Consider the following 115,343-nt stretch of genomic DNA (forward strand, 5'->3'; position numbering starts at 1 on the left):
GCGTATGCGACGTGCGCGGGCCCGCGAGCGTCGCGCAGACGCTCTACGAGGAAACGGAAGCGGGGCGGGCCGCGCGGCTCGCCGAACTGGAGCGGCGCCGCACGTATCGCGAGCCGGCGGCCGAACTGCACGGCCGGCCGACGAAGCGCGACCGGCGCATCATCGACAGATTTTCTGGTGGGAGCTGAACATCTGGTCGAACGTCGCCCGCGCGCTTCCGTACTCGGTCGTGCGGTCGGTGACGGCTCCCGACAGGCAGATGGTGGTGGTGCCGGCAATGAGTACCAGCGCGACCACCGATATCGCAAAGGTCAGTTTCACGGTACTCCCCTCGAGAACAAGGGTGAAAACGGCGCCAGGTGGATGTCAGGCGGCGGTCAGCTCAGGGTAAACACGCTTTCCGACGCTTGAATGGAGTGTAGTGCAGCCGGCCTGTGCGGAGCTAGTCCTTGCCGGGTAAGCGTTGTTACAGGCCGTTTCGCCCGATCCGGCGGACTATGCGACGCCTGCACCGGAAAATGCGCGGTTGTTTCGCGGCATTGGCGAATGCCGGCGAATGACCCTCTTGAAATCGCAGTTTTCGCCCTTATTTGCACCAGTAATGTGCGGTGCCGCCGGGTATACGTCCGGCGGTTGCCGATTTGGCTTCAACCTCTAATCGACTTTCAGCGACATGGAAAACACGCAAGAGAACCCGGCTACCCCATCGGCCGAAGACATCGGCAGCGAGAAGCAGGCGGCGCAAGGCGCCGCACCCGCCGCCGAAGCCGCCGACGCGGCGCTCGCGGAGGCTCAAGCCAAGGTCGCCGAGCTCCAGGAAAGCTTCCTGCGGGCGAAGGCCGAGACCGAGAACGTGCGCCGCCGCGCGCAGGACGACGTGTCGAAGGCGCACAAGTTCGCGATCGAGAGCTTCGCGGAACACCTGCTGCCCGTGCTGGACAGCCTGGAAGCGGCCGTCAGCGATACCTCCGGCGACATCGCGAAGGTGCGCGAAGGCGTCGAGCTGACGCTGCGCCAGTTGACGAGCGCGCTCGAGAAGGGCCGCGTCGTCGCGATCAACCCGGTCGGCGAGAAGTTCGATCCGCACCAGCACCAGGCCATTTCGATGGTGCCGGCCGAGCAGGAGCCGAACACCGTCGTCACCGTGCTGCAAAAGGGTTACATGATCGCCGACCGCGTGCTGCGCCCGGCGCTCGTCACCGTCGCGCAGTCGAAGTAAGGCAGCGGAAATGGTGCCCGCCGGCGTCGATCCGGCCGCGTTCGACGCGTTCGACATGCAGGCGCTCGACGCCGGCACGTTCGACGCGGCCATCGATGGCGCGGGCGATGCGCTGGCGGTGGTGTTCTTCTGGGGCGTCGACTGCTTCAACTGCGAGATCGCGAAGAAGGCGATGCTCGCGCAGCCCGATGCCATCCGTGCGCTCGGCCTGAAGTGGTTCCATTGCAACGTGTACGAACATCGCGAGCTGGGGCGCCGCTTCGGGCTGCACGGCGTGCCGACGTGGTTCTTCTTCCACCGCGGCAAGCGGCTCGGCCGCGCGACGGGCTGGCATGGCCTCGCGCAGTTCCGGGCAGCCGTCGCGGCGGCACGCGCGAAGATCGCCGCGGCGGCCGGTGCGCCGGCCGGCGACGGCACCGATGGCCCACACGATCCGCTAGCCGGCGGCGATTGAAAAAATTTAATATCCGCATCGCTCGTCCGGTCTTGAAAACGGATCGGACGGACGCATTTCGGGAACAGAGTTGAATTCTGGCGTGCGAAACCGCCCAAAAACGCGGCGTTTCGCGCAGCAAACAAGCATTTCTGGAGATTAGGAAAAAATGGGAAAGATCATCGGTATTGACCTCGGCACCACGAACTCGTGCGTCGCCATCATGGAAGGCAACCAGGTCAAGGTCATCGAGAACTCGGAAGGTGCGCGCACCACGCCGTCGATCATCGCGTACATGGACGACAACGAAGTGCTCGTCGGCGCGCCGGCCAAGCGCCAGTCGGTGACCAACCCGAAGAACACGCTGTTCGCGGTGAAGCGCCTGATCGGCCGCCGCTTCGAAGAGAAGGAAGTCCAGAAGGACATCGGCCTGATGCCGTACTCGATCATCAAGGCCGACAACGGCGACGCATGGGTCGAAGCGCACGGCGAAAAGCTCGCGCCGCCGCAGGTCTCGGCCGAAGTGCTGCGCAAGATGAAGAAGACCGCCGAAGACTACCTCGGCGAGCCGGTCACGGAAGCCGTGATCACGGTGCCGGCGTACTTCAACGACAGCCAGCGCCAGGCGACCAAGGACGCCGGCCGCATCGCGGGCCTCGAAGTCAAGCGGATCATCAACGAGCCGACCGCGGCGGCGCTCGCGTTCGGCCTCGACAAGGCCGAGAAGGGCGACCGCAAGATCGCCGTGTATGACCTCGGCGGCGGTACGTTCGACGTGTCGATCATCGAGATCGCGGACGTCGACGGCGAAATGCAGTTCGAAGTGCTGTCGACCAACGGCGACACGTTCCTCGGCGGCGAAGACTTCGACCAGCGCATCATCGATTACATCATCGGCGAGTTCAAGAAGGAGCAGGGCGTCGACCTGTCGAAGGACGTGCTCGCGCTGCAGCGCCTGAAGGAAGCCGCCGAAAAGGCGAAGATCGAGCTGTCGTCGGGCCAGCAGACCGAAATCAACCTGCCGTACATCACGGCGGACGCGTCGGGCCCGAAGCACTTGAACCTGAAGATCACCCGCGCGAAGCTGGAAGCGCTGGTGGAAGATCTCGTCGAGCGCACGATCGAACCGTGCCGTATCGCGATCAAGGACGCAGGCGTCAAGGTGTCGGACATCGACGACGTGATCCTGGTCGGCGGCCAGACGCGCATGCCGAAGGTCATGGAGAAGGTGAAGGAGTTCTTCGGCAAGGATCCGCGCCGTGACGTGAACCCGGACGAAGCCGTCGCGGTCGGCGCGGCGATCCAGGGCCAGGTGCTGTCGGGCGACCGCAAGGACGTGCTGCTGCTCGACGTGACCCCGCTGTCGCTCGGTATCGAGACGCTCGGCGGCGTGATGACGAAGATGATCAACAAGAACACGACGATCCCGACGAAGCACGCCCAGGTGTACTCGACGGCGGACGACAACCAGGGCGCCGTGACGATCAAGGTGTTCCAGGGCGAACGCGAAATGGCAGCGGGCAACAAGCTGCTCGGCGAGTTCAACCTCGAAGGCATCCCGCCGGCACCGCGCGGCGTGCCGCAGATCGAAGTGACCTTCGACATCGACGCGAACGGCATCCTGCACGTCGGCGCGAAGGACAAGGCGACCGGCAAGGAAAACAAGATCACGATCAAGGCGAACTCGGGCCTGTCCGAGGCTGAAATCGACCAGATGATCAAGGACGCGGAAGCGAACGCAGCGGAAGATCACAAGCTGCGCGAGCTGGCCGATTCGCGCAACCAGGGCGACGCGCTGGTGCACAGCACGAAGAAGGCGCTGACCGAGTACGGCGACAAGCTGGACGCGGGCGAGAAGGAAGCGATCGAAGCCGCGCTGAAGTCGCTCGAGGACGTGTTGAAGGACACGTCGGCCGACAAGGCGGCGATCGACGCGAAGGTCGAGGAGCTCGGCAAGGTCTCGCAGAAGCTCGGCGAGAAGATGTACGCCGACATGCAGGCCCAGCAGGCGGGTGCCGCCGGCGCGGCCGGTGCAGCGGAAGGCGCGGCCCATGCGGGCGGTGCGCAACAGGCTGCCGACGACGTCGTCGACGCCGAGTTCAAGGAAGTGAAGAAGGACTGAGCCGGGTTGCAATGGCACCGTACGCCGCGCGCGAAACGCGCGCGGCGCGGCTGACAAGCGGTCTGTCTTTCCTTCCGGATGGCCGGATCGACTCCACGCCTGGCGGGCCTTGCGGCCCTCCGGGCACATTTGTTTTTTGGCGGGTGCTGCGCGAGCCGTCCGCGGACGGTGCAGCGCCAGACGAGTCGAGAGACTTTACTGCGGGCGAAAGGAGCCGCCGCGTGCGCGATGCGTGGCGGCACAGTGAATCGATATGGCGAAACGGGATTACTACGAGGTTCTGGGCGTCGCGAAGAATGCGAGCGACGACGAAATCAAGAAGGCATATCGCAAGCTTGCGATGAAGTATCACCCTGACCGCAATCCGGACAGCAAGGATGCGGAAGAGCATTTCAAGGAGGCGAAGGAAGCCTATGAAATGCTGTCGGACGGCCAGAAGCGGGCTGCGTACGACCAGTACGGCCACGCGGGCGTCGATCCGAACATGGGCGGTGCGGGCGCACAGGGCTTCGGCGGCTTCGCGGATGCCTTCGGCGACATCTTCGGCGACATCTTCGGCCAGGCCGCGGGTGGCGCCGCGCGCGGCGGCCGCGGCGGCCCGCAGGTGTATCGCGGCGCCGACCTGCGCTACAGCATGGAAATCACGCTCGAGCAGGCCGCGCACGGCTACGACACGCAGATCCGCGTGCCGAGCTGGGTGTCGTGCGAAGTCTGTCACGGGTCGGGGGCGAAGCCCGGCACGAAGCCGGAAACCTGCCCGACCTGTCACGGCCAGGGCACGGTGCGCATGTCGCAGGGCTTCTTCAGCATCCAGCAGACCTGCCCGAAGTGCCACGGCACGGGTACCTACATCCCCGAGCCGTGCGCGCATTGCCACGGGTCGGGCAAGGTGAAGGAAACCAAGACGCTCGAAGTGAAGATCCCGGCCGGGATCGACGACGGGATGCGGATCCGTTCGGCCGGCAACGGCGAGCCGGGCATCAACGGCGGGCCGCCGGGCGACCTGTACGTCGAGATCCACATCAAGCCGCACTCGGTGTTCGAGCGCGACGGCGACGATCTCCATTGCCAGATGCCGATCCCGTTCACGACCGCCGCGCTCGGCGGCGAGATCGAGGTGCCGACGCTGGCCGGCCGTGCGTCGTTCCCGGTGCCGGAAGGCACGCAGTCGGGCAAGACGTTCCGCCTGCGCGGCAAGGGCATCAAGGGGCTGCGCTCGAGCATTGCGGGCGATCTGTACGTGCACGTGCAGGTCGAGACGCCCGTGAAGCTGACCGACCAGCAGCGCGATCTGCTCAAGCAGTTCGAGAAGTCGCTGGCCGAGGGCGGCGCGCGTCACAGCCCGCAGAGCAAGAGCTGGTTCGACCGTGTGAAGAGCTTCTTCGAGTAAAGCATGACTGAAGGCAACGAGAGCGCGTCGTTCGCGCTCTTGGACGATTGCGACTCGACCGCGTCCGCGCGGTCGAGTCGTTTGTATTCGGGCTTCGTGCGCGAGCGCGTGTGCACGGACCCGGCGCAGCTCGACGCGGTCGATGCGGCGCTCGCGCAGGATCTGCGCGACGGGCTGCATGCGGTCGTCGTCGGCGATTACGCATTCGGACGCAACCTGCAACGGGCGCAGCCGGGCGATGCCCCGCTGCGCTTTTTGCTGTATGCGCGCTGCGAGCGGCTGTCGCGCGACGAAGTCGATGCGTGGCTCGCGCAGCAGGACGGCGGCGGCACGCCGTCGATCGCCGGTGTCGCGCATGTCGCGAAGAGTGTGTCGCGCGATGCATTCGACGCGGCGATCGCCGCGGTGCACGACGCGTTGCGCGCAGGCGATTCGTATCAGGTCAATTACACGTACCGGCTGAATTTCGACGTGTTCGGCACGCCGCTCGCGCTGTACCGGCGGCTGCGCGCGCGTCAGCCGGTGCGCTACGGCGCGCTGATCGCGCTGCCGGCCGGCGCATGGGTCGTATCGTGCTCGCCCGAACTGTTCGTCGAGAAGCACGGCGACGTGCTGCGTGCGCGGCCGATGAAGGGCACCGCGCCGCGTTCGGCCGATCCACGTGAAGACACGGCGGCCGCCGCGTTCCTCGCGAGCGATCCGAAGAACCGCGCGGAAAACGTGATGATCGTCGACCTGCTGCGCAACGACGTGTCGCGGATCGCGCGCACGGGCACCGTCAAGGTGCCGGCGCTGTTCTCCGTCGAGCCTTATGCGTCGGTGTGGCAGATGACGTCGACGGTCGAAGCCGGCTGGCGCGACGGCACGACGTTCGCGCAGATGCTGCGCGCGCTGTTTCCGTGTGGGTCGATCACCGGTGCGCCGAAGTACAAGACGATGCAGCTGATCGACACGATCGAGTCGACGCCGCGCGGGCTCTATACGGGCGCGATCGGCTGGCTCGATGCGCCGCAGGACGAGGCCGCGCCGACAGGCGCTGCAGTACCCGACGGCGCGCCCGGTTGCGGCGATTTCTGCCTGTCGGTCGCGATCCGGACGCTGACGCTCGAGGCGGTCGCAGCCGATGCCGTCGCGACGAGCGCCACGCGCGACGCGGCAACGGCGACCGCCGGCCGGCGGCGTGGCACGATGGGCGTCGGCGCGGGCATCGTGCTCGACAGCGTCGCGGCCGACGAATATGCGGAGTGCGAATTGAAAGCGCGATTCCTGACGGATGCCGATCCCGGCTTCCAGCTGTTCGAAACGACGGCCGCCACGCGGGCGGACGGCATCCGCCACCTCGATCGTCATCTTGCGCGGCTGCAGCGCAGCGCCGATGCGTTCGGCTTCCGCTTCGACGCCGACGCGTTGCGTCGCGAGATCGATGCACGCTGCGCGGCGCTCGACGGCAACGGCGCGTACCGGATGAAGCTCGCGCTGGCGAAGGACGGCACGATCGAGATCGTCGCCGCGCCGCTCAAGCCGCTGCCGGCGGGGCCGGTCGGCGCGATGCTCGCGTCGGCCCACGGCTTCGCGCCGACCCGCGCGAGCGATGCGCTGCTGCTGCACAAGACCACGCGCCGCGCCGAATACGACCGCGCGTGGCAGGCGGCGGAGGCGCTCGGCGGGTTCGACATGCTGTTCGTCAACGAGCGCGGCGAGGTGACGGAAGGCGGGCGCTCGAACCTGTTCGTGAAGCTCGATGGCCAGTGGGTGACGCCGCCGCTGGCGTCCGGCGTGCTGCCGGGCGTGATGCGCGGCGTGCTGCTCGACGATCCCGCATTCGGGGCGGTCGAGCGCGTCGTGACCTGCGATGATCTGGCGCGCGCGCAGGGGCTGCTGCTGACCAATGCACTGCGCGGTGCGCTCGACGCGGTGCTGAAGTAACGACGCGACGGGGCAGGCGCTGGAGCCGCGAGCCGGTCGTCCATGCTGCACGCAAAAAAGCGCGGCGCCCCGCAAAGGGCGCCGCGCTTTTTTACATCCGGGCTTCTACGTCAGAACGAGTGTTCGGGGCCGGGGAACGACCGATCCTTCACCGCGCGCACGTAGGCTTCGACGGCCGCCTGAATGTTCGGCTGCCCCTGCATGAAATCCTTCACGAAACGCGGCCGCTTGCCGGGGAACACGCCGAGCATGTCGTGCAGCACGAGCACCTGCCCCGAGCAGTCGACGCCCGCGCCGATGCCGATCGTCGGAATCTTCAGCATGTGCGTGACTTCGGACGCGACGAGCGTCGGCACGGCTTCGAGCACGACGAGTTGCGCGCCGGCATCCTCGATCGCGCGCGCATCGCGCAGCAGCTGCGCGGCGCCGGCTTCGGTCTTGCCCTGGACCTTGAAGCCGCCGAACGCATGCACCGATTGCGGCGTGAGGCCGAGGTGCGCGCAGACGGGCACCGAGCGCTCGACGAGGAAGCGGATCGTATCGGCGAGCCATTCGCCGCCTTCGAGCTTGACCATCTGCGCGCCGGCGCGCATCAGCTTGACTGCATTCGCGAACGCCTCGGCCGGCGTGCCGTACGTGCCGAACGGCAGATCGGCGACGACGAGCGCGCGCGGCTGGGCCCGCGCGACGCACGCGGTGTGGTACGCGATGTCGTCGAGCGACACCGGCAGCGTGGTCGTGTGGCCCTGCAGCACGTTGCCGAGCGAATCGCCGATCAGCAGCACGTCGGTGCCGGCGCGATCGAGCAGCGCGGAGAAGCTCGCGTCGTAGCAGGTGAGCATCGCGATCTTCTCGCCGGCGTCGCGCATTGCCTGCAGCTTGGGTACCGTCACGGCAGGCCGGCTCGATTCCTGGAGATAGGTCATGGGAAATCCGGGTCGATGGGTGAAGAGCGACAGGCGGGACGCGTCAGCGCGTCGTCTCGCCCTTGACGAAGAATTCCTTGCGGCCGCGCATCGTCTCGATGCGCTCGACCAGCAGGGCGAGATCTTCGGGGGAATCCAGCGGGTTCAGGTGTTCGGCTGCGACCGTCAGCACCGGCGTGCGGTCGTAGTGGTAGAAGAATTCGTTGTACGCGTCGACGAGCGAGCGCAGGTACGCGTCGCTGATCTGCAGTTCCATCGGCAGCCCGCGCTTCTGGATGCGCGAGAACAGCACTTCGGGGCTCGCCTGCAGATAGACGACGAGATCGGGCGACGGCGCCTGCGGCACGTCGACGTGCGTGGCGACCGAGCGATACAGTTGCCACTCGTCTTCCGGCAGGTTCAGCCGCGCGAAGATGTCGTTCTTCTGCGGCATGAAATCGGCGATGACGGGGCGGCCCGTGTCGAGCGCGCCGATCAGCTCGCGCGCCTGCTGCGCGCGCTGCAGCGCGAACGACAGCTGGACCGGCAGCGCGTAGCGCGCGGTGTCGCGGTAGAAGCGTTCGAGGAACGGGTTGTCCTGCGGGCGCTCGAGCAGCGTCTGCATCGACCAGCGCTCGCCGAGCAGGCGCGCGAGCGTCGTCTTGCCGACACCGATCGGGCCTTCGATCACGAGATAGCGGTGTGGGGCGCGCAGGTCGGGCGCGGTGACGGTCAGCGGAGTGGCGTTCATCGGCAGCGGGTCTTGTCGGCGTCTTCGCCGGCAGCGAGCGCCTTTTGCATCAGGCACTGGCAGGTCTGCACCTTTTCGACGCGCTGATCCGCGACGGCGGCGAGAAAGGCGTCGGCCCGGCCGCGCGCGGGGATGTCGAGCGCCGGCTCGATCTCGACGAGCGGCACGAGCGCGAACGCGCGGTCGGTGAGGCGCGGGTGCGGGACGATCAGGTCGGGCTCGTCGATCGAATCGGCGCCGAACAGCAGGATGTCGAGGTCGAGCGTGCGCGGCGCATTGCGATACGGGCGCTCGCGGCCGAAGTGATGTTCGATCTTCTGGCAGAGCGCGAGCAGCTCGCGAGCCGACAGCGTCGTGTCGAGCTTGACGACGCAGTTGTAGTAATCGTCGCCGCCCGCTTCGAAGGGCGCCGTGCGATACAGGCTCGATTTGCCGAGGATCGAGATGGTGCGCTGCTGCGCGAGGCACACCACCGCGTCCTTCAGGGTCTGGCGCGCATCGCCGAGATTCGCCCCCAGTCCGATATATGCAACCGTCATGGCATCACTTCCTACGTCGTTCGCCGGCGCGCGCGTCAGTCGTCGGAACCGCTCGCGGTATCGCCCGCGGTATCCGGTGCCTGCTCGGCGGCACCTTCACCCGGCTTGCGGTTGCGCGCCCCGCCGCGGCGGCGCCGCTTGCGGGGCGATTTTTCCTTCGAGCCGCCCTGCGTGAGCAATGCCTCGCGAGCGGCCGCGTCGCCTTCGATGAAATCCGTCCACCACTGTCCGACTTCCGCATCGAGCTCGCCGGATTCGCAGCGTAACAGGAGGAAATCATACCCCGCTCTAAACCTTTGGTGTTCCAGCAGCCGCATCGCGCTGCGGCCCGAGCGTTTCTCGAGGCGCAGCTGCAGGCCCCAGATCTCGCGCATGTCGGCCGAGTAGCGCTTGTGGATCGCGAGCTTCTCGGTCTGCATGTCGAGCACATCGTCCATCGCGCGATGGAGCGCCGGCACCGGGATCTCGCCCGCGGCGGTGTATTGCTCGAAGCGCTGGCGCATGTCGTGCCACAGCAGTGTCGCGAACAGGAAGCCCGGCGACACCGGCTTGCCGGCGCGCACGCGCGCGTCGGTGTTGTTCAGCGCGAGCGTGATGAACTTCTCGCCCTGCGGCTGTTCCAGCACGACGTCGAGCAGCGGCAGCAGCCCGTGGTGCAGCCCTTCCTTGCGCAGCCGCTGCAGGCACGCGAGCGCGTGGCCCGACAGCAGCAGCTTCAGCATTTCGTCGAACAGGCGCGCGGCCGGCACGTTGTTGATCAGGTCGGCGAGCGCGTGGATCGGCTCGCGCGTATGCGGTTCGATCTCGAAGCCGAGCTTCGCCGCGAAGCGCACGACGCGCAGCATCCGCACCGGATCCTCGCGGAAGCGCGTGGCCGGATCGCCGATCATCCGCAACAGGCGGGCGCGCACGTCGGCCATCCCGTCGTGGTAGTCGAGCACCGTCTGCGTCGACGGGTCGTAGTACATCGCGTTGATCGTGAAGTCGCGGCGCGCGGCGTCCTCATGCTGCTCGCCCCACACGTTGTCGCGCAGCACGCGGCCACTCGCGTCGACCGCGTGCGTGCGGCGATCGAGTTCGTCGCGCTTCAGGCGCTTCGGCGGTTCGGCCGTGGCCGCGGCCGCCTCGGGCGGCGCGTCGACCAGCGCGCGGAACGTCGACACCTCGATCAGTTCCTGGCCGAACTGCACGTGCACGATCTGGAAGCGGCGGCCGATCAGGCGCGCGCGGCGGAACAGGCGCTGCACCTCGGTCGGCGTCGCGTCGGTCGCGACGTCGAAGTCCTTCGGCGCGATGCCGAGCAGCAGGTCGCGCACGGCGCCACCGACGATGAACGCGCGAAAGCCCGCCTGCTGCAGCGTGTCGGTCACGCGCACCGCGTTCTTCGAGATCAGCGCCGGGTTGATGCCGTGCACGCTGGCCGGCACGACGGTCGGCTCATGGTTGCTGCGCGGTTTCTTCGCGCCGCCGCCGCGGGCGCCCTTCGGGGTGCGCGGGGCAGCAGGGGCCGCTGCGTCGGCCGGGGCCGCGGCGGGAGGCGTTTGCTCGGTTTCGTCCTGGCCGAGCAGCTTGCGGATGAATTTTTTGATCACGACGTTCAGAAGAGATCGAGGATGCGCCAGCCGCGCGCGTTTGCATGCGCGCGCAGCGTGTCGTCGGGGTTGGTCGCGATCGGGTCGGTGACTTTCTCGAGCAACGGGATGTCGTTGTGCGAGTCGCTGTAGAAGTAGCTGTGTTCGAAGTCGTCCCAGTGCTTGCCGAGCGACGCGAGCCACGCTTCGGTCCGCACGATCTTGCCTTCGCGATAGCTCGGCGTGCCGGTCGGGCGGCCCGTGTACGGGGAATCGGGGTGGCCGTCGGTCGTCTCGACCTCGCAGGCGATCAGCGTGTCGACGCCGAACGCGGTCGCGATCGGGCGCGTGATGAATTCGTTGGTCGCCGTCACGACGCAGCACAGGTCGCCCGCATCGAGGTGCCGGCGCACGAGTTCGAGCGCGGCGGGCGTCATCGCGGGCCGGATCACCTCGTGCATGTACTGCTCGTGCCATTGCGCGAGCTGCGCGCGCGAATACTTCGCGAGCGGCGTGAGCATCGCGCACAGGTACGCGTGGATGTCGAGCTGGCCGGCCTTGTAGTCGGCGAAGAACTGGTCGTTCTGACGCGAGAAGCTTTCCGCGTCGACGATGCCGAGCTTCACCATGAAGCGACCCCATTCGTGGTCGCTATCGGTCGGGATCAGCGTGTGATCGAGGTCAAAGAGTGCCAGATTAGTCATGGAAGCGCATTTTACTCGAAGCGGTTCGGGCCCGTGCCCGGTGGTGTGATGTCGTCGCCGGGACGCGCGAGCATCCGGCGCAGCAGCGGCAGCGTGACCGCGCGTTTCTGCTCGAGCGAGAAGCGGTCGAGCGCGTCGAGCAAGGCCATCAGGCTCGGCATGTCGCGGCGGAAATGGGTCAGCAGGTACGCGGCGATGTCGTCGGTCAGCGCGATCCCGCGCTCCTTCGCCGCGAGCTTGAGCACCGCGATCTTGCCGGCGTCGGACGGCGGCGACAGGTGGAACACGAGCCCCCAGCCGAGCCGCGTGCGCAGGTCCTCGCGCACGTCGAGCGCGAGCGGCGCGGCCGGGCCCGCGGCGACGAACGCGCTCGACGGGTGCGCGCGCACTTCGTTGAACAGGTTGAACAGCGCGACCTGCTGCGTGTCGCTCATCCGGTCGCAGTCGTCGATCGCATAGATGCCGATGCGCGGGTCGAACGTGAACGCGCCGAGCGGGCTCTGCGGCGTCAGGTAGCGCGCATAGCCGTACGACGCGTCGCTCACGAGCGCCTGCAGCAGGTGGGTGCGGCCGCTGCCGGGCTCGCCCCAGATATAGAACGACCGGTCCGGCACGGGGCCGGCCGCGAGCGCGAGATCGAGCTTCTGCAGGCGCGAGACGAGCTCGTCGTTCTCCTCGTTCATGATGAAGTTGTCGAACGTGGCGGGCGGCGGCGTGCCGAGATCGAGCGTCAGTTGACGGGACACAACAGTCACAATGCAGATCGGTTGGAAAAACGCGTGCCGTACGCCGGGCGCGCGCGGGGGAGGGCTCCGGTGCTCGACCACGCGGCCGCACGCACGGCGGCGCGCGGGTTCCGGCGCGGCTCGCGTGGCGAAGAAAACGGGGACGTGTCGACCAAGATGCAATCCCTGACGATTCGGTGCTGGGAATTCCGGCCAACGGGCCGGCTTCGGGTAAAATCGCATTTTACCGACCTTCTCGCATTCCCCCATGAATCCTCCGAAATCCGCTCCCGACGCTCAGGGTCTGTCCTATCGCGACGCAGGTGTCGACATCGACGCTGGCGACGCGCTCATCGACAAGATCAAGCCTTTTGCGAAGAAAACCCTGCGCGACGGCGTGCTCGGCGGCATCGGCGGGTTCGGCGCGCTGTTCGAAGTGCCGAAGAAGTACAAGGAGCCGGTGCTCGTGTCGGGCACCGACGGCGTGGGCACCAAGCTCAAGCTGGCGTTTCATCTGAACAAACACGATACGGTCGGCCAGGATCTCGTCGCGATGAGCGTGAACGACATCCTCGTGCAGGGCGCCGAGCCGCTGTTCTTCCTCGACTACTTCGCCTGCGGCAAGCTCGACGTCGACACGGCCGCCACCGTCGTCAAGGGCATCGCGCAGGGCTGCGAACTGTCGGGCTGCGCGCTGATCGGCGGTGAAACGGCCGAAATGCCGGGCATGTACCCGGACGGCGAATACGACCTGGCCGGCTTCGCGGTCGGCGCGGTCGAGAAGAGCAAGATCATCGACGGCAGCACGATCGCCGAAGGCGACGTGGTGCTCGGCCTCGCATCGAGCGGCATCCACTCGAACGGCTTCTCGCTCGTGCGCAAGATCATCGAGCGCGCGAACCCGGACCTGTCGGCCGATTTCCACGGCCGTTCGCTCGCCGACGCGCTGATGGCGCCCACGCGCATCTACGTGAAGCCGCTGCTCGCGCTGATGCAGAAGCTGTCGGTGAAGGGCATGGCGCACATCACCGGTGGCGGCCTCGTCGAGAACATCCCGCGCGTGCTGCGCGAGGGCCTCACCGCCGAGCTCGACCAGCACGCGTGGCCGCTGCCGCCGCTGTTCAAGTGGCTGCAGGAGCACGGCGGCGTCGCCGACGCGGAAATGCACCGCGTGTTCAACTGCGGGATCGGCATGGCCGTGATCGTGTCGGCGGCCGATGCCGACGCGGCGATCGCCGACCTGACCGCCGCCGGCGAACAGGTTTGGAAGATCGGCACCGTGCGTGCGACCCGCGAAGGCGAGGCGCAGACGGTCGTGGTCTGACGCGCATCGCAGCAGCAGAATGCAGCACGGAAAGCCGCCCGGTATCGTACCGGGCGGCTTTTTTTTCGGGCGCCGCGTTTGTATGGACGCAGGCCGATGAAGGAGGGGCGACGATGACCGAAGACGAACGGGCAATCCGCGAACTCGTGGACAACTGGTTCGTGTCGAGCCGGCGCGGCGATCTGGCGACGGTGCTGGACCTGATCGCCGACGACGCGATCTTCATGGTGGCCGGCAAGCCGCCGTTCGACAAGGCGGCGTTCGCGGCCGCGTCGCGCGACGCGAACGCCGGCGCGGAGCACGCGCCAAAGATCGACGGCCGCTACCGGATCGACGAACTGCGTGTGATCGGCGACTGGGCGTACCTGCGCAATTTCATCGAGATCGACGCGACGCCGCCGGGCGGCGAGACGATCCGCCGCTCGGGCCACACGCTGACGATCTTCCGCAAGGCCGGCGGCCGCTGGCAGCTCGTGCGCGACGCGAATCTCGTCACGCTCGCGGGCTGAACGCGACGGCGCGCGCCGACGCTCACGCGGATGCGCGCGGCGCGTTCGCCGGGCGCGCGCCGGCCAGCAACGGCGGCACGAGCAGGTACAGCAGCGCGGCGGCAGCCCAGACGAGCCCCGGCCACGTCGCGCGCGTCGCCGCGTAGGTCGCGGTGACGACCAGTGGCCCCGCGACGCCGATCAGGCTCGCCACGCTCGCCAGCGTGCCCTGCAGTTCGCCCTGACGCGTATCGTCGACCTGCCGTGCGAGCATCGTCTGCAATGCCGGCAGCGTCATGCCGCCGGCCGCGAACAGCGGCAGCAGCGCGAACGGCACCCACGCGGCGGTCGCGAACGCGATGACCGCCAGCCCGAGTGCATCGCCTGCAAGGCCCAGCGCGAGCGCGCGCCGCTCGCCGAGCCGCGCGATCAGCGGCCCGATCGCGAACGCTTGCGCGAGCGCGTGGCACGCGCCGTAACCGGCGAGCGACAGCCCCGCGACCGGCGTCGACCAGCCGAAATGTTCCTGGCCGTACAGGATCCACAGCGTCGCGGGCGCCTGCGACACGAGTGCCACGATCACGTAGATGCCGACCAGCGGCGCGAGCGCGGGCGCGCCGCTCAGCCGGCGCAGGTTCGCGAACGGGTTGAGCGCGCCAGCCGTGCGGCCGCCCCCGGCCGAGCGCGGCCGCGATTCCGGCAATACGCGCCACACGAGCACGAGATTCAGCGCGTTGAGCAACGCGGCCGCGACGAACGGCGCACGCAGGTGCAGCGCGCCGAGCAGGCCGCCGATCAGCGGGCCGGCGATGAAGCCGATGCCCATCATCGCGCCGAGCTGGCCGAAGCGCCGCGCGCGGTCGGGTTCGGCCGTCACGTCGGTCACGTACGCGGTCGCGACCGCGACGTTCGCGCCGGTGACGCCCGCGATCAAGCGCCCGACGTAAAGCCATGCGAGCGTCGGCGCGAGCGCCATCAGCAGATAGTCCAGCGCGGCGCCCGCGAGCGACGCCAGCAGTACCGGGCGGCGGCCGAAACGGTCGCTCAGCGCGCCAAGCAGCGGCGCACACAGGAACTGCGCGAACGCGTACAGCGCGAGCAGGACGCCGTAATGGGTGTCGGTGCTGCCGGTGGCGGCGAGCGAGCGCAGCAGCCCGGGCAGGATCGGCATCACGACCCCGACGCCGATCGCGTCGAGCAGGACCGTGGCCAGAATGGCAATCAGGGACGGATTCAAGGGAATAACTCTATCGATGATAGAGTTAGGATTATTCCACAGTTTCCCTATCGGTGATAGAGATGAAGGACACAGGGGCGCGACTGACGCGCGACACGGTATTGCGCGCGGCGCTCGACCTGCTGGATGAAGTGGGGATCGATGGACTGTCCACCCGGCGGCTCGCCGAGCGGCTCGGCGTGCAGTCGCCGACGCTTTACTGGCATTTCAGGAACAAGGCCGAGCTGCTCGACGCGATGGCCGAGGCGATCATGCTGGAGCGCCACGGTGCGTCGCTGCCGGAGCCGGGCGAAGTATGGGATGCATGGCTCGCGGAGAATGCGCGCAGTTTCCGCCGCGCGCTGCTCGCTTACCGCGACGGCGCGCGCCTGCATGCCGGCACCCGGCCGCGCGCGCTGCATTTCAGTTCGATCGAACGCAAGATCGCGCTGCTCGGTGAAGCGGGGTTCAAGCCGGACGAGGCGGTCGACGTGATGGTCGCGATCGGGCGCTTCGTGGTCGGCTGGGTGCTGGAAGAGCAGGCGCGGCCGGACGGCGACGCCGATGCGCTGCTGCCGGATGCGGCCGAGTATCCGTTGTTCGCGCAAGGCTGGGCCACGCTGCGCGAGCGCAGCGGCGACGAAGCGTTCGAGCGCGGCATCGCATGGATCGTCGACGGCGCCCGCGCGCGCCTGGCGGCGCGTCGGGCCGGCTGACGCATCAGCCCGGTGTGCGGCCGTCGAGGACGCGTTCGAGCGCGTCGAGCGCGCGGGCCGTCGAATCCGGCGCGACGCAGTCGACTACGATCCGCTCCGGCATCGCGCGCAGCCACGTGATCTGGCGTTTGCACAGCTGGCGGGTCGCGAAGATGCCCTTGTCGCGCATCGTCCGGTAGTCGGTATCGCCGTCGAGGAATTCCCACGCCTGCCGGTAGCCGACGCAACGCATCGACGGCAGGTCGGGATGGAGATCCTCGCGGCGCCGCAGCCGTTCGACTTCGTCGATGAAGCCCGCGTCGAGCATCGCATCGAAGCGCTGCGCGATCCGCGCGTGCAGCACCGCGCGATCCGACGGCTCGAGCGCGACCGGCACGAAGCGGTACGCGGCGGCCGCATCGTCGGTGCGGCGCGGCGCGGCGAGCAGCACCGACATCGGCTGCCCGCTCAACATGAAGATTTCCAGTGCCCGCTGGATCCGCTGCGAATCGTTCGGCGCGAGCCGCGCGGCCGTGTCGGGATCGACCTGCGCGAGCCGCGCGTGCAGCGCGGGCCAGCCGTCGCGCGCGGCGTCGGCGTCGAGTGCCGCGCGGATTTCCGGGTCGGCGCCCGGCAGGTCGTTGAGCCCGTGCGTCAGTGCCTTGTAGTACAGCATCGTGCCGCCCGCGAGCAGCGGCGTGCGGCCGCGCGCGACGATCTCGCCGATCAGCTGCAGCGTGTCCGCGCGGAATTCCGCGGCCGAATACGCGTCGGCCGGGTCGATGATGTCGATCAGGTGATGCGGCACGCTCGCGCGCTCGTCGCGCGACGGTTTCGCGGTGCCGATATCCATGTCGCGGTAGACGAGCGCCGAATCGACGCTGACGATCTCGATCGGGCGGCGCGCGGCGAGCGCCAGCGCCGCGGCCGTCTTGCCCGAAGCGGTGGGGCCGAGCAGGCAGGCGATCGTCGTCGGGGCGGACTGCGAAGAAGCGCTCATTGCCCGCGCATGAAGAGGCGGTCGAGATCGTTCAGCGTGAGCTGATACCAGGTCGGCCGGCCGTGATTGCACTGGTCCGCGCGCTCGGTCGCCTCCATCTGGCGCAGCAGCGCGTTCATCTCGTCGAGCGTCAGGCGCCGGTTCGCGCGTACCGCGTGATGGCACGCGAGCGTGCCGAGCAGTTCGTGCTGGCGCTCGGTGAGCACCCGCGAGCCGCCGAACGCGTGCAGGTCGGCCAGCACCGCGCGCGCGAGCGACTGCAGGTCGGCATCCTTCAGCAGCGCCGGCACCGCGCGGATCGCGAGCGTCGTCGGCGACAGCACCGCGAGGTCGAAGCCGAGCGATTCGAGCGTGTCGCGCTCTTCCTCGACCGTGCCGATCTCGACCGGCGTGGCCGTCATCGAGATCGGCAGCAGCAGCGACTGCACGGCGACCGAGCGATCCGCGAGCGCGTTCTTGAACTGTTCGTACAGGATTCGCTCGTGCGCCGCGTGCATGTCGACGATCACGAGACCGTACGCATTCTGCGCGAGCACGTAGATGCCGTGGATCTGGCCGAGCGCGAACCCGAGCGGCTGCTCGTCGTGCGTGCCGGCGGCGAGCGGCGACGCGGCGAAGCCCGGCAGCGGCGCGGCCGGTGCGTCGGTCGAATCGGCCGAATCGCGCGCGATGAGCGTCGTGCCGTCCGGCGTGCCGGCGCCGCTGTCCTTGCGGCCGAACAGCGCGTCGTAGAGCGCGAGCGGCTGCGCGACGGGCAGCGTGCCCTGCGTCATCCGCGCCTGGCGCATCCACGTGTTGCCCGCCGATGATGACGACGACGGCGACGAGAAGCCGCTGCCGCCAATGCCGCCGGCGCCGCCCGCACTCTGGCCGAGCGGCGTGTCGAGGAACGACGCCGGCCCGCGCGGGGCGGGCTCGATATGCGCGGCATGGCCGCCCGCGGCGGTTTCCGGCGACGCGCCCGCGTGGCGCGCGAGCGCCCGCTGGACCGCGTGGAACACGTACTGGTGGATCGAGCGCGAATCGCGGAACCGCACTTCGATCTTCGAGGGATGCACGTTCACGTCGACGGCTTCGGGCGGCAGGTCGAGGAACAGCACGTACGACGGATAGCGGTCGCCGTGCAGCACGTCCTCGTAGGCCGCGCGCACCGCGTGCGTCAGCAGCTTGTCGCGCACGAAGCGGCCGTTGACGAAGAAATACTGCTGGTCGGCGCGCCCGCGGCTCGCGGTCGGCAGGCCGGCGCAGCCGTAGACGGCGAGCGGGCCGGCCTGCTCGTCGAGCGGCAGGTGCGCGGTCGCGAAGCCGTCGCCGAGGATCTTCGCGACGCGCTGCGCGGGCTCGGTCGCATTCCAGTGCTCGACGGCCTTGCCGTTGTGCAGCACCGAGATCGCGACGTCCGGCCGCGCGAGCGCCGCGCGGCGGATCATTTCCAGGCAGTGGCCGAATTCGGTCTGCTCGCTCTTCAGGAACTTGCGCCGCGCGGGCGTGTTGAAGTACAGCTCGCGCACCTCGATCGTCGTGCCGACCGAGCCGGCGGCGGGCGACAGCACGCCCGTCTGCGCATCGATCTTCATCGCATGCGCGGCATCGGCCGTCCGGCTCGTGATCGACATCTCGGCGACCGACGCGATCGACGCGAGCGCTTCACCGCGAAAACCCAGCGTCGCGACCGCCTCAAGCTCCTCGAGCGAGCGGATCTTGCTGGTCGCATGGCGCATCAGCGCGAGCGCCAGTTCGTCGGGCGGAATCCCGCAGCCGTCGTCGGTGATCGAGATGCGCTTGACGCCGCCTTCTTCCAGCACGATGCGCAGCGTCGTTGCGCCGGCGTCCATCGCGTTCTCGAGCAACTCCTTGACGACCGACGCCGGGCGTTCGACGACCTCGCCGGCGGCGATCTGGCTGATCAGCTGGTCGGGCAGGGGCTGGATCGCGCGCAGCGGGCGCGCGGCGGGGGCGGGCGCGGCGCCCGCGGCCGTTTCGGTGATATCGGACATGGCCGAATTATAGCGAGGCGGCGAACGCGTGCCGGGGCAGTCGGCCGTTACGTTTTTTCACGGAGCCTTAAGGTAGTTTCGGTATCATCGCTGGGTTGCACGCGCCGCCTTGGCTGGCGGGCGCCTCGGCCATGTCTGGCCGGTTCCGGCCGTTCCGGCCCCATCGCCTTCGAGGAATCGCATTTGGATACGCTGCTTCATTTCGTCAATCTTGTCCTGCATATCGACGCTTTCCTCGGCGATTTCATCCGGCAGTACGGCGCATGGGTCTATCTGGTCCTGTTCCTGATCGTGTTCTGCGAGACGGGGCTCGTCGTGTTCCCGTTCCTGCCCGGCGATTCGCTGCTTTTCATCGGCGGCGCGTTCGCGGCGACGGGCGAAATGAACGTTGGCCTGCTGATCGTGCTGCTGCTCGTCGCGGCGATTTCCGGCAACACCGTGAACTACCTGATCGGCCGCTGGATCGGCCCGAAGGTGTTCAATACGCATATCCCGGTGCTCGAGCGCTTCCTCGATCGCGCCGCGCTGCAGAAGACCCACTCGTTCTACGACAAGCACGGCGGCAAGACGATCGTGCTCGCGCGTTTCATCCCGGTCGTGCGTACGTTCGCGCCGTTCGTCGCGGGGGCGTCGTCGATGAGCGTGGCGCGCTTTCAGTTGTTCAACGTGATCGGTGCGCTGGTGTGGGTGCTACTGCTCGTGCTGCTCGGCTATTTCTTCGGCAACATTCCGTTCATCCGGCAGTACCTGAACGTGATCGTGCTGGTCGGGATCGGCGCGGCGATCGTGCCGGTCGCGCTCGGCGCGGTGTGGAAGCTGGTGCGCGGGAAGCAGTCGGATAATGTGCCGAAGGCGGGTGGGCGTTGAGCGGGAGCGTTTCGTTCTCGTCTCGGTGCAGTAAAAAAGCGTGGCGAGTGCCACGCTTTTTTTTCGTCCGGTGCCGCCGTTACGCGTTGCGATGCGAGATCGGCGCCGGCTGCGCTTTGAGCCGGAAAATGTCCTAGTTACGACGCTGCGCGGCCGTAGGTGTCTTCGAAGCGGACGATGTCGTCCTCGCCGAGATACGAGCCTGACTGGACTTCGATCAGTTCGAGCGGAATCTTGCCCGGGTTTCTGAGCCGATGTGGGGTGCCGAGGGGGATATACGTTGACTGGTTCTCGGTAAGGATGATTTCTGCATCGCCATTCGTCACAAGCGCCGTGCCCTTCACGACAATCCAATGTTCGGCGCGGTGATGATGCATCTGCAGGCTCAGTTGTGCTCCAGGAGCGACGATGATCCGCTTGACCTGGAAGCGATCACCGGCATCAATGCTTTCATAGGAGCCCCACGGCCGTGGGACACGACGGTGCGTGACTGATTCGAGCCGTCCCGAACGATTCAGTTGTTCGACGACCTTCTTGACGTCCTGGACGTGGTCGCGATGCGCGACCAGGACGGCATCTGCAGTTTCGACTACAACGACATCACGGACGCCGATCGCCGCGACCATCCGGTGTTCCGCACGGATGTAGGAGTTTGCGACAGTATCCGTATAGATGTCGCCGCAAACAGTATTGTTTTGGTCGTCGCGCGCGGCAATATCGGCGAGCGCGTTCCACGAACCGACATCGCTCCAGCCGAGTTCGGGAGCCGCGACCACGGCGGCGCGTTTCGTCTTTTCCATGACGGCGTAGTCGATGGAGATGTCCGGACAAGCGCCGAATGCTTCGATATCGAGACGCAGAAAATCATAGTCCTGCTGCGCGCGATCGAGTGCCTGTGCTGCATGTCGGGCGATGTCAGGGGCATGTTGCGCAATCTCGTCGAGATAGACCGATGCATTCAGCAGGAACATGCCGCTGTTCCAGTAATAGCGGCCGTCATTGACGAATTCCGCAGCACGTTCACGGTCGGGCTTTTCGACGAATGCGTCGACGGCGTGAGCGCCGTTGCCGGTTTCAAGCGCTTCGCCGCGGCGGATATAACCGTATCCGGTATGCGGCTCGTTGGGGGGAATCCCGAATGTGACGAGATGTCCGCGCTTTGCGACCGTGGCCGCGGTGTCGACGGCCGTGATAAATGCCGGCAGATTCTGGACGATGTGGTCCGACGGCAACACCAGAAGCAACGCGTCCGGATCGTCGCGCAACGCGATGCGTGCCGCGACGGCAATCGCTGGTGCCGTGTTGCGGCCGAGCGGCTCCAGCACGATCGCCCGTGGCTTGATACCGGTGTGCTGAAGTTGCTCCGCAACCATGAAACGATGCGCGTGGTTCGCGACAATGACTGGAGGCGCGACCCCGGGCACTTCGCTCGCGCGAAGGACGGTCTGCTGGACAAGGGTTTGTTCTCCCGCCAGCTTCAGATACTGCTTCGGGTAGTTGCTGCGGGACATCGGCCACAGCCGGCTGCCGTTGCCGCCGCATAGGAGGATCGGATAGAGACTCATGCGGGGATGTCCGGGGTAGGGCGAATGGGTGATGGCTCGGTTGCCGGGGGAGTCATTCTAACAAAGCGTGGTAATCAAAAAGCGTGGCGGGGTGCCACGTCTTTTTGTCCGGAGCCGCCTGGTCAGTATGGTCGGGATTTACTGGATCGCCGCATTCGGACGATGTGTCGTCGTTGACGATCGTCGTGCCGAACGGCCTGACATGGTTGTCCTGGGGCAGGGGCATCGCCATTCCGGGCTGTCGCGACGGAGAGCGGTTCCGATTGAGGCACGCCACTCGGTCGCGCCGCGTCTTCACTTTAGCCGGCTCTGTGACGCCCGTCAGGCTCGCGGCAGCGCGTTTTGGGGAGCTTACTTGCTTCGCTCATTCAGCCAAGCGACGATTCGGAAGCCCTTCCATTTCCGAATGGTTTCAATGGTTGCTTCAAGTGCCTCGATCTGTTCCATTAGGTCCTTTACCTCGTTCCCGTGTTTCCGCTCTGCCTGTGCAAGATTTTCCAGTTGGCATGTCAGCAGTTGGTGGTTTCGAGTCGCGAACTGCTCCGCGGCATGTGCGTGATCGCGTCGAAGCGAAGTAAGAGCTGCGAGGTAGCGTTTGCCGAGACTCGATTGGCTACCGCGAGAACTCGGCTCGTATTGGGCAAATTCCGATGCTAGTTTGGTGAGAGCGGTTGACAGTGCATCCGGATTGCACGAAGCATGTTCGTTATGGAAGCCTAGCGAATGCGTCGCCGGAGCGTCTGACAGTTCGGGAACGGCGGGCTGCTGAGGGAGATCCGGCTCAGTGGTTGCTGCTACGTCTATCGGCCGCAGTCGTTGCAATTCCGTGAATCCGTCGAATTGATCGAGCATGGACTCAGCGATCGCGAACCAACTCAAAATCGTACTATCGAACGCGTCGAGTTCAACGATTTGCTGTTCGATGACCTCGCGAATCCGATCCTCAATTGCTCGAATGGCATTCTGATGGGCTGAGCGAAGGGAGTCTATCGCCGATTCGTGAGCAGCACGTTGCTTTTCCGCTTGAAGCTCAAGCGCGGTTGTATGGGATGCCTTTAAGGTGGCGTTTGTCGTTTTGTATTCTTGCGCCAGCGCAGTCTGCTGCTCTTCCGAAATGCGCGCTGCTGCTTCGAACTGAGCTTTCAGCAATTCGATTGCCGCGTTGTGCTGAGTGTCGCGTTGTGCGAGATCCTGCTTCAATGCCTGCAAAGTTTGCCGGTGGGCATCCTCAAGAGATTGAGTCAATCGGGTATGCTGCTCGTCCGAATTGCGCGTTGCGGTCTCGAATTGTGCTTTCAGCAGTTCCATCGACGCTGCATGCTCGGTGTCGCGTCGCGCGAGTTCCAGTTGCATCGTCTTCAAGGTTTGCCGATGAGCGTCCTCAAGGGATTGCGTCAACCTGGTCTGTTCTTCGCGCGCGCTGATGTGCGCATGTAATGCCCCCTGTAACTGCGTTACCTCGGCTTCCAGCTCTCGTGTCCTGGTTTCACCGTGCTGGTAAGCGAGCTTCGCACAGGCAAGCTGCGCGTCTATGCCGGTCTTGAGGAAGTTAATCTGAAATTCAAGCCGGACCCCGTGTTGGTCTGAGAAACTAACCGGGATGTCGTCGAAGATAATCTGGGGGTCTTTACTCTCGAAATAGAGAATGCCGTCGGCGCTGAATGAACAATTGGAAGTCAGCTTGCCCATCAAGCTGATCGAATCATTCGGCCCGACGAGGATGGCATCTTCAACGACCAGGACTGCAGAATCATCGATAGGATCGAGCCGCAACGTCTTGATGTCGATGGCACGATCGACGTTAAAGACATATCTCGCGGATCGCTTTTTCGGATCGATAGTTTGACTTGACGAGTGTTCCTCGGAAAAGCCATTGCCTTCATCCACAAACAACTGGATTCGCGCGCTCGAAAGGATTCCCTCCCCCAGTCTCTGCTCTACATCGATGATGAGGGATCTTAAGTGTTCTGCTTCGGCGCGATGGATATCCCGATCGCGCCGCGCGTTGGCAATCTCTCGGTGAAGCGCTACCCGATCAAGCGCATCGAAGTTCGGAAAGAGGTCACCCTTTGCTATGTTCGCCCAATTTGCGAGTTCGCCACCGATCCGCACTTTGCCGGGCTGGGCGGTTTGGGCGTGGGCGCGTATTGCTGCGGAAGCATCGATCCCGGCAAGGACCGGTCGCAATTGCTCATAGAGGTATTTGCCGTCAGTGATGAAGCGCGGAAACTCCAGGAAGATCAGCGGCACTCGCTTCTTTACACAGGCATGAATGACCTGGTGGAATCCCATCGACAGCAGGCGCGCCTGATCGATCGGGTTCAACGAATAGACAGTGCCCCCTGGCACGACCCCCCACGTGTGCCAGCGTGTCAATTCACCGGGAATGTCTTCGCGCCCGAGACGCGCACGCAGTTCGTTTACTACTCTACTCGTGGCTGCTTCCACAAGATCCCGCATGGGGATGATGACGGCGTCAACTTGGATATCGTCGCGCGCGAGCAGTTCGTCGACAAATTCGTAAAGCCAAGGAGACTTGATGACGTAGGGAAGATTGGCGTCGCCTGTCGGGAAATCCTCAAGTCCGGCATTGGCATTCTCATCGAGCCGATCTTCGGGATTTCTCGCGAGGTGCGTATCGAGGCCGCATGCCGTGAGGTATTGGACCAGAAAGCTTGTACCGGCACGACCGGTGCCGGCGACGAGAAGGTGGTGTTTCAATTTCTGTAAGGTACCGTAAGTGAGGCGGTGATAGCCAACTCTACGTCTGCGACTGCGACTGCGGTCGTTTTCCAGCGCCTTGCGGCGACTGCCACGTCATTTTTTGCCCCGGAGTCTCACTTCATAAGCCAGGGAACAAGGTTCAGGGGCGGTTGAGGAAGTATCGCCCCTTCTCTCGGATAACGACGGGTTTGACACCAAACTGAAGTGGCTGCGCCGAGCAATTTTCATGCACCGACGGATTGCACCGTCAAGCCGTGCGATGCGAGACCGGCGTTTCGGGCGTCGGGTACTGCGCGTCGCGGAACGTGTCGAGGATCACGCGGTTGGTATCGCAGTACACCTGCCAGTAGTTCTCGGGTGCCGTGGACGGGCGCACAAACAGCAGCGGCCCTTCCGGCGTGAACTGCAGTACGCCGACGTCCGGCGCCGGGGTGGTCAGCACGTTCGGGATCCGCTGGATCGACGTCTTCAGGCGGTTGATCGCGTCGACGGCATCGACGCCGTTCGCGATCTTTGCGGTTAGGTCGACGCGACGGTGCGGCGTGGCACTGTAGTTCGCGATGTTGTCCGAGAAGATCTTGTTGTTGCCGACGATCGTCACGATGTTGTCGGCGGTGATGATCGTCGTGCCGAACAGGCCGAGCTCCTTCACCGTGCCCGTGACGCCGCCTGCGTTGATCACGTCGCCGATCTTGAACGGGCGCAGCACCTGCATGAACACGCCAGCGGCGAAGTGCGCGAGCAGGCCGCCCCAGGCGGTACCGATCGCGAGGCCGAGGCCGGCGAGCAGGGCAGCGAACGAGGTTGTTTGCACGCCGAAGATCTGCAAGATCGCGAGGATCAGCAGAATCGTCAGCAGCACGCCGACGACGGAGGTCAGGTAGTCGGTCAGTGTCGGGTCGACCTTGCCGCTGCGGCGAACGACCTTGCCGAGCAGGCGCGTGCCGATGCGGATCGCCCAGCGGCCGACGAACCACAACACGATCGCGGCGAGGAGGTTGAGGCCGAAGTCGAGACCGCGGGTCATCAGGAATTGCTGGGCGGTGGCGAGATCGATCATGCATTCTCCGAAGGCAAAAGTAGAAAGGGCGGCGCATGCACCTGGTGGCGTTTTATAACCTGACCTACGCGTGCCCGGCAACCTGCTTTGTGGAGTTGATGCAGTGCAAAACGGGTAGTACGTATGAGTGTACTGCCCGCCGGGTGGCCTTCTTTGCGTTGGCACCTAGATTGGTTTGACCAAGATGTGCCGTGCGACTCGGCAAAAACGACCTGTCATTGGCCAGCAAACGTGCAGATCCCCTTCAGCGGATCGCTCGGTCGTGAATGAATTGTCGCCCCTGCCACCCAGCATAACGTATCGCGTTGCGCGTCCAGCGTATTGCCTTGACGAGGGGGCGGCCGCGGTTTCCGCGTATTTTCTCGAGCGGCCGGGCCGCATTCGGCGCGAGTTGCCGGGCGATTGCTTCGGGCGTCGTGAACAGCGAGAGCTGCCAGTCCCAATAAATGGCGTAACGGAGCAACACTCCGGCCGTCAGCATGTCGAGCGATAGTCGGCGTTCGCGCCACGGCTGTTCCAGCGCATCGTGCGTTAGTCCCCAGCCAGCATAAAAGGGCAGGCCATAGGTATGGACTTCCTTTCCGCGCATCAGGGCATCGAAGCCGGCGAGCGACGAGAGTGTATGCAGTTCGTCCGCGACGTCGATCAACGAAATGAGATCCGCGTCCGCGTCGACGATGTCTGCGAGGTGTTCAGCGTCGACGAGCCCGGCACGATTCCCGGACAATACGTCCGGATGCGGTTTGTAAATGATGAATGCATTCGGCCGAAGAGCCCGCACTTCTTTTAACAATGCCTCCGATGTGGCTATCGTGCCTGTTCCCAGTCGGATCGACGCGTCGTCTGCAACCTGGCCGGCGACCAGCACGACACGTTTGTCATTGGGGATGCGCCATGTCGGCGCCTGGCGGCCGAGATTGTATTTCGTGAGCCCTAGTCGCACGATCTCCTGTCTGAGCGCCGCCGCGCGCCGCAATTCCGCTTCGTCGAACGTGGTCTGGTTGAGGATGACGGTCAGGTCGCTCGGACGACTCGCGTCGAAATACAGGCCGCGGCGGTCGATGACCTGGCTACACGGCGGCGACATGTCCGAGCCGAGTCCGGTCGAATGGATAAAGCCGTCTTCGATCCGGACATGGGCGACGCCGGCGGGCAGGCCTTCGGTCGATCGTCCCCCCCATATTGCCGCGTGTTCGTCGGTGTGGGTGTCGCGCGGATCCGTGATCCAACGCAACGTTCCGCCTCCCGCCGACAGGTAGGGCGTCGCGTAAGGCCGCTTCCACCATTGGAAGCGCACGCCAGCAACCCGGCCGAGATCCCTGTATCGGTCGGCGACGGCATGCTGCAGTTCGATACAGTCGAGTGCGGTTTCGAGCGTGCCTTGTGTGCCGCGTGCCGGGTCAAGATAGCGCGCGAGCTGCAGGAAAACGGCATCAAATAATGCGTCTATGGAGGGGCGCGCACGGCGTTCCGGCATCGCGGTGTGGTCCTGCGTCAGTCCCCAGCCTGCGTAGTAGGGGGTGCCGAACACGTGAACCGGGACGCCGGCCAGAAGCGCCGCCATCCCCTCAGACGCTCCCACGACATGGACGGCATCGGCATGTCGCAGTACGTCCCGCAAGGAGTGCGCGACTTCGAGAACTCTTGCATTTCCGTGCAGCTGGGTTTTCGTCGAAAGCCAATTGCCAGCCCCCGCATCGGCGGAGCGTAAGACCCATAGGGCTGCATCGGGGTGCACAGCACACGCCGCATCCGCCATCGCAGCGAAATTCCGTTGGCGCAGCGCTGCCCGTGTGCAGACGTCGGTATGCGACGTCTCGCGTTCGTCGATCAGCACAATGCGCTTGCCACCGCCGGATTCGTGCCATGCATCCGGCAATTCGGCTATCTGATGGCGGACGTGCAACGCGTCGCTGTCGAGCACGCGGCGCATCAGATTGCGGCATCGCTTGTCCGTGTCGGTGACAGGCGTGACCTCAAGCAGACGTTCGAGTGCGGCGACGAGTCCACCGCTCGCAACCAGATCCGACGGAACGCAGAACCATGAAAGAGGCGGTGCGTGCGTTGCGTGCCGAACGAAGACGGGGCCGGGGCATACGGGGTACACGGTACGTCCGATCGACGCGGACGCTCGGGCAAGCGCGACGCCAAGCCACGAATCGATCCACACGAATGGTGACTTTCCGGTCAGCCAGCCGATCATGCATTTGCCGCGAGCGATTGCACTTGCGTCGAATGACCGGGGTTCGGACTTCATCGAGTGCTCAGTAGGTGCCGGAATCATTTATCGGAGCGAATCGAGGAAGCCATCGATGCGATCGAAGTGCTCGGCCCATGTCGGTGCTCGAAAGCGCTCGATCCGCGTGAGCTGATTCGCCAGCTCGCTGCTGTCCGAGCGAGCGTACTCGCGAATCCGTGCAAGCCATCCCGGCCCGTCGAGCGGGTCGAGATAATCGGGAATGTCCGATGCAATCTCGTGAAAGACCGGCAAGTCGCTGGCGAGTACCGGCACGCCCAACATCAGTGCCTCGACGAGCGGCATCCCGTAGCCTTCGGCGAACGATGGGAAGATGAGCGCTCGTGCATGTTGCAACCACGCATGCAGTCGTTCGTCGCTGCAATCCGATTCTTCGATAACCGCACCGCGAATCGTTGCGCAGCGCTCCAGCATATCGACGACGTTCTCGCATTCCCAGCCGCGCCGGCCGATGACCACGAGCTTGGGGGCGGTTTCCCCCATCTGTTCGACCAGGCGCCGCCAGACATGCAAGATGAACCAGTGGTTCTTGCGCGGCTCGATCGTACTGAGCATCACGAAGTACGGGCCATCGATCGGAGCCGGGCTCGGCGGATGCGGTTCTACGGCGGGTGCGAGCGGTGCGACGACGACTGGCGGGAGCGGTAGCGAGGCTCGCTGGGCTTCGTTCGCCAGTTCGTCGTAGGTCGCCTGTGAATTGCTGATCAGGCCGCTCGCATGTCGGAGTGCTGTATGGATACGGGCACGATGCGATGCGTCCACACCAGGACGACAATACTCCGCGTGGGTGAGCGGAATGAGATCATGAACCATGAAGACCGAGTGCGCGTTGCGTTGTGCCATCGCCCGGTAGTAGCGCGTGAACTCCATCCCGTTGTGACTTGTATGCAACAAAATTGCGCGATCGAATTTCGCCGATTGAAGCCGGTTTAGCAACGCGGAAGCAATTATTCTGCGCAGTGCCCATCGGTCGCGATCAGACGAGAGCAGCAGCGAAAACATCTTCTGCGAGTCTTTTTCCGTCAAAACGGTGGAAAAACCGCGTTCACTCAGGACTGCGCGTGCGCGGTCGCCATATTTACGAATGTAAGCCAGTCCTACTCTGTCTACCCCGGTGGGGATCAGGCCATCATAAAATCGGGTGGCGAGACGAGTGACGTCTAGAAGTATTTTTGTCACGCAGGTGAAATTTGGTTGTGCGTGCGGAAACGAAAAATGTTTCCGTTTGCCGAAGCCCGATGGCTCATGCAACAATTCCGCCGGGTAATTCTATGGCATCTCGGATGGCGGGACAATTCGCGCGTGTACGTCGATAGATCAGCACAAGCGCCGAGTATGCCAAACACAACAGAAGCTTGAGGTCAGATTTACCGATCTGCTCGTGCCCTTGCGCGCAGCAGCAATGGACTTTTGGAACCGCCCGTGTTTGTGCCAGACCGGCTCGCGTCTTAGCGGGCAAAGGGTTCGGCTGCGCGTAAGCCAGGGCTGCTGGACGGCGAAAACTCGAGGAACCTCAAGGGTACCCTCGGTATTTCGGATGCGCCATGCCGGTAAATTCACCGGTACATCTTACATTGTGCGGTAAAATCCGGCGGCCTTTGAATGACTGGATTGTTAAATGCAGAGTTTAAATCGCAGTGTGTGGTTGGCTGCTGCCATCGGCGGCACCATTGGCTTGGCTGCGTGTGGATCCATTCCCACGTCCGGGCCGAGTCGTTCCGAGATTAATGCCAGTGGTGCCGGCACAAATCAAGTCAGTTCGCAAGGAATCCAGGTCGTTGATGTGACCGATCAGGTGGCGCGGCAACTCTATGCTGGCCGCAAAAGTACGGATTTTGCTGCAACACTAGGCGACAACTCGGCGTTTCAGCAACAGTTGGGTGTGGGCGACGTGGTCGAGGTGTCGATTTGGGAGGCGCCGCCTGCCACTCTGTTTGGCGGTGGTACGAGCGACGCACCGACGCCCAGTGGTGTACCGACTGGTGCGCGGTTGACCAAGTTGCCAACGCAAGTGATCGACGGCAACGGCAACATCCATGTGCCGTTCGTTGGCGCTATCAAGGCAACGGGCCGTTCGCCAAGCCAATTGCAGGTCTATATCGCAGCGCGTCTCAAGAATATCGCGCATGACCCGCAGGTTCTGGTGCAACTGGCGCGGAACGAAACCTCATATGTCACCGTGGTGGGAGACGTGTCGAGCAGCACGCGCATGCAGCTGAGTGCGCGTGGCGAACGCGTGCTCGACGCTCTCGCCGCGGCCGGCGGCACGAAGCAGCCGATCAACAAGACCATGATTCAGGTGACGCGCGGCGAAACCGTCGCGTTGGAACCGCTCGAAACGGTGATCCGCGACCCGCGCCAAAATGTACCGCTGAAGGCAGGTGACGTTGTCACCGCACTGTTCCAGCCCTACAGCTTTACTGCGTTTGGTGCGACCGGTAAGAACGAAGAAATCAATTTCGAGGCGCAGGGCATTACGCTGGCGCAGGCGTTGGCGCGGGCGGGTGGCTTGCAAGACTCGCGTTCAGATGCACAGGGCGTATTCATTTTCAGGTTGGAAGATCAGCAGGCGCTGAAGTGGCCCAATCAGCCGGTACGAACGACGGCAAATGGCAAAGTCCCGGTTATCTACCACATTAATCTGAAGGACCCTGATTCGTTCTTCGTAGCGCAGAGTTTCATGATGGACAACAAGGACGTCCTCTATGTTTCCAATGCGCCGGTGGCCGAGCTGCAGAAAGTGCTGAACTTGGTGTTCTCCGTTGCCTACCCGATCGTGTCTGGTGTTCAGACGTTCAAATAACTATGAAATTTCTGAAGCGCATTAACCGTTTATTTTGGCTGACAGTTGTTATTCCTACTGGCATCGCAATTATTTATTTTGGAATTATTGCGAGCGATAAATATACATCCACCAGTAGTTTTTTGATTCGTAGCCCGCAGCAGAACAGCGTATCCGGATTGGGTGGCTTGCTGAAAGGGGTTGGTGGATTTTCTAAGTCTGAGGGAGATGCATATACGGTTCAGAAGTATATTCTTTCTCGCGACGCGATGGCGGTGCTGAATCAGGAGCAGCGCATAAAATCGGCCTTTCAAAGTGGGTCTATTGATTTCCTGAATCGGTTCTCCGTGCTTGGGTTCGGTGATAGTTTGGAGGAGTTTTATCTCTACTACGGCAATAAAATTGTAGATGCAAAAGTAGATACCGACTCGCCTATCGTGACCTTGAATACTCATGCATACGATGCACATCTTGCGTGGACTATGAATAAACGCTTGTTGGAGTTGAGCGAGAGGATCATCAATCAAATGAATGTGCGCGCTCGTTCCGATCTGATCAATGCGGCCCAGCGCGATGTGGACCAGGCCAAAGAATACGATCGCATCGCCACATTGGCGCTGGCGCGTTATAGAAACACTGCAGGAGTGATCGACCCGGAACGTCAGTCGACTATTCCATTGCAACAGGTTGGAAAATTGCAGGATGATTTAATTGCAACCCGTGTACAGATTGCTCAAATGGAGCGGTTGTCACCTGCGAATCCGGGGCTGCCGACTTTGCGTGATCGTGCCAAATTGCTGCAGGAGGCAATCGATCAAGTAAATCAGCGCGTTGCAGGGGGCCAAGGAGGCGGATCTTTGGCCAGTAAGGCTGCCGAATTCCAGCGCCTGACGCTTGAAAAGGATGTCGCCGATAAGATTCTCGCTGGGGCGATAACGATGCTGGATCAAGCTCGTGTCGAGGCTGAGCGCAAGCAGCTCTACCTCGAGCGTATTTCTGAACCCAGCTTGCCAGACCATGCGATGAGTCCTCGTCGTGGGCGCAATATTCTCGCCACCTTTTTGTTTGGTTTGATCTTGTGGGGCGTGTTAACCATCGTTATTGGTGGAGTAAAAGAGCACTATGACCGCTGAGCACCGACCTCTGACCTTTCGGCATCAATTGCGTATCCAAATCCGAGTGATTTGGGCGTTGGTTATGCGTGAAATGATCACCCGCTTTGGTCGGGAAGGGCTCGGTGTATTGTGGATAATGGCCGAGCCCGCAATGTTTGTCGTTGGGGTGATGGTGATTTTTAGCCACGCCGAAAAAAGCACCAAATATTCGGTGGCGGAGTTCTTGGCGGTTAGTTATCCGACGGTGCTTTTCTGGCGAAATGCAACAAATAGAATGATGAAGGCGATTGAGTCAAATCGCACACTGCTACATCACAAGCCGATTAGGCCGTTTGATATATTGTATTCGCGAATTATTCTTGAATTTGCCGGCGCTACTGCTTCGTTCATTGTTTTATTTGTAATTTTGATCGTAATAGGTATTTGCCAATTTCCGGCGGACGTGTTGGAGATGATCGTTGGGTATTTTCTAATAATTTGGTTTTCGTTCAGCTTTGTCATAACGATGGCGGCGTTGTCGGAGATGAGTGAGTCGATCGATAAGATTTCGCACATTATCCTCTACCTGATGGTGCCGTTCTCGGGAGTGTTTATTCCTCTGTATGCGCTTCCGCCGAAATTGATTGACTTGATGTTGTACTTCCCATTGATTAATGCGGTCGAATACTTCCATCATGGCTATTATGGTGACAGGATGCCGACATTTTATAATCTGGGCTATACGGTGGCGGTTCTGTCGTTTTTTACGCTCTTTTCTCTTTCGATCATGCATCTTGCCATTCGGCGAGTTCAGTTGAATTAAGGATAATATGATTGAGTTGCGTAATGTAACAAAACGTTATCCGATCCATCATGGGCGATCGCATCGGGAAATACTCAAGGGTGTTAATCTGCGTGTCCAGGCGGGGGAGCGATGGGGTATTCTCGGCCGAAATGGTGCGGGTAAGTCAACGCTAATTCGAATTATTAGCGGCTCGGATCATCCGCATTCCGGTGAAATCATTAAAAACATGTCGGTTTCCTGGCCGCTGGCGTTTGGCGGCACGTTTCAGGGTAGTTTGACCGGTAAGGATAACGTTCGATTGATTTCTCGCGTGTACGATGTTGATTATCAAAAAACGCTTGCGCTGGTTGAGGATTTTGCTGAGCTCGGGGCGTATTTGAATGAGCCGTTTAAATCGTATTCGTCTGGTATGGCGTCGCGATTGGCGTTTGCAATATCAATGTCTATTGAATTCGATTGCTTTCTGATTGATGAGGGTATGTCGGTTGGGGATCATCGATTTCAGCAAAAATGTAATGTTGAGTTATTTGAGAAGCGTGGTGACCGTGCAATGATTATCGTTGCTCACCAGATAGATCTCATTCGAAATCATTGCAATCATGCTGCTGTTTTGGATGGTGGGGTGCTTAAGGTTTGCGATACGGTTGAAGATGCAATCAATATGTACCACTCCCTTTGATCTTTTGGGGGGGGCGTCGATTGAGTGATGTTACTTCGCATCGCAGATATATCTGTGTTGTGGAGATCGAGCGAAAAATTGGTGTTTGTTGAAGTTGGCCGATTGGGGTGAAGCGCAGGATTGGCGGGCTCCCGTTAATGCTGGCGTTTTTCGAAAATTGAATGTTGGGTGTTCTGGAAAATATGTAGCATAGTTATGCTTCGGGGAAGTGGAAGGCCGGAGTGACGAGTCTGGTGATCATGGTTTTTTTGTATGCTTGGTCGTCGACGATGATAAAAATTACATTTTCCAGTCCGTGCTGTATGACGTAATGCGTTTTGATAAAAGCATTCAATTAAATGTCTTTTGAGGGTGCCATGTTTTTTGGAAAAAGCGTCAGTAAATGGAAAATTGATGTCTTAAAGGGATCCCCCCTTTTTGATGCGGATGATTATGCCAAGGAGTTCGGGTTGGCCGCGGCGAGGGATCCTGTTCGACATTATTTGGAGAATTGGGCGCATTCATTGGCGAATCCTTCAAAATTTTTCGATGCCGCTTATTATCTGAAATTATATGGTGATGTTGCAGAGCACAAAATAAATCCATTGCTTCACTATTTGACGAACGGTTGGAAAGAAGGGCGTAGTCCGTCACCATTGTTTGATCGAAATGAATTTTTGGCTGCGCACCCTTATGTGCAAGCTGGTTCGGTAGACTTGGCCGAATTCTGCATACGGGCGTATGGTGATTACAATTGGAAGGCTAGGCGTGCATTGCCTCGAGTCGCATCTGAGTCGACAAACAAGAAAGTTACGCCGGGAGTTGTGATTCCCGAGATTTCAATTCCCGATGTTGTGATGCCAGAGATTGTTATGCCTGAGGTTGTGGTGCCGGAAGTGGTTGCTGAGGATTCCAGTGACTCAGTGGCAAAGTTGTGTTCTTCCGAGTTTGATCAAGAATATTATATTTCGACGTATCCCGATGTAAAGGCATCGGGAATGGATCCATACATCCATTACATGAATCACGGGTTTGCAGAAGATAGAAACCCTCGCCCCGATTTTGATGTATTTTTTTATAAAAATACATATCTAGAAGGGCGGAATGATATAAATCCGTTTGTTCACTATCTGACTGTTGGGCGTAGCACAAATTTCAAGACGCGCTCGGAGAATTCGAAAGTTATCGGCCTGCCGCACGATGAGGCTGTCAGCCTGTCGGTTTGCGTTCACGTTCATTGCTTTTATCCGGAGCTGCTTGGTGAAGTTTGCGCCGGGATTTTGAATTTCCCTGAGGGGAGTCATATTGTTGTAACTGTGTGTACCGAGGCGGACCGGCAGTATTGCTCCAAATATTTGAAGCAATACGTTCCTCATTTTAGTAACGACGTTATCCTGGTTCAGAATCGAGGCCGTGATATAGCACCTTTTATTGTCGGGTGCGCTGACATATGGAAGAAGTATGATGTTGTTTTGCATCTGCACACCAAACGAAGTAAGCATATTTCTTGGGGCGATGCGTGGCGTAAATATATTTACGACCAAACCATGGGTAGCAAGGATTTGGTTGCGGCGGTGCTTGGTAATTTTGCTCGTAACGAAGATTTGGGTGCGTTATACCCGGAGAATTATTACGATATCAAAAAATTTATCATTACCAACGCTAATGCCGAAGGCGTAAAGAGTGCTCTTCGATTTCTCGAGATTGACGAGGAATATTGCTCTGCGGAATTTGCTGCGGGCTCGATGGCGTGGTATCGAACGAGCTCACTGGATTCATTGATCGAGAAAATTAATGACGTTGAGCTTTTTGAGTCGGAAGACGGTCAAGTTGATGGCACATTCGCGCACGCACTAGAGCGTGTGATACCCGCGCAAGTGCGGGCCAACGGGTATTCTGTCTGTGCGTACTCAACGCCGATTCGAACTTCGGTAGGAGAACCCCTTCCAGGGCCTGGGCGGGATTTTGGCAGTTCGTTTGTGACGGATGCGTGGCCACGCGACAGCGTTCGCGCTGTCCATCCTCCGCGTCCGCTGGCTCCTCCTAGCCGTAGTTTCAATAGCAAGTCCCTCGATATTCATTGGGTCATCCCAGGCTTTGGCAAGGGGGCTGGCGGGCATATGACCATTTTCCGAATGGTTAAATATCTCGAGGAATTTGGGCACCAACAAACAATATGGGTTCAAAATGCTAACCATATTCCAAATGAGGAAGTGGCTCGGCAGCAAATTATTGATTGGTATGTAAAAATCGGGTCAAATGTCTCCGTTCTTTATCTGCCTGAAGATGTTCGACAATTGTCCGGAGATGTGATTATTGCGACTGATTGCTGGACGGCATTCCCGGTTAGTCAAGCTCAGAAATTCAAAGAGAGATTTTATTTTATTCAGGATTTTGAGCCTGATTTTCATCCGGCCGGTGCAAATCGCTTGGTCGCAGAAAGCACCTATGATTTAGGGTTCTCGGCCTTGTGCGCTGGCGACTGGCTTGATGGCCTCATGAAGGAACGGGGATGCTGGTCTCGCAGTTGGGATTTGGCTGCAGATCACGAAATATATTTTCCGGTTTCGTCCGGGAGTGGTGGTGCTTTTCCGATGGCCCGGGAAGTGCAAATTGCTTTCTATGCGCGTCCGTATACGCCGAGGCGGGCAGTCGAATTGGGGTTTGCTGCACTGGAAAGACTCAAGAAATCCGGTAGGCGATTCCACGTTCATCTTTTTGGTGAGCACAATATTGACGTTCCGTACGATTTTCCATGCACGCAGCATGGTGTTTTGTCTCACGAACAACTTGCTGTGTTGTATCAATCCTCGGATATTGGATTGGTTTACTCGGCAACCAATTATTCTCTGATTCCTCTAGAGATGATTGCTTGTGGATTGCCGGTGGTGGAATTGGATGTTCCAAGCACTCGTGCGATTTTTAAGAACGATGAGGTGGCTTTTGCGCCGCCGACTCCATATGGTATCGCTGATACGATTGAGGGGTTGCTGAATAATCCTGACAAGATGAATCGCCAGCGTGAAAATGGATTCACGTTTATTCGCAATAAATCTTGGGAAGGAAGTGCTCGCAAGGTCGAGGCGTCGATAATTGAGAAGTTGCGCGATCTTGGGTTCGGTGATGTCTCGTCGAAGATCTTCGCGCCGGTATTCATTTCGAAGCCGAAGGTTTCGGTATTTATTCCGACTTATAACGCCGGTAAGGAATTCGAGGCGGTTTTGAACTCCGTCGTTAGTCAGAGGACGGATTTTGAGTATGATGTGCTGGTTATTGATAGTTCATCAACCGACGGCACTCCGGGGCTTGTTGGAAAATTTGGTTCGAAGAAGGTAAGACTTCATCAAATTGATAAGCGAGATTTCCAGCATGGACGTACTAGAAACCTCGGGATATCGATGACCGATGGCGACTATGTTGCCATTTTGACGCAAGATGCCATGCCGGCCAATGATGCGTGGCTTGCCTCGTTGATCCGAGGTTTCAAACAAGGTGATCGTGTGGCTGGTGTCACGGGGCGACATCGGGCATATCCGACACATGGACCTTTTGTGTCGAGGGATATCGAAGGTCATTTTGATAATTTGAAATTATTGCCATCGGTCATAGATTCGTCGGTTGGTCTGCCTAGTCATTATTTCCGAGGAAGTATTACGTGGCGCATGCTGGCATATTTTTACTCGGATAATAACTCGGCAATGTCCCGTCGCGTGTGGAAGGATTTGCCTTATCCGGATATTGAGTGGGGCGAGGATTACGTATGGTCTGCGTCCGCGATCAAGGCTGGATATCAGAAGGCCTACGTCGACGAAGCCGTCGTTTTCCATTCGCATGATCTGTCTGAGAAGGACACGTTCAAGGTTGCGATGGCCGAGGGGAAGTTCTGGGCAGCAGAGTTTGGAATTAAATTGCACACTGATGCATCCTCTGTGATTGCGCAAATGTGCGATATAGATCGTCGCTACGCAAGGGAGAACGGGATCGTGGAGAGCGTGCTGAAGCGAAGACTCAAATCTATCGATGCCCTCGTTCGAGGAAGAATGCATGGATGGAAGGAAAGTCAATCTCGAGATGTGAGCTAGAGAGCACCACGTTACCCGGCTATGTCTTGCATATTTTAGATAATTCGCGTGGTCACGCCGTGGCTACGCGCATAAGGAGGTGATGCGAGAATGTGGGCGGCGGTATTAAATGTCACGCGGCCGTCACTCGTATGTTGCCGGGTTGTAATGGAGTGTGTTGACTGAGATTCTTCCGGCGACGGTGGCGAGATTTGGTGTAATGCTATTTTTGAAATAAAGCGATATTTTTCTGCGTTTCAGATAATTTGAATTCGATGTGGTGCTGCATGTGAACTTGACGGCGGATGTGCGACGATTGCATAATCTCGATGTTGAGTTTTCGAGTGCCAATGTTCGATAGAACTTAAACGGGTGCGGCGAGTGTTATTTGTTACGGGCGGGGCAGGGTTTATTGGTGGAAATTTTGTTATTGACTGGTTGGCTCAGTCTGATGAGGCTATTGTTAACCTCGATAAATTGACTTATGCTGGAAATCTCGAAACGCTGAAATCGTTGGATGGCGATGCACGGTATCATTTTGCGCGTGGTGACATCGCTGATCGTCGGCTTATTTCGAAGCTGCTTTCCGAATATCGGCCGCGTGCCGTGATCAATTTTGCGGCTGAGTCGCATGTCGATCGATCGATTCACGGCCCGGGCGATTTTATTCAGACGAACGTTGTCGGTACGTTTAATCTTCTCGAATCGGTACGTGCCTACTGGTCAGACCTCGCGGCAGACGAGCGTCAGGCATTTCGCTTCCTGCATGTCTCTACTGACGAGGTGTTCGGCACACTTGGAGCCGATGATCCGCCGTTCGCGGAAACTAACTCATACGAACCGAACAGTCCCTATTCGGCGAGCAAGGCGGCATCAGATCATCTGGTGCGCGCCTGGCACCATACGTATGGTTTGCCGGTTGTGACCACCAATTGCTCAAACAACTATGGTCCGTACCATTTTCCCGAGAAGCTGATTCCGCTGGTCATCCTGAATGCGCTCGCGGGCAAGCCGTTGCCGATCTATGGTGATGGCGAGCAGATTCGTGACTGGCTCTATGTCAAAGACCACTGCTCTGCAATTCGCACCGTTCTCGCCAATGGTGCGCTCGGCGAGACTTATAACGTTGGTGGCTGGAACGAGAAACGGAACATCGAAGTTGTGCATACGATCTGCGCGATCCTCGATGAACTGCAGCCTCGCGATGACGGCCAGCCGTATGCGACGCAGATCAGCTATGTACAGGATCGACCGGGTCATGATCGCCGTTACGCAATCGACGCTCGCAAACTCGAACGCGAACTCGGCTGGAAGCCCGCTGAAACCTTTGATACCGGTATCCGCAAGACCGTTGAGTGGTATCTGGAGAATCAGGGGTGGGTGAAGAACGTCACGAGTGGCCAGTATCGTACTTGGGTCGACCACCACTACGGAGAATGATGATGCCGCGGATCTTGATTACGGGTTCGAATGGACAGGTCGGGTTCGAATTGCGACGTGCGCTTGCTCCGCTTGGAGAGGTGATTGCGTTGACCCGGCGTGACGTGGACCTGGGCGATCCCGAGAATCTTGTTGCGGCGCTGAATCTCCATCAACCCGATCTGATCGTCAATCCTGCCGCCTATACGGCAGTGGACAAGGCCGAAAGCGAGCCGGAGTTGGCCAGGGCAGTCAATGCCGGAGCGCCCGGCGCGATGGCCCAATGGGGGGCAGTGCGGAATGTGCCTCTTGTTCACTACTCGACTGATTATGTATTCGAAGGCACCGGTGCGGCGTCGTATCGCGAAGATGCACCGGTTAATCCCCAATCTATCTATGGGGCGACCAAGTGCGAAGGAGAAAATGTAGTTCGGCAGGCCTTCGCTCAGCACCTGATTCTTAGGACGAGTTGGGTAGTGGGCGCGCATGGCGGAAATTTTCTCAAGACGATCTTGCGCCTTGCTCGGGAGCGGGATCAGCTTCGCATCGTGGCCGATCAGACGGGCGCGCCGACCTCGGCCGCGTTGATCGCCGATGTGACGGCTCATCTCATTGCCCGTTATTTTGCCGATCGTGAACACTTTGCGTTCGGTACATACCACCTTGCGGCGTCTGGCGAAACGAACTGGTGCGAGTACGCGCGTCACGTCGTGGCGCTTGCAGAAGCGCGAGGCCTTGATCTAAAGTTGCGCTCGACCGATATCGTGCCAATCGCGACGCATGAGTATCCGCTTCCGGCAAAGCGACCCATGAATTCTCGTCTGGATTGCAGCAAACTGACGTCTACGTTCGGAATGACACTTCCCGATTGGCGAAATGGCGTTGACTACGTCTTCGAACAACTGCATGGCTGACTCGGAAAAAAACCAAGCATGAAGCGCAAAGGTATTATTCTCGCTGGAGGGTCGGGTACCCGTCTTTATCCGGCGACACAAGCGATCAGCAAGCAACTGCTGCCAATTTACGATAAACCGATGATCTATTATCCATTGAGCACGCTGATGCTAGCGGGAATTCAGGATATTCTGATCATCTCGACATCCCAAGATACGCCTCGCTTCGAGCAATTGTTGGGTGACGGATCGCAGTGGGGGATCCGTTTGCAATATAAGGTACAGCCCAGCCCGGACGGGCTTGCCCAAGCGTTCCTGCTGGGTGAGTCCTTCATCGACGGCGACTCTTCGGCGCTGATTCTTGGCGATAACATTTTCTATGGTCATGATCTCGGCGGTCTGTTGAAGGGGGCGACCGACCAAACGTCGGGCGCGCAGGTCTTCGCCTATCATGTCCAGGATCCGGAGCGGTATGGTGTTGTCGAGTTCGACTCGTCCGGCAAAGCGATCAGTATCGAAGAAAAGCCAGAGATTCCGAAATCGCACTACGCGGTGACAGGGCTCTATTTCTACGATCAGCAGGTGGTGGACTTTGCGAAATCGTTGAAGCCGTCGCACCGCGGCGAACTGGAAATTACCGATCTTAACGCTCTGTACTTGAGGGATGGCATGCTAAATGTGCAGACCATGGGGCGTGGTTTTGCATGGCTCGATACCGGCACGCACGATTCCATGCTCGAGGCCTCGCACTTCATTGCAACGATGGAGCATCGGCAAGGATTGAAGATTGCGTGCGTCGAAGAGATTGCATATCGATTCGGTTATATCGACGACGAGCAACTTGAACGTCTGGCGCAACCACTCAGCAAAAACGGCTATGGCCGTTACCTGAAGAATATCCTGAAAGAAGGAAAAGCCCGGTGAACGTAATAGCGACAGCCATTCCGGACGTTAAGATTTTCGAGCCGAAAGTATTCGGTGATGCGCGTGGCTTCTTCTTCGAGAGCTTCAATCACCGCGTGTTCGAAGAAGCGATTGGGCGCTCCATTGAGTTCGTGCAAGACAATCATTCGAAATCTGCGAAGAACGTCGTACGAGGCCTGCACTACCAAATCAATCACGCGCAGGGAAAGTTGGTTCGAGTAGTGGCAGGGGAAGTGTTCGATGTCGCGGTCGATATTCGTCGCGATTCGCCGACGTTCGGTCGATGGGTCGGTTTCATGCTGTCTGCGGAGAACAAACGGCAGCTGTGGATTCCGGAAGGTTTTGCGCACGGTTTTGTTGTCGTTTCCGACACAGCTGAGTTTTTGTACAAGACTACCGATTACTGGTATCCGGATGCTGAACGAGCGATCCGCTGGGACGATCCGACGCTCGCGATCGAATGGCCCATCTCCGGTGAGGCAATGGTGTCCGGCAAGGACGGTGCGGCTCCTGCTTTCAAGGATGCTGAGTACTTTTGAGTCGCTTTCTGCGCAAGTCCATGTTTGACTTCAATGCCCTGCGCCTGACGTGGGGGATGCCTTTCTTGGTCGATCTTCCGGATGCCGAAACGCATGTGCCGGACAATCGGCCGAGATCCCGGGCTTATTTGATCAATGTCCAATTGCTGCCAGGTTGGTACATGATCGAGCTTCGTGTGAATGGTCAGGTGGCGCAGGTGCCGGCCCGGTTAAAGCTGAACGCCGGGTCGCTTTCTGCCGTGCTTGCAATGGAGCTCAGCGCCCGGCAAGTCAGTAAGCGGCTTGTATATCTCCCGGCGCGTGGATCGATTGAAATTGAGCTTGATCTTGATGATCCGTCTGTCGTCCGAATCGATACGTTTCGCCTTGTCAGGGTAACGACGCGGTTTGCCCGTTCGCGCATCATGACCAAACTGGAGGCGCTGCACCCCAAGTACAAGCCATGCGGCGATGATTACGAACTGACAGATGTTCGCCACAGTCGGGTCGATCTCGCACGGGCATGGCGCGACTACTGCGGCCTGTTTGATGAATCTGAACTGCTGGTTGGATACCCGGACTGGGTTCGACACTTCGATACGCCGAGCTCAGACACGTATCGTGTCATGAAGGACAATCTGCGTTACTTCGCGACTTGTCCGGTCTTCGCGATAGGGATGGAAGTGTCCGACGCACCGTCGCCGCATTTGGAGGCGGCGATTCGTTCGGTCTCAGCTCAGATTTACCCGCACTGGCATCTTCTGGTTGTTGATCGACGCTCTAGCTCCGACCGCTCTGAACTGATTCCGCGCGACCTTCGTGCTGATTCTCGCATCCGCGTAATTTCCGGTCAGTTATCGACGGAGACACATTCGACGCTTGATCGGAAACTCGCCGAAACTGGCAGTTGGGTCGTGTTTCTGGGCCAGTGCGATGTACTTCCGCAGCACTGCCTGTATGTCGTGGCTGACTCGATTAACCGACGCCCCGATGTCGACTTGATCTATTCGGATGAAGACTGCATTGACGTCAACGGAATTCGACACAGCCCCCGTTTCAAAAGCGACTGGAACGAAGATCTGATGCTATCTTCGGATCTGTTTACCGGTCTAGGTGCTTACCGAACGGAAGTTTTTGCGTTATCTGGCGGGCGGGATCAGCGCCACGGGGCAGCGTCGAATTATGACATGACGCTTCGCTGTCTCTCGCATACGAGCCGGGACAGGATCCTGCACATTCCGCGTGTGCTTTATCACACCAGGGCGCAATCAGATTCAATTCAAGATCCAGTTGTCATGCGCAATGCGCGCGATGCGAGCCGGTTGGCAGTCGTCCGTCACTTGTCGCGTGCCGGAGTTCAGGCAACGGTTTCGTCGACAGATTACGGAAGGCGAATACAGTATCTGTTGCCGGAGAAGGTGCCACTCGTCACGCTCGTCATTCCTACTCGCAACGGGCTCGAGTTACTTAGTCGCTGTGTCAATTCGATTATCGAAAAAACTCGCTATCGTGCTTTCGAAATCGTCATTGTCGACAATGGCTCCGACGACCCGGAAACGCTCGACTATATGGAGAGGCTTTCGATCGACCACGGTGTACGTGTCCTCAGGGACGATCGGCCGTTCAATTACTCTGCTCTCAACAATCGCGCGATAGATATTGCCCGGGGAGAGTTCGTCGCCCTAGTCAATAATGACGTGGAGGTCATCGACGGCGATTGGCTCGACGAAGTGATGGGACACGCGCTGCGTCCGGAAGTCGGCGTTGTCGGCGTTAAGCTTCTCTATTCGAACGGAACCGTTCAGCATGCGGGCGTCATAGTCGGGCTTAGCGGCTGCGCCGATCACCTGCATCGCGGATTGGGGCGAGATGAACCGGGATATCAGGCGCGCGCGGTAACGATGCAGTCACTGTCCGCGGTAACCGGTGCATGTCTCGTCGTCCGGCGATCGCTGTATCTGCAACTGGGTGGATTGAACGAACACGATCTCGCAGTTGCATTCAACGACGTCGATTTTTGCCTCCGCGTTCGACAAGCGGGCTATAAGGTGCTCTGGACGCCGCATGCCGTGCTGTATCACCACGAGTCCGCAACACGAGGCAGGGACGACACCGTGGAGAAGATCGCTCGGGCTAATCGAGAGATCGATTACATGCGCCAACACTGGCCGGACCTGATCGCGAATGACCCCGCCTATAACCCGAACCTGTCCCTCGACCGGTTTGACTGTCAGTTGGCGTGGCCGCCGCGGGTCGCGTCGCTCAGGCGCCTCGCGCTCAATGCGCCTAGAGCGACCGCGACTTGAGTGTAGATTCCGGGCAAGAGACTTGTTTATGCTTGCCCGGAGCGGAGCCAAATGTTCTTCGACCGCTCGCACAAGTCGGGCGTGGGGAACAATTGCATGACAGTGTGTGTACTCTAGCGAGCGGTGCCCCCGGGTGTACCGTGGTCCCGTGTGTTGGGCGGTGGCTCCTACGTCTCTGCCGGCTCTGCCTGGGCGGGGCGCCATGCATCTCACTAAAAATCCTCTGAGGGCCAAGCGTGCTTCTCGTGCGGGCTTGTTACGCGGTCGACCCAGATTCATCTACTTTTGGTCAACATGAAAGAGTTCTTCCCGTCGATAGTTCGTCGAACCGTTCGATTCAAGGTCAATCCGGTCAGGGATCTGGCTTTGTCAGGGGCGACGTCTTTCGACTGGAAGTCTACGGGAGATCATCCTCTCTTTGACCTCGAGCCGGAGGAGAGGGGCGAAACTGTTCCATCGGGCTGGGTCTATGTCGAGGCCAGGATGATGCGCCGGGGAGCACATCTGGTAGCTCGACTCTATATTGACACCGGCGCGGGTTTTTCGGATGCGGAGTCCATTGTCATTCCAGCAACTCGCGCGGGAAACATCAAACAAATCATCAAGATTCCACGCGACACCCGTCGTTTGCGTCTCTCTCCCATGCGGAGCGAGGGCATTGTTCGGTTGGATTTTTTGCGAATAACAGAAATATCTGGCGTGGAACGGATTTTCAGAATGATGGAGTGGGTGGCTGGCGATATAATAAAATTCAGAAGTACCGATCGGGCAAAAAAATATAATATTACGTGGGGGCGCATGTTGACTGATTTGAAGGGTGCGTATGAGGATTGCGCCAAATTGCGATTCCATTCGGCACCTTTGGATTACGAATCGTACGTAAGAAAATTTGATACTCTTCGTCAATCCGAAATTGATTCGATTCGACGGCATATGAGCTCGTTTGCAAAGCGGCCACTGATTTCCATTCTGATTCCCGTGTGTAGGGTGTCCATTAGTTGCCTGAAATCGGCTGTTCAATCTGTTTTCGGGCAAATCTATGCGGAATGGGAGTTGTGTCTCGCCGTTGATAAGGATGATGGTCCGGAAACTGCTTCATATCTGAAATCTCTTTCCGAGGATGATAGTCGCATAAAGGTTGTTTTTCTGAGTGCAGGCGGGTCCGTGTCAGCCGCATCGAATAGCGCCTTGGGGGCGGCAGCAGGGGAGTATGTGGTAATTCTCGATAAAAATGACGTTCTTTCATCTGCTGCGCTATATTTTGTTGTCGCGAAAATCAACGAAGCTGATGGGCTGAATATCATTTATTCGGATGCTGATGAAATTGACGGCGACGGAGTCCGTAGTAATGTCTGCTTTAACAGTTCGTGGAATCCAGATCTGTTTTTTTCCTGCGACAATATTTCTCGCTCGGCTACTTACAGAACATCACTCGTGCGTGAGTTAGGAGGGTTCCGCGCCGAGTATGAAGGAGGGCAGGATTATGATCTTGCGCTCAGGTGCGTGAAAAGAAGTGTGTCATCTCAGATTTGTCATATTCCGCGTGTGCTACGTCATTTTCGTCGGCGTGGCGAGCCTGATTCAGCCGATTCCAGTGTGGGAAATAACGCCTGGATGGCGAAGAGGCGGGCGCTTTCCAAGTTTTTCAGTGATCAGCCTGGGGTGAGCGTTTCGCAGGGAGAGTTGCCCGGAACCTATCGGGTGAGATATCCGATTCCAACACCCGCTCCCAAGGTCACTGTAATCATACCGACTCGAGATGGTGGTCCGTTATTGAAAAAATGCATGCATAGCATTTTCAACAGGACTGCTTATGATAATTTTGAGGTTGTCGTTGTAGACAATCAAAGCGAGAAGCGGGAAACGGTCGATTTTCTGCAGTCGTTGTCAAAGAGAAGTAATGTGGCAGTGTTAAGGTATGATTTCCCATTCAACTACTCTTCGATAAATAATTTTGCGGAAAAGCATGCCTCTGGAAAAATACTGTGCTTTCTTAATGACGACGTTGAGGCAGTCGAGCCGGGGTGGCTAAGCGAGATGGTCTCGCATGCCTTGCGGCCAGATATCGGTGCCGTGGGAGCAAAACTCCTTTATGGTGATGGATTTGTTCAGCATGCGGGTGTCGTGATGGGTATCGGTGGGTTTGCGAGTCATGCTCATCGGTTATATCCCGCGACGCATCCAGGATATGCTGGAAGAGCACGTCTTGTGCAAAATTTTTCGGCAGTCACAGGAGCGTGCCTTGTCATGCGCCGAGATGTATTCCATGCTGTCGATGGTTTTGATGAAGACAACCTTCCGGTTGCATTTAACGATGTGGATTTGTGTCTTCGTGTTCGAGAGGCGGGCTACAGGGTTTTGTGGACTCCGTACGCAGTCTTGCATCATTACGAGTCTTATAGTAGAGGGGATGATCAGATGTCTCCTGAAAAACGCGCCAGGTTTAATCGAGAGAAGAATTTTATGCTTTATCGGTGGAAAACTGACCTATTGAATGATCCGTACTACAATCAAAATCTGACGCTTGACCGGGAGGATTTTACTATTGCCGATTTCCCGAAATTATATGAGCCTTGGCGGGTGTGAATGGTTTGAATTCCCTCACTTCTGCAGCCTCAAGTCTTCTTCGGATTAATGTCATGCATTTATTTTGGATTGAATTTCTCCATTGCTTCTCTATGATGATTCGGGGTGGATTGAGTGAAGTAACGTCGAAGGAGTATTCATGGACGTAAAGAAGCGTCTGCTGCCCGGCATTCCATTGATTGAGTCACCACTTTTCGATGCTGAAATTTCCCAGGTGGAACTGACACCTGGAGAACGTGAGATTGCGAATGCGCTGAACCGTAACGGCTACGCGGTGATCGATTTTCCCGATCCGGAGCTCGATGTGCGGATTGCGCGTATTCGTGAACGCCTGGCCCCGCTGTTTGCTGACACGGGACTGAGCAACGATGGTGTGTTTTATGCTGTCGGTCGCATTCAGGATGCGTGGATAAACGATCCCGATGTGAAGGCGATTGCCACCAACATTCAGATGTTGGATTTGCTCGGGCGCTTGTATGGTCGGGCGGCTTTTCCGTTCCAAACACTCAATTTCCGGGTCGGTACGCAGCAAAAGTTGCACACCGATGCGGTGCATTTCTCTTCAATCCCTCAGCGCTTCATGTGTGGGGTGTGGGTTGCGCTTGAAGATATCTATCCGGAGGCAGGGCCGCTTCAATTGGTTCCAGGATCGCATAACTGGCCCATGATTGATAATGCGACGGCTGGCCGACGTGGATTTGGGGTGTCCAGTGAGTCGGCGCAATTGCCGTATCAGGAAATCTGGGATGCCATGGTGGAGGCAAAGGGTGCCAGCATCAAGACTTTCGAGGCGCGGAAAGGGCAAGCGTTGATCTGGTGTGCCAACCTGTTGCACGGGGGGAGCCCGCAGGTCGACCCTGCGATGTCACGCTGGTCGCAGGTGACACACTATTTCTTCGACGATTGTGTTTACTACACGCCGGCGTTTTCCGACGAATATTTGGGCCGCTTGCAGCTCCGCAATCTGGTTAGTGTAGTCGACGGCACACGAAAGCGTAATTCCTATCTGGGTGAGGAAATTGTGTCGCCGGCTTCAGGCGCACATAAATCTCGAACCCTCACGGGAAGATTACGCAAGTGGATGCGTCGCTCCTGAGCTCGCTTATATGTTCGCCTCGTTGGAAGTGGTACTCGCAACCATCGAAAGGCTCTAGGCTTGACAAGGAAGCCATGGCGAACGCTGGGGCATGTGAAGCCATGCTCGGCGAGCGTCAACTGCTGAGCTTGTGTCGTGCTGGCATGTGTTTCGGTAAGTATGCGCCGTGATGGCGGGGCGCCCTTCGGCGCGCCGTAAGCCGCCGACTCTCAGGTTGGATCGGTTGAGACGTGGTCAATGCAGTCGTGATTACATGTCGGATTCGCCAGAACGTGAGGGCCGGAGGTGCGCGGCCCCGAAACGGCGAATCGGGTATGTCGTTGCGATTGGTGGATGCCGGCCCGACGTCGAGCGGGCTCGACCGTAAGAATGTGACGCACGTGCGAGATCGTTTGTGACGGGCGAGGGATGTCGTTTTTTGACGATGACAGATATTTCTCGTTTGTAATGCAATGAGGTATCCTCCACACCTCCGGCGGTCATTGTCGCCTCATACAGCCACTGAGTCTGGCGCGAAAGTTTGCGTTCATTGAACAACCTTACTAACGCATTACAAAAATATTCGTGCTTCTTGGGGCTTCCACACAATTACCTAGATGCCGCGCTCGTTTCTCGTGCTGCAAGGCACTGCCTCGCTTTTTTTCTATCGGCTTTCACGCGCGCTCCAGGACAAGGGGTTTGCCGTCTATCGTGTCAATTTTTGCGGCGGAGACTTGCTGTATGGCGGGGTGGGGACTGTCTTAAATTACAGCGGCAGCATCGGTAATTTGTCGCAATGGTATGACGATATTGTGCGGCAGAAGGGGATCTCCGACGTCATCATGTTCGGCGACTGCCGCGATATCCATCGCGAGATGCTGACTGTCTCGGCGGTGCATGGCCTGCGTGTCCACGTATTCGAGGAAGGCTATGTTCGGCCGCACTGGATCACGCTGGAGCGCCACGGCGTCAATGGGCGTTCGCTACTGCCGCGTGACCGTGCATGGTATCTGCAGCAGCGCAGCGTGACGCCGCCTGCCAAGCAATGGCAGGCCACCGGCTACAACCTGTACGAGCGCGCCTTTCACGACATCACGTATCGTTTTGCGAACACGGTATGCTGGCCCCGGTTTCCGAAGTATCGCAGTCACCGGCCGAGGAACGGATTTTTCGAATATTCGGGGCTCGCCGTCCGGATGCTCCTCCAACGCAAGCATCGGCGCGAGGCGGAGACCGTCACGCACGAACTGCTCGATAGTGGCGGGACGTACTACCTGTTTCCGCTTCAATTGAATTCCGATGCACAAATTGTCGTGCATTCGTCTTTCGATGGAATTCGCGGCGCGATCCGCCACGTCGTGGAGTCATTCGCGCGACATGCGCCGCAAGATGCGTTGCTGGTCATCAAAAATCACCCGCTGGATACGGGGTTGATCGAGTATCGAAATTTTTCGCTTAAAATTGCGCGTGCCGCCGGGATGGAGAATCGAATTCGTTTCATCGATGCCGGCCATCTTCCGACATTGCTTGAACACGCACGCGGGGTCGTGGTTATCAACAGCACGGTTGGCTTGTCCGCACTGCATCACAAGCGGCCCCTGATTGCGCTCGGCTCCGCTATCTACAATTTCGGCGGCCTGACTTGGCAGGGAGAGCTCGATGACTTTTGGCTTGGAGGCGTGCCGCCGGATATGGATCTCTATCACGCGTTCCTCGACTACGTGATGCATCACACACAGATCAACGGCGATTTCTATACGCGGACTGGCATCACGATGGCCATTGCCGGCGCGGTTGCCCGGCTAGAGCGCGCGGATGACTAAGGCGGCCGTTCGGCACGTCGTTGTCACCGGCGCAAGCGCGGGCATCGGCCGCGCTTTGGCGCTCGCCTATGCGCAACCCGATACCGTGCTCGGCATCGTCGGCCGGAATGAAACGCAGCTCGAATCGACGGCGGCGGCGTGCCGGGCGCGCGGTGCAAAAGTGATCGTCGGCATCGTCGACGTACGAGAGCCGCAGCCGATTCGCGCATGGCTGCATCGTTTCGACGATCAGCATCCGATCGACCTGCTCATCGCCAACGCTGGTGTCGCGAGCACGCTGTCCTCCGCATCCGACTGGGAGGACCTCGACCGTATCACTACCGTTGTCGATACGAATTTCTACGGCGCGATGCACACGGTTCTCCCGGCTGTGGAGCGCATGCGTACCCGCAAGCATGGCCGCATTGCTGCGGTCAGTTCCCTCGCCGCGCTTCGAGGTATGGCCATCTCGCCCGCGTACTGCGCGAGCAAATCGGCGATCAAGGCCTACGCCGATTCTGTCCGCCCACTGCTGAAACGCGACGGGATCGGTGTCTCGGTCATTCTTCCCGGCTTCGTCAAGACGTCGATGAGCGACGTTTTTCCTGGCGACAAGCCATTCATGTGGACTGCCGATCAGGCCGCCGCATACATTCGCAGGAAGCTCGATGCCGGCCGCGCGGAAATCGCATTTCCGGGCCTGCTCGCGTTGGGCATGCGTATCCTCACCGTCCTGCCCATCACATTGGCCGATGCGATTCTCGACAAGCTTTCGTATCTGCCCGGCAAGGAAGACGTAAATTGACGGGCGCGATCTGGCTCGCGTTTGCCGTTGCGGCTGGCGTGTCTTTTTTGCCGGACCTGATCGCGGTTCCGCGTGCTTCGTTGCGGCGCGGTTCGGGCGCGTTGCTTGTGCACGTGCTTGCCGTCGTGTTCCTTGCGTCACTGATGTTGCTTGTTACCGCGCGTCCGATCTTCTCGTCGTCCGTCGCAGTGGCTTTGGTCGGGCTTGTCGCAGTCGTCAGCAACGCCAAATATGAGTCCTTGCGCGAACCGTTCGTTTTTACCGATCTCAGCCTCTTCAGTCAGTTGTTCTCGCACCCGCGGCTCTATCTGCCGTTCCTGAGCGCCGGTAAGGTCGCGGCGATCGGCGCCGGAATCGTATTGGTCGTCGCCGGCTATCTTGCCGAGGCGCCCGTCACGCCGCGTCCGGTGTTGGCGCTGGCGGCCGTTGTTGCCTTCACATTCTTGCTGGCGCGATACATTGCAGGTCGCCTGCCGTTGGCGCTCGACGCCGAGGAAGATCAGCGGCGTCACGGGTTTTTCGCAGTTTTCATTGCATACTTGCTGAACGGCATGCGTCCCGCGACGTTCAAGGCGTTCCGGCGCGTGGTCGAGACGGGGCCGTTCGTTGCCGGTACGTCGACGCAACGCCCCGACGTCGTCGTGATTCAGAGCGAATCGCTGTTCGACGTACGACGCATTTCATCGGCAATTGCGCCAGCCTTGCTTTCCCATTTCGATCGCGCGAGACGCGAAGCAGTCTGCTACGGCGAGCTTTCGGTACCGGCATGGGGCGCAAACACGATGCGCACGGAATTCTCGGTGCTGACCGGCCTGTCGTTTGAGCGCCTCGGCTACGCGCGTTTTTATCCGTATGCGTTCGTGCGCCGCGCATGTGCGTCGATCGCAAGCTGGTTCGGCCGTGGCGGTTACGAAACGCTGGCGCTGCATCCCTATTACGCCGATTTCTTTGGTCGCAATCGTGTCTTTCCGTTGCTCGGATTCAACACATTTCTCGACATCGAATACTTTGCCGACGCGCCGCGCGCTGGCCCGTATATCTCCGATGCAGCCGTGCTCGACGCTGTGATCGCCGCGCTGGAAAGCAAGTGCGACAAACCGCGCTTCATCTTTGCGATGACGATGGAAAACCACGGCCCACTGCACCTGGAGAAGGTATTACCGGAGGAATCGCGTTCAAGGCATACTCTTGGCGAAGACGCATCCTGGCGCGACCTGACAGCCTACCTGCGGCACATTGAAAACGCAGACGCAATGATCGGGCGCCTGCTCGATCATTTGCGCAGCAGCGATCGTGAAACAGTCGTTTGCTTTTACGGCGACCACGTTCCAGCTCTACCGCACGTATTCGATAAACTGGGCGTTTCTCCCCAAACCAGCGACTACTTCATTTGGCGAAATTACGGCACAGATACTCCCGAATGCCGGAATTTGGCGGCCGAAGAGCTTGGGGCGGCGCTGCTGCATGTGGTACAAGATGACGGAAATCGCGCGGAACAGCCGCACGCATCCGAGAAAGCGACATAAAAGATGAACAGTAAGATTGCAATAATTGGGATGGCTTGTCGGTTTCCCGGGGGCGCGAACAATCTTGGCGACTTCTGGCAACTGCTGCGCGACGAACGCGACGCAGTGACCGAAATCCCCGCCGACCGCTTCGGTACCGATTTCTACCAGCACCCGTCCAAACGCGAACCGGGCAAGAGCTACACGTTCGCGGCCGGCGTGCTCGACAACGTCGCCGGCTTCGATGCCGCATTCTTCGGCATTTCTCCGCGCGAAGCGGCCCAGATGGACCCCCAGCAGCGCCTGCTGCTCGAACTCGCATGGGAAGCGTTCGAGGACGCGGGCGTGCGCCCGGCCGACATGCGCGGCAGCAACTGCGGCGTGTTCGTCGGCGTGGCCGGCACGGATTACGGCAACCGCAACATGGACGATCTGAACGTGATCGATCCGTATTCGGCGACCGGCAACACCCTGAGTATCGCGTCGAACCGCGTGTCCTACCTGTTCGACCTGCGCGGCCCGAGCATGTCCGTCGATACGGCCTGCTCGTCGTCGCTCGTCGCCCTCCATCAAGCCGTCAAGGCGCTGCAGTCCGGTGAAGCCGACGTGGCGCTCGCGGGCGGCGTCAACCTGTTGCTGCATCCGTTCGGCTTCGTCAGCTTCTCGAAGGCGTCGATGCTGTCGCCGCGCGGTCGTTGCCGCGCATTCGACGCGACCGGCGACGGCTACGTGCGCTCGGAAGGCGGCGCATTCGTGCTGCTCAAGCCGCTCGATCGCGCGCTGGCCGACGGCGACACGATCCACGCAGTGATCGCCGGTTCCGGCGTGAACTCGGTCGGCCACTCGCCGGGCGGGATCAGCGTGCCGGGCGCGGCCGCGCAGGCGTCGCTGCTGCGCAGCGTGTACGCGCGCGCCGGCATCGATCCGCAGTCGCTCGCCTATCTCGAGGCGCACGGCACCGGTACGGCAGTGGGAGATCCGATCGAGGCACGCGCGCTGATCGACGTCGTGTCGGGCGAGCGCCCGGCCGATCGTCCGCTGCTGATCGGGTCGGTGAAGACCAACATCGGGCACCTCGAGACGGCGTCCGGCATGGCCGGTCTGCTGAAGGCCGTGCTGTGCCTGAAGCATCGCGCGGTGCCGCGCTCGCTGCACTTCGTCACGCCCAATCCCGGGATCGATTTCGACGGCGGCCGTCTGCGTGTCGTCGATCGCTACATGCCGCTCGACGCGGGCGGCGCACCGCTGACGGTCGGCGTCAACTCGTTCGGCTTCGGTGGAACGAACGCCCACGTCGTACTGACCGAGGCGCCGGTCGCAAACGACGTGCCGACGGCAGCGCCCGAGCCGGCTCATGCACAACCGTCGCCGCTCGTCCTGACCGCTCGCAGCGCGAATGCGCTCGCGGCACTCGCAGGCCGCTATCTGGCCGTGCTCGAGAACGGCGGCGACTGGCAGGCGCTGGCCGCCGCGGCCGCCCGTCGTCGCCAGTGGCTCGAACATCGCGCGATCGTCGCGCCGGTCGATGCAACCGAAGGCCGCGCGGCGCTGGCGGCACTGGCCCAGCCGGCACAGGAAGGGCTGCCGGCCTGCGTGGCAACCGGCCAGGCGCCCGCGGACGCGCTGCGTACCGCACTCGTGTTCTCGGGCAATGGTTGCCAGTGGGTCGGGATGGGCAACGAACTCTATGCGGAGAACGCGGTTTTCCGTGCGGCGCTCGACGAAGTCGACGCGCTGTGGTGCGAGGACGGCAGCCCGTCGCTCGTCGACGTGATGCGCGGCGGTCCGAGCGCGGAATGGCTGGCCGGCGGGGGCGCTGAATGGCTCGCCGCGACGGAGAACGCGCAGCCGCTGCTGTTTGCGATCCAGGTCGGGATGATTCGTGTGATCGACGCGCGCGGCATGCGCTACGACGCGGCGATCGGCCACAGCGTCGGCGAAATTGCCGCGGCGTGGGTGACGGGCGCGCTGTCGCTCGCCGACGCGGTGCGCGTGATCAAGATCCGCAGCCGCGCCCAGGCGATGACGCGCGGCAGCGGCCGGATGGCGGCCGTCGGCATCGGCGAGGCGGCCGCGCGCGAGCTGATCGCGCGCCACGGGCTGGTGCGCCGGGTCGAGGTGGCCGGCATCAACAGCCCCGACGCGGTGACGCTCGCGGGCGAGCTGCAGGGCTTGCAGGCGCTGGAGGCGGCGCTGCGCGGCAGCGGCAAGTTCTTCCAGATGCTCGATCTCGACTATGCGTTCCACAGCAGCCACATGGATCGTATCGAGCCGGTCGTGCTCGCCGAACTGGCCAGCCTGCGGCCGCAACCGGGCAACGGCACGTTCGTATCGACCGTGACCGGCGGCGCGCTCGCGGGCAACGAACTGGATGCGCGCTACTGGTGGCGCAATATCCGCGAGCCCGTGCGCTTCGGCGACGGCATCGCGCACCTGATCGAGCAGGGCGTCCGGTTGTTCGTCGAAGTGTCGCCGCATTCGATCCTGCGCACCTACGTGAAGCAGGCGTTGACGGCCGCCGGCGTGACCGGCGCGGTGCTGCCGACGCTCAAGCGCGACCACGGCAGCGCGGCGACGTTGCGGCAGGCGATTCTCGCGGCGATCGCGCACGGCGCGAACGTCGATCCCGACCGCTTCGCGCCCGGCGCGGCGCGCGCGGCGTTGCCGTCGTATCCGTGGCAGCGCGACCGCTTCTGGCTGACGCCGACCGTCGAAGGCTATGGTCTCGTCAATCGCCGCCGCGAGCATCCGCTGCTCGGCTATCGGCTGCACGAACACGCGTTCGGCTGGGAAAACCAGCTCGATCCGGCGAAGCTGCCGATGCTGGCCGATCACGTCGTCGACGGCGGCGTGGCATTCCCGGGCGCCGGCTACGTGGAAATGGCGCTTGCCGCGGCGCGCACCTTCTTCGATACGCCGGATGCGGCGCTCGAAAACGTCGAGATCCGCACGCCGGTCGTGTTCCAGCCGCAGCAGGCGAAGCTGTTCCGGCTCATGATCGAGCCGCGCACCGCGACGTTTACGATCGAGACGCGCGACCGGATGTCCGACGGCGCATGGACGCTGAACGTGACGGGACGGATGCTCGAAAGCGGTAACGCGCTCGGCACCGCGAGCGTCGTGCCGGCCGCGACGCTCGAGCACCTGCTCGCTCTGCCGGCCGCCGACGGCGACACGCTGTATGCGAATACGGCGGCGATCGGCCTCGGCTACGGGCCGGCGTTCCGCTGGGTGCGCACCGTGCGGGTCGCCGCGGACGAGGACGCTGCGCTGGCCGACGTCGCCGCGCCGGCCGAGTGCGGCGATGCGCGGGCGCTGTCCGCCTATCTGCTGCATCCGGCGCTGATGGACAGCGGTTTTCATCCGCTGTTCGCCTTGCTGGCGGCGCATGCACGCGATGGCGAGCACCCGGCCTACGTGCCGGTGCAGATCGGCCGGGTCGACTACCTGCGCGGCGACACGGTCGCCCGCGTGCTCGCGCGGATCGATCGGCGCAGCCCGCATTCGATCGTCGCGCAGTTCGAATTCCTCGATGCGCAGGGCGCGATCGTCGCGCGGCTCGGCGGCTGCCGGTTCCGGCGCGTGGACCTCGTCGGCCGCCGCCAGAACCTGCCTTCGCGTTTCGTCTACCGCCTCGAAGAGATGCCGTTGCCGACCGACGTCGACGCAGCCGCGTTGCCGGCGCCCGACACGTTGCTCGCGCAAGCGGTCGCGCGCGTCGATGCCGCGGGGCTCGACGGCCGCCGGACGCAGCATTTGACCGAGATCCTGCCGCTGCTCGACGTGCTGGCAAGCCTGTACGTGCTCCGTGCGTTCGATGCGCTCGGCGTGTTCGCCGGCACGTGGCAGCCCGCACCGGAGCGGGCGGCGCTGGCCGCGCGTCTGGCGGACATGCTCGTCGAGGACGGTCTTGCCTCCCGTGACGGTACGTATCTCGTTCGCGACGACGCGGCGTGCGCGGCGCTGCCGCCGCTCGACGATCTGTGGCGCGGGCTGCTGGCCGAATCGCCGGGGCACGTGGCCGAGCTGACGCTGCTTGCCCATTGCGGCGCGGCGTTGCCCGACGTGCTGAGCGGCGCGAAGGACGATGCACGCTGGCTGTCGCCGACCGGTCACAGCCTGGTCGAACAGTTGCTTGCCGCATCGCCGACCTGGCAGCACGTGCATGCGCTGCTGGCGGCCGGTGTCGAGCAGGCGGTCGACGCGTGGCAACCGGCGCGCCGGCTGCGGGTGCTCGAATTGGGCGCGACGGACGGCGACGTGCTGCAGACGCTCGGCATGCATCTCGCCGCCGCGCGCTGCGATCACACGATCGCCGCGACGGCCGGCCAATTGGCCGGGTTCGATACGGATGAGCAAGCCGCGGTGCGTACGGTCGCGCTGCAGCCGGGCGAACGGCTGTCGCTGTCCGCCGACGATGCCGGGCCTTATGACCTGATCGTCGCGAACCGCGCGCTGAGCGGGCGGCATGATCTGGCCGACGCACTGAATGCGATGCGCTCGTGGCTCGCGCCGGGCGGCTTGCTGCTGCTGGCGGAGTCGCGTCGCGGCCGTTTCTCCGACATCGTGTTCGCCCCGCAGGCGGTATTGACGGAAGCCGACGAACCCGCCCCGCTGGCGCCGACCGATCTCGAGGCGGCGCTCGCGCGTGCGGGCTTTGCCGACGTCGTGCGGCATGTCGAGCAGGCGCTGGATCTGGACGGCACGCCGACGTTCGTCGTCGCGCGCAACCCGGCGAGCACGTCGGCCACGCAGCGCGGCAGCGACGCGAGCGATCTCGATACGCTCGCCCGCAGCGAACAATGGCTCGTGATGCACGCCCCGGCCGAGGCCGGCGGTTTCGGCGGGAAACTGGCCGATGCGCTCGCGCACGCCGGCTATCCGGCCGACATCGTCGACCTCACGCACGCAGCCGATGCGATCGCGTCGTTGCCGGTCGGGCAGCCCGCGCATGTCGTGTTTTGCGCACCGGAAACGCCGCTTGCCGATACGACGACCGGAGACGTCCTGATGGCCGCGCTGCGTCACGGCGTGATCGCGCTGGCGGCGCTGGTGCGCGCGCTCGGTGCGCAGCCGAACGCGGCCACGCGGCTGACCGTCGTCACGCGCGGCGGCGCGCCGTTCGCCGGCGCCGCGAACGCGCATCCGGAACAGGCGACGCTGTGGGGCCTCGGTCGCGTGCTGGCGAACGAGCATCCCGAACTCGCGTGCCGCCTGATCGACGTCGACCCCGCGGCGAACGGGATTCCCGATGCGCTGATTCGCGAGCTGACCGGCGCGGCGGTCGAGGAAGAAGTCGTGCTGAGCGCGCACGGGCGGCTGGTGCCGCGCATGCTGACGGCCGCACAGGCCGCGGCGCGCAGCGACGGCGCGATTGCGCGCGCGTCGGTGCTGGCGTTCGACGCACCGGGCTCGTTGCGCAATCTTGAATGGTTCGCGTTGCCGGAAAGCGCGCTGGGCGACGACGAGGTGGAGATCGAGCCGGTGGCCACCGGCCTGAATTTCCGCGACGTGATGTATGCGATGGGGCTCCTGTCCGATGAGGCGGTCGAGACCGGCTTCGCGGGCGCGACGATCGGCATGGAATTGTCGGGCCGCGTCGTCCGGGTGGGCAGGGCAGTGACGAAGTTCGCACCGGGCGATGCGGTGCTCGGCTTTGCGCCGGCGTCGTTCGCGACGCGTGTCAGGACGCGCGCGCAGGCCATCGCGCCGAAACCCGAACGCCTGTCGTTCGAGGAAGCGGCGACCGTGCCGACGACGTTCTTCACCGCGTACTACGCGCTCGTCGAACTCGCGCGGCTGCGCCGCGGCGAGCGCGTGCTGGTGCACGGCGGCGCGGGCGGCGTCGGGATTGCCGCGATCCAGCTCGCGCGCCACTTCGGCGCGGAAGTGTTCGCGACGGCCGGCAGCGACGAGAAGCGCGAGTTCGTGCGCCTGCTCGGCGCCGATCACGTGCTCGATTCGCGCAGCCTGGCGTTCGCGGACGAGATTCGCGCGATGACGGGCGGCGAGGGCGTCGACATCGTGCTGAATTCGCTCGCCGGCGAAGCGATGGTGCGCAGCATCGATACGCTGCGTCCATTCGGCCGTTTCCTCGAACTCGGCAAGCGCGATTTCTACGAAAACAGCCATATCGGGCTGCGGCCGTTCCGCAACAACATCAGCTATTTCGGCATCGACGCCGACCAGTTGATGGGCGCGTTGCCGGAGCTGACCGCACGGCTGTTCGGCGAAGTGATGGCGCTGTTCGCGGCAGGCGTGCTGCATCCGTTGCCGTATCGCGCGTTCCCGGCCGAGCGGGCCGAGGATGCGTTCCGCTACATGCAGCAGGCGCGCCAGATCGGCAAGGTGCTCGTGACCTATCCGTCGGGCACGCCCGCGCCGACGCGCGGCGTCGCGCGCGCGGAGTCGTTCGCGCTCGATCCGCATGGTGCTTACCTGGTGGTTGGCGGCACGGGTGGCCTCGGCTTCGCGAGCGCACGCTGGATGGTCGAGCATGGCGCACGCCGGCTGACGCTCGCGAGCCGCTCCGGCGAACTCACTGTCGCGGCGCGCGCCGAGGTGGCGCGCTGGCACGCGTCGCTCGGCGTCACCGTCGACGTCGTGTCGTGCGATGTGACCGACGCCGCGGCGGTCGACGCGATGATTGCCGCGATCGTCCGAGGCGCCCATCCGCTGAAGGGCGTGCTGCATTCCGCGATGTCGATCGACGACGGCCTCGTGCGCAATCTCGACGACGCGCGGATGGCCGCGGTGCTCGCGCCGAAGGTGGCGGGCGCGTGGAACCTGCATCGCGCGACGCGCGGGCTGCCGCTCGACCTGTTCGTCGTCTATTCGTCGGCGACCACCTATCTCGGCAATCCGGGGCAATCGAACTACGTCGCGGCCAATACCTTCCTCGAGGCACTGGTCGAACATCGCCGCGCGGCAGGCTTGCCCGGCACGTTCATGGCGTGGGGGCCGCTCGAGGATGTCGGCTTCCTCGCACGCCACGCCGATACGCGCGAAGCGTTGCAGTCGCGGATCGGCGGCGCGTCGATCACGTCCGACGAGGCGATGGCCGCGCTCGAGCGCGTGCTGGTGGCGGGTGCGGCCGGCGAAGCGGTGGTGCGGCTCGACTGGCACGCGGTGGCGCGCGGAATGCCGGCCGCGAAGGCGCGTCGGTATGCGCTGCTGCAATCGCAGGCGAAGGGCGGCGATGCACGCGACGGCGGCACGCAACTGCGTGAAGAAGTGCTCGCCCTGGCGCGCGACGAAGCCATCGCGCTGGTGGCGCGAACGCTGCAGGCGCAGATCGCGCGGATTCTGCACATGACGCCCGATCGCATCGCGCTCGACAAGTCGGTGCTCGACATGGGCATGGATTCGCTGATGGGGATGGAGCTCGGCCTTGCGGTCGAGGAGGCGTTCGAAGTCAAGCTGTCGGTGATGGCGATCGCGGAAGGGGCGTCGGTGACGACGCTGGCTGGCCGCATCGTCGATTCGATCGGCGCGTCGGCCGATGCCGGCTGCGATGTCGCGTCGGCGGCCGATGCCGCGCAGGAGGCCGTCGCGGCACTCGCCGCGAAGCATGCGATCGACGGCGAAGCGCGCGCGATGCTCGATGCGCAGCCGGCGCCGGTTGCCGAGCAGGTATCGCCGTCGCTGGAGGTGGCGCGGTGAGCGCGCCGACCGGCTGGGCGACGCGGCAGGGCACGCTGGCGCGCCCGCTGACCATCGACGGGCACGGCTTGCATACGGGGCGCCGGGTCGGCGTGCGGATTCTGCCTGCGCATCCGGAAGACGGCGTGACGGGCATCGTGTTCCGTCGGGTCGAGCACGGGCGCACGCTCGCAACGTTGCCGGTCGACCCCGCGCTGCGCCGCGCGCAGCCGCTCTGCACGATGCTGCGCAATGCCGATGGCATCGGCGTGCGCACGATCGAGCACCTGCTCGCGTCGCTGCTCGCGTGCGAGATCGATCACGCGATCGTCGAGCTCGACGCGGAAGAGGTGCCGATTCTCGACGGCAGCGCCACGCCGTGGGTGGACGCGATCCGCGCGTGCGGCCGCGTCGCGCTCGATGCGCCGAAACGCTTCATCCGCGTGCTGCGGCCCATCGTCGTCACGGACGGCGACGGCGACCAGCGGCGCGAGATGCGGATCGAGCCGGCGCCGCGTTATGAACTGAGCGTGCGCAACGATCTGCGCGGCTTCGGCGACATGCACTGGGACGGCGCGCTGACCCCGGCCGCATTCGCGACCGACATCGCGCCGTCGCGCTCTTACGGGCGCGTGAAGTGGGCCGTGCCCGCGATCGTCGCCGGCTATCTTCGTGGTGTGCCGATCCTGCGCGGCGCGCGGCCGTCGTGCACCGCGTCGATCGTCGGCAATCGCGTGCTGGGCGGGATGCGGCTGCCGGAGGAATTCGTCCGGCACCGCGTGCTCGACCTGATCGGCGATCTCGCGCTCGCCGGTGCGCCGCTGCTCGCGCGCGTGAGCGCGCTGCGGCCGAGCCACGAGATGAATTTCCGGTTGGTCGATGCGCTATTGGCCGCGCCCGATGCGTGGCAGTGGGCTGAGTTTTTCGAGACCTGAAACCACACTTTTTCAAGATACGCGGCGTAACATAGCGTCTTTTCGAGATAGAGCGAAGGACGCAATGGCACTGGGAGAGCATCTTCGCCAGCAACTGGCGGCGAAAGCGCTGAAACGGCAACTGGAGCGCGCGACCGACGCCGCGGCGGCGCCCGGCGTGCCCGGCACGCCGGCTGCGCAGACCGCGTCGGCACGCAGCCGCTTCGAATCGATGCCGCAGTATCAGCAGGTCCGGATCATGCGCGAGATGGGCGAGAAACTGCGGGTCGAGTCGCCGTTTTTCCGCGTGCACGACGGCGTCGCCGGCGCGACCACGCAGATCGGCGGCCGCGAATACCTGAACTTCGCCAACTACAACTATCTGGGCCTGGCCGGCGATCCGGCGGTGTCCGCGCGCGCGAAAGCCGCGATCGACCGCTATGGCACCTCGGCCTCGGCGAGCCGGATGGTCGCGGGCGAGCGTCCGGTGCAGCGCGCGCTCGAGCGTGCGCTGGCCGCGTTCTACGAGACCGACGATTGCGTCGCGTTCGTGAGCGGCCATGCGACCAACGTGACCGTGATCGGTGCGCTGTTCGGCCCAGGCGATCTGGTGGTCCACGATGCGCTCGCGCACAACAGCATCGTGCAGGGCGCGCAGTTGAGCGGCGCGAAGCGGCTGAGCTTCCCGCACAACGACTGGCAGGCGCTCGACGAACTGCTGTCGCGCGTGCGCCGCGAATACCGGCACGTGCTGATCGCGATCGAGGGGCTGTACAGCATGGACGGCGATTTCCCCGACCTGCAGCGCTTCGTCGACGTGAAGACGCGCCACGGGGCGTTCCTGCTGGTCGACGAGGCGCATTCGCTCGGCGTGCTCGGCGCGACCGGCAAGGGCATCCGCGAGCATTGCGGCGTCGCGCCCGACCAGGTCGACATGTGGATGGGCACGATGAGCAAGACGCTGGCCGGCTGCGGCGGGTTCATCGCCGGTTGCCAGCCGCTCGTCGACATGCTGCGCCATCTGGCGCCGGGTTTCCTGTACAGCGTCGGGCTCGCGCCGACGCTCGCCGAAGCGTCGCTGGCCGCGCTCGAACGCCTGCAGGCCGAGCCGGAGCGCGTCGCGCGACTGCAGGCGCGCGGCCGGCAGTTCCTGACCGAGGCGCGTGCCGCCGGGCTGAATACGGGCACGAGCGCCGGCTACGCGGTCGTGCCGGTGATCACGGGCAGTTCGCTGAAGGCCGCGCAGTGGGCGAATGCGATGTTCGACGAAGGGATCAACGTGCAGCCGATCTTCTATCCGGCCGTCGAGGAAAAGGCCGCGCGCCTGCGCTTCTTCATCTGCTCGACGCATGGGCCGGAGCAGATCAGCCGGACGGTCGCCGTGTTGTCGCGCCTCGCGGGGCGCGGCGCGTGACGCAGGCCGCCGCGGTCGCGCACGCGGTGCCGCACGCCGGCGAACCGGCGCGGTGTCGCGCGGCTGGTGCGGATGACGCGGCCGCGTGCGCGCCGCTCGTGTTCGCGTCCGGCGTGGCCGAATTCGGCTTCTTTCTCGGCGAAAGCGACGCGCGCTGCATCGCTTTCCTGCAGCAGGCGTTCCGGTCGCGCCACGGACGCTTCTCGTGGCGCCGGCATCGCGTCGCAGTGGCCGACGATGGCGCGGTGCTCGCGGTGATGGCGATTCACGACGGGCGGCGAACGGCGTTCGACGACGTGCACATCGTATGGGCGCTCGCGCGCTTCTTTGGCGTACGCCGCACGATCGGCCAGTTGCTGCGCGGGCTGATCCTCGAAACGGAACTCCCGGCGCCGAAGCGTTCGCAGATCCTCGTCGCGCATTGCGCGACGGATGAACGTCAGCGCGGCACCGGCGTTTTCAGCGCGCTGTTTCGCGATGCGCTGGATACCGGCGCGTTGCCGGCCGATGGCGGCCGCGATGTCGTGCTCGACGTGCTGACGCGCAACGTGCGCGCGCGGGCGCTGTACGAACGCCTGGGGTTCGTCGCGCTGCCGCGACGGCGCGCGCGTTCGCGCAGGTTGCCGGGTGAACTTGAGTCGGTTCGGATGAGGTTTGCGGGCCGCGGCTGATGGCGCGATTGGCGTTGACCGCTTCTGCACATGGGTGGCACGCGCGGAAGTGAGTGCCGTTCCCTTCGCAGCGAGCCGACAACCATGTAGCGATGGCCATCTCGACGGCGTCAGTTGTCGAGCGGCAGTTTCCGGAGGATCGCGTCCACGCACTCCGAAGGACTGGCCTCGGCCGTTCGGACGTGCACGTCAGGTGATCGCGGCCGTTCATAGGTGGAATCGATGCCGGTAAACTGGCGAATGGTGCCTTGTCGGGCCAGCGCGTAAAGTCCCTTGGGGTCGCGTGCCTCGGCGATGTCCAGTGCAACGTCGACAAAGACCTCGACAAACGTGCCGGCGTCGAAGCGAGCACGGGCCTTCTCGCGTGCTTCCTGAAACGGTGAGATCAGCGCGGCGATGACGATGAATTCGGCATCCACCAGCAATTTGGCCACTTCGGCGGTTCGTCGGATATTTTCATGGCGGTCGGCGTCACTGAATCCGAGATCCCGGTTCAGTCCCTCACGCAGACGATCGGCGTCCAGTAGATACGTGCGAAGCCCGCGCGCATCGAGCTGTTCCTTTAGCAGATTCGCCAGTGTCGATTTGCCTGCGCCGGAGATTCCGGTCAGCCACACCACGAAGGCTCGATGCTGTTTCAGACGAGGATGTGTGGATTCATGGTCCGCCATCATGGCGAATGGCTGATTTCTGGAATCTTGGATCATTTCCGATGGGAGGTGCGGACGTCGTGCAGCGGTTTTGTGCGAACTTCGTTAACTGCTGTTGACAATTGTAACGCGCCGGAAAGTTTGCAATCCGTTCTTTTTTCACGGATTCGTTCCTCCGCATACGTTTGGCTTCTCCATTCGACGCGATCAACGGCGCCGCCCGCTACTTATGCCGCGGCGCGAACGGCCGCTGCTGCACATCCGCGCCATGCGCGACGATCGCCATCCCTTCCGGCACTTCCTCCCACGCGCCGCGTAGGTCGACGAGCGGTTCCGAAACGACCATGAACGCGTCATCGCCGGCTTCGGCGATACGCGGGTTGTGCGGATACAGCTCGTGCAGATGCTTGAACGATGTGCTGTGGAACAGCGAGCGCGATTGCCGCTCGCTCGAGTAACGCACCGCGACGATCCGTTCGCCGTCGGTCGCGCAGATCGTCATGTTGAGCGGGTCGGTGACGCGATGCCGCGCGGCGGTTTCCTCGACCACACCGACCATCCGTTCGAGCGCGGGCAGCGGCGCCTGCTCGAGGCCGTACGTCAGCGCGAGGCGAAACATCAACTCGGAATCGGTCGAGCCTTCGAGCGTCGGGAACAGCGCGGGATCGACCTTCATCGTCAGGTCGCGGCGCAGCTTGTGAAAATCGCGGATCAGCCCGTTGTGCGCGAACAGCCAGCGGCCGTGGCGGAACGGATGGCAGTTGGTTTCCTGAACGGGCGTGTCGGTCGCCGCGCGAATATGCGCGATGAACATCCGCGAGCGGATCGCACGCGCGGCTTCGCGCAGGTTGCGGTCGTTCCACGCGGGATGCACGGAGCGATAGCGGAACGGGAGTTCGTCGGGATGCCCGTACCAGCCGATGCCGAAGCCGTCGCCGTTAGTGGTCGTGGCGCCCAGCTCCGAATGCAGGCTCTGGTCGATCAGCGAATGCTTCGCGCGGAACAGCACGGTTTCCAGATGGATCGGATTACCCGTATAGGCGAGCCAGCGGCACATGAAGCGCTCCTTCACGATGTATCGTTCGCGCATGGTAGCCGACTCCGCGACGCAGGCGCGTCCAGGCGAGTCGCCCACAATCGTCATACGTGGCGGGCCCGTACGCGCGATGCGCAGCCGCCCGGCCATGCGGCCGGGCACCACGCAACGCCATACGATGCAATGCGGTGCGGCCCGCTGATCGTGCCGCACCCGCCGGCTCAGTCGCCGAGCGCGTCCATCACCCGCGCCGAATAGACGAGCGCCGCGCCGGCATTCAGCGCAATCGCGACGCCGAGCGCTTCCGCCACTTCCTCCTTGGTCGCGCCATGCTTGGCCGCTTCGGCCGTGTGCACGGCGATACAACCGTCGCAGCGTGTCGTGACGGCCACCGCGAGCGCGATCAGCTCGCGCGTCTTCGCGTCGAGATGGCCGGTCTTGGCCCCGGCGCCGGACAGCGCCTTGTAGCCGGCCAGCGTATCGGGCGACAGCTTGGCGATGTCGCCGATACGCGTCGAGAGTTCCTTCCGGTATTCGTTCCAGTTCAGCATGATGCGTCCTTGTCGAGAAGAGTGAGGAGGGCGGCGGGTGCCGCGATCTCGTGCGATGCAAGGCTATTCTGATCGCTCGCGCTGAGGGTTTCGATACGTTAGAGTGTCAATTTTTAGCGCAATCGTCTCATGGATGCATTGAGTCAACTGCTGTCGCTGGGGCGCAGCCATGTCGAGCTCGACGTGCGGTGCTTGCTCGACGGCCCGTTCGCGATGCCGCACGATCCGCTGCCGCCCGGCGAGGCGGCGTTCCACCTGGTGCTGGCTGGAACCTGCCGGCTGCGCGCCGCCGACGGGCGCACGCTGCAACTCGTCGACGGCGATTTCGTGCTGCTGCCTGCAGGTGGCGCGCACGACCTGCTCGACGCAGCGGGGCACCGGTCGAAGCCGCTCGCGCCGCTGCGCGATTCGGGGGCCGGCGACGGTGCGGTGCTGCCGGTCAAGTCGAATGTCGATCCGGCCGCAACAGGCAACGCGAGCGTGGATCTGCTCTGCGGGCGGTTCGTCTATGCACGCGGCGCGGGCGAACTGCTGATGCGTACGCTGCCGCAGGTATTGGACGTCGGGTTGCGCGACACCTCCGGGGCCGTGCCGCTGCAACTGCTGACGAGTGTGCTGCGTACCGAGGCGTCGAACGTGCAGCCGGGCGCTGGCGCGATCGTGAATGCGCTCGGGCAGGCGCTGCTCGCCTATGCGTTGCGCGCATACGGTCGCGGTGCGCGCGTACCGTCCGGCTGGCTCGCGCTTGCGGCCGATGCGCGGCTGGGCCCGTCGGTCCAGGCCGTGTTGCAGGCGCCGGCGCAACCGTGGACGGTCGAATCGCTCGGCGCCGCGGCGGCGATGTCGCGTGCGACCTACGCGCGGCATTTCCGCGAGAAGGCGGGGATGAGCGTCGGCGCGTTCGTCGCGCAGATCCGGATGATGCATGCGTGCGCGCTGCTGCAGGACACGCAGCGCGGACAGGCGGAAATCGGCCAGGCGGTCGGCTACCAGTCCGAGGCCGCGTTCGGCAAGGCGTTTCGCGCGGTGCTCGGCACGACGCCGGGGCGCTGGCGGCGCGCGCGGCGCGAAACGTAAGCGTGCAAACACGGCCGTCGGGACACGCGCCAAAGCTGCTACCATGCGCGAAACGCAGTTCAACGAAAACGATTTCGAACAACAAGAAAGAGAGGGCACAGCAATGAACCAGACCACCATCCAGCAACCGTCGTTCGCGTTCGTGGCCGCCTCGTGGGCCGCGCTGCTCGCCGGTTTCGCGGCCTTCCTGATCGGGCTCTGGAACGCCGGCATGCAGCTCAACGAGAAGGGCTACTACTTCACCGTGCTGGTGTTCGGCCTCTATGCGGCGATCTCGCTGCAGAAGAGCGTGCGCGACCGCGCGGAAGGCATTCCCGTCACCGGCATCTACTACGGCCTCAGCTGGATCGCGCTGCTGCTGTCGATCGCGCTGCTGATCGTCGGCCTTTTCAACGCGACGCTGCAACTGAGCGAGAAGGGCTTTTACGCGATGTCGTTCGTGCTCGCGCTGTTCGGTTCGGTGGCCGTGCAGAAGAACACGCGCGACCTGCAGAACGCGAAGCCGCGCTACGCCGACGCCGATTCGGCGCCGTCCATCCAGGAGTGAGGGTGCGCGGGGCGGGCCGTTGCCGAGGCCGCCCGCTGCGCGATGATGTCCGCGGCGTCCGTATTAGCCGGCGTGCCGCGGGCCACCTGCCGTTCTTTCGTTTCGTGCATGCCGTTGCGCATGACGATGGAAATATTACGGATATCGAATCTCACAGAAACCGCGGCACGAACGCGTGCGGACGGCAATCTGCTCGGTGCCGCCGTCGACGAAGGGATCGTGCGGTTGCGCTGGCGACCTCGGAAGAGACCGTGGAGGTAAACGTGCGATAGCCGTGTTGGGCGCGACGTCGACACGAGCGGACGCACTTTCATCGGCGCGCTCGTTGGGACAGGGAAGGACGTGCGCTGCGGCAAGGCGACAGACGCAAAAAAGCCTCCGCGAGGGAGGCTTTTTGCACTATCGAAGATAGTTGGTAGGGTGGGAGGGACTCGAACCCTCGACTCTCTGATTAAAAGTCAGATACTCTAACCAACTGAGTTACCACCCCACGTTCTTGAAACTTGTTTTGGTTCGTTGCTTCAACAACTTGGGCAACGACCCAAAGAGCAAAAGATTATAGCGACGGGTTGCAGGGCTGTCAACAACCCGTCACGATAATTATTTGATCGTTTCCAGCTTGCCCTGCGCCGTCTGCGCCGCATTCGAACCGGCGTACTGCGACACGACCTGCTCGAACGTCTTCTTCGCGGCCGCCTTCTGGCCTTGCTCGAGCTGGTTCGTGCCGATCGCCACGAGGGCGTCGGCCGCGCGCGGGTGTTGCGGGAACTTGCTGACGATCCCTTGCCACGTCGCCGTCGAGCCGCGGTAGTCGCGCAGTGCGTATTGCGCGTTGCCGTACCAGTACTGCGCGGTCGGCTGATAGGGACTCTGCGGATACTTCGCGATGAACGCGCGGAACGAAGCCGCGGCCGCCTTGAAGTTGCCGTTGCGGAACTGCTGCTGCGCCGCGCTGAGCGCATCCGTTTCACCCGGCTGCACGGTGCCTTCGACACCATCGATCGTCGCCTGCTGCGGCTCGAACTTCTTGAGCCGCGTGTCGAGATCCTGGTAGTACTCCTTCTGCTGCCGCTCGAGCGTCGTCAGCCGGTTCGTCAGATCCTCGTTCTCGCCGCGCAGCGTCGCGACCTGCTGGTTCAACTGGTCGATACGGCCGGATTGATCGAGGATCGTACGCTGGGCGGCCGACAACTGGCTCGACAGGTTGTCGCTCTTGCTGCGCAGATCGAGCACGGCACGGCGCGCTTCGTTGTCGTCGAACATGCCGGCGTGCGCCGGCGCGGCCGACCACGCCGCGCCCGCGACGCAGAATGCTGCGGCAACGCGCAGCCAGGTTGAACGGTGCGTCATACGGCGATTCTTCCGTTACTTACTGTTGGTAGACGAGGTCGGCGCGACGGTTCTGCGCCCACGATGCTTCGTCGTGACCCGTTGCCTGCGGCTTTTCCTTGCCGAGGCTCACGGCTTCCATTTGCGAATCGTTCACGCCGAGCAGTGCCATCGCGCGGCGGACGGCTTCCGCACGCTTCTGGCCCAGCGCGAGGTTGTACTCGCTCGTGCCGCGTTCGTCGGTGTTGCCCTGGATCAGCACGTGGCGCTGCGGGTGGCTCTTCAGGTACTGCGCGTGCTGCTGCATCAGCGGCTGGTACTCGTCCTTCACCGAATAGCTGTCGAAGTCGAAGTAGATGCTGCGCTTCGCGAGCGGGCTGTTCGGGTCGTTCAACGGATCGACGTTCACTTGCGCGACGTTGTCGGCGCTCGGTTGCGTGCTGACTGCGCCCGCGTTGTTTGCCTTGTCGTCGAGCTTCACGCCCGACTTACACGCTGCGAGCGCGCTGATCATCATCACGGCCAGGGCCAGACGAGCTTTATTCGACATCATGGTTACTCTCCTTGTGGTCATTGCATGAAGGGCCCCCACGACGGCTCGCGAACGGAGCCGCCCTGGACGGACAGGATCTGCGGCGGCGCGCTGCCGTCGGAGGGCACTGCAGCCAGAACGTTGCGACCACCCGACTGGGTAGCGTACAGAAGGTACTGGCCGTTTGCCGCGAAGCTCGGCGATTCGTCGCGATTGGTATTCGTGATGGCGTTCGCCGCGCCAGTCTGCAGATCCTGAACGTACAGCTTGAAGCCCCCGCCCGTGCGGGAGATGTAAGCGAGCAGCTTGCCGTCCGGGCTCACGCGCGGGCTGGTGTTGTAGCTGCCGGTGAAGGTCACGCGCTGCGCGGCACCGGCGCTTTCACCCTGTGCGGGCATCCGGTAGATCTGCGGCGCACCGCCCCGATCGCTCGTGAAGTAGATCCAGCGGCCGTCCGGCGAGTAGAACGGTTCGGTGTCGATCGAGCTGCTTTGCGTGAGACGGCGCAGGCCGCCGCCGTTCGCGTTGACCGTATAGATTTGCGTATTGCCCGTCAGCGACAGCGCGACGGCGAGCGTGTTGCTGTCCGGCGACCACGCCGGTGCGCTGTTGTTGCCCTTCTGGTCGGAGACCATGTAGCGGCGGCCGGTCGGCAGGTCGTGGATGTAGACGATCGGCTTCTTGCGCTCGAACGATACGTACGCGACCTTCGTGCCGCTCGGCGACCAGGCCGGCGAGATGATCGGCTCGGTGCTCGACAGCGCGATGCGCGCGTTCTGGCCGTCCGAATCGGAAATCTGCAGCTGGTAGCGGTTACCGGTCTTGATCACGTACGACAGGCGCGTGGCGAATACGCCGCGCACGCCGAGCAGCTTCTGGTAGATGTAGTCGGCGATCTTGTGGCCGGCCGTGCGCAGCGTGGTGTCGGTGGCCGTCAGCGACAGGCCGCCGAGGCTTTGCTGCTTCACGGTGTCGTACAGGATGAAGTTGACCTTGTACTGGCCGCTCGCCTCGCGGTTCACGCTGCCGGCGACGAATGCATTCGCCCCCTTGGCCTTCCATGCGCCGAGATCGACCGATGCGGTCTCGGGCACGGGCGTGCTGCCTGCGTCGATGTTGGTGAACTTGCCGCTGCGGGCGAGGTCGGCGCGGACGATCGACGTGACCTGCTGCGGCAGGTTCGCCTCGTTCGTGAAATTGGCGGTGGCAATGGGGAACTGGGTCGACCCGACACCGGTGATCAGCACGTTGACCTGGGCGTTAGCGGCGCTGCCCGCCGTAATCAGACACGAGGCCACGAGTGCCCTGAAACCTAGCTTTGTCATCAAACTCATGCTTCTTGCTTCCCGTATGGCTTGGATCGCTGCGCAACCGCAGAGACAGTAAAAATACCCGATTCGTTCCCGCCTGACAGCGACGCCCGGAGTGTAAGCGCATTTCCTTTCACTCCGCCGCCTTGAAGGTGATCGTAATGTCAGACGGGGTACGACCGTTAGAATCGGGCGGCAACGGGACCGATGCGTGGATCGCATTGACCACGGCTTGATCCCACCCCGAATTCCCGCTCGAGCGGGAGACCGATGCGCTCAATACGTCACCGGACGGCGTGCACCGAATCTTGACGACGGTGGTCAGGCCTGCCCGCTCGCCGCCCCAAACGATGTTCGGTTTGACGCGGCGGCGCACCTTGTCGGCATAGCCGGGCGTGGCGGCATTGCCGCCGGAACCCGTGCCCGTGCCGCTTTTCGCGAGGCCTTCGCCGCCGCCTTCGCCGGCGCCGGACAGGCCCTGCAACTGCGCGAGGCGCGCGCTGCGCTCGCGGTCGAGCTTCGCGTTCGCCGCCGCGCTGGCCTTCGCGCGCGCTGCGGCCTCGGCCTTCGCCTTGGCCTGGGCTTCCGCCTTGGCCTTCGCGGCCGCGTCGGCCTTCGCCTTCGCCGCCTGCTGCGCTTCGAGTTGCGCCTGCTTTTGCTGCTGGAGTTTCTGCTGCTCGAGCTTCTGCTGCTCGAGCTTCTGCTGCTCGGCGAGCTGCTGTTGCCTGAGTTTTTCGGCCTGCTTCTGCTTGTCGCGTTCCGCGGCTTTCTGTGCGGCGAGCGCGGCGGCCTGTTGCGCGGCGAGCTGCGCGCGCCGGGCTTCCTCTTCCTGCTGGGCCTTCAGTTGCTGCGCACGGCGCTGCTGTTCGAGCAGCGCTTCGCGCGCGGCCGCTTCCTGCTGACGCTTCTTCTGCTGCAGCGCGATGTCGGCCTGCTCGTCGCGCACCGGGGGAGGGGGCGGCGCGACCTTGGCGGGCGGCGCGGGTGTGACGACGGGCCGCGGCGCGGGGACGTCGGGCACTTCGGTCCACAGCTCGGCCTCGGCGCCGGCCGGCGTGCTGTTCTGCCACTGCACGCCGTGATAGAGGAACAGCGCAAGCAGCACATGCATCAGCGCGGCGAGCGCGAACGCGCGCCACGTCCCGCGCTCGCGGGGCGGCTGGAGCGGGTAGGCGGATCTGCGCGTGGATTGCTGCCGGTTCATTGCGATTTGACGAGGAGGCCGACGCGCTTGACGCCGCGCGCCTTCAGATCGGACATCACGGTCATGACGGCATCGTACTGCACCGTCTTGTCGGCTGCGATCACGACCGGCTGGTCGGGGTGGTCGGCCTGCCGGGCCGAAATGAAGCTGTCGAGCTCGGCCTTCGTCATCGTGTCTTCCTGGGTCGCGCCCGAGTCGCCCTTGTACTTGACGCTCATCGTGCGGTCGGCCTTGATGTTGACGACGACGGGCGGCGTCTGCTCCTGCGGCGCCGCGTTGCCGACGGTCGGCAGGTTGATGATCGACGGGGCGACGAGCGGTGCGGTGACCATGAAGATCACGAGCAGCACCAGCATCACGTCGATGTACGGCACGACGTTGATGTCGGCCATTGCGCGGCGCGAGCGGCCGCCGCGCATGCTGGATCGGATGGGGCTTCCTGCCATGGCGCGCTCCTTACTGGGCCTGACGCTGCAGGATGTTCGAGAACTCTTCGATGAAGGTCTCGAAACGGATCGCGAGGCGGTCGATGTCGTGCGCGTAGCGGTTGTATGCGACCACCGCGGGAATCGCGGCGAACAGGCCGATCGCGGTGGCGACGAGCGCCTCGGCGATGCCCGGCGCGACGTTCGCGAGCGTGGCCTGCTGCACGTTCGCGAGGCCGCGGAACGAGTTCATGATCCCCCAGACCGTGCCGAACAGACCGATGTACGGGCTGACCGAGCCGACCGACGCGAGGAACGCGAGGTTGGCTTCGAGCACGTCCATTTCACGCTGGAACGATGCGCGCATCGCGCGGCGGGCACCGTCGAGCACAAGGCCCGGATCGCTGAGGCGCTTTTCCTTCGCCTTCAGGAATTCGCGCATCCCCGACTCGAAGATCCGCTCGAGCGCGCCGATCGTGTGGCGGTTGTTCGCCGCGCTCTGATACAGCGCCTGCAGGTCGCCGCCCGACCAGAAATCCTTCTCGAAGCGTTCGGTCTGCGCGCGTGCGCGGCGGATCGCGAACCACTTGCGGAAGATGAAGGTCCACGACATCAGCGACAGCAACAGCAGCAGTCCCATCACGGCCTGGGCCAGCACGCTCGCGTTGAGGACGAGGGAAATGATCGACAGGTCTTGAGAAGTGTTCATAGAGGTTTGAGTAACGTCCCTTCGGGGGTGCCCGGCAAGGGTGTCCGGCGTGCGTGCGGCGCGGCGCGCCGGCCATGCCTGACGCCGAACCTTGCTTAGTATCGAATCAGAACGGCAAGTTCATAGGCTTTGTCTAAACGGCGCTCATGCGCGCTTCGTTGACAATACAGTCTGCCCGGCGTCGATGACGGGCCCGCGTTGCAGCGCGTCGAGCACGGCCGGCGGGATGGCCGCGGGCCGGATGCCGTGACGGTCGACGCAACCGAGGCGGATGTGCCCCGCCACGAGCAGCGTGTCGCCACACCAGGCTTCCTGCGTGAATTCCACCGACGCGCGGCCGATGCGTCCGGGCCGGCTCGTGATCGTCAGCGTGTCGTCGAGTCGCGCCGGCGCGCGGTAGTCGAGCGACGTGCTGCGCACGATGAAGATCGCACCGGTATCGTCGGCGAGCTGGCGCTGGTCGACGCCGCATGCGCGAAGCCACTCGGTGCGGGCGCGCTCGAAGAACTTCAGGTAGTTGGCATAGAAGACGATGCCGCCTGCATCGGTATCCTCGTAGTACACGCGCACCGGCCAGGTAAAGCCGGAGGGCGCTTCCGGGGAGCGGGTAGGCTGAGTCATGGCGCGCATTCTACCGGAAGGCAAAGACCCGATTCGTAACCGATTCGTAACGGAATGTAGTGCGTCGTGGCACACCGCGGGCCGGCCCGGGGCCGGCCCGCGGGGTTTCAGCCGCGGTGGACGGTCGGGCCGCCGGGCGCCTGCGCGATCGGCATCAGCTCGATCGTGTTGACGTTGACGTAGGCCGGGCGCGTCGCGATCCAGTAGATCGTATCGGCGATGTCCTCGGGCATCAGCGGCTGGACATTGTTGTAGACGTTCGCCGCCTTCGCGTCGTCGCCGCGATAGCGGACGTTCGAGAACTCGGTGCCGCCGCACAGGCCCGGCTCGATGTCGGTGACGCGCAACGGCGTACCGAGCAGGTCGGCGCGCAGGTTCAGGCTGAATTGCCTGACGAAGGCCTTGGTCGCGCCGTAGACGTTCCCGCCCGCATAAGGGTACGAACCCGCAACCGAGCCGATATTGAAGATATGACCGCGACCGCGCTCGACCATGCCGGGCAGCAGCGCGTGCGTGACGGTGACGAGGCCCGCGCAGTTCGTGTCGATCATCGTCCGCCATTCGTCGAGGCTGGCCTTGTGGGCCGGCTCGACGCCGAGTGCGAGGCCGGCGTTGTTGACCAGTACGTCGAGCGCCGCGAATTCGGCGGGAAGGGCGGCCGGCACGGCCTCGACGGCCGCGCGGTCGCGCACGTCGAGCTCGAGCGGCAGAAGGGCGTCGCCGAGTTCGGCGGCGAGCGCATCGAGACGATCCTTGCGGCGCGCGGTCGCGACGACGCGATGGCCTCCCTTGACGAAGGCTCGGGAGATGGCGGCGCCGAAGCCGGCGGACGCGCCTGTGACGAACACGATCATTGCTGCTCCTGGTCGGTAACGTGATAGCGGGTGGAATCCCGCAAGCCTACTGAGAATGCCGCACCGCGGCAAGGCGGCAAAGCGTTTCGGCACGGGCGCGTAGAGTCTGGCCCCAATTGATTCGGGCGCACTGCCGTGCGGTTGCCTATTCATGACGCATCCAATACACTAATGCGCTCATCACCCCTGCGTGACTGGCGATAGAACCCTTCGGGTTCAAGGTGGAGCATCCCACCGTGAAGCGCGGGGCGCCGTTTTTGCCGTTCGCCTGGGCAGCCGTTGTGCGCCGTCGCGTGCATCGCCGGTGGCTGTCCTGCCTCGCGTCATACGGATTCCTCCGCCACGTCGAGCTGGTCCCGCCAGCAGCGCACCGTACTCGGCCACTCCGGTCAACCTGTACACACTTAACGGAAACCGTATGTTTGACAGAGCCCAAAGCACCATCGCGAACGTCGATCCCGAAATCTTTGCAGCGATCGAGCAGGAAAACCGCCGCCAGGAAGATCACATCGAGCTGATCGCGTCGGAAAACTACACGAGCCCGGCCGTGATGGCCGCGCAGGGTTCGCAGCTCACGAACAAGTACGCGGAAGGGTATCCGGGCAAGCGCTACTACGGCGGTTGCGAGTACGTGGACGTGGTCGAGCAGTTGGCGATCGACCGCGTGAAGCAGCTGTTCGGCGCGGAAGCGGCGAACGTGCAGCCGAATTCGGGTTCGCAGGCGAACCAGGGCGTGTTCTTCGCGATGCTCAAGCCGGGCGACACGATCATGGGCATGAGCCTCGCGCACGGCGGCCACCTGACGCACGGCTCGCCGGTGAACATGTCGGGCAAGTGGTTCAACGTGGTGAGCTACGGCCTGAACGAGAACGAAGACATCGACTACGACGCGGCCGAGAAGCTGGCGAACGAACACAAGCCGAAGCTGATCGTCGCGGGCGCATCGGCATTCGCGCTGAAGATCGATTTCGAGCGTCTGGCGAAGATCGCGAAGTCGGTCGGCGCATACCTGATGGTCGACATGGCGCACTATGCAGGCCTGATCGCGGCGGGCGTGTACCCGAACCCGGTGCCGCACGCGGATTTCGTGACGACGACGACGCACAAGAGCCTGCGCGGCCCGCGCGGCGGCGTGATCCTGATGAAGGCGGAATACGAGAAGCCGATCAACTCGGCGATCTTCCCGGGGATCCAGGGCGGCCCGCTGATGCACGTGATCGCGGCGAAGGCGGTGGCGTTCAAGGAAGCGCTGTCGCCGGAGTTCAAGGAATACCAGCAGAAGGTGGTCGAGAACGCACGCGTGCTGGCCGAAACGCTGGTCAAGCGCGGGCTGCGGATCGTGTCGGGCCGTACGGAAAGCCACGTGATGCTGGTGGACCTGCGCGCGAAGCACATCACGGGCAAGGCGGCGGAAGCGGCGCTCGGCGCGGCGCACATCACGGTGAACAAGAACGCGATTCCGAACGACCCGGAAAAGCCGTTCGTGACGAGCGGCATCCGTCTCGGCTCGCCGGCGATGACGACGCGCGGCTTCGGGCCGGCGGAAGCCGAGCAGGTCGGCAACCTGATCGCCGACGTGCTGGAGAACCCGGAAGACGCAGCGACGATCGAGCGCGTGCGCGCGCAGGTCGCCGAGCTGACCAAGCGTTTCCCGGTCTATCGCTGATCGCCGATGCGCTGCCCGTTCTGCCGGCATGACGACACGCAGGTCGTTGACTCGCGCGTGTCCGAAGATGGCGCCGCGATCCGGCGGCGCCGTCGCTGCTCGGCTTGCGACAAGCGCTTCACGACGTACGAGCGGGTCGAGTTGTCCCTGCCGTTCGTCGTGAAGAAGGACGGCAGCCGCACCGAATTCGACCGTCGCAAGATCGTCGCCAGCATGCAACTCGCGCTGCGCAAGCGGCCGGTTGCCGCCGACGCGATCGACGCGGCGGTCGCTCGCATCGAATATCAACTGCTCGCGACCGGCGAGCGCGAAGTGCGTAGCGAGAAGCTGGGCGAGCTCGTGATGAACGAGTTGCGCGGCCTCGATACGATCGCCTATGTCCGCTTCGCATCGGTGTATCGCCGGTTCGAGGACGTTTCCGAATTTGCCGACGTGATCGAAGAGTTCCGTCGCGCCTCTCCCGCCAAGACCCCACGTAAGCGCTGACGCGCTGCGTCCGTTCATCGTCTGCTCCGTTGGTTCGATTCGCGCCGATTGTGTCGGTCGCGATCGCATGTCGCCAGTCGGCCGTTCGGCAAATGGCGCGCGTTTGCACGCGCCGCTACAGTCGTCGCATCACCGTGGCGGAGGACGATTGCGATGGAACGGGGCGCTCAACCCTTGAAGAATGTGGTGCAACGAGCGGGCGGATTCACGCTCGTCGAGTTGATGGTCGCCATGTCGCTGGCAGCGGGGCTTGCGCTCTATGCGGTGCCCACGTTCGACCAGTGGCGCATGCGCGAACGCGTGGATGCCCGCTCGCGCGCGCTGCTCGGTGCGCTGTCGTTTGCGCGTACCGAGGCCACGCGTCTCGGCGCGCGCGTCACGTTGTGCCGCGCGGGGCGCGACGGCGCCTGTCTGCGGGCCGGCGAGCGGTGCGATCCGGCCGAATGGTCGTGCGACTGGATCGTCAGCGGGCAGATCGACGGGCGCTCGCGTGTGCTGCGCCGCTATCCGCGCGATGCCGAAGTGGCCGTCACGGGCGCGGCGCACGAGCTCGCGTTTGCGCCACCGGCCGGTCAATCGATCGGCGGAATCCGGCGTTTCGAATTGCGTCCGCGGCGCAGTGTGTCCGCGGACGACGATACGCGTGCGTCGCGTTGCGTGCGGATTGCTGCGGGCGGCCGCGCGCGGATGGTCGCCGGCCGCTGCGACGCGGCGTGATCGCCATGCGCAATGCCATGCGCGGTACATCGTTGATCGAGGCGACGCTGGCCATCGCGCTGCTCGCCACCGTGATGCTGGCCGTAGTCGGCAGCCAGCTCGCGATGGCGCGTGCGCAGCGCGCGACGATCTGGCGCGAACGCGCGCTGTGGCTGGCCGATGCACGTATCGAGCGTCTGCATGCCGCGGCGGCCGCCGACGACGGCCTTGCGGCGCTGGCGGCGGCATCGTTGCCGGGTGGCGCGATGACGCTCGATGGCGGGCCGGGCGGCGTCCGTTACGCGGTTGTCGGCTGGCGTGGCGGGAATGGAGGTGCGTCGTCGCGCTGCGAGGCGACGGGGACGTCGATGCAGCCGCCATCGTGTGTCCGGATGCCGTTTCGCGACGGGCTAGCCGATGAACGCTGATCGTCGTACGCGCGGCCATACGCTGCTCGAAGTGCTGATCGCGATGACCGTCGGGCTCCTCGTGCTTGCGGCGGCCGGTGCGCTGTACCACGCGCAGCGCATTGCGCAGCGTCGCGCGGAAGACGGGTTCAGGATGCGCGACGCGGCCGCGACCGCGCTGATGCTGATCGGTCAGCAGGTCCAGATGGCCGGATTCCGGCCGCTCGATGCGGAAGCGACATCATCGTCGTTGCCATCGGTGTTCGGCTGCTCGATGGCGCGCGTGCGCGGTAGCGGCGCACAGGTGCGCTGCGAGCCCGCGCGTCTGTCGTCGGACGCGTTGCTGGTCCGGTATGTCGGCGATGCCGTCTCGACGTGGACGACGGTGAGCGGTCAGGCGTCGGATTGCCTTGGGCAGGGTGTCGGTGTGCCGGGTGAACCTGCGCCGGTGGAGAATCGCTTCGACGCGCATGTCAGCCCGTCGACGGGCGAGCCCGAACTGTATTGCGAAGGAAGCGGCCGTCCGGGTACGCCACAGCCCGTGGTGGCCGGAATCGATCAGTTGCGCATCCGCTATTTGCGTCGCGACGCCATGCGGTTCGTCGACGCCGATGCGATGCGTGCCGACGACTGGCGCGATGTCGTGGCCGTGCATGTCTGCGTGCGGGCGCGCGGCGAACCAGTGCGCGAACCGACGCCGCATATCGACTGTGACGGTCGTGTGGCCGTTGCACCGGACGGCCACGCACGTTTGACGCTCGATCGCATCGTCGCGGTGCGAAACGTCGCTGTCGCATCCGATGCTGCGTTGCATGACGCAACTCAAGCAAGCGAGGCGGCGCGATGAGCGGAGCAGCGCAGCACGCGCGGGACAACCTCTCCCGGCGCACGAAGGCCGGCCACGCCCATGAGCGCACCGCCGCAAATGACGACGAACGGCAGCAGACCGCGTGCGTTGGCGTTCCGGCGGCGAGCCCGCGCGAGCCGCACATGCGTCTCCGACCCGCCCGCCGCGCCGGGCGTCGCGATGCGGGCCTTGCGTTGCCTGCGGTGATCGCGGTCGGCGCAGCGGTCGCGGCACTGACCGGCACATGGTTCGACGCCGCGCTGACGGAGTCGCGCCGCACACGCGCATTGTCGGATCGATTGATCGCGTTCCACGCGGCCGATGCCGCGCTTGCCGCGTGCACCGCGCGATTGCTGCGCGGCTCGGCGCCTTATATGAGCGAAAGCGAATCGCACACGGAGCCCGACGCATGGCGGCGCATGCCGCCGCTGGCGGTTCCCGAGGCGTTCGCGCCATTTGCCGGCTGGCCGATGGCCGCGCAGCCGCCGCGATGTCTGATCGAGGCATGGCGGCGTCCGGCAGGGCAGGCCGGCGGCCGCGCTTACCTGATTACCGCGCGTGGCGTCGGCGCGCACGCATCGAGCGCTGTGTGGCTGCAACACCAGGTTGCGATACGCGACGGCCATATCGTCGGGCTGCATTGGCGTCGTGTCGCGACGGTGCTCCGATGAGCGGCCGCCTGCCTATCTGCCGCGCGGCAGGGTTCACGCTGATCGAGCTGATGATCGTGCTTGCGATCGTCGCCGTGCTGGCCGGATGGGGTATCCCGTCGTATCGCGAACATGTCGTGCGCGTTCACCGCGCGTCGGCGGTGTCCGCGCTGTACCGTGCGGCCCAGTATCTTGAAACGTTGGACGGTGCGCCGCCTGCGGCGTTGCCGGACGCGCTCGCACACGCGCCGCCGGACGGGCACGCCGTGTATCGATTGACGCTCGGACGGCCGGACGGCGACGGTTCGCCGGTGAGCTATGAACTGACGGCGACGCCGCTCGACACCGGGCCGATGCGCGACGATGCATGCGGCACGTTCACGCTGCGCTCGGACGGAACGAAAGGCAACGCAGGAAGCGATGGCGCCGACGAACCGGGTGCTGCGTGCTGGGGCGTGCGCTGAGCTCGCAAGAAAGGCGCGGAGCGGCGCATGGCCGTGCGCGCGAAGTGCCGACGATCAGTCGTCGTGTGCGTCGAGCCCGCGCTCGTCGCGGGACTGCTTCCAGATCCGGTAGACCTCCCATGCGGCGAAGCCGAGCGTGCCCCACTTCAACGCGGGGCCTGCGCTCGCGCGCAGCAGCGAGCGGACGGGCTTCGCCAGCACGAGCGACGCGAGCGAACTCAGCATCGGATACTGGTTGACGAGCTGGCCGAGGCTTGCGTTCAGGTTCTTGGCCGACTGGCCGAACTTGTGCGAGGACAGGCCGGGGATGAACACCTTGAGCCAACTGAAGCGCGTGACGGCCTGACGCATTTCGGCGGCGGCTTCCGCGAGTTCGAGCCGCTCGACTTCGGATCGCAGGATCAGCAATTCCTTGCGGAGCGCGCGGTGCTGCGACGCACTCCAGTGCGATCGCGACGAATGGGAGCGGGATGGATTGCCCGTGATGTTCTGGCTCATGGCGCGTCGGCGAAGTAGGTGAGAGGGATGAGCGCGAGGGCGTTCACGGCTTGCCGCGGAACAGGTCGCGGTCTTTCTCGAGTTCGGCGAGCGTCGCCTCGAACACGGTCGGCGCGTCGCGCAGGCCCGAACGCGCCTTCAGCGCGCATACGATGCCGCCAACGGCATACAGTGCGGTGATCGCGGCGAGCGCCTGCCAGCGGTAGGTATCCCAGAACGCGATCGCGATCAGCACGGTCAGGCTGATAAGCGCCATCGTCGCGAGCATCATCGCGGCGAGACCGAGGAACAGCACGCCCATCAGGCGCTCCTTCTCCTCGGCAAGCTCGATGCCCACCAGTTCGAGGCGCGTCTGCAGAAGGCCGATGGCGGAGCCGACGAGGCGGCGCAGCGGTCCTTGACCGGACGGCTGCGAGTGGGTGTCTGTCGTCATGGATGAGGTGCTTGCGCGTGCAGTGAGCAGCTAGGACAAAGCCGGCCGGCGCAGACCGGCAGGCTTCGACGCCCGCGGGCCGCACATGCGGCCTGCGGGACGAAACGGCGCAGAGCGCGTTACTTGCGGTTGATCAGCAGGCCGATCAGCACGCCGACGCCGGCGGCCACGCCGATCGACGTCCACGGATGCTCGTGCACGTAGTCGTCGGTCGCGCGCGCGGCCTTCTTGCCTTTCTCGACCACCACGACCTGGACGTCGGCTGCCTTTTCCTTGGCCTGCTTGAGGCGCGACATGGCCTTCTCGCGCAGCTCGGCCGCACGGTCGCCCGTGCTGCTCGCAGCTTGCTTGAGCAGGTCTTCGGCGTCCGAGAGAACGGTTTTGATATCCGACATCAGTTTCTCCTTGTTGATTTCCGACATTGCAACTCCCTTCGTGCTGTCATGCTGCAGGTTCACATCGTAGCGAAACCCCTGCCTGCTGGCGAGCCGGGAAGACACACGGCGGCAGCGCAAGACTGCATGGTAAACGACTTGTAATCATGAACAGAGCGGCAAACGGGTTGAAAAGTTTCCTCTCCAGCCCGCCGTCCTGCCACGACGCCGGGTAAAAATGACAAAAAAGTATGAATATCAAACGGAATAATCGTTCGCACGGCCCATTGCTTCCCGTAAGCTGATGGACTGCCCCGCGCTGTCCAGCGCGCGGTTTCAACCAGCATCGTTCGAGGAGGGAACATCATGAGTCTGCGTCTTGGCGACATCGCACCGGATTTCGAGCAGGAATCGAGCCTGGGCACGATCAAGTTTCACGAGTGGCTCGGCAACAGCTGGGGTGTCCTGTTCTCCCATCCGGCCGACTACACGCCGGTGTGCACGACCGAACTCGGGCTGACCTCGAAGCTGAAGGGCGAATTCGAGAAACGCAACGTGAAGGTGATCGCGCTGTCGGTCGACGGCGTCGAATCGCACAAGGGCTGGATCAACGACATCAACGAAACGCAGTCGACGGTCGTGGGCTTTCCGATCATCGCCGACGCGGACCGCAAGGTGTCGCAGCTGTACGACATGATTCACCCGAACGCGAACGAAACGCTGACGGTGCGTTCGCTGTTCGTGATCGACCCGAACAAGAAGGTCCGGCTCACGATCACCTATCCGGCCAGCACGGGGCGCAACTTCGACGAAGTGCTGCGCGTGATCGATTCGCTGCAACTGACCGACAATTACAAGGTCGCGACGCCCGGCAACTGGAAGGATGGCGACGACGTCGTGATCGTCCCGTCGCTGCAGGATCCGGAAGAACTGAAGAAGCGCTTCCCGAAGGGCTTCAACGCGGTGCGTCCGTATCTGCGCCTGACGCCGCAGCCGAACAAGTAAGCATCGGCGGCCCGCAGCCGCGGCTCCGCTGAAAAAAGCCCGCCCGGCAGCGATGCCGGGCGGGCTTTTTCCTTGGCGGCGTGCGCGTGCGCGGCAACGCTGCCGCGTGCGTCATGGCCGGATCATCAGAAGAATGCCTGGATGCCCGTCTGCGCGCGGCCGAGGATCAGCGCGTGGATGTCGTGCGTGCCTTCGTACGTATTGACCACCTCGAGGTTCACGAGGTGGCGCGCGACGCCGAATTCGTCGGAGATGCCGTTGCCGCCGAGCATGTCGCGCGCGAGGCGGGCGATGTCGAGCGCCTTGCCGCACGAGTTGCGCTTCATGATCGACGTGATCTCGACGGCGGCCGTGCCTTCGTCCTTCATCCGGCCGAGGCGCAGCACGCCTTGCAGGCCGAGCGTGATTTCGGTCTGCATGTCGGCGAGCTTCTTCTGGATCAGCTGGTTCGCGGCGAGCGGCCGGCCGAACTGCTGGCGGTCGAGCACGTACTGGCGCGCGGTGTGCCAGCAGGACTCGGCGGCGCCGAGCGCACCCCACGCGATCCCGTAGCGCGCCGAGTTCAGGCACGTGAACGGGCCGCGCAGGCCGCTCACGTTCGGCATCAGGTTCTCGTCCGGCACGAACACCTCGTCGAGGACGATCTCGCCGGTGATCGAGGCGCGCAGCCCGACCTTGCCGTGGATCGCCGGCGCCGACAGGCCCTTCCAGCCCTTCTCGAGGATGAAGCCGCGGATCGCGTCCTTGCCGTTCTCTTCGAGCTTCGCCCAGACGACGAACACGTCGGCGATCGGCGAGTTGGTGATCCACATCTTCGCGCCGGACAGCGAATAGCCGCCGGGCACCTTCTTCGCGCGCGTGACCATGCTGCCGGGATCGGAGCCGTGGTTCGGCTCGGTCAGGCCGAAGCAGCCGATCCATTCGCCGCTCGCGAGCTTCGGCAGGTATTTCTGCTTTTGCGCGTCCGAGCCGAATTCGAAGATCGGCACCATCACGAGCGACGATTGCACGGACATCATCGACCGGTAGCCGGAATCGACGCGCTCGACTTCGCGCGCGATCAGCCCGTAGCTCACGTAGTTGAGGCCGGGGCCGCCGTATTCCTCGGGAATCGTCGGGCCGAGCAGGCCGACCTCGCCCATCTCGCGAAAGATGGCCGCGTCGGTGCGTTCGTGGCGGAACGCTTCGGTGACGCGCGGCGCGAGCTTGTCCTGTGCGTACGCCTGCGCGGCATCGCGAACCATCCGCTCTTCCTCGGTCAGTTGCTGGTCGAGCAGCAGCGGATCGTCCCAATGAAAAGTTGCAGCACTCATCGTCTCATCTCCTGTTGGTCCGGTCTTCGAGCCGGCCCCGTGTCAAAGTTTGCTTGACTCGCGTTCCGCTGTGCGGAACAATGTTTTGCAAATCGAACCCAGTGTAGCACCGGATGACACTTTCAACCATCGACGAAACCACGATCGACGAGCGCAAGTTCGTCGTCGCGCTCGCGCGCGGACTCGACCTGCTGCGCGCCTTCCGCCCCGGCGAGACGATGCTGGGCAATCGCGATTTCGCGGAACGCACGGGGCTGCCGAAGGCGACGGTGAACCGGCTCGCCTATACGCTGACCGTGCTCGGGTATCTGCGCTACGACGAGACGCTCGGCAAGTATGCGCTGGACGCCGGCGTGCTGTCGCTCGGCTACGCGCTGCTGTCGGGCTCCGGGACGATCGATCTCGCGCGGCCGCACATGCAGGCGCTCGCGCGGGAGATCGGCGCGGCCGTGTCGCTCGGCTGCCGCGACGGGCTCGACATGATCTATCTGGAGACGATCCGCAGCGAGACCGCCTTGACGCTCGGGCTCGCGCCCGGTTCGCGGCTGTCGATGCTGACGAGCTCGATGGGGCGCGCGTACCTGGCCGTGCAGCCGGAGGACGTGCGCCGCGCGCTCTATGCCGAGCTGCACCGTGCGGCCGGCGGCGCGGCCGACGCCGATGCGCTCGTCGCCGCCGCGCAGCAGGCGGTGGCCGAATTTTCGGCGGGCGGGTGCTGTTATTCGTTCCGTGCGTGGCACATGGACGTGAACGCGGCGGCCGTGCCGTTTCGCGAGCCGCGCGAGGGACGCTGGCTGATCCTGAGCTGCAGCGGCCCGGCGTCGTCGATGGACGAGGGCGTGTTTCGCACGCAGGTCGGGCCGCAACTGAAGGCGCTCGCGCAGCGGCTCGGCCAGACGGTCTGAGCCACGCGTGCGTGCGGCTGTTGCCGCCGCGCGGCAATCGGCTCGTGCGCGGCGGATAGGAGAGGCGGCGCGGTGGCGTATTGCGCGACGGGCGAACCGCGCTCATCATCGTTCGCCTGCTTACCGACGACGAGGTCTGCGATGGCGCACCCCGAACCGATGGAAGGCGGATGCGCGTGCGGCGCGATCCGCTACCGTATCGCCGACGTTCCGACCGATGCCGGCTTCTGCCACTGCCGGCTCTGTCAGCGCACGACCGGCGCGGCGGTCGTCGCGTCGGCAACGGTGCCGATCGACGCGTTCGAATACCTGCAGGGCGAACCGACCGTCTACGCGTCGAGCGCATGGGGCGAGCGGCGTTTCTGCGGCCGTTGCGGCGCGCAACTCGAATACCGGCGCGCCGACGCGCCGCAGACGGTCGAGATCAACTACGCGACGCTCGACGAACCGTCGCGGTTGCGTCCGGCGTGGCACGTCTGGTATCGGGATCGTTTGCCGGGTGTCGAGATCGGCGACGATTTGCCGAAGTACGACGACGATGGAAGAGAATAGGCGGCTCATCCGCGCCGATACACCGGTGTCGATCGCGCGCGCAGGCACGGTCGATCTTTCTGCGTGAACGAACAGCGAACCGGCCGGCGTCGAGCGACGCCGCGTGCTGAAACCCGCTTCCCGAAGCAGCACGACTCCGGAATCCGCGATCCAGCGTGCCGCTCCCCGCGCGCGCCTTCCGCGCGAATCGCTCAGGCCGTCACGACCTTCGCGAACACCGGCCCCTGCATGAACCGCACGTCGTGCTGGCGCAGCAGCTCGCACTGCGTCTCGTCGACGACGCCGTCGAAGATCAGCGGGATCCGCACGCGCTGCGCATAGGCGACGAGCGCCTTGACCATCCCGTCGCGCAACGCGATGCCCGCATCCATCTTGATGTAGTCGGGGCGCGCCATGTCCGATTCGACCGCGAGGATGCGGCCCGGGTCCGGCAGCTTGTCCGCGACCTTGAAACCGTGATGCTGGTAGCTGCGCGTCAGGTAGCCGAGGAACGTCTTGTGGGCGACCGCGACCGCCGGCAGCTCGATCACGATCCGCTCGGGCGGCAGCCCGAAGCGCTGCAGCACCGACGAGAAATGCTTGCCGTGGTCGTACTTCACGCTCTTGAGCAGCCGCTCGTGCACGCGCAGGAACAGCAGCCCGTGGCGTTGCGCGCCGAAGAAATTGATCGCATGCAGCGCGCGCGACAGGCGGTCGATCGCGACCAGCGTCTGGTCGTCGACGGCCGCGTCGACCGGATCGTGTTGCGCCCCCGTGACCAGTGTGACGGCCTGGAAGCCGAGCTCGTCGCCGTAGCGCTCGATCGCGTCGGCGAACGACGTCGATTGCGGCGCGCCGGGCATCGTCACGTCGTAGATCGGCTCGTACGCACTGGCGAGCGTGCGCTCGGGCAGATTCGCGCACGCGGTGCCGCCTTCGGCTAGCGCGAGGTGTTCCCGCAGATACGGCAGTTGCCCGGCACGGCTGACCAGCTCGGGGATGGTAGGCGGAATCATCGGCGTGAGAAGGAAAAATGGCGGCCGAAAGGGCCGCCTCATGACTTGATATTAGCAGCGCGCGCCGCGCTCGGCTTGGCGTTTCACTCATATGGTTATCCCGTCCTCGCGCCAACGCCTAGGGTTTACGTTGATTTCACTATTCGTAATTGGTTTTACTATTCGTAAATCCAAGGATTTGTCGCCGATCAAGAAATGCGGCATGCGGGCGCCGCGAAACGGCGCCGTTCACGAATCAACAGGAAGCAAGGAGCGAGACGTGGCGGTTGACAGGACAGGCGGGCGGGCGCGCCGGCAGGAGACGGACGGGACGACGGGCGCGGCGGTGCGCGCACGGCGGGGTTGACGCGCGGATGGCGACCATGAGCATCGATTACCAGACGCTGAAGTTCGAGTACCGCGCCCGCGCACACGACGCGGCCGTCCACCCGGTGATCGTCGTCGGCGCGGGCCCGGTCGGCCTCGCGGCCGCGATCGACCTCGCGCAACAGGGCGTGCCGGTCGTGCTGCTCGACGACGACGACACGTTGTCGACCGGCTCGCGCGCGATCTGCTTCGCGAAGCGCACGCTGGAGATCTTCGACCGGCTCGGCTGCGGCGAGCGCTTCGTCGACAAGGGCGTGAGCTGGCACGTCGGCAAGGTGTTCCTGCAGGACGAGCAGCTTTACGCATTCGACCTGCTGCCCGAGGAAGGGCATGCGCGCCCGGCGTTCATCAATCTGCAGCAGTACTACGTCGAAGGGTATCTGGCCGACCGCGCGTTCGAGCTGCCGAACATCGACATCCGCTGGAAGCACAAGGTGACGGGCGTCGACCAGTCGGCCGAACATGCGGTGCTGACGATCGAGACGCCGGACGGCGTCGCGACGCTGCGCGCGCAGTACGTGATCGCGGCCGACGGTTCGCGCAGCCCGATGCGCACGATGATGGGCCTCGAGAGCCGCGGCCGCACCTTCAAGGACCGCTTCCTGATCGCCGACGTGAAGATGAAGGCGGAGTTTCCGACCGAGCGCTGGTTCTGGTTCGACCCGCCGTTTCACCGCAACCAGTCGGTGCTGCTGCATCGTCAGCCGGACAACGTGTGGCGCATCGACTTCCAGCTCGGCTGGGATGCCGATCCGGTCGTCGAGAAGCAGCCGGAGCGAGTGATCCCGCGCGTGCGCGCGCTGCTCGGGCCAGACGTCGAGTTCGAGCTCGAGTGGGTGAGCGTCTACACGTTCCGCTGCCAGCGGATGGAGACGTTCCGGCACGGCCGCGTGCTGTTCGCGGGCGACTCCGCGCACGGCGTGTCGCCGTTCGGCGCGCGCGGCGCGAACAGCGGCGTGCAGGACGCGGACAACCTCGCGTGGAAGCTGAAGCTGGTGCTCGACGGCCGCGCGCACGACCGCCTGCTCGATACGTATGCGAGCGAGCGCGAGTTCGCGGCCGACGAGAACATCCGCAATTCGACGCGCTCGACCGACTTCATCACGCCGAAAAGCGCGGTGTCGCGCGTGTTCCGCGATGCGACGCTGAAGCTCGCGCGCGACTGCGAGTTCGCGCGCAAGCTGGTGAACAGCGGGCGCCTGTCGGTGCCGGCCGTGCTGGCCGATTCGCCGCTCAACACGCCGGACCGCGGCGGCGACGCATTCGCGTGCGCGATGCGGCCGGGCGCGGCGGCGGCCGATGCGCCGGTGCGTGCGCAGGGTGCGCCGGGCTGGCTGCTGCAGCATCTGCGCGACGGTTTCACCGGCGTGCTGTTCGGATTGCCTGGCGATGCGGCCGCGCTGGCGCAGGCCGTCGACGGGCTCGCGCTGCCGGTGCGTCCCGTGCTCGTCGTGCCGGCCGGGCACGCGCAGCCGGTCGCCGGCGTCGACGTCGTGGAGGACGTCGACGGGCTCGCCGCGCGGCGCTACGACGCGCAGCCTGGCACGTTCTACCTGCTGCGTCCCGACCAGCACGTCTGCGCCCGCACGCGCACGCTCGACCGTCAGGCGATTGCCGACGCACTGGCGCGCGCGACCTGCGCACGCTGATACGACCAAGATACCGGAGACACCGTCATGCCCTCACTCGACACCCGCCCGCGCCTGGCCGATCCCGACGCGTTCTACGAAGCGCTGATCGACATGCATCGCGACCTGTCCGACGCCGACAGCCAGCTCGTCAACGCGAAGCTGATCCTGTTGCTCGCGAACCAGGTCGGCGACGCCGACGTGCTGTGCGAAGCGATGGCGCTCGCACGCCAGGGCGTGACGCCGCCCGTGCATCCGGCCGCCGAGGTGGCGCAATGAGCGCGGCGCCGGCCGACGCGCGCGTGCTCGAAGTCGAGCGCGTGATCGACGAGACTCGTCGCCCGGGGTTTCACTGGATGCTGCTCGCGCTGTGCGGGCTGTGCCTCGTGATCGACGGTTTCGATGCGCAGGCGATGGGCTACGTCGCGCCGAGCGTGATCGCCGAATGGGGCGTGCCGAAGCAGGCGCTCGGGCCCGTGTTCAGCGCGAGCCTGTTCGGGATGCTGCTCGGCGCGCTCGGGCTGTCGGTGCTCGCCGACCGGATCGGGCGGCGCCCGGTGCTGATCGGCTCGACGCTGTTCTTCGCGGTGACGATGCTCGCGACGCCGTTCGCGGGCTCGATCCCCGTGCTGATGGCGTTGCGCTTCGTCACGGGGCTCGGCCTCGGCTGCATCATGCCGAACGCGATGGCGCTGGTCGGCGAGTTCAGCCCGGCCGCGCATCGCGTGAAGCGGATGATGATCGTGTCGTGCGGCTTCACGCTCGGCGCGGCGATCGGCGGCTTCATCAGCGCGGCGCTGATTCCGGCGCTCGGCTGGCGTTCGGTGTTCTTCGTCGGCGGCGCGGTGCCGCTCGTGCTGACGATCGCGATGGTCGCGCGGCTGCCGGAGTCGCTGCAGTTCCTGGTGCTGAAAGGGCGTGTCGTGCAGGCGCGCGACTGGCTCGCGCGGTTCGCGCCGGAAGCCGGCATCGATGCGAACACGCGGCTCGTCGTGCGCGAACGCGCGGCAAGCGGCGCGCCGGTCGCCGAGCTGTTCCGCCATGGCCGCCTGCCGGTCACGCTGCTGCTGTGGTCGATCAGCTTCATGAACCTGATCGATCTGTACTTCCTGTCGAACTGGCTGCCGACCGTGATGCGCGACGCCGGCTATTCGCCGGGCACCGCGGTGATCGTCGGCACGGTGCTGCAGACGGGCGGCGTGATCGGCACGCTGTCGCTCGGCTGGTTCATCGAACGTTACGGCTTCGTGCGCGTGCTGTTCGCGTGCTTCGCGTGCGCGGCCGTGTCGGTGGGGCTGATCGGCTCGGTCGCGCATGCGCTGCCGTGGCTGCTGGTCGTCGTGTTCGCGGGCGGGTTCTGCGTGGTCGGCGGGCAGCCGGCCGTGAACGCGCTCGCGGGCCAGTATTACCCGACGTCGCTGCGCTCGACGGGCATCGGCTGGAGCCTCGGCATCGGCCGGATCGGCTCGGTGCTCGGGCCGCTCGTCGGCGGACAACTGATTGCGCTCAACTGGTCGAACGGCGCGCTGTTCCATGCGGCCGCGGTGCCCGTGCTGTGCTCGGCGCTGTTCGTGCTGGGCCTCGCAGGCGTCACGCGGCGCAGCGGCGCGCAGGCGCCGAACACCGTGATGAATTGATGGAGAAAGGAAACGATGACGCTTGACCTGTCGAAACCGGCAACCGCCGGCTACCTGAGCGGTTTCGCGAACGAATTCGCGACCGAGGCACTGCCCGGCGCGCTGCCGCACGGCCGCAACTCGCCGCAGCGCGCGCCGTACGGGCTGTACGCGGAGCAGCTGTCGGGCACCGCGTTCACCGCGCCGCGCGGCCACAACCGCCGCTCGTGGCTGTACCGGATTCGCCCGGCCGCCGTGCACCGGCCGTTCGAGCCGTATGCGGGCGCGCAGCGGCTCGTATCGGAGTTCGGCGATTCGGCCGACGTGCCGCCGACGCCGCCGAACCAGTTGCGCTGGGATCCGCTGCCGATGCCGGTCGAGCCGACCGATTTCGTCGACGGCCTCGTGACGATGGCCGGCAACGGGTCGGCCGCCGCGATGAACGGTTGCGCGATCCACTTGTATGCGGCGAACCGCTCGATGCAGGACCGCTTCTTCTACAGCGCCGACGGCGAGCTGCTGATCGTGCCGCAGCAGGGGCGCCTGTTCATCGCGACCGAATTCGGCCGGCTCGACGTCGAGCCGTTCGAGATCGCGGTGATCCCGCGCGGCGTGCGTTTTGCCGTCGCGCTGCCGGACGGCGACGCGCGCGGCTATATCTGCGAGAACTTCGGTGCGTTGCTGCGCCTGCCGGATCTCGGCCCGATCGGCTCGAACGGGCTCGCGAACCCGCGCGACTTCCTGACGCCGCAGGCCGCCTACGAAGACCGCGAAGGCGCGCTCGAGCTGATCGCGAAGCTGAACGGGCGCCTCTGGCGCGCGGACATCGGCCATTCGCCGCTCGACGTCGTCGCGTGGCACGGCAACTACGCGCCCTACAAATACGACCTGCGCCTGTTCAACACGATCGGCTCGATCAGCTTCGACCATCCCGATCCGTCGATTTTCCTCGTGCTGCAGGCGCAGAGCGACACGCCGGGCGTCGACACGATCGACTTCGTGATCTTCCCGCCGCGCTGGCTCGCGGCCGAGGATACGTTCCGCCCGCCGTGGTTCCACCGCAACGTCGCGAGCGAGTTCATGGGCCTCGTGCACGGCGCGTACGACGCGAAGGCCGAGGGCTTCGTGCCGGGCGGCGCGAGTTTGCACAACTGCATGTCGGGCCACGGACCCGATGCGGACACGTTCGAGAAGGCGTCCGCGAGCGACACGACGAAGCCGCACAAGGTCGACGCGACGATGGCGTTCATGTTCGAAACCCGCACGCTGATCCGGCCGACGCGCTACGCGCTCGACACCGCGCAGCTGCAGGCCGATTACTTCGAATGCTGGCAAGGCATCAAGAAACACTTCAATCCGGAGCAACGATGAGCGACACCCAAGACTGGCGCGCGACGCTCGACCCGGCTCGCAAGAGCTGGATCGAGACCGCGAACGATCCCGCCTGCGATTTCCCGATCCAGAACCTGCCGTTCGGCATCTTCAGCGATGCGAAGGGCGCGCGCCGCCCGGGCGTCGCGCTGGGCGACCAGATCGTCGATCTCGCGGCGCTCGCGCGTGCGGGCCTCGTCACGCTGCCGGCCGGCGCCGACGTGCTCGCCGCACCGACGCTCAATGCGTTCATCGCGCTCGGCCGCGACGCGTGGCGCAGCGTGCGCGTGCAGCTGTCGGCGCTGTTCTCGCGTGACGACGCGACACTGCGTGACGATGCGGCGCTGCGCGCGCAGGTGCTCGTCGCGCAGCGCGACGCGACGCTGCATCTGCCGGTCGAGATTCCCGGCTACACCGATTTCTATTCGTCGAAGGAACACGCGACCAACGTCGGCTCGATGTTCCGCGATCCGAAGAATGCGCTGCTGCCGAACTGGTCGGAGATGCCGATCGGCTACAACGGCCGCGCGTCGTCCGTGGTCGTGAGCGGCACGCCGGTGCGGCGCCCGAACGGGCAACTGAAGCTGCCCGACCAGGAGCGCCCGGTGTTCGGCGCGTGCCGCAAGCTCGACATCGAACTGGAAACGGGCTTCATCGTCGGCAAGGGCAACGCGCTCGGCGAGCCGATCGCGTGCGAGGACGCGGAAGCGCATATCTTCGGGATGGTGCTGCTGAACGACTGGAGCGCGCGCGACATCCAGCAGTGGGAATACGTGCCGCTCGGCCCGTTCAACTCGAAGGGGTTCGCAACGACGATCTCGCCGTGGATCGTCACGCTCGATGCGCTCGAACCGTTCCGCGTCGCGCAGCCCGAGCAGTCGCCGCAGCCGCTCGCGTATCTGCGGCATGCGGGCAAGCATGCGTTCGACATCGCGCTGGAAGTGACGCTGCGCGCCGAAGGTGCGGCCGAGGCCACGTCGATCTGCCGCACGAACTTCAGGCACATGTACTGGACGATGGCGCAGCAGCTCGCGCATCACACGGTCGCCGGCTGCAACACGCGCGTGGGCGACCTGATGGGTTCGGGCACGATCAGCGGGCCGACGAAGGATTCGTTCGGCAGCCTGCTCGAACTGACGTGGAACGGCAAGGAGCCGGTCGCGCTGAACGGCGGCGGCAGCCGCACGTTCATCGAGGACGGCGACGAGCTGACGCTCGCCGGCTGGTGCCAGGGCGATGGGTATCGCGTCGGCTTCGGCACGTGTGCGGGCAGGATCTTGCCGGCGCCGAGTGCGTGACGGATCGCGGCGCGAAACGTTACGCGTAGGTCACGTGTAGATCACGCGTAGTCCGGAAGGACAGGGCGGCCCGCATTGCGCGGGCCGTTTTTCGTTTACCGGAGGAGGGGGCGCGAGCGGCCCGATGCGTATCGGTGCATGACGCCAACGCCAACGCCAACGCCAACACCGAGCGACGTCAGACCGCGCGTTGTACTGCGGTGCGCCGCTCCCACAACGCCGCCGCGACGAATGCGGCGACGCAAGCGACCAGCACGCCGACCAGCGCATTGCTGCCCAGTTGCTCCATCAACGCGCCCGCCACCAGCGGGCCGCCGAAGCTCGCGGCGCTCCACGACGCCGACACGAGCGAACTCGCGGTGACGAGCGCCGCGCCGCGGAAACGTTCGCCGCACGCGACGAGCGACAGCGTATAGATGCTGCCGGCCGCCGCGCCGAGCACGAACAGCAGCGGCCAGCACAGCCACGGATTCGCGATCACGAACGGCAGCATCGGCAGGCCGGCCAGCACGATCCAGCCGGCGCCGAGGTGCACGCGCTCGCGGCCGAGCTTGTCCGCGAGCCAGCCGATCGGGAACTGCATCGCGGTATCGCCGAACAGCATGATCGACGCGAGCAGCACGGCGGTCGCGCTCGCGACGCCGTGATCCATTGCGTAGAGCGGCAGCAGCGACAGCGCGAGCGTATCGAACAGCGCGAAGAAGCCGGTGCCGATGATCAGCGCGGGCATGCGCGGCAGCACGTCGAGCCAGCGGCCGTGTGCTTCGTGATGCGCGTCGTCGCCGGCGAGCGGCGCACGGCGGATCGTCGCGAGCGTCGGCAGCGCGAGCAGGAACAGCGCGCCGCACAGCGCGAAGCGGATGTGCGTCGCGCCGGCGATCTGGCTGACGAGCACCGGGCCGGCCATCTGGAACAGCGTGAAATTGGTCGCGTAGATCGCGACGACGCGCCCGCGCGTCGCATCGTCGGCGAGCTGGTTGACCCACGCTTCGCCGATCGTGAACAGCAGCATCAGCGCGGCGCCGCACAGCACGCGCAGCACGCCCCACAGGATCAGGTTCGACGTGAACTGCATCAGCGCGGTGGCGGCCGCGAGCAGCACGACCGACACGACGATCGCGCGGCGCGCGCCGATGTGCCGCGCGAGCGCGGTGACGAACGGGACGATCGCGAGGCCGCCGAGGGCCTGCGCGGCCGTCAGCATGCCGACGACGTTGGTGCCGTGTCCGGCTTCGGTGAGCGCGAGTGCGGTCAGCGGCAGCGTGGCGCCGGTCCCGAGGCCGACGACCGCGACGCTCAGGATCAGCGCGAGGAAATCGCGATTGAGAATGGCTTTCATCGGCCGCGATGCTACACCGCGACCGTTGAAAGGTCCATGAAGGCCGTCACGTTCGAATGGAGTTGCGTACGCAACGATCGCGGCAGGGCCGCGTCACACGTATTCGGTCGGCACGGCCACCGGGCGGCGTTCGAGCGACGCCGACCACAGCGTGAGCGCGAGCGCGGCGACCGCCATCGCGACGCCGACCCACGGCAGGCTCACGAGCGACACGCCCGAGCCGATCGCCATCCCGCCGAGCCATGCGCCGGTCGCGTTGCCGAGGTTGAACGCGCCCTGGTTCAGCGTCGACGCGAGGTTCGGCGCGTCGCTCGCGCGGTCGACGATCATGATCTGCAGCGGCGGCACGATCGCGAACGCGAGGATGCCCCACACGAAGATCGTCGCGAGCGCGGCGAACGGCAGATGCATCGTGCCCGCGAACAGCGCGAGGACGATGCCGATCAGCGCGAGCGTCGCGATCAGCGACGGCATCCGCCGCCAGTCGGCGAGCTTGCCGCCCAGCGTGCCGCCGACCGTCAGGCCGAGGCCGAACAGCAGCAGCACGTAGGTGACCTGACGCGGCGAGAAGCCCGTCACGTCCTCGAGGATCGGCGTGATGTACGTGAACACGCTGAACAGGCTCGCGGACGCGAGCACGCTGATGCCGAGCACCATCAGCACCTGCGGGTGCTTCAGCACGCTGAATTCGCGCGTGATGCTGGTATCGGGCATCGCGAGGTTTTTCGGCAGGCACACCGCGAGCGCGGCGGCCGCGGCGATGCCGATGCCGGTGACGGCCCAGAACGTCGCGCGCCAGCCGAACGCCTGGCCGAGTGCGGTGCCGAGCGGCACGCCGAGCACGTTCGCGAGCGTGAGCCCGGTGAACATCAGCGCGATCGCCTGCGCGCGGCGGTTCGGCGCGACGAGGTTGCTGGCCACCACCGAGCCGATGCCGAAGAACGCACCGTGGCAGAACGCGGTGACGACGCGCGCGGCCATCAGCACCGCATAGCCGGGCGCGATCGCGCAGAACAGGTTGCCGGCGATGAACAGCCCGATCAGGGCCATCAGCGCACGCTTGCGCGGCATCTTCGCGGTGACGATCGCGAGGATCGGCGCGCCGATCGTCACGCCGAGCGCGTAGCCCGACACGAGCATCCCGGCGGCCGGGATCGACACGCCGAGGTCGCGCGCGACATTGGGCAGCAGGCCCATGATCACGAATTCGGTGGTACCGATTCCAAATGCGGCGACGGCAAGGGCGAAAAGAGGCAGGGGCATCGCGGTAGGCTCGGGAAAAGATGCCGCTCGAGCCAGGCGCAGGATGCGCGGGACGGGCGGGATGAGGCGAAGGTCAGCCGCGATTCTACTTCAGTGAAAACCCCTATGCTTGGGGCCAGAGCGCTTGTTGCCGGCGTGCGACGAGGCAGCGACCGGGAAGCTCACAGTGTGGGATTTGGGCGGTGTCAGGGCCGGGATGATGGCGACCGCCGGCCGTGGATCACGCGATGCGTTCGGACGACCGGTCGGGCATCGCGTCCGGGGTGTGCTTCGTTTCGCTGTCCGGGCCTGCGGGCGACGCAGCCGAATCGGCCCGATCGATGGCCGCCGGAGCGTCCCAGCCGTTCTCGAACAGGCACGCTTCGATCGGCATCCGCGCGGCCCAGCGTTCTTCCTCGAGCATCGGCTTCGCATAGAACGCATCGACGTGCCCGACGCACAGCACGGCGATCGGCTTCGCGCCGTCGGGCATCCGCAGCAGCGTGCGCACCGCATTGACGTCGAACAACGATACCCAGCCCATGCCGAGCCCTTCCGCGCGCGCGGCGAGCCACATGTTCTGGATCGCGCACGCGGCGGAGGCCAGATCCATCTCCGGCAGCGTGCGGCGGCCGAACACGTGGCGTTCGCGGCCGTCGGCGAGCGCGACGACCAGCAGCTCGCCGCATTCGCGCACGCCCTCGACCTTCAGCCGCATGAATTCGTCCTGGCGCTCGCCGAGCGCGTCGGCCGTCGCGCGGCGCTCGGCCTCGACCAGCGCGTGAATCGCGGTGCGCAAGGCGGGATCGGTGATGCGGATGAAGCGCCACGGCTGCATGAAGCCGACGCTCGGCGCGTGGTGCGCCGCGCGCAGCAGGCGCGCGAGCACGGCCGGATCGACGGGCGCCGGCGTGAAGTGGCGCATGTCGCGCCGTTCGAAGATGGCGCGGTAGACGGCGGCGATGTCGGAATCGTCGAAACGCATGAGCGGCGAAGGCAGGGATGACATCGGCGCAACGATAGCAGACGGCGCGCGCGAAACGTTACTTCATTCGAAACAATGCGCGGAATTGTTGACGAAGAAAGGGGTGGTGCGCGGCATGGGGCGCAAGCAAACGATTGCGGATGCGCTGCGGGCCGTCGAATTGGCCGTTTCTCAGCGATTTGCCGTCACGACGTTCTGCGGCGCGCCCGCATGCCACGCCTCGATGTTCAGCAGCGTCGTGTGCGCGATCTCGGCCAGCGCCTCGCGCGTGAAGAACGCCTGGTGCGACGTGACGATCACGTTCGGGAACGTCAGCAGGCGCGCGAGCACGTCGTCCTGCAGCGGCAGGTCGGAGTGATCCTCGAAGAACAGCCCGCTTTCCTCCTCGTACACGTCGAGCCCGAGATGGCCGAGCTGGCCGTTCTTGAGCGCGTCGACCAGCGCCTGCGCATCGACGAGGCCGCCGCGCCCGGTGTTGATCAGCATCGCGCCGTGCTTCATTCGCGCGAGCGTCCGCTCGTTGATCAGGTGGTGTGTCGACGGCAGCAGCGGGCAATGCAGGCTGACGATGTCGGCACGATGCAGCAGTTCGTCGAGCTCGACGTAGCGCGCGCCGAACGCGATCAGCTCGTCGTTGTACGGCGGCACCGAGTGCGCGAGCACGTGCATCCCGAAGCCCATCATGATCTTCGCGAACACGCTGCCGATGATGCCGGTGCCGATCACGCCGACGGTCTTGCCGTGCAGGTCGAAGCCGAGCAGGCCGTTCAGCGAGAAGTCGCCTTCGCGGGTGCGGGCGACGGCGCGCGGCAGGCGGCGGTTGAGCGCGAGGATCAGTGCGACCGCGTGCTCGGCGACCGCGTGCGGCGAATACGCGGGCACCCGCACGACCGCGATGCCGAGCCGCTCGGCGGCGGCGAGGTCGACATGGTTGAAGCCCGCCGAGCGCAGCGCGATCAGCCGCGTGCCGCCGTCGGCGAGCCGTTCGAGCACGGCCGCGTCGACGGTGTCGTTGACGAACGGGCAGACGACGTCATAGCCGTGCGCGAGGATCGCGGTTTCCGCGTCGAGGTGCGACGGCTGGAAGTGCAGCCGATAGCCGAACGGCCGGTTGGCGGCGGTGAACGAATCGTCGTCGTACTGCCGGCTGCTGAACAGGATCACGCGCACGCTGCACCTCCGATGGCTGACGCGCGCAGTTTACTGCAGGCCCGTGACGATGTCGGAACGTTCGGGGCCGCGCACCGGCCGCAGGAAGCCGTAGTCGGTGTGGTCGCGGGCGGACGGCGCGCTGAAGTGCTCGAGCGCGTGCTCGACGAAGCTGCGCGTGCGGGCCGGCACGTACTGGCGGTTCGGATAGACGAGCGACAACTGCGCGTCGGGATCGTCGATCCGGTAGCCGGCCATCAGCCGCACGAGCGTGCCGTGGTTGAGGGCATCGGCCACGCACGGCTCGGGCAGGATCGCGATGCCGGCGCCGGCCACGGCCGCCGCCTGGACGAGCGCGAGCTGGTTGACCGTGCAGGCGGGGCGCACCGTGACCGAATGGGCGACGCCGTCGTGGCCGACCAGTTGCCACGTCGGCGCGTGCTGGTGCGGCGCGAGCGTGACCCAGTCGTGGCCCGGGAGGTCGTCGGGCACGCGCGGCTCGCCGCGGCGGTCGAGATAGGCCGGCGCCGCGCACGCGACGAACGGGTTCGGCGCGAGGGCATGGCCGATCAGCGACGGGTTGCCGTCGAGCCGGGTGCCGGTGACGATGCCGACGTCGTAGCCCGAATCGAGCACGTCGAGCGGCCCTTCGGCGACGGTCAACTGCACGCGCAGCTCCGGGTAGCGGTGCCGGAAGCTGCTGACGAGCGGCGTCAGCGCCAGCGGCGACAGCAGCCCCGACGCGACGACGCGCAGCGTGCCGGCCGGCTCGCGCACGGCATGCGCGACGGACGATTCGAGGTGGTCGAATTCCTCGAGCAGCGCGCGGCAACCATCGAGGTAGCGCACGCCGGCCTCGGTGAGCGACAGGTTGCGCGTGGTGCGATGGATCAGCCGTGTGTTCAGGTGGCCCTCGAGCATCGCGATCGAACGCGTGACGAGCGCATTGGACACGCCGAGATGGTGCGCCGCGCGCCGGAAGCTTTGCTGCTCGGCGACGCAGACGAATACACGCATGGTCTGAATCTGGTTCATGGCTTGCGTATTTCTGGCCCGGTTGATTGATTTTGGTTGTGATTTTTTGCCACGCAACGTCGAAAACGCATCGCGCGGCCCCAGTTCGCTCTCGTATCGAAAATGAGATTTTCGATTCCGCAGACAATTGTTAAATGCGGAACCGATATCCGTCAACCTGAGAAAACGGGCGGCTTGCGTAAAATCGAAATCGCGGGTACCGGTTTAAGGTTGCAATGCAGCAAGGACGTGCGCTGGAAAACCGTCGCGGTATTCGAATATGCGTCGCTGTTTCGAGGATTCCATATTCCAATCAATGGGTTGGGGTAAATTGCGGCGCGCCGGGGCATGGCGAATTCGGGAGTCGTTCCCCAATACATACCGCAATGGTGGATGTTTTTTCCACGTTCGGATTTTGTGTATCGAATTCGCTCCGCGATTTGTATCAGGTGGTCGGTGTATTTCGTTCGGTCCACGAAAGGCGCTGAACCACCGGTTTCGAAGAATCGTTTCGATATTGGCCGAGAAAATCGCGCGTCCGGAACCCGAATGGAACCGTTTCGCACCCGGCAGCCAATCGTTTTTTCAATCCGGAAGGCCATCGCGCGCGCGGTGCGCGGCCGGCTGGCCCGGTCCGGCGACCGGGCCAGCGTCGCGCTGTCCGCACGTGCGTGCCTCTTGCGCGAGGCGGCGGAACGCGGAATGATCGATCAGTTCGCTGCGCGGTGCCACGGGCGCGGTGCTGCGGGCGCAGTGCCGCGGCGCGTCCGGGCACTTCCTTTCCTCATCTTTTTCCAGCCATGTCCATCGATTACTCGCCGATTCCCTGTCCCGTCGTCGTGCCGCTCGACGCGATCCTGCCCGAAGAACCGCTGCTGATGATGGGGGCCGGCCCGGTCCCGATCCCGGCCGCGGTGGCCAAGGCGAACACGATCGTGATCAACCACCTCGGCGCGACGATGGCGAAGATCATCGAGCAGGTGAAGGAGATGGCGCGTTACGTGTTCCAGACCCGCACGAAGTGGGTGCTCGGTGTCGCGGGCCCCGGTTCGGCCGCGATGGAAATGGCGATCTCGAACCTCGCATGGCGCGGCACGCGCGTGCTGTCGATCCGCAACGGCTTCTTCAGCGCGCGGATGGCCGAGATGGCCACGCGCGTCGGTGCCGACGTCGCGACGCTCGAAGTGGCCGATCGCGCGGTCGCGAGCCTCGACGAGATCGCCGACGCGATCGCGCGCGAGCGGCCCGAGATCGTCACGATCGTGCAGGGCGAGACGTCGAACACCGTGTGGAACCGCGACCTGCGCGACATCGCGGCGCTCGCGAAGGCGGCCGGCGCGCTGGTCGTCGTCGACGCGGTGTGCACGCTGTCGACGATGCCGCTCGAGATGGACGCATGGGGCATCGACGCGGTGATCACCGGCGGCCAGAAGGGGCTGTCGTCGATCCCGGGCGTGTCGCTGATCGCGTTCTCCGACGCCGCGTGGGAGCGCATGAAGAATCGCCCCGAGCCGAATGCGCACTGGTGCCTCGACATGGCGCTCGCGGAGAACTTCTGGCACAACGCCGGCTATCACTACACGGCGCCCGTGTCGGGCGTGCTCGCGCTGCACGAGGCGCTGCGGCTCGTCTGCGCGGAGACGCTCGAGAGCCGCTTCGCGCGCCATCTGCGCTGCTCGCTGGCGCTCCAGGCGGGCGTCGAATCGATGGGGCTCAAGCTCTATGCGCCGAAGGACTGCCGGCTCAATTCGGTGGTCGGGATCGAGACGCCGGAAGGGCTCACGCCCGGGATGGTCTGCGGCCATATCTCGAAGCAGTACCAGGTCGAGATCTCGGGTTCGTTCGGGTTGCCGATCGTGCGGATCGGCCAGATGGGCGAGCAGTGCCGCGAACACAACCTGTTCCGCACGCTGCATGCGTTCGGCCGCACGATGGTCGACCTGAAGGTGCCGGTCGACCTGCCGGCCGGCGTCGCGGCGCTCGAGCAGGAACTGTCGCGGCGCGGCGCGTAAGCGCGACGCCGCGACGAAACGAGGAAGCGGGCCGCGCTCAGCGGCCCTGCATCGCGCGCCGGTACGTATTCGGCGTCGTGCCGTGCGCGTCGCGAAAGCGATGGCTGAAGTGGCCGGCGTTCGCGTAGCCGCAGGCGGCCGCGATCTGCGCGAGCGGCAGTGCCGTCGTGCGCAGCAGCTCGCGGGCGCGGGCGAGCCGTTGCTCGGCTACCCACGCGTGCGGCGCGCGGCCGAACGACAGCCGGAACATCCGCGAGAAATGGTATTCGGACAGCGCGGCGACCTCGGCGAGTTCGCCGAGCGTCAGCGGCTGCGTGAGATACGTGTCGATGTAGTCGCGCACGCGGCGGCGCACGGCCGGCGCGAGCCCGCCGCGGAACGACGTATCGGTGCGCGTCGTGCTCTGCCCGCGCAACAGCAGGCTCAGCACGTCGTGCGCGGTCTCGTTCACGCGCAGCCGCTCGTCGGCATCGTCCCAGCCCTCCAGCGCGAGCGAGCGCAGCAGCGCGGCGACCCGGGCATCCTCGAAGTAGGTGCGATCCGCGAGCTTCAGCTCGCGTGGCTCGCGATCGAGCTCGCGGATCGCGCGCTGCGTGAAGTGCTCGGGCAGGAAATACAGGTGGACGAAATGCATTTCGCCGCGCACCCACCAGCGCGATTCATGGTCGCCCGGCAGCGCGCACAGCAGGCTCGGCGCGCCGTAGCGCGGCACGCGCTGGCGCTCGGTCCGGTAGCCGCCGTCGAGATAGCACGACAGCGTGTGGTGGCCGGGCTGCTCGTAGACCGTCTCGCTTTCGTCGGTGATCCGCGTCCATTCGGCGATCGCGAGATGGTCGCCGAGCCACGCGAAGCGCTCGAGCGTCGCGTTGGCGTCGGCGAGCGTGCGGCAGACCGATTGCAGGCCGAACGGCAGATCGCCGCCGGCCAGGGCGGCGGCGCGGTCGATGGGCGGGGCGCAGAGGGAGAAACTCATGATGCGCCGAGTATAAGCGGGCGCGCGACGGCGCGTGCGGCGCGCCGAAAAAGACCGCAATTCCGGACAATCGGCACGCGCCGTGCGGCGGCATAGTCGGGATCCCGATTCACCCGATTTTCCGGATTGCCGCCATGAACCTGTCGCTTTATTTCGTCACCGTGCTGATCTGGGGCACCACCTGGATCGCGATCAAGTGGCAACTCGGCTCGGTGCCGCCGCCCGTATCGATCGCGTGGCGCTTCTGGCTCGCGGCCGCCGTGCTGTTCGCGCTGCTGCGCGTGATGCGCCGGCCGGCGCGCCCGCCGCGCGAAGCGTGGCGCTTTCTCGTCGCGCAGGGCTTCGCGCTGTTCTGCCTGAACTTCCTGTGTTTCTACTACGCGGAGCAGGTCGTGCCGAGCGGGCTCGTCGCGGTGATCTTCTCGACCGCGCCGCTGCTGAACTCGATCAACGGGCGGCTGTTCATGGGCCGCCCGCTGCGGCCGTCGGCGATCGCCGGCGCGCTGCTCGGCCTGACCGGCATCGCGTGCCTGTTCTGGCAGCAGATGGCTGGCCATCTCGACGACCACGCGACCTGGACGGGGCTCGCGATCGCGTTCGCCGGCACGATGTGCTTCTCGGCGGGCAACCTGCTGTCGAGCCGGATGCAGTCGATGGGGCTGCACCCGCTCGCGACCAACGGCTGGGCGATGCTGATCGGCGCGGCGATCCTGACCGTCGGCAGCGCGCTGGCCGGGATGCCGTTCACGCCGGACATGAGCCCGCGCTATCTCGGCGCGCTCGTGTACCTGGCCGTGCCGGGCTCGGTGATCGGCTTCACCGCATACCTGACCCTCGTCGGCCGGATCGGGCCGGAGCGCGCCGCGTACTGCACGGTGCTGTTCCCGATCGTCGCGCTGGCCGTATCGACGGTGTTCGAGGGCTACCAGTGGTCGCCGCTGGCGGTGATCGGGCTGCTGCTCGTGGTGGCCGGCAATCTCGTCGCGTTCGACCTCACGCGCCGGCTGTTTCTGCGCACGGCCTGATCGGGCCGCGCGGCCGCCGTACCCGGTCGACGGATGACGAAACGCCCGCATCGCGCGGGCGTTTTCTTTTGGCGCGGCGGCGGTGCGACGTTCGCGACCGGCCGCCGGGCTGCCAGGCACGGTGCCGGCGGGATCAGGCCGCCGCGCCGCTGCCCGCCACGCGCGCCTGCCGCTGGTACAGCATCATCGACAGCGCGACGCCCGCGGCGGCGGCCACCGCCGCGAACAGGAACACCTGCGGATAGCCGAACGCGCCCGCGACATAGCCGGCGAGCGGGCCGGTGATGCCGAGCGACAGGTCGAGGAACACCGAGTACGCGGACAGCGCCGCACCGCGGCTCGCGGGTGGCACGAGCGCGACGGCTTCGACGCCGAGCGCCGGGAAGATCAGCGCGAAGCCGAAGCCCGTGAGCGCCGCGCCGACGAGCGCGACGTGCGGCACCGGCGCGAGCCACAGCAGCACGAGGCCCGAGCATTCGAACGCGAACGACACGATCGCGACGCGGAAGCCGCCGTAGGTCTTGATCGTGTTCGCGAACAGCAGGCGCGCGCCGATGAACAGCGTGCCGAATACCGTCAGCGACAGTGCGGCGTTCGGCCAGTGGCGCGCCGCGTAGTACAGCGTGACGAAGGTGGCGATCGAGCCGAAGCCGGCCGACCCGAGCGCGAGGCCGAGGCCGTGCGGCAGCACGCGCGTGAACACGCTCGCGTACGACATCCGTTCGCCGTGCACGAGCGGCACCGGATCGATCAGGCGGGCGAGGTAGAAGCCGAGCGCGGCCAGCGCGATGACGATCACGCCGATCAGCGCCGGATTCAGCGTATGCGCGATCGCGACGCCGACCGGCGCGCCGAGCGCGAGCGCGCCGTAGGTCGCGATGCCGTTCCATGAGATCACCTTCGCGTTGTGCGCGACGCCGACCCGGCCGATGCCCCACAGGATCGCGCCGGTGCCGCACAGGCTTTCGCCGACGCCCAGCACGAGCCGGCTCGCGACCAGCAGCACGAGGCTCGCGACCGGCCAGTGCGCGAGCAGCAGCGCGACGAGCAGCAGCACGCCCGACACGCCGCAGCCGATCAGCCCGCGCAGCACCGTCTGCTTCGGCCCGAGCGTATCGGCGAGGCGCCCGGCGAGCGGCCGCGACGCGAGCGTCGCGAAGTACTGGACGCTGATCGCGCCGCCCGCGACGATCGCGGAAAAGCCGAGGTCGTCGTGGACGAAGCCCGGCAGCACCGCGAGCGGCAGGCCGATGGTCAGGTAGCAGATGAACGTGAAGCAGACGACGGACACGATTTGCAGCGTGACCGCGAGCCCGCTGCGCGGCGGTGTGGCGGAATCGGTTGACATGGGGTCGGAACGAATGGTGAAACGAACGGAAAACGGCGGAAAAGGGAATCGGGATTTTCCCATGGAACCGGTTTTCCCGCAGGTACCATTTAGTTAATCGAACCTTGTTCTGGCGGATCACGGACGGTCGCGGGCGACCAGGGCGGGCCCGGGCGCACCGTGCGACAAGGCTGTCGGCCGGCGCGGCGCGCATATCGCGGCAGTTATATGGGCCGCATGCGTGATGGGCTATGGGTTGCGGAATTTGACGGTGATAGCGTGCAAACTGTCAGAAAAACGTCGGTCGAGCGCTCCGCGCAGGCCGCCTTGCCCCCCATTTGAAGAACCATCGAGACATGAGTGAGCCGATCCGCTTCTACCATCGTCACGCGATCCGCGAAGTCAGCGGCGCGGACGTGACCCGCACCGTGCTGCAATACCTGCGCGAGGACGCGCATTGCACCGGCACCAAGGAAGGCTGCGCGGAAGGCGACTGCGGCGCGTGCACGGTCGTCGTCGGCGAGCTGACCGACGCCGGCGCGGTCGAGTTCAAGGCCGTCAACGCGTGCATCCAGTTCCTGCCGACACTCGACGGCAAGGCGCTGCTGACGGTCGAGGACCTGCGCCAGCCGGACGGCACGCTGCATCCGGTGCAGCAGGCGATGGTCGATTGCCACGGCTCGCAATGCGGGTTCTGCACGCCCGGCTTCGTGATGTCGATGTGGGCGCTGTACGAGAAGCACGGCCACGAAGGCTGCGGCAGCGCGTGCGCGAAGGCGAAGGACGTGCCGACGCGCACCGAGATCGCCGACGCGTTGACCGGCAACCTGTGCCGCTGCACCGGCTATCGTCCGATCGTCGATGCGGCGGTGCGGATGTTCGACGCGGCCGGCGAAGGTGCGACCGGCGAAGGTGCGTCGGCGCCGGTCGACACGGCCGCGCTGGCCCGCACGCTCGCGTCGCTCAAGCGCGACGACACGTTCGACTACACGACGGTCGACGGTGCACGCTTCACGGCGCCGCGCACGCTCGACGCGCTGGCCGCGCTGAAGGCCGAGCGTCCCGACGCGCGCATTCTCGCCGGCAGCACCGACATCGGCCTGTGGGTCACCAAGCAGATGCGCCGGCTCGACGACCTGATCTACGTCGGCCAGATCGCCGAACTGCAGCGGCTCGCGGAGCGTGGCGACTGGATCGAGATCGGCGCGGGCGTGACGGTCGAGAAGGCCTATGCGGCGCTGGCCGGCACGTATCCGGAGCTGACCGAGATGTGGAAGCGCTTCGCGTCGCTGCCGATCCGCAACGCGGGCACGATCGGCGGCAACGTCGCGAACGGCTCGCCGATCGGCGATTCGATGCCGGGACTGATCGCGCTCGGCGCGCGCGTGGTGCTGCGCGGCGGCGACACGGTGCGCGAGCTGCCGCTCGAGGCGCTCTACACGGGCTACCAGCAGAAGGACATGGCGCCGCACGAATTCGTCGTCGGCCTGAAGGTGCCGACCCGCACCGGCGCGCGCGAACAGCTGCAGTTCCGCACCTACAAGCTGTCGAAGCGCTTCGACTCCGACATCTCGGCCGTGTGCGCGGCATTCGCGTTCATCGCGGACGGCGACACGATCCGCGAGCCGCGCATCGCGTTCGGCGGGATGGCCGCGACGCCCAAGCGCGCGACCCACACGGAGGCGGTGCTCGACGGCGCGCAGTGGCACGAAGCCACCGCGCAGGCCGCGATGCAGGCGCTCGAGCGCGACTACCAGCCGCTGTCGGACATGCGCGCGACGAGCGGGTATCGGCTCGATACCGCGAAGAACCTGGTGTACCGGTTCTGGCTGGAGACGCGTCCGCACGACCCGCTGCCGCCGCAAGCCCTGAACGTGCGTGAAGTGGCCGCCGAAGCCGGCGCCGACGTTGCCGATGCATCGGCGCGCGTCTGAAGACGGAGAACACCGAACATGAACCAGCAAGCAGAACCGTTCCTGAGCACCCTCGACCCGCAAGCCGACGCCGCGCAGGTGCACGTGTCGCGCGCCCACGAATCCGCCCACCTGCACGTGAGCGGGCGCGCCACCTACACCGACGACATTCCGATCGTCGCCGGCACGCTGCACGCGGCGCTCGGGTTGTCGGCGAAGCCGCACGCGAAGATCGTGTCGATGAACTTCGACGCGGTGCGCGCGACGCCGGGCGTGGTCGCCGTGTTCACGGCCGACGACATTCCGGGCGTCAACGATTGCGGTCCGATCATCCACGACGATCCGGTGCTCGCGAAGGGCGTCGTGCAGTTCGTCGGCCAGCCGATGTTCATCGTCGTCGCGACGTCGCACGACATCGCGCGGCTCGCCGCGCGCCGTGCGCAGGTCGACTACGAGGAGCTGCCGGCGATCCTGACCGCGCAGGAAGCGCGCGCGGCCGAAACCTACGTGATCCCGCCGCTGAAGCTCGCACGCGGCGATGCGGCCGCGCGGCTCGCGGTCGCGCCGCACCGCGAGTCGGGCGAGATGCTGCTCGGCGGGCAGGAACAGTTCTATCTGGAAGGGCAGATCGCGTACGCGGTGCCGAAGGACGACGACGGCATGCACGTGTATTGCTCGACGCAGCACCCGAGCGAGATGCAGCACCTCGTCGCGCACGTGCTCGGCGTCGCGTCGCACAACGTGCTGGTCGAATGCCGCCGGATGGGCGGCGGGTTCGGCGGCAAGGAATCGCAGTCGGGCCTGTTCGCGTGCTGCGCGGCGCTCGCCGCGTGGAAGCTGCTGTGCCCGGTGAAGCTGCGCCCGGACCGCGACGACGACATGATGATCACCGGCAAGCGGCACGACTTCCATTACCGCTTCGACGTCGGCTACGACGACGACGGCCGCATCGACGGCGTCGCGCTCGACATGACGTCGCGCTGCGGCTTCTCGGCCGACCTGTCCGGCCCGGTGATGACGCGCGCGGTGTGCCACTTCGACAACGCGTACTGGCTCGGCGACGTCGACATCGCCGGCTACTGCGGCAGGACCAACACGCAGTCGAACACCGCGTTCCGCGGCTTCGGCGGCCCGCAGGGCGCGTTCGCGATCGAATACATCCTCGACGACATCGCGCGTTCGCTCGGCCGTGATCCGCTCGACGTGCGCTACGCGAACCTGTACGGCAAGACCGAACGCAACGTGACGCCGTACGGGCAGACGGTCGAGGACAACGTGCTGCAGGAGCTGCTCGGCGAACTCGAGACGACGAGCGACTACCGTGCGCGGCGCGCGGGCGTGCGCGCCTTCAACGCACGCAACACGGTGCTGAAGAAGGGCATCGCGCTCACGCCGGTGAAATTCGGCATCGCGTTCAACGTCACGCACTTCAACCAGGCCGGCGCGCTGGTGCACATCTACACCGACGGCTCGGTGCTCGTGAACCACGGCGGCACGGAGATGGGGCAGGGGCTCAACACGAAGGTCGCGCAGGTGGTCGCGCACGAGCTCGGCATCCGCTTCGGCCGGATCCGCGTGACGGCGACCGATACCAGCAAGGTCGCGAACACGTCCGCGACCGCCGCGTCGACCGGGTCGGACCTGAACGGCAAGGCCGCGCAGGATGCGGCGCGCCAGTTGCGCGAGCGGCTCGCGGTGTTCGCGGCGAAGCAGTTCGGCGACGGCAAGGTCGATGCGGCCGACGTGAAGTTCGGCAACGACGTGGTGTGGGTCGGCGGCCATGGCGTGCCGTTCGGCGAAGTGATCGCGAAGGCGTACCTCGCGCGCGTGCAGCTGTGGTCCGACGGCTTCTATGCGACGCCGAAGCTGTACTGGGACCAGTCGAAGCTGCAGGGCCGGCCGTTCTACTACTACTCGTACGGCGCGGCCGTGTCGGAAGTGGTGATCGACACGCTGACGGGCGAGATGCGCACGCTGCGCGTCGACGCGCTGCACGACGTGGGCGCGTCGCTGAACCCGGCGCTCGACATCGGCCAGGTCGAAGGCGCGTTCATCCAGGGGATGGGCTGGCTGACGACCGAGGAGCTGTGGTGGAACCAGGGCGGCAAGCTGATGACGCATGCGCCGTCGACGTACAAGATCCCGACGGTGAACGACACGCCGCCCGAGTTCAACGTGCGGCTGTTCCAGAACCGCAACGTCGAGGACAGCATCCACCGTTCGAAGGCCGTCGGCGAACCGCCGCTGCTGCTGCCGTTCTCGGTGTTCTTCGCGGTGCGCGACGCCGTGGCCGCGGTCGGCGACTACCGGGTGAACCCGCCGCTCGACGCGCCAGCCACCGGCGAGTCGATCCTGCGCGCGATCGGCGCGGTGCGGGCGGCGAGCGCCGCGCGGGCAGGCTGAGATGAACCGCCTCTCCGCGCTCGCTTCGTGCGCCGGCCCCGACGGGGCGGTGAGCCTCGTCGTCAGGCCGGCCCGGCGGAGGCCGGCATGAACGGGCCCGCTCGTTCGCCTCGTGCCGCGTCGCAGGCGCCCGCCGCCGGATGCGACGGCGCGTGTGGCGGCGCGCCGTCGTCGATGCAGCCGTTCGCGCAAGGCACCGGCCAGCGCAACCGCGCGACCGGCGCGCCGGCGCCGATGCACGTCGTGCTGTTCGGCGCGGGGCACGTCGGCCACGCGCTCGTCACGTTGCTCGGCGCGCTGCCGTGCGTCGTGCAGTGGGTCGACACGCGCGACGAGCTGTTCCCGGACGAATGTCCGCCGAACGTGCAGCCGGAGCCGACCGACACGCCGGAGGCCGTCGTCGACGCGGCGCCGCCCGGCGCGTACTTCCTCGTGATGACGCACAACCACGCGCTCGACTTCTCGCTCGCCGCGCAGATCATGCGGCGGCGCGACTATGCGTACTTCGGGATGATCGGCTCGCGCACCAAGCGCGTGAAGTTCGAGCGCCGGCTCGCCGCGCGCGGCGTCGATCCCGCGCGGCTCGTGGAGATGGTGTGCCCGATCGGCGTCGCGGGCATCGTCGACAAGGCGCCGGGCGCGATCGCGGTGGCCGTCTGCGCGGAGCTGCTGCAGGCCCGCTCGGGCATGCCGGTGGCCGCTGCGAAGGCAGTCGCGGCCGGGCGCGCGCGCGACGATGTGAGTTGCATGCGATAAGACGCCGACCCCGCGCGGCCGGCGCACGGCCGCGCGTTTTTGCCTACACTGCACGACAACGCGCGGCAGCGGGCCGCGCTTCATCTCACCGTGCACGCGCCCATGTCCGATCACTCCGTCTATCTCGACGCGCTCGACGCGAGCCTCGTCGCCATCGAGCGCTGGCTGTCCGGCGTCGATACCGCGCCGGCGGCGCTCGACGCGCTGCTCGCGGCGTTTTCCAGTGAATTCACGATGATCCTGACCGACGGCCGCGTGGTCGACCACGACGGCACGCGCGCGCTGTTCGCGAAGCTGGCGGGCGCGAAGCCGGGGCTGCGCATCACGCTGTCGGAGATCCGCGTGCTCGCGGCCGACGCAGCGCATGCGGTGCTCACCTATCTCGAAGCGCAGCACGCGGCAGCGGGCGAGCTGCCTGCGCGCCGCGCGACCGCCGTGCTCACGCGTGATGCGGCGGGCGTTGTGCGCTGGTCCCATCTGCAGGAAACCTTCTGCACGGCCTGAGCGACCGCGCTGCCTGACCAGCCGCGCTTCACGCCGGCCGCGGCGTCAGCGCTTGCGCGTGCGGACGACCGTCAGCTCGTCGGACACGCTCTGCATCAGCGCGCACAGCCACGCGATGTCGGTCGGCCGATCGGGTTGCGGGTGCGTGAGCAGGTAGCTCTTGATGCGCGGGAACGGCACGGGCGGCGTGGCGACGACGAGCGGCAGCAGTTGCGCATAGTGGGTCGCGAAGCGGCGCGTCGTCGTGAAGATCAGGTCCGACTGCAGCAGCACCTGCGGCACGATGCCGAAGTACGGCAGCGTCGTCACGATGCGCCGCGTGAGGCGCGCGCGTGCCAGGCCGATCTCGATCGCGTTGCGCTTGTCGCCGGTGTACGGCGTCGGCGCGACGTGCGCGGCCGACGCGTACGCTTCGCGTGTGAGCGGTGCGCGGGCGAGCGGATGCGCGTCGCGCATCAGGCACACGATCGTGTCGGAGAACAGGTCCTGGCGCGCGAACTGCGGGTCGGGCTTCGGCCAGTTGCCGATCACGAGATCGAGCGCGCCCGATTCGAGCGCGCCCGCGTGGTCGAGCGCGGGATTCAGCGAATCGATTTCCAGATGGGCATGCGGCGCCGCGTCGCGAAAACGCTCGATCAGCGTCGGCATGAAGAAATCGTTCAGGTAGTCGGGCGCGGCGACGCGGAACGTGCGCCGCGCGGACGACGGATCGAAGTCGCCGTGCGGCGTCGCGATGAAGTCGACCTCGCGCAGCGCGCGCGACGCGGCTTCGAGTAGCGATGCGCCGTATTCGGTCGGTACCATGCCCGACTTGCCGCGCACGAGGATCGGGTCGTTCAGCGTCTCGCGCAGCTTGCGCAGCGCGGTGCTGATCGCGGGCTGGGTCTGGTTCAGCCGCAGCGCGGCCTGCGTGACGCTGCGCTCGAGCAGCAGCGTGCGCAACACGCGCACGAGCCAGATGTCGAGCGAGGCGGTACGGTCGTCGTCCATTCGTGGAGGGTGATTCGGGTGACGCGTAACCTTACCGCAGCCGCGCGTTGCCGTGCGTGATACCGGCCATCACGCACGTCCCTTCGGCAGCGTGCTGATCCGCTTGACCTCGCGCGATTCGAGCCAGTTCGGCGTGCGTGCGCAGTACAGCACCATCGGCAGCGCGTCCTCGCCCCAGAACAATTGCTGGTTCATCCAGAACGTCGGCACGCCGAACACGCCGAGCGCGATCGCGTCGGCCGTGTTGCGCGACAGCTGCGCAGCGGTTTCCTCGAATTCGATCAGCTCGTCGCCGTGGCCGACGCCGACGCGTTCGCACAGCGCCGCGAAGCCTTCCGGCGTCGACGGATCGTTGCCTTCGCGCCAGATGAAACGGAACATTTCCAGCACGGTGACGATATCGGCGCGCAGCGCGATCGCGAGGCGCAGCACCTTGTCGGAATCGAACGGGTGCGCGGGCGGCATCTTGAAGCGGATGCCGAGCTGTTCCGCGCGGAACAGCGCGTGGCGGTACGTGAACACGCGCTTGGCCGGCACGTCGGCGCTCGAGCGCTGGCCCCAGTGGCGCTGCAGGTCGGGCAGCGACACGGCCACCGGGTCGAACGGCACGTCCGGCCATTTGTCGTGCTGCTCGAGCAGCAGATACGAGAACGGCGACACGAAGTCGAAGAACCAGGCGGGTTGGGCGGTATCGAGGCCGGTTGTCATGTCGTTCTCCAGAAGGTGGGGCGTGCGGCGCCTGGCGGCGGCCTCCATGTTACGCGGCGGCACGCGCATGCAGCAATGATCGCGGATCGTCCGCTCACGCGGAACCGGGAGTCGCCCGGGGGGCGTCGCCGGCCGGCGGCGCGGGGTCGGCGCGCCCCTGCGGCGCGCTGCCGGCGCCGGGCGGGCCCGCCGGCGCGTCCTGGTCGTGCGCGGTGAGCCGTTCGCGCACGAAGCCGATGTGCTCGCGCAGCACGTAGAACTGTCCGGCGTACGCGAGCGGCATCTTCATCCGGTTCACGGCTTCCTCGATGTCGTCGAGCTCGTCAAGCAGCTGGACGCGCTCCTCCGCCGTATGTTCGCCGAGCGCGCTGCGCTCGAGCGCGATCAGCGCGCCGTACCACCGGTAGATGCGCGAGCGCACGCGCCAGCCGTACAGCGACGGCACGAGCCGCAGCCCCGGGATCAGCACGACGATCAGCGGCACGACCACCACCAGCAGCCGGTCGACGAGGCTCGCGACCCAGAACGGCAGCCGCCGGTACAGGAAGGTCTTGCCCGACTTGTAGTAGCGCGCGGCATCGTCCGACAGCGGGAAGCCGCGCGTGACGGACGACGGGAATTCACCGGCATGCTGCAGGATCGTCGCGTGGCCGTGCACTTCGCGCGCGGCCTCGATCAGCAGGTCGGACAGCGCGGGGTGCAGCGAGTCGCGCGCGACGAGTTCGATCGTCGGCGCGACCGTGTGGATGTCGGCGGGCGGCAGGTTGCGGCCGAGGTCGTAGACGCCCATCGGCAGCGTGATCGCGGTCAGGTACGGAAAGCGCCGCGCATAGGCCTCGGCCTGCGTGAACGAATACACGTGCACGCCCGGCGCGCGGAACAGCTTCGCCATCACCGGGATCTGCGTCGAGTCGCCGGACAGGAAGGCCGCGTCGATCTTGCCGTCGAGCAGCGCGGTCGCGGCGTCTTCGCCGGCGGTCGGCAACAGCTCGGTCGGGCCGCCCGGCACGATGCCGTTCATCTTCAGCAGCGCGAGGCTCAGTTCGCGCGCGCCGCTGCCTTCCGCGCCGAGCGCGAGCCGCTTGCCCTTGAAGTCGGACAGGCGCGCGACGACCGGGCCGCGGTACATGATCGCGAGCGGCACGTAACCGATGCTGCCGAGCGACACGAGATGCTCGTCGCGCTCCTTCGGGCCGATGCCGCTCTGCACGAAACCGACGTCGACCGGCGCGTTCGGGTTCGACAGCCGCGCGAGGTTCTGCGCGGAACCTTCGGACGATTGAACGTCGAGCGTGACGCCGTTTTTTGCGAGGATCGCCTTGTATTTCTGCGCGGCGTTCCAGTACGTGCTGCCGGGCGGCCCGGACGAGATCACGAGCGTGGACGGCGGCGCCGGCTGGATCAGCTTGACCGCGAGCCAGACGGCCGCGCCGGCGAGCAGCACGGTCGGGCCGATCGACAGCGCGAGGTCGCGCCACGAGACGGCGACGAAGCGGGCGAGGATGCGGCGCGGCGGGCGAGGGCGGGCAGGCTTCATGGGATCGGCGGATGACGCTGGCGTGACGCATCGGTGACGGTCGTCGCGGGACGACGCGGATTCTCGCGGCGATGGTAACCGGTTTCCCCGCGCATGCGCGAGTCGGGCGGGCTCGCGCGGCTGCGCGGCGACGGCGGCGGGCGCCGCCGCGTCAAAAGCTTTGCGCTTCCGCGGGCGCTGGATTACATTGTGCGACGCAGCCGCGCCCGATTCGCGCGCGACCCGGCACGTGATGAGACCGGGCGCGTCCGGCCGGCGGCTGTCCGGCCCGGCCGGCCCGCTTTCGCGTGCGCCGGCCGCCGGCCCGTGACGCCTCTCTCGTATCGCCGTGGAAAACACCGGCTGTCCCGCCCGTTCGCGCGCGGGCCGGCTGTTTTTGGGGGTATCCGGCCGTACTGTGCACGGCCGTTCCGGAGTGATAAGGAGATAGCATGAAGTCGATCGTGTTGAGAGCGTTGGGCGTCGCCGCCGTGGCGGCCTGTCTGTCGGGCAGCGTGTATGCGCAGTCGAGCGACGCAGCGGCAACGGAAGCGCCGGCGGCCGCGACGAGCGCGCCGAAGGCCGCCGCGAAAACCGCGAAGAAGGCGAACCGCAAGCTCGGCTACGCGGTGCGCAAGGCCATTACGAAGGCCGGCGGCATCGACGTGGCGAACATCGTCGTGCGCTCGAAGGGCGGCGCGATCTCGCTGGAGGGCACGGTGCCCGACCAGGCACAGATCGACAAGGCGGAAGAGGCGGCCAAGAGCGTGAAGGGCGTGACGTCGGTCTCGAACAAGCTGACGGTGCAGCAGCAGTAACGCCGGGCGGCGGCGCGCGAGCGCCGCGCACGCCCGTTCCAGGCGGGCCCCGGCATGCCGGGGCCCGTTTGCGCTTCAGAGGCCGAAAGCCGCGCGACGCGGCGGCGGACCGATAACGATATCGAGAGGGCGGCGATGACGAAGCTCGGGTGGGGCAGGCGGGTGGTGTGGGGAGCGGCGCTGGCCGCGGTCGCGATGCTCGGCGCCTGCAACGGCGACGATTCGGCCGAGCGCAACCGGTTGCCCGGCTTCGTGGCCGGCAGCGTGCGCACGACGGCCTACGACGGCGCGAGCGACGACCTGCTGACGGCCGGCCTCGGCAAGACGGGCCTTGCCGCGGCGAGCGCGCCCGGCTTCGCGAACCCGGCGCGGCCGACCAGCGCGGAATTGCGCCGCCTCGCGATCTGGTCGAACTACCGCGCGCTCGTCGACATGAGCGCGAACGGCGGCTACGGCCGCTTCTGGGGGCCGAACGTCGACCTCGACGGCAATGATACGCTCGGCGAAGGCAAGATCGCCGGCACCGAATATCTCGCGTACGCCGATGATGGCAGCGGCACGAAGAACGTGACGCTGCTCGTGCAGGTACCCGCCCGCTTCGATCCCGCGCAGCCCTGCATCGTCACCGCGACGTCGTCCGGCTCGCGCGGCGTGTACGGCGCGATTTCCGCGGCCGGCGAGTGGGCGCTCAAGCGCGGCTGCGCGGTGGCCTACAACGACAAGGGCGGCGGCAACGGCGCGCACGAGCTCGGCTCCGACACCGTCACGCTGATCGACGGCACGCTCGCCAACGCGGTGCTGGCCGGCACCGCGAGCCTGTTTACCGCGAACGTGACGAGCGGCGATCTCGCCGCGTTCAACAGCCGTTTCCCGAACCGCTACGCGTTCAAGCACGCGCATTCGCAACAGAATCCCGAGCAGGACTGGGGGCGCGCGACGCTGCAGTCGGTCGAATTTGCGTACTGGGCGCTCAACGAGCAGTTCGGACCGGTGATCGACGGTACGCATCACGGCGTGCGTTATCGAGCGGGCGACATCACGACGATCGCCGCGTCGGTCAGCAACGGCGGCGGCGCGTCGCTCGCGGCGGCTGAGCAGGACAGCCGCGGCTGGATTACCGCGGTCGTGGTCGGCGAGCCGCAGATCAACGTGCGGATGGCGCCGAATGCGGTGGTCCGCGCGGGTGGCCAGCCGGTGCCGTCGTTCGGCCGGCCGCTGGCCGATTACGCGACGCTCGCGAACCTGCTGGAACCGTGCGCGGCCGCGTCGGCGTCGCTCGCCGGCGCACCGTATCTGAGCGCGCTGCCGGCCGCGACCACGCAGTCGATCCGCACGCAGCGCTGCGCGACGCTCGCCGCGGCCGGGCTGGTGGCGGGCGCCGACACGCAGAGCCAGGCGGCCGACGCGCTCGCGCAGCTCCACGCGGCCGGCTATCTGGCCGATTCCGACCTGCTGCAGGCGTCGATGTGGGATTCGCAGGCGATTCCCGCGATCGCGGTCACCTATGCGAACGCGTACACACGCTCGCGCGTCACCGACAACCTGTGCAACTTCAGCTTCGCGACGACGAACCCGGCGACGGGCGCGGTCGCGCCACCCGCCGCGTCGCCGATGCCGGCCGTGTTCGGCGCCGGCAACGGCGTGCCGCCGACGGCCGGCATCAATCTCGTGTTCAACAACGGCGCCGGCGTCGACCACCGGCTCGCGACGCCCGATGCGAGCTTCGCGGGCGCGCTGTGCCTGCGCCAGCTGTGGACCAACGGGATGCTCGGGATGCCCGCGAACGTCGATACAGTGCGCGTGAACGCGAACCTGCACGGCAAGCCGGCGATCATCGTGCAGGGCCGCAGCGACGCGCTCGTGCCGGTGAACCACGCGTCGCGCGCGTACGTCGCGCAGAACGGCATCAGCGAAGCCGGGCGCAGCCAGCTGGTGTTCTACGAGGTGACCAACGGCCAGCACTTCGACGCGTTCCTGTCGGTGCCGGGCTTCGACACGCGCTTCGTGCCGGTTCACTACTACAACGTGCAGGCGTTGAACCTGATGTGGCAGCACCTGAAGAACGGCGCGCCGCTGCCGCCGTCGCAGGTGATCCGCACGGTGCCGCGCGGCGGCACGCCGGGCGCCGCGCCCGCGCTGACGAGCGCGAACCTGCCGCCGATCTCGGCCGCGCCGGGCGCGAACGCGATTTCCGTCGGCGCCGGCACGATCGACGTGCCGCTCTGACGGCCGGGCCGTCGCGCCCCCTCCCGCCAGCCGGACAGCCGTCCGGCTTTTTTATCGACGTCGCCTGGAATCGGTCCCGTACCGCCTTCTATCCGAATGGCGAGCGCTGTAACAAATTATTACTTTACGGCGATAAATCCGGAACCTAATATGCGCCGATATTTTCACTTAATTTAATAAATTACTGATACGAGAATATTCCTTTCCGTTTAGTTAATCGATCCTTTCGGTTTTATTCAATCTGCTCGAGTCGCGATTGATCGCCGTTTCGCGATTAATCGGTGTCTCGCCGACGGGAATCGTTCGTCCGTTCGAAGTGAAGGTGCCCCGGTGGGCGGGCTTCACGGGGTGATTCTTTGTCATCGATTTCGTGCGCGTGCGAATTCGTGAAATGAATTCATATTGCCGCGAACCGTTGAATGGTCGTTTGCAATGGAATTGATTCCATTGTGCGGTTGCAAAAACATGGGTGGGGGTAAATCGTGCCGGTCGGTATGCGCCGATCCGGTAAAAAACTCGGAGTGCGTCGCATAACGAATGCATTCCTGGTGCGGAGCGTCGGCGCAAATGATCCTTTGCGACCGGCGGTATTTATCGTTCTGTTCGAGAGGCAATAATGACGACACGGAAGTCCTTGAAAGACGGTTTCGCGCTATTCGGAACGACCTTGAGCGTACCGCTCGCCGCCGCGGCGGCCGCGGCGCTGCTCGTCACGGGATGCGGCGGCGACGACGGGCCGAGCCCGAGCGCGGCGGCCGCCACCGCGGCCGCGACGTCCAGCGGCAGCACGTCGGCCACCGCCGACGCCACGACCGCCACCGCGGCCGACCAGCCGTACGTCGACACCGACGTGTACGGCACCGGGCCGAACGACGCGGTCACCGACTCGACGGAAGGCGCGGCGGTCGTGCACCGGCAGGTCGCGATCGGCGGCAAGACGATCAAGTACACGGCCACCACCGGCCACCTGACGACGATCGATCCGATCACGTCGGCGCCGAACGCGAAGATGTTCTACGTCGCGTACACGCAGGACAATCCGGACCCGTCGAAGCCGCGCCCGGTCACGTTCTTCTACAACGGCGGCCCCGGCTCGTCGTCGGTCTACCTGCTGCTCGGCTCGTACGGGCCGAAGCGCCTGCAGTCGTCGTTCCCCAACTTCACGCCGCCCGCGCCGTACAAGCTGCTCGACAACCCGGACAGCCTGCTCGACCGCACCGATCTCGTGTTCATCAACCCGGTCGGCACCGGTTACTCGACGGCGATCGCCCCGGCGAAGAACAAGGACTTCTGGGGCACCGACCAGGACGCGCGCTCGATCGACCGTTTCATCCAGCGCTACCTGACCAAGTATTCGCGCTGGAATTCGCCGAAGTTCCTGTACGGCGAGTCGTACGGCACCGCGCGTAGCGCGGTCGTGTCGTGGGTGCTGCACGAGGACGGCATCGACCTGAACGGGATCACGTTGCAGTCGTCGATCCTCGACTACGCGAACGCGCTGTCCGCGCCGGGCACGTTCCCGACGCTCGCGGCCGACGCGTTCTACTGGAAGAAGACGACGCTGAACCCGACGCCGACCGATCTCGACGCGTACATGGTCCAGGCCCGCAACTACGCGGACAACACGCTCGCGCCGCTCGCGCAGAAGCCGAACCCGCAGGACGGCGGCTTCGTGAACGTGCGGCTGAACCTGAAGCTCGCGACCGCGCAGCAGATGGGCGCGTACATCGGCACGGACCCGACGTCGCTGATCCAGACCTTCGGCAACCCGGCCGCGCTCGGCAACGTGCCGTCGTCGGACGACAACCCGCCGTACACGTTCTTCCTGACGCTCGTGCCGGGCACGCAGATCGGCCAGTACGACGGTCGCGCGAACTTCACGGGCAAGGGCATCGCGCCGTACATCCTGCCGAACTCCGGCAGCAACGATCCGTCGATCACGAACGTCGGCGGCGCGTACACGGTGCTGTGGAACAGCTACATCAACACCGACCTCAAGTACACGTCGACGTCGTCGTTCGTGGACCTGAACGACCAGGTCTTCAACAACTGGGACTTCAGCCATATCGACCCGACCGGCGCGAACAAGGGCGGTGGCAATACGCTGTACACGGCCGGCGACCTGGCGTCGACGATGAGCGTGAACCCGGACCTGAAGGTGCTGTCGGCGAACGGCTATTTCGACGCCGTCACGCCGTTCCACCAGACGGAGCTGACGCTCGCGCAGATGCCGCTCGATCCGACGCTCAAGGCGCAGAACCTGACGATCAAGAACTACCCGTCGGGCCACATGATCTACCTGAACGACGCGTCGCGGACCGCGCTGAAGGGCGATCTCGCCAGCTTCTACGACGGCATCCTCGCGAACCGCACCGCGCTGCAGCGCGTGCTGAAGCTGCAGGCGCGCACGCAGCAGTTGAAGCAGCAGAAACTGCAGCAGCAGGGGCAGTAAGCGCGGCGGGCGGCGGGTGGTGCCCGCCGCGACGCGACGAAAAAGTGCACTCGCGCAATGGGGGCCGGTGCTTCCGGTCTCGTGCGTTGGTGGCGTCGCTGTTGTTCCAGATGCCCCGTGAGTCATGGACTCCCGGGGCATCGGTTTTTGTGTTCGACGGGCGTCGCCCCGGAAGTTGCGGGTGATGGCACACTTAATCCTCGAAATAGGGATTTATATCCCTCT

Annotated in this window: 97 protein-coding genes, 1 tRNA gene and 1 riboswitch (1 of these 99 only partly in view); of the genes, 55 read left to right on the plus strand and 43 right to left on the minus strand. The window is 64.6% G+C overall.

Annotation, left to right across the window (positions count from 1 at the left end):
* Positions 1-188, plus strand: partial view of an RNA-binding S4 domain-containing protein gene (locus tag DFS13_RS05725; RefSeq protein ID WP_006484997.1) — the 3' portion only. It extends 220 nt beyond the left edge of the window; only the last 188 of its 408 coding nucleotides appear in the window; the start codon falls outside the window, past its left edge; it ends in the stop codon at positions 186-188.
* On the opposite strand, the gene DFS13_RS40215 is transcribed toward DFS13_RS05725, so the two are convergent.
* On the minus strand, positions 160-321 hold the full coding sequence (locus DFS13_RS40215) for a hypothetical protein (RefSeq protein ID WP_006476841.1): 162 nt from the start codon (positions 319-321) through the stop codon (positions 160-162). The genes DFS13_RS05725 and DFS13_RS40215 overlap by 29 nt on opposite strands.
* A gap of 352 nt (positions 322-673) precedes the next feature.
* Between DFS13_RS40215 and grpE the strand changes: the two genes are divergently transcribed.
* From grpE to DFS13_RS05755, 5 genes are all read left to right on the plus strand, one after another.
* Positions 674-1,219: a nucleotide exchange factor GrpE gene (gene grpE, locus DFS13_RS05735; protein ID WP_006484988.1), complete on the plus strand. Its 546-nt coding sequence runs from the start codon at positions 674-676 to the stop codon at positions 1,217-1,219.
* A gap of 10 nt (positions 1,220-1,229) precedes the next feature.
* Positions 1,230-1,673: a thioredoxin family protein gene (locus DFS13_RS05740; RefSeq protein WP_111441443.1), complete on the plus strand. Its 444-nt coding sequence runs from the start codon at positions 1,230-1,232 to the stop codon at positions 1,671-1,673.
* Between the two features lie 148 nt (positions 1,674-1,821).
* Positions 1,822-3,774 (plus strand): molecular chaperone DnaK, encoded by a 1,953-nt coding sequence (dnaK, locus tag DFS13_RS05745; RefSeq protein ID WP_006484920.1) that lies wholly within the window; start codon positions 1,822-1,824, stop codon positions 3,772-3,774.
* Between the two features lie 253 nt (positions 3,775-4,027).
* On the plus strand, positions 4,028-5,164 hold the full coding sequence (gene dnaJ / locus DFS13_RS05750; protein ID WP_006476837.1) for a molecular chaperone DnaJ: 1,137 nt from the start codon (positions 4,028-4,030) through the stop codon (positions 5,162-5,164).
* Between the two features lie 3 nt (positions 5,165-5,167).
* Positions 5,168-7,090, plus strand: a complete 1,923-nt coding sequence (locus DFS13_RS05755; protein ID WP_111441444.1) for a chorismate-binding protein — start codon at positions 5,168-5,170, stop codon at positions 7,088-7,090.
* A gap of 110 nt (positions 7,091-7,200) precedes the next feature.
* Here the strand turns inward: DFS13_RS05755 and panB are convergent, their stop codons facing one another.
* The 6 genes from panB to hda are packed head-to-tail and all read right to left on the minus strand — an operon-like array spanning position 7,201 to position 12,306.
* A complete protein-coding gene (panB, locus tag DFS13_RS05760) occupies positions 7,201-8,016 on the minus strand; it encodes a 3-methyl-2-oxobutanoate hydroxymethyltransferase (protein WP_006485002.1) in 816 nt (271 codons plus the stop codon).
* 43 nt (positions 8,017-8,059) lie between these two features.
* Positions 8,060-8,746 (minus strand): deoxynucleoside kinase, encoded by a 687-nt coding sequence (locus DFS13_RS05765; protein ID WP_006484932.1) that lies wholly within the window; start codon positions 8,744-8,746, stop codon positions 8,060-8,062.
* The gene (folK, locus tag DFS13_RS05770; protein ID WP_006476832.1) at positions 8,743-9,285 is read right to left on the minus strand and encodes a 2-amino-4-hydroxy-6-hydroxymethyldihydropteridine diphosphokinase; all 543 of its coding nucleotides are present in this window, start codon (positions 9,283-9,285) and stop codon (positions 8,743-8,745) included. The genes DFS13_RS05765 and folK overlap by 4 nt, the downstream gene beginning before the upstream one ends.
* Before the next feature lie 35 nt (positions 9,286-9,320).
* Positions 9,321-10,877 (minus strand): polynucleotide adenylyltransferase PcnB, encoded by a 1,557-nt coding sequence (pcnB, locus tag DFS13_RS05775; protein ID WP_006497490.1) that lies wholly within the window; start codon positions 10,875-10,877, stop codon positions 9,321-9,323.
* A 5-nt stretch (positions 10,878-10,882) separates the two neighbouring features.
* Positions 10,883-11,560 carry an HAD family phosphatase gene (locus DFS13_RS05780; RefSeq protein ID WP_060213961.1) on the minus strand — a complete coding sequence of 226 codons (678 nt, stop codon included), beginning with the start codon at positions 11,558-11,560 and terminating at the stop codon, positions 10,883-10,885.
* Positions 11,561-11,571: 11 nt separating this feature from the next.
* Entirely contained in the window at positions 11,572-12,306 is a 735-nt protein-coding gene (gene hda / locus DFS13_RS05785) for a DnaA regulatory inactivator Hda (RefSeq protein ID WP_034200992.1), read from the minus strand.
* Between the two features lie 247 nt (positions 12,307-12,553).
* Here hda and purM point away from each other — a divergent pair, with 247 nt between their 5' ends.
* A complete protein-coding gene (gene purM / locus DFS13_RS05790) occupies positions 12,554-13,609 on the plus strand; it encodes a phosphoribosylformylglycinamidine cyclo-ligase (RefSeq protein ID WP_006497487.1) in 1,056 nt (351 codons plus the stop codon).
* A gap of 113 nt (positions 13,610-13,722) precedes the next feature.
* Positions 13,723-14,118: an SgcJ/EcaC family oxidoreductase gene (locus DFS13_RS05795; protein ID WP_034200991.1), complete on the plus strand. Its 396-nt coding sequence runs from the start codon at positions 13,723-13,725 to the stop codon at positions 14,116-14,118.
* Between the two features lie 22 nt (positions 14,119-14,140).
* Here DFS13_RS05795 and tet read toward each other — a convergent pair whose 3' ends face one another.
* Positions 14,141-15,334, minus strand: a complete 1,194-nt coding sequence (gene tet, locus DFS13_RS05800) for a Tet(A)/Tet(B)/Tet(C) family tetracycline efflux MFS transporter (RefSeq protein WP_111441445.1) — start codon at positions 15,332-15,334, stop codon at positions 14,141-14,143.
* 62 nt (positions 15,335-15,396) lie between these two features.
* On the opposite strand from tet, the gene tetR reads away from it, so the two are divergent.
* The gene (tetR, locus tag DFS13_RS05805) at positions 15,397-16,029 is read left to right on the plus strand and encodes a tetracycline resistance transcriptional repressor TetR (RefSeq protein ID WP_034200989.1); all 633 of its coding nucleotides are present in this window, start codon (positions 15,397-15,399) and stop codon (positions 16,027-16,029) included.
* A gap of 4 nt (positions 16,030-16,033) precedes the next feature.
* On the opposite strand, the gene miaA is transcribed toward tetR, so the two are convergent.
* Complete coding sequence (gene miaA, locus DFS13_RS05810; protein WP_111441446.1) at positions 16,034-17,008, minus strand: tRNA (adenosine(37)-N6)-dimethylallyltransferase MiaA; 975 nt, start codon at positions 17,006-17,008, stop codon at positions 16,034-16,036.
* Positions 17,005-19,005, minus strand: a complete 2,001-nt coding sequence (gene mutL / locus DFS13_RS05815; protein WP_111441447.1) for a DNA mismatch repair endonuclease MutL — start codon at positions 19,003-19,005, stop codon at positions 17,005-17,007. Before mutL ends, miaA begins: the two co-directional genes overlap by 4 nt.
* 183 nt (positions 19,006-19,188) lie before the next feature.
* Between mutL and DFS13_RS05820 the strand changes: the two genes are divergently transcribed.
* The gene (locus DFS13_RS05820; protein WP_034200986.1) at positions 19,189-19,872 is read left to right on the plus strand and encodes a DedA family protein; all 684 of its coding nucleotides are present in this window, start codon (positions 19,189-19,191) and stop codon (positions 19,870-19,872) included.
* Positions 19,873-20,009: 137 nt separating this feature from the next.
* Here the strand turns inward: DFS13_RS05820 and DFS13_RS05825 are convergent, their stop codons facing one another.
* From DFS13_RS05825 to DFS13_RS05850, 6 genes are all read right to left on the minus strand, one after another.
* Positions 20,010-21,437 carry a mannose-1-phosphate guanylyltransferase/mannose-6-phosphate isomerase gene (locus tag DFS13_RS05825; RefSeq protein WP_111441448.1) on the minus strand — a complete coding sequence of 476 codons (1,428 nt, stop codon included), beginning with the start codon at positions 21,435-21,437 and terminating at the stop codon, positions 20,010-20,012.
* Positions 21,438-21,489: 52 nt separating this feature from the next.
* Entirely contained in the window at positions 21,490-21,663 is a 174-nt protein-coding gene (locus tag DFS13_RS40220; protein WP_166677904.1) for a hypothetical protein, read from the minus strand.
* A gap of 125 nt (positions 21,664-21,788) precedes the next feature.
* On the minus strand, positions 21,789-24,158 hold the full coding sequence (locus DFS13_RS05830; protein ID WP_134163134.1) for a hypothetical protein: 2,370 nt from the start codon (positions 24,156-24,158) through the stop codon (positions 21,789-21,791).
* A gap of 250 nt (positions 24,159-24,408) precedes the next feature.
* Positions 24,409-25,221 (minus strand): mechanosensitive ion channel family protein, encoded by an 813-nt coding sequence (locus DFS13_RS05840; protein WP_111441451.1) that lies wholly within the window; start codon positions 25,219-25,221, stop codon positions 24,409-24,411.
* Positions 25,222-25,465: 244 nt separating this feature from the next.
* Positions 25,466-27,478, minus strand: a complete 2,013-nt coding sequence (locus tag DFS13_RS05845; protein ID WP_111441545.1) for a capsular polysaccharide biosynthesis protein — start codon at positions 27,476-27,478, stop codon at positions 25,466-25,468.
* Positions 27,479-27,505: 27 nt separating this feature from the next.
* Entirely contained in the window at positions 27,506-28,657 is a 1,152-nt protein-coding gene (locus DFS13_RS05850) for a glycosyltransferase family 1 protein (protein ID WP_034200983.1), read from the minus strand.
* Between the two features lie 439 nt (positions 28,658-29,096).
* Between DFS13_RS05850 and DFS13_RS05855 the strand changes: the two genes are divergently transcribed.
* The 19 genes from DFS13_RS05855 to DFS13_RS05945 all read left to right on the plus strand — a co-directional run bounded on the left by DFS13_RS05855 (position 29,097) and on the right by DFS13_RS05945 (position 61,351).
* Positions 29,097-30,281 carry a polysaccharide biosynthesis/export family protein gene (locus DFS13_RS05855; RefSeq protein WP_111441452.1) on the plus strand — a complete coding sequence of 395 codons (1,185 nt, stop codon included), beginning with the start codon at positions 29,097-29,099 and terminating at the stop codon, positions 30,279-30,281.
* A gap of 2 nt (positions 30,282-30,283) precedes the next feature.
* On the plus strand, positions 30,284-31,393 hold the full coding sequence (locus DFS13_RS05860; RefSeq protein ID WP_111441453.1) for a hypothetical protein: 1,110 nt from the start codon (positions 30,284-30,286) through the stop codon (positions 31,391-31,393).
* The gene (locus DFS13_RS05865; RefSeq protein WP_111441454.1) at positions 31,383-32,177 is read left to right on the plus strand and encodes an ABC transporter permease; all 795 of its coding nucleotides are present in this window, start codon (positions 31,383-31,385) and stop codon (positions 32,175-32,177) included. Before DFS13_RS05860 ends, DFS13_RS05865 begins: the two co-directional genes overlap by 11 nt.
* 7 nt (positions 32,178-32,184) lie before the next feature.
* Positions 32,185-32,838 (plus strand): ABC transporter ATP-binding protein, encoded by a 654-nt coding sequence (locus tag DFS13_RS05870; RefSeq protein ID WP_089472202.1) that lies wholly within the window; start codon positions 32,185-32,187, stop codon positions 32,836-32,838.
* Between the two features lie 338 nt (positions 32,839-33,176).
* Positions 33,177-36,899 (plus strand): rhamnan synthesis F family protein, encoded by a 3,723-nt coding sequence (locus DFS13_RS05875; RefSeq protein WP_111441455.1) that lies wholly within the window; start codon positions 33,177-33,179, stop codon positions 36,897-36,899.
* 360 nt (positions 36,900-37,259) lie between these two features.
* Positions 37,260-38,318 (plus strand): dTDP-glucose 4,6-dehydratase, encoded by a 1,059-nt coding sequence (rfbB, locus tag DFS13_RS05880; RefSeq protein ID WP_111441456.1) that lies wholly within the window; start codon positions 37,260-37,262, stop codon positions 38,316-38,318.
* A 2-nt stretch (positions 38,319-38,320) separates the two neighbouring features.
* A complete protein-coding gene (gene rfbD, locus DFS13_RS05885) occupies positions 38,321-39,211 on the plus strand; it encodes a dTDP-4-dehydrorhamnose reductase (RefSeq protein ID WP_111441457.1) in 891 nt (296 codons plus the stop codon).
* Between the two features lie 18 nt (positions 39,212-39,229).
* Positions 39,230-40,114: a glucose-1-phosphate thymidylyltransferase RfbA gene (rfbA, locus tag DFS13_RS05890; protein WP_111441458.1), complete on the plus strand. Its 885-nt coding sequence runs from the start codon at positions 39,230-39,232 to the stop codon at positions 40,112-40,114.
* Positions 40,111-40,653 (plus strand): dTDP-4-dehydrorhamnose 3,5-epimerase, encoded by a 543-nt coding sequence (gene rfbC / locus DFS13_RS05895; protein WP_111441459.1) that lies wholly within the window; start codon positions 40,111-40,113, stop codon positions 40,651-40,653. The genes rfbA and rfbC overlap by 4 nt, the downstream gene beginning before the upstream one ends.
* Before the next feature lie 20 nt (positions 40,654-40,673).
* Entirely contained in the window at positions 40,674-42,938 is a 2,265-nt protein-coding gene (locus DFS13_RS05900) for a glycosyltransferase family 2 protein (RefSeq protein ID WP_111966224.1), read from the plus strand.
* Positions 42,939-43,232: 294 nt separating this feature from the next.
* Positions 43,233-45,524 carry a glycosyltransferase gene (locus DFS13_RS05905; RefSeq protein WP_241308584.1) on the plus strand — a complete coding sequence of 764 codons (2,292 nt, stop codon included), beginning with the start codon at positions 43,233-43,235 and terminating at the stop codon, positions 45,522-45,524.
* 139 nt (positions 45,525-45,663) lie between these two features.
* Positions 45,664-46,620, plus strand: coding sequence for a phytanoyl-CoA dioxygenase family protein (locus DFS13_RS05910; RefSeq protein ID WP_034200970.1), 957 nt, complete (start codon positions 45,664-45,666; stop codon positions 46,618-46,620).
* 596 nt (positions 46,621-47,216) lie between these two features.
* A complete protein-coding gene (locus tag DFS13_RS05915; protein ID WP_034200969.1) occupies positions 47,217-48,422 on the plus strand; it encodes a capsule biosynthesis protein in 1,206 nt (401 codons plus the stop codon).
* Positions 48,415-49,206, plus strand: a complete 792-nt coding sequence (locus tag DFS13_RS05920) for an SDR family oxidoreductase (RefSeq protein WP_111441462.1) — start codon at positions 48,415-48,417, stop codon at positions 49,204-49,206. The genes DFS13_RS05915 and DFS13_RS05920 overlap by 8 nt, the downstream gene beginning before the upstream one ends.
* Complete coding sequence (locus DFS13_RS05925) at positions 49,203-50,732, plus strand: LTA synthase family protein (RefSeq protein ID WP_105866650.1); 1,530 nt, start codon at positions 49,203-49,205, stop codon at positions 50,730-50,732. Before DFS13_RS05920 ends, DFS13_RS05925 begins: the two co-directional genes overlap by 4 nt.
* Positions 50,733-50,735: 3 nt before the next feature.
* A complete protein-coding gene (locus tag DFS13_RS05930; protein ID WP_111441463.1) occupies positions 50,736-58,373 on the plus strand; it encodes a type I polyketide synthase in 7,638 nt (2,545 codons plus the stop codon).
* Positions 58,370-59,287: a UDP-3-O-acyl N-acetylglycosamine deacetylase gene (locus DFS13_RS05935; RefSeq protein ID WP_111441464.1), complete on the plus strand. Its 918-nt coding sequence runs from the start codon at positions 58,370-58,372 to the stop codon at positions 59,285-59,287. The genes DFS13_RS05930 and DFS13_RS05935 overlap by 4 nt, the downstream gene beginning before the upstream one ends.
* A 64-nt stretch (positions 59,288-59,351) precedes the next feature.
* Entirely contained in the window at positions 59,352-60,680 is a 1,329-nt protein-coding gene (locus tag DFS13_RS05940) for an aminotransferase class I/II-fold pyridoxal phosphate-dependent enzyme (protein WP_111441465.1), read from the plus strand.
* Complete coding sequence (locus DFS13_RS05945) at positions 60,677-61,351, plus strand: N-acetyltransferase (RefSeq protein WP_111441466.1); 675 nt, start codon at positions 60,677-60,679, stop codon at positions 61,349-61,351. Before DFS13_RS05940 ends, DFS13_RS05945 begins: the two co-directional genes overlap by 4 nt.
* Before the next feature lie 110 nt (positions 61,352-61,461).
* Here the strand turns inward: DFS13_RS05945 and cysC are convergent, their stop codons facing one another.
* The 3 genes from cysC to DFS13_RS05960 all read right to left on the minus strand — a co-directional run bounded on the left by cysC (position 61,462) and on the right by DFS13_RS05960 (position 63,588).
* Positions 61,462-62,025 (minus strand): adenylyl-sulfate kinase, encoded by a 564-nt coding sequence (gene cysC, locus DFS13_RS05950; protein ID WP_052106076.1) that lies wholly within the window; start codon positions 62,023-62,025, stop codon positions 61,462-61,464.
* 199 nt (positions 62,026-62,224) lie between these two features.
* Positions 62,225-63,058, minus strand: coding sequence for a class II glutamine amidotransferase (locus DFS13_RS05955; protein ID WP_080324054.1), 834 nt, complete (start codon positions 63,056-63,058; stop codon positions 62,225-62,227).
* A 200-nt stretch (positions 63,059-63,258) separates the two neighbouring features.
* Positions 63,259-63,588 carry a carboxymuconolactone decarboxylase family protein gene (locus DFS13_RS05960; RefSeq protein ID WP_006484989.1) on the minus strand — a complete coding sequence of 110 codons (330 nt, stop codon included), beginning with the start codon at positions 63,586-63,588 and terminating at the stop codon, positions 63,259-63,261.
* Between the two features lie 129 nt (positions 63,589-63,717).
* Between DFS13_RS05960 and DFS13_RS05965 the strand changes: the two genes are divergently transcribed.
* A complete protein-coding gene (locus tag DFS13_RS05965; protein WP_111441467.1) occupies positions 63,718-64,665 on the plus strand; it encodes an AraC family transcriptional regulator in 948 nt (315 codons plus the stop codon).
* A 103-nt stretch (positions 64,666-64,768) separates the two neighbouring features.
* On the plus strand, positions 64,769-65,212 hold the full coding sequence (gene yiaA, locus DFS13_RS05970) for an inner membrane protein YiaA (protein ID WP_043205738.1): 444 nt from the start codon (positions 64,769-64,771) through the stop codon (positions 65,210-65,212).
* 413 nt (positions 65,213-65,625) lie between these two features.
* Here the strand turns inward: yiaA and DFS13_RS05975 are convergent.
* The 9 genes from DFS13_RS05975 to DFS13_RS06015 all read right to left on the minus strand — a co-directional run bounded on the left by DFS13_RS05975 (position 65,626) and on the right by DFS13_RS06015 (position 72,196).
* A tRNA-Lys gene (locus DFS13_RS05975) sits at positions 65,626-65,702 on the minus strand.
* 110 nt (positions 65,703-65,812) lie between these two features.
* A complete protein-coding gene (ybgF, locus tag DFS13_RS05980; RefSeq protein WP_006484965.1) occupies positions 65,813-66,562 on the minus strand; it encodes a tol-pal system protein YbgF in 750 nt (249 codons plus the stop codon).
* A 19-nt stretch (positions 66,563-66,581) separates the two neighbouring features.
* Complete coding sequence (pal, locus tag DFS13_RS05985) at positions 66,582-67,094, minus strand: peptidoglycan-associated lipoprotein Pal (protein WP_006484980.1); 513 nt, start codon at positions 67,092-67,094, stop codon at positions 66,582-66,584.
* Positions 67,095-67,111: 17 nt separating this feature from the next.
* The gene (tolB, locus tag DFS13_RS05990; RefSeq protein WP_111441468.1) at positions 67,112-68,407 is read right to left on the minus strand and encodes a Tol-Pal system beta propeller repeat protein TolB; all 1,296 of its coding nucleotides are present in this window, start codon (positions 68,405-68,407) and stop codon (positions 67,112-67,114) included.
* Between the two features lie 109 nt (positions 68,408-68,516).
* Positions 68,517-69,587 carry a cell envelope integrity protein TolA gene (gene tolA, locus DFS13_RS05995; RefSeq protein WP_111441469.1) on the minus strand — a complete coding sequence of 357 codons (1,071 nt, stop codon included), beginning with the start codon at positions 69,585-69,587 and terminating at the stop codon, positions 68,517-68,519.
* Positions 69,584-70,033, minus strand: coding sequence for a protein TolR (gene tolR, locus DFS13_RS06000; RefSeq protein ID WP_006484943.1), 450 nt, complete (start codon positions 70,031-70,033; stop codon positions 69,584-69,586). The genes tolA and tolR overlap by 4 nt, the downstream gene beginning before the upstream one ends.
* A 10-nt stretch (positions 70,034-70,043) precedes the next feature.
* Positions 70,044-70,721, minus strand: a complete 678-nt coding sequence (gene tolQ, locus DFS13_RS06005) for a protein TolQ (RefSeq protein ID WP_006484959.1) — start codon at positions 70,719-70,721, stop codon at positions 70,044-70,046.
* 144 nt (positions 70,722-70,865) lie between these two features.
* Positions 70,866-71,351, minus strand: a complete 486-nt coding sequence (gene ybgC, locus DFS13_RS06010; RefSeq protein ID WP_034200954.1) for a tol-pal system-associated acyl-CoA thioesterase — start codon at positions 71,349-71,351, stop codon at positions 70,866-70,868.
* A 98-nt stretch (positions 71,352-71,449) separates the two neighbouring features.
* Positions 71,450-72,196 carry an SDR family NAD(P)-dependent oxidoreductase gene (locus DFS13_RS06015; RefSeq protein WP_006497456.1) on the minus strand — a complete coding sequence of 249 codons (747 nt, stop codon included), beginning with the start codon at positions 72,194-72,196 and terminating at the stop codon, positions 71,450-71,452.
* Between the two features lie 180 nt (positions 72,197-72,376).
* A riboswitch (ZMP/ZTP riboswitch) is annotated at positions 72,377-72,477 on the plus strand.
* A 137-nt stretch (positions 72,478-72,614) separates the two neighbouring features.
* Between DFS13_RS06015 and glyA the strand changes: the two genes are divergently transcribed.
* The 7 genes from glyA (at position 72,615) to DFS13_RS06055 (ending at position 77,412) form a co-directional block, all read left to right on the plus strand.
* The gene (gene glyA, locus DFS13_RS06025) at positions 72,615-73,862 is read left to right on the plus strand and encodes a serine hydroxymethyltransferase (RefSeq protein ID WP_006485003.1); all 1,248 of its coding nucleotides are present in this window, start codon (positions 72,615-72,617) and stop codon (positions 73,860-73,862) included.
* Between the two features lie 6 nt (positions 73,863-73,868).
* On the plus strand, positions 73,869-74,348 hold the full coding sequence (gene nrdR / locus DFS13_RS06030; protein WP_006476792.1) for a transcriptional regulator NrdR: 480 nt from the start codon (positions 73,869-73,871) through the stop codon (positions 74,346-74,348).
* Between the two features lie 153 nt (positions 74,349-74,501).
* Positions 74,502-75,065, plus strand: coding sequence for a GspH/FimT family pseudopilin (locus DFS13_RS06035; RefSeq protein WP_111441470.1), 564 nt, complete (start codon positions 74,502-74,504; stop codon positions 75,063-75,065).
* Between the two features lie 5 nt (positions 75,066-75,070).
* Positions 75,071-75,472, plus strand: coding sequence for a hypothetical protein (locus DFS13_RS06040; RefSeq protein ID WP_111441546.1), 402 nt, complete (start codon positions 75,071-75,073; stop codon positions 75,470-75,472).
* The gene (locus DFS13_RS06045; protein WP_111441471.1) at positions 75,462-76,298 is read left to right on the plus strand and encodes a PilW family protein; all 837 of its coding nucleotides are present in this window, start codon (positions 75,462-75,464) and stop codon (positions 76,296-76,298) included. Before DFS13_RS06040 ends, DFS13_RS06045 begins: the two co-directional genes overlap by 11 nt.
* Before the next feature lie 143 nt (positions 76,299-76,441).
* The gene (locus DFS13_RS06050; protein ID WP_181461603.1) at positions 76,442-76,969 is read left to right on the plus strand and encodes a pilus assembly protein; all 528 of its coding nucleotides are present in this window, start codon (positions 76,442-76,444) and stop codon (positions 76,967-76,969) included.
* Positions 76,966-77,412 carry a type IV pilin protein gene (locus DFS13_RS06055; protein WP_006496711.1) on the plus strand — a complete coding sequence of 149 codons (447 nt, stop codon included), beginning with the start codon at positions 76,966-76,968 and terminating at the stop codon, positions 77,410-77,412. The genes DFS13_RS06050 and DFS13_RS06055 overlap by 4 nt, the downstream gene beginning before the upstream one ends.
* A gap of 54 nt (positions 77,413-77,466) precedes the next feature.
* On the opposite strand, the gene DFS13_RS06060 is transcribed toward DFS13_RS06055, so the two are convergent.
* The 3 genes from DFS13_RS06060 to DFS13_RS06070 all read right to left on the minus strand — a co-directional run bounded on the left by DFS13_RS06060 (position 77,467) and on the right by DFS13_RS06070 (position 78,765).
* Complete coding sequence (locus DFS13_RS06060; protein WP_006484985.1) at positions 77,467-77,910, minus strand: DUF3318 domain-containing protein; 444 nt, start codon at positions 77,908-77,910, stop codon at positions 77,467-77,469.
* A gap of 43 nt (positions 77,911-77,953) precedes the next feature.
* A complete protein-coding gene (locus DFS13_RS06065) occupies positions 77,954-78,343 on the minus strand; it encodes a phage holin family protein (RefSeq protein WP_006476790.1) in 390 nt (129 codons plus the stop codon).
* A 119-nt stretch (positions 78,344-78,462) separates the two neighbouring features.
* Complete coding sequence (locus tag DFS13_RS06070) at positions 78,463-78,765, minus strand: YqjD family protein (protein ID WP_006494044.1); 303 nt, start codon at positions 78,763-78,765, stop codon at positions 78,463-78,465.
* Positions 78,766-79,083: 318 nt separating this feature from the next.
* Here DFS13_RS06070 and DFS13_RS06075 point away from each other — a divergent pair, with 318 nt between their 5' ends.
* Positions 79,084-79,722 (plus strand): peroxiredoxin, encoded by a 639-nt coding sequence (locus DFS13_RS06075; protein WP_006476788.1) that lies wholly within the window; start codon positions 79,084-79,086, stop codon positions 79,720-79,722.
* Between the two features lie 125 nt (positions 79,723-79,847).
* On the opposite strand, the gene DFS13_RS06080 is transcribed toward DFS13_RS06075, so the two are convergent.
* A complete protein-coding gene (locus DFS13_RS06080; RefSeq protein WP_006484906.1) occupies positions 79,848-81,035 on the minus strand; it encodes an acyl-CoA dehydrogenase in 1,188 nt (395 codons plus the stop codon).
* 113 nt (positions 81,036-81,148) lie between these two features.
* On the opposite strand from DFS13_RS06080, the gene DFS13_RS06085 reads away from it, so the two are divergent.
* The gene (locus DFS13_RS06085; RefSeq protein ID WP_077019966.1) at positions 81,149-81,940 is read left to right on the plus strand and encodes an IclR family transcriptional regulator; all 792 of its coding nucleotides are present in this window, start codon (positions 81,149-81,151) and stop codon (positions 81,938-81,940) included.
* Positions 81,941-82,081: 141 nt separating this feature from the next.
* Complete coding sequence (locus DFS13_RS06090; RefSeq protein ID WP_109341725.1) at positions 82,082-82,492, plus strand: GFA family protein; 411 nt, start codon at positions 82,082-82,084, stop codon at positions 82,490-82,492.
* 191 nt (positions 82,493-82,683) lie between these two features.
* Here the strand turns inward: DFS13_RS06090 and DFS13_RS06095 are convergent, their stop codons facing one another.
* A complete protein-coding gene (locus DFS13_RS06095; protein WP_006484944.1) occupies positions 82,684-83,487 on the minus strand; it encodes an EAL domain-containing protein in 804 nt (267 codons plus the stop codon).
* A gap of 353 nt (positions 83,488-83,840) precedes the next feature.
* Here DFS13_RS06095 and DFS13_RS06105 point away from each other — a divergent pair, with 353 nt between their 5' ends.
* Genes DFS13_RS06105 through fahA form a run of 5 tightly spaced genes read left to right on the plus strand, consistent with a single transcriptional unit; the run spans position 83,841 to position 89,766 of the window.
* Positions 83,841-85,502, plus strand: a complete 1,662-nt coding sequence (locus tag DFS13_RS06105; protein WP_111441472.1) for an FAD-dependent oxidoreductase — start codon at positions 83,841-83,843, stop codon at positions 85,500-85,502.
* A gap of 27 nt (positions 85,503-85,529) precedes the next feature.
* Entirely contained in the window at positions 85,530-85,760 is a 231-nt protein-coding gene (locus tag DFS13_RS06110) for a DUF2783 domain-containing protein (RefSeq protein WP_111441473.1), read from the plus strand.
* Positions 85,757-87,118 carry an MFS transporter gene (locus DFS13_RS06115; RefSeq protein ID WP_006484902.1) on the plus strand — a complete coding sequence of 454 codons (1,362 nt, stop codon included), beginning with the start codon at positions 85,757-85,759 and terminating at the stop codon, positions 87,116-87,118. The genes DFS13_RS06110 and DFS13_RS06115 overlap by 4 nt, the downstream gene beginning before the upstream one ends.
* Before the next feature lie 15 nt (positions 87,119-87,133).
* Positions 87,134-88,468: a homogentisate 1,2-dioxygenase gene (gene hmgA / locus DFS13_RS06120; RefSeq protein ID WP_105866642.1), complete on the plus strand. Its 1,335-nt coding sequence runs from the start codon at positions 87,134-87,136 to the stop codon at positions 88,466-88,468.
* Positions 88,465-89,766: a fumarylacetoacetase gene (gene fahA, locus DFS13_RS06125; RefSeq protein WP_111441474.1), complete on the plus strand. Its 1,302-nt coding sequence runs from the start codon at positions 88,465-88,467 to the stop codon at positions 89,764-89,766. The genes hmgA and fahA overlap by 4 nt, the downstream gene beginning before the upstream one ends.
* Positions 89,767-89,944: 178 nt before the next feature.
* On the opposite strand, the gene DFS13_RS06130 is transcribed toward fahA, so the two are convergent.
* The 5 genes from DFS13_RS06130 to DFS13_RS06150 all read right to left on the minus strand — a co-directional run bounded on the left by DFS13_RS06130 (position 89,945) and on the right by DFS13_RS06150 (position 95,516).
* The gene (locus DFS13_RS06130; RefSeq protein WP_111441475.1) at positions 89,945-91,105 is read right to left on the minus strand and encodes an MFS transporter; all 1,161 of its coding nucleotides are present in this window, start codon (positions 91,103-91,105) and stop codon (positions 89,945-89,947) included.
* 93 nt (positions 91,106-91,198) lie between these two features.
* The gene (locus DFS13_RS06135) at positions 91,199-92,368 is read right to left on the minus strand and encodes an MFS transporter (RefSeq protein ID WP_006484914.1); all 1,170 of its coding nucleotides are present in this window, start codon (positions 92,366-92,368) and stop codon (positions 91,199-91,201) included.
* Between the two features lie 220 nt (positions 92,369-92,588).
* Positions 92,589-93,332 carry a 5,6-dimethylbenzimidazole synthase gene (gene bluB, locus DFS13_RS06140; RefSeq protein WP_077019969.1) on the minus strand — a complete coding sequence of 248 codons (744 nt, stop codon included), beginning with the start codon at positions 93,330-93,332 and terminating at the stop codon, positions 92,589-92,591.
* Between the two features lie 171 nt (positions 93,333-93,503).
* Positions 93,504-94,502, minus strand: a complete 999-nt coding sequence (locus DFS13_RS06145) for a 2-hydroxyacid dehydrogenase (RefSeq protein ID WP_034200943.1) — start codon at positions 94,500-94,502, stop codon at positions 93,504-93,506.
* A 30-nt stretch (positions 94,503-94,532) separates the two neighbouring features.
* The gene (locus DFS13_RS06150) at positions 94,533-95,516 is read right to left on the minus strand and encodes a LysR family transcriptional regulator (RefSeq protein ID WP_006484979.1); all 984 of its coding nucleotides are present in this window, start codon (positions 95,514-95,516) and stop codon (positions 94,533-94,535) included.
* 779 nt (positions 95,517-96,295) lie between these two features.
* Between DFS13_RS06150 and DFS13_RS06155 the strand changes: the two genes are divergently transcribed.
* Positions 96,296-97,507, plus strand: a complete 1,212-nt coding sequence (locus DFS13_RS06155; protein ID WP_006484921.1) for an alanine--glyoxylate aminotransferase family protein — start codon at positions 96,296-96,298, stop codon at positions 97,505-97,507.
* A 37-nt stretch (positions 97,508-97,544) separates the two neighbouring features.
* Here DFS13_RS06155 and DFS13_RS06160 read toward each other — a convergent pair whose 3' ends face one another.
* Entirely contained in the window at positions 97,545-98,480 is a 936-nt protein-coding gene (locus DFS13_RS06160; RefSeq protein WP_006484916.1) for a helix-turn-helix domain-containing protein, read from the minus strand.
* A gap of 134 nt (positions 98,481-98,614) precedes the next feature.
* On the opposite strand from DFS13_RS06160, the gene DFS13_RS06165 reads away from it, so the two are divergent.
* Positions 98,615-99,505: a DMT family transporter gene (locus DFS13_RS06165; RefSeq protein WP_006484958.1), complete on the plus strand. Its 891-nt coding sequence runs from the start codon at positions 98,615-98,617 to the stop codon at positions 99,503-99,505.
* A 133-nt stretch (positions 99,506-99,638) separates the two neighbouring features.
* On the opposite strand, the gene DFS13_RS06170 is transcribed toward DFS13_RS06165, so the two are convergent.
* Complete coding sequence (locus tag DFS13_RS06170; protein WP_006484942.1) at positions 99,639-100,853, minus strand: MFS transporter; 1,215 nt, start codon at positions 100,851-100,853, stop codon at positions 99,639-99,641.
* Between the two features lie 335 nt (positions 100,854-101,188).
* On the opposite strand from DFS13_RS06170, the gene xdhA reads away from it, so the two are divergent.
* The 4 genes from xdhA (at position 101,189) to DFS13_RS06190 (ending at position 106,408) form a co-directional block, all read left to right on the plus strand.
* Positions 101,189-102,766, plus strand: coding sequence for a xanthine dehydrogenase small subunit (xdhA, locus tag DFS13_RS06175; RefSeq protein WP_111441476.1), 1,578 nt, complete (start codon positions 101,189-101,191; stop codon positions 102,764-102,766).
* A gap of 18 nt (positions 102,767-102,784) precedes the next feature.
* Positions 102,785-105,148: a xanthine dehydrogenase molybdopterin binding subunit gene (gene xdhB / locus DFS13_RS06180; RefSeq protein ID WP_006484995.1), complete on the plus strand. Its 2,364-nt coding sequence runs from the start codon at positions 102,785-102,787 to the stop codon at positions 105,146-105,148.
* An 87-nt stretch (positions 105,149-105,235) separates the two neighbouring features.
* Entirely contained in the window at positions 105,236-105,904 is a 669-nt protein-coding gene (gene xdhC / locus DFS13_RS06185) for a xanthine dehydrogenase accessory protein XdhC (protein WP_048986317.1), read from the plus strand.
* Between the two features lie 102 nt (positions 105,905-106,006).
* Complete coding sequence (locus DFS13_RS06190; RefSeq protein ID WP_048986314.1) at positions 106,007-106,408, plus strand: polyketide cyclase; 402 nt, start codon at positions 106,007-106,009, stop codon at positions 106,406-106,408.
* 45 nt (positions 106,409-106,453) lie between these two features.
* On the opposite strand, the gene DFS13_RS06195 is transcribed toward DFS13_RS06190, so the two are convergent.
* The 3 genes from DFS13_RS06195 to DFS13_RS06205 all read right to left on the minus strand — a co-directional run bounded on the left by DFS13_RS06195 (position 106,454) and on the right by DFS13_RS06205 (position 109,643).
* Positions 106,454-107,398, minus strand: coding sequence for a LysR family transcriptional regulator (locus tag DFS13_RS06195; protein ID WP_006484931.1), 945 nt, complete (start codon positions 107,396-107,398; stop codon positions 106,454-106,456).
* Between the two features lie 69 nt (positions 107,399-107,467).
* Complete coding sequence (locus DFS13_RS06200; protein ID WP_006496694.1) at positions 107,468-108,106, minus strand: DsbA family protein; 639 nt, start codon at positions 108,104-108,106, stop codon at positions 107,468-107,470.
* Between the two features lie 94 nt (positions 108,107-108,200).
* Entirely contained in the window at positions 108,201-109,643 is a 1,443-nt protein-coding gene (locus DFS13_RS06205; RefSeq protein WP_058902205.1) for a TAXI family TRAP transporter solute-binding subunit, read from the minus strand.
* Between the two features lie 431 nt (positions 109,644-110,074).
* Between DFS13_RS06205 and DFS13_RS06210 the strand changes: the two genes are divergently transcribed.
* The 3 genes from DFS13_RS06210 (at position 110,075) to DFS13_RS06225 (ending at position 115,118) form a co-directional block, all read left to right on the plus strand.
* The gene (locus DFS13_RS06210) at positions 110,075-110,440 is read left to right on the plus strand and encodes a BON domain-containing protein (protein WP_006489437.1); all 366 of its coding nucleotides are present in this window, start codon (positions 110,075-110,077) and stop codon (positions 110,438-110,440) included.
* A 135-nt stretch (positions 110,441-110,575) separates the two neighbouring features.
* On the plus strand, positions 110,576-112,666 hold the full coding sequence (locus tag DFS13_RS06215) for a D-(-)-3-hydroxybutyrate oligomer hydrolase (protein WP_080324030.1): 2,091 nt from the start codon (positions 110,576-110,578) through the stop codon (positions 112,664-112,666).
* A 616-nt stretch (positions 112,667-113,282) separates the two neighbouring features.
* A complete protein-coding gene (locus tag DFS13_RS06225; protein WP_048986311.1) occupies positions 113,283-115,118 on the plus strand; it encodes a S10 family peptidase in 1,836 nt (611 codons plus the stop codon).
* Positions 115,119-115,343 lie beyond the last annotated feature (225 nt).

Source organism: Burkholderia sp. 28_3, from assembly GCF_003253915.1.
Taxonomy (GTDB): domain Bacteria; phylum Pseudomonadota; class Gammaproteobacteria; order Burkholderiales; family Burkholderiaceae; genus Burkholderia; species Burkholderia cenocepacia.

Excerpts from the sequence above, each read along its gene's own strand:
- DFS13_RS06225 (WP_048986311.1), top strand. The coding sequence starts at position 113,283 with ATGACGACACGGAAGTCCTTGAAAGACGGTTTCGCGCTATTCGGAACG.
- DFS13_RS05860 (WP_111441453.1), top strand. The coding sequence starts at position 30,284 with ATGAAATTTCTGAAGCGCATTAACCGTTTATTTTGGCTGACAGTTGTT.
- DFS13_RS06115 (WP_006484902.1), top strand. The coding sequence starts at position 85,757 with ATGAGCGCGGCGCCGGCCGACGCGCGCGTGCTCGAAGTCGAGCGCGTG.
- tolB (WP_111441468.1), bottom strand. The coding sequence starts at position 68,407 with ATGAGTTTGATGACAAAGCTAGGTTTCAGGGCACTCGTGGCCTCGTGT.
- DFS13_RS05910 (WP_034200970.1), top strand. The coding sequence starts at position 45,664 with ATGGACGTAAAGAAGCGTCTGCTGCCCGGCATTCCATTGATTGAGTCA.
- miaA (WP_111441446.1), bottom strand. The coding sequence starts at position 17,008 with ATGAGCGCTTCTTCGCAGTCCGCCCCGACGACGATCGCCTGCCTGCTC.
- DFS13_RS05840 (WP_111441451.1), bottom strand. The coding sequence starts at position 25,221 with ATGATCGATCTCGCCACCGCCCAGCAATTCCTGATGACCCGCGGTCTC.
- pal (WP_006484980.1), bottom strand. The coding sequence starts at position 67,094 with ATGATGTCGAATAAAGCTCGTCTGGCCCTGGCCGTGATGATGATCAGC.
- bluB (WP_077019969.1), bottom strand. The coding sequence starts at position 93,332 with ATGCGTTTCGACGATTCCGACATCGCCGCCGTCTACCGCGCCATCTTC.
- xdhC (WP_048986317.1), top strand. The coding sequence starts at position 105,236 with ATGAACGGGCCCGCTCGTTCGCCTCGTGCCGCGTCGCAGGCGCCCGCC.
- DFS13_RS06040 (WP_111441546.1), top strand. The coding sequence starts at position 75,071 with ATGCGCAATGCCATGCGCGGTACATCGTTGATCGAGGCGACGCTGGCC.
- ybgC (WP_034200954.1), bottom strand. The coding sequence starts at position 71,351 with ATGCGCGCCATGACTCAGCCTACCCGCTCCCCGGAAGCGCCCTCCGGC.
- DFS13_RS05825 (WP_111441448.1), bottom strand. The coding sequence starts at position 21,437 with ATGAGTCTCTATCCGATCCTCCTATGCGGCGGCAACGGCAGCCGGCTG.
- DFS13_RS05965 (WP_111441467.1), top strand. The coding sequence starts at position 63,718 with ATGGATGCATTGAGTCAACTGCTGTCGCTGGGGCGCAGCCATGTCGAG.
- DFS13_RS05940 (WP_111441465.1), top strand. The coding sequence starts at position 59,352 with ATGGCACTGGGAGAGCATCTTCGCCAGCAACTGGCGGCGAAAGCGCTG.
- DFS13_RS05905 (WP_241308584.1), top strand. The coding sequence starts at position 43,233 with ATGAAAGAGTTCTTCCCGTCGATAGTTCGTCGAACCGTTCGATTCAAG.
- xdhA (WP_111441476.1), top strand. The coding sequence starts at position 101,189 with ATGAGTGAGCCGATCCGCTTCTACCATCGTCACGCGATCCGCGAAGTC.
- rfbA (WP_111441458.1), top strand. The coding sequence starts at position 39,230 with ATGAAGCGCAAAGGTATTATTCTCGCTGGAGGGTCGGGTACCCGTCTT.
- DFS13_RS06165 (WP_006484958.1), top strand. The coding sequence starts at position 98,615 with ATGAACCTGTCGCTTTATTTCGTCACCGTGCTGATCTGGGGCACCACC.
- folK (WP_006476832.1), bottom strand. The coding sequence starts at position 9,285 with ATGACGGTTGCATATATCGGACTGGGGGCGAATCTCGGCGATGCGCGC.
- dnaJ (WP_006476837.1), top strand. The coding sequence starts at position 4,028 with ATGGCGAAACGGGATTACTACGAGGTTCTGGGCGTCGCGAAGAATGCG.
- DFS13_RS06110 (WP_111441473.1), top strand. The coding sequence starts at position 85,530 with ATGCCCTCACTCGACACCCGCCCGCGCCTGGCCGATCCCGACGCGTTC.
- purM (WP_006497487.1), top strand. The coding sequence starts at position 12,554 with ATGAATCCTCCGAAATCCGCTCCCGACGCTCAGGGTCTGTCCTATCGC.
- cysC (WP_052106076.1), bottom strand. The coding sequence starts at position 62,025 with ATGATGGCGGACCATGAATCCACACATCCTCGTCTGAAACAGCATCGA.
- DFS13_RS40220 (WP_166677904.1), bottom strand. The coding sequence starts at position 21,663 with ATGCCCCTGCCCCAGGACAACCATGTCAGGCCGTTCGGCACGACGATC.
- DFS13_RS06075 (WP_006476788.1), top strand. The coding sequence starts at position 79,084 with ATGAGTCTGCGTCTTGGCGACATCGCACCGGATTTCGAGCAGGAATCG.
- DFS13_RS06150 (WP_006484979.1), bottom strand. The coding sequence starts at position 95,516 with ATGAACCAGATTCAGACCATGCGTGTATTCGTCTGCGTCGCCGAGCAG.
- DFS13_RS05795 (WP_034200991.1), top strand. The coding sequence starts at position 13,723 with ATGACCGAAGACGAACGGGCAATCCGCGAACTCGTGGACAACTGGTTC.
- DFS13_RS06080 (WP_006484906.1), bottom strand. The coding sequence starts at position 81,035 with ATGAGTGCTGCAACTTTTCATTGGGACGATCCGCTGCTGCTCGACCAG.
- DFS13_RS05875 (WP_111441455.1), top strand. The coding sequence starts at position 33,177 with ATGTCTTTTGAGGGTGCCATGTTTTTTGGAAAAAGCGTCAGTAAATGG.
- glyA (WP_006485003.1), top strand. The coding sequence starts at position 72,615 with ATGTTTGACAGAGCCCAAAGCACCATCGCGAACGTCGATCCCGAAATC.
- DFS13_RS06090 (WP_109341725.1), top strand. The coding sequence starts at position 82,082 with ATGGCGCACCCCGAACCGATGGAAGGCGGATGCGCGTGCGGCGCGATC.
- panB (WP_006485002.1), bottom strand. The coding sequence starts at position 8,016 with ATGACCTATCTCCAGGAATCGAGCCGGCCTGCCGTGACGGTACCCAAG.
- rfbD (WP_111441457.1), top strand. The coding sequence starts at position 38,321 with ATGCCGCGGATCTTGATTACGGGTTCGAATGGACAGGTCGGGTTCGAA.
- DFS13_RS06095 (WP_006484944.1), bottom strand. The coding sequence starts at position 83,487 with ATGATTCCGCCTACCATCCCCGAGCTGGTCAGCCGTGCCGGGCAACTG.
- DFS13_RS06200 (WP_006496694.1), bottom strand. The coding sequence starts at position 108,106 with ATGACAACCGGCCTCGATACCGCCCAACCCGCCTGGTTCTTCGACTTC.
- DFS13_RS05740 (WP_111441443.1), top strand. The coding sequence starts at position 1,230 with ATGGTGCCCGCCGGCGTCGATCCGGCCGCGTTCGACGCGTTCGACATG.
- DFS13_RS05765 (WP_006484932.1), bottom strand. The coding sequence starts at position 8,746 with ATGAACGCCACTCCGCTGACCGTCACCGCGCCCGACCTGCGCGCCCCA.
- DFS13_RS05930 (WP_111441463.1), top strand. The coding sequence starts at position 50,736 with ATGAACAGTAAGATTGCAATAATTGGGATGGCTTGTCGGTTTCCCGGG.
- mutL (WP_111441447.1), bottom strand. The coding sequence starts at position 19,005 with ATGTCCGATATCACCGAAACGGCCGCGGGCGCCGCGCCCGCCCCCGCC.
- hmgA (WP_105866642.1), top strand. The coding sequence starts at position 87,134 with ATGACGCTTGACCTGTCGAAACCGGCAACCGCCGGCTACCTGAGCGGT.
- DFS13_RS06065 (WP_006476790.1), bottom strand. The coding sequence starts at position 78,343 with ATGACGACAGACACCCACTCGCAGCCGTCCGGTCAAGGACCGCTGCGC.
- DFS13_RS05855 (WP_111441452.1), top strand. The coding sequence starts at position 29,097 with ATGCAGAGTTTAAATCGCAGTGTGTGGTTGGCTGCTGCCATCGGCGGC.
- fahA (WP_111441474.1), top strand. The coding sequence starts at position 88,465 with ATGAGCGACACCCAAGACTGGCGCGCGACGCTCGACCCGGCTCGCAAG.
- DFS13_RS05960 (WP_006484989.1), bottom strand. The coding sequence starts at position 63,588 with ATGCTGAACTGGAACGAATACCGGAAGGAACTCTCGACGCGTATCGGC.
- DFS13_RS06015 (WP_006497456.1), bottom strand. The coding sequence starts at position 72,196 with ATGATCGTGTTCGTCACAGGCGCGTCCGCCGGCTTCGGCGCCGCCATC.
- DFS13_RS05915 (WP_034200969.1), top strand. The coding sequence starts at position 47,217 with ATGCCGCGCTCGTTTCTCGTGCTGCAAGGCACTGCCTCGCTTTTTTTC.
- DFS13_RS06205 (WP_058902205.1), bottom strand. The coding sequence starts at position 109,643 with ATGAAGCCTGCCCGCCCTCGCCCGCCGCGCCGCATCCTCGCCCGCTTC.
- tolR (WP_006484943.1), bottom strand. The coding sequence starts at position 70,033 with ATGGCAGGAAGCCCCATCCGATCCAGCATGCGCGGCGGCCGCTCGCGC.
- DFS13_RS06195 (WP_006484931.1), bottom strand. The coding sequence starts at position 107,398 with ATGGACGACGACCGTACCGCCTCGCTCGACATCTGGCTCGTGCGCGTG.
- DFS13_RS05845 (WP_111441545.1), bottom strand. The coding sequence starts at position 27,478 with ATGAAGTCCGAACCCCGGTCATTCGACGCAAGTGCAATCGCTCGCGGC.
- DFS13_RS06215 (WP_080324030.1), top strand. The coding sequence starts at position 110,576 with ATGACGAAGCTCGGGTGGGGCAGGCGGGTGGTGTGGGGAGCGGCGCTG.
- DFS13_RS06070 (WP_006494044.1), bottom strand. The coding sequence starts at position 78,765 with ATGTCGGAAATCAACAAGGAGAAACTGATGTCGGATATCAAAACCGTT.
- DFS13_RS06210 (WP_006489437.1), top strand. The coding sequence starts at position 110,075 with ATGAAGTCGATCGTGTTGAGAGCGTTGGGCGTCGCCGCCGTGGCGGCC.
- DFS13_RS06035 (WP_111441470.1), top strand. The coding sequence starts at position 74,502 with ATGGAACGGGGCGCTCAACCCTTGAAGAATGTGGTGCAACGAGCGGGC.
- DFS13_RS06105 (WP_111441472.1), top strand. The coding sequence starts at position 83,841 with ATGGCGACCATGAGCATCGATTACCAGACGCTGAAGTTCGAGTACCGC.
- DFS13_RS05955 (WP_080324054.1), bottom strand. The coding sequence starts at position 63,058 with ATGTGCCGCTGGCTCGCCTATACGGGTAATCCGATCCATCTGGAAACC.
- dnaK (WP_006484920.1), top strand. The coding sequence starts at position 1,822 with ATGGGAAAGATCATCGGTATTGACCTCGGCACCACGAACTCGTGCGTC.
- nrdR (WP_006476792.1), top strand. The coding sequence starts at position 73,869 with ATGCGCTGCCCGTTCTGCCGGCATGACGACACGCAGGTCGTTGACTCG.
- DFS13_RS05920 (WP_111441462.1), top strand. The coding sequence starts at position 48,415 with ATGACTAAGGCGGCCGTTCGGCACGTCGTTGTCACCGGCGCAAGCGCG.
- DFS13_RS06045 (WP_111441471.1), top strand. The coding sequence starts at position 75,462 with ATGAACGCTGATCGTCGTACGCGCGGCCATACGCTGCTCGAAGTGCTG.
- tolA (WP_111441469.1), bottom strand. The coding sequence starts at position 69,587 with ATGAACCGGCAGCAATCCACGCGCAGATCCGCCTACCCGCTCCAGCCG.
- DFS13_RS06055 (WP_006496711.1), top strand. The coding sequence starts at position 76,966 with ATGAGCGGCCGCCTGCCTATCTGCCGCGCGGCAGGGTTCACGCTGATC.
- DFS13_RS05865 (WP_111441454.1), top strand. The coding sequence starts at position 31,383 with ATGACCGCTGAGCACCGACCTCTGACCTTTCGGCATCAATTGCGTATC.
- DFS13_RS05755 (WP_111441444.1), top strand. The coding sequence starts at position 5,168 with ATGACTGAAGGCAACGAGAGCGCGTCGTTCGCGCTCTTGGACGATTGC.
- grpE (WP_006484988.1), top strand. The coding sequence starts at position 674 with ATGGAAAACACGCAAGAGAACCCGGCTACCCCATCGGCCGAAGACATC.
- DFS13_RS06085 (WP_077019966.1), top strand. The coding sequence starts at position 81,149 with ATGACACTTTCAACCATCGACGAAACCACGATCGACGAGCGCAAGTTC.
- DFS13_RS06130 (WP_111441475.1), bottom strand. The coding sequence starts at position 91,105 with ATGAAAGCCATTCTCAATCGCGATTTCCTCGCGCTGATCCTGAGCGTC.
- DFS13_RS06160 (WP_006484916.1), bottom strand. The coding sequence starts at position 98,480 with ATGAGTTTCTCCCTCTGCGCCCCGCCCATCGACCGCGCCGCCGCCCTG.
- DFS13_RS06135 (WP_006484914.1), bottom strand. The coding sequence starts at position 92,368 with ATGCCCCTGCCTCTTTTCGCCCTTGCCGTCGCCGCATTTGGAATCGGT.
- DFS13_RS05900 (WP_111966224.1), top strand. The coding sequence starts at position 40,674 with ATGTTTGACTTCAATGCCCTGCGCCTGACGTGGGGGATGCCTTTCTTG.
- ybgF (WP_006484965.1), bottom strand. The coding sequence starts at position 66,562 with ATGACGCACCGTTCAACCTGGCTGCGCGTTGCCGCAGCATTCTGCGTC.
- xdhB (WP_006484995.1), top strand. The coding sequence starts at position 102,785 with ATGAACCAGCAAGCAGAACCGTTCCTGAGCACCCTCGACCCGCAAGCC.
- DFS13_RS06060 (WP_006484985.1), bottom strand. The coding sequence starts at position 77,910 with ATGAGCCAGAACATCACGGGCAATCCATCCCGCTCCCATTCGTCGCGA.
- DFS13_RS06155 (WP_006484921.1), top strand. The coding sequence starts at position 96,296 with ATGTCCATCGATTACTCGCCGATTCCCTGTCCCGTCGTCGTGCCGCTC.
- yiaA (WP_043205738.1), top strand. The coding sequence starts at position 64,769 with ATGAACCAGACCACCATCCAGCAACCGTCGTTCGCGTTCGTGGCCGCC.
- DFS13_RS06190 (WP_048986314.1), top strand. The coding sequence starts at position 106,007 with ATGTCCGATCACTCCGTCTATCTCGACGCGCTCGACGCGAGCCTCGTC.
- DFS13_RS05870 (WP_089472202.1), top strand. The coding sequence starts at position 32,185 with ATGATTGAGTTGCGTAATGTAACAAAACGTTATCCGATCCATCATGGG.
- DFS13_RS06050 (WP_181461603.1), top strand. The coding sequence starts at position 76,442 with ATGCGTCTCCGACCCGCCCGCCGCGCCGGGCGTCGCGATGCGGGCCTT.
- tetR (WP_034200989.1), top strand. The coding sequence starts at position 15,397 with ATGAAGGACACAGGGGCGCGACTGACGCGCGACACGGTATTGCGCGCG.
- DFS13_RS05780 (WP_060213961.1), bottom strand. The coding sequence starts at position 11,560 with ATGACTAATCTGGCACTCTTTGACCTCGATCACACGCTGATCCCGACC.
- tolQ (WP_006484959.1), bottom strand. The coding sequence starts at position 70,721 with ATGAACACTTCTCAAGACCTGTCGATCATTTCCCTCGTCCTCAACGCG.
- DFS13_RS06170 (WP_006484942.1), bottom strand. The coding sequence starts at position 100,853 with ATGTCAACCGATTCCGCCACACCGCCGCGCAGCGGGCTCGCGGTCACG.